Source organism: Rhizobium sophorae (assembly GCF_013087515.1).
GTDB classification, from domain to species: domain Bacteria; phylum Pseudomonadota; class Alphaproteobacteria; order Rhizobiales; family Rhizobiaceae; genus Rhizobium; species Rhizobium sophorae.
Genome location: NZ_JABFCN010000002.1, coordinates 56,648 through 163,695 on the forward strand (window position 1 = coordinate 56,648; position 107,048 = coordinate 163,695).

The 107,048-nt window shown below is 60.6% G+C and carries 109 protein-coding genes and 8 pseudogenes; 66 read left to right on the forward strand and 51 right to left on the reverse strand.

Going from position 1 to position 107,048, the window contains the following annotated elements; translation table 11 throughout:
- The first annotated feature begins 28 nt into the window (after positions 1 to 28).
- Positions 29 to 949 carry a LysR family transcriptional regulator gene (locus tag G9X64_RS01345; RefSeq protein WP_171375813.1) on the forward strand — a complete coding sequence of 307 codons (921 nt, stop codon included), beginning with the start codon at positions 29 to 31 and terminating at the stop codon, positions 947 to 949.
- A 52-nt stretch (positions 950 to 1,001) separates the two neighbouring features.
- Here the strand turns inward: G9X64_RS01345 and G9X64_RS01350 are convergent.
- Positions 1,002 to 1,792: pseudogene (locus tag G9X64_RS01350) on the reverse strand (aldolase).
- Positions 1,793 to 1,807: 15 nt separating this feature from the next.
- Positions 1,808 to 2,509 carry a haloacid dehalogenase type II gene (locus G9X64_RS01355; protein WP_171375814.1) on the reverse strand — a complete coding sequence of 234 codons (702 nt, stop codon included), beginning with the start codon at positions 2,507 to 2,509 and terminating at the stop codon, positions 1,808 to 1,810.
- Positions 2,510 to 2,596: 87 nt separating this feature from the next.
- On the opposite strand from G9X64_RS01355, the gene G9X64_RS01360 reads away from it, so the two are divergent.
- The 4 genes from G9X64_RS01360 to G9X64_RS01375 all read left to right on the forward strand — a co-directional run bounded on the left by G9X64_RS01360 (position 2,597) and on the right by G9X64_RS01375 (position 6,653).
- Entirely contained in the window at positions 2,597 to 3,451 is an 855-nt protein-coding gene (locus G9X64_RS01360) for a LysR substrate-binding domain-containing protein (RefSeq protein ID WP_171375815.1), read from the forward strand.
- A gap of 385 nt (positions 3,452 to 3,836) precedes the next feature.
- Positions 3,837 to 4,475 carry a GntR family transcriptional regulator gene (locus G9X64_RS01365; protein WP_171375816.1) on the forward strand — a complete coding sequence of 213 codons (639 nt, stop codon included), beginning with the start codon at positions 3,837 to 3,839 and terminating at the stop codon, positions 4,473 to 4,475.
- A gap of 2 nt (positions 4,476 to 4,477) precedes the next feature.
- Entirely contained in the window at positions 4,478 to 5,647 is a 1,170-nt protein-coding gene (locus tag G9X64_RS01370; RefSeq protein ID WP_171375817.1) for an amidohydrolase, read from the forward strand.
- 112 nt (positions 5,648 to 5,759) lie between these two features.
- Positions 5,760 to 6,653, forward strand: coding sequence for an alpha/beta fold hydrolase (locus G9X64_RS01375; protein ID WP_171375818.1), 894 nt, complete (start codon positions 5,760 to 5,762; stop codon positions 6,651 to 6,653).
- Positions 6,654 to 6,729: 76 nt separating this feature from the next.
- On the opposite strand, the gene G9X64_RS01380 is transcribed toward G9X64_RS01375, so the two are convergent.
- Positions 6,730 to 7,539, reverse strand: a complete 810-nt coding sequence (locus G9X64_RS01380; protein ID WP_171375819.1) for an SDR family NAD(P)-dependent oxidoreductase — start codon at positions 7,537 to 7,539, stop codon at positions 6,730 to 6,732.
- Positions 7,540 to 7,582: 43 nt separating this feature from the next.
- Here G9X64_RS01380 and G9X64_RS01385 point away from each other — a divergent pair, with 43 nt between their 5' ends.
- Together G9X64_RS01385 and G9X64_RS01390 are read left to right on the forward strand one after the other, a co-directional pair.
- Positions 7,583 to 7,963, forward strand: coding sequence for a winged helix-turn-helix transcriptional regulator (locus G9X64_RS01385; RefSeq protein WP_171375820.1), 381 nt, complete (start codon positions 7,583 to 7,585; stop codon positions 7,961 to 7,963).
- A gap of 417 nt (positions 7,964 to 8,380) precedes the next feature.
- On the forward strand, positions 8,381 to 10,123 hold the full coding sequence (locus G9X64_RS01390) for a putative bifunctional diguanylate cyclase/phosphodiesterase (RefSeq protein WP_168317192.1): 1,743 nt from the start codon (positions 8,381 to 8,383) through the stop codon (positions 10,121 to 10,123).
- 294 nt (positions 10,124 to 10,417) lie between these two features.
- On the opposite strand, the gene G9X64_RS37215 is transcribed toward G9X64_RS01390, so the two are convergent.
- On the reverse strand, positions 10,418 to 10,708 hold the full coding sequence (locus G9X64_RS37215; protein WP_168317193.1) for a TetR/AcrR family transcriptional regulator: 291 nt from the start codon (positions 10,706 to 10,708) through the stop codon (positions 10,418 to 10,420).
- Here G9X64_RS37215 and G9X64_RS01400 point away from each other — a divergent pair.
- Entirely contained in the window at positions 10,645 to 10,899 is a 255-nt protein-coding gene (locus G9X64_RS01400) for a cytochrome P450 (protein WP_376766380.1), read from the forward strand. The genes G9X64_RS37215 and G9X64_RS01400 overlap by 64 nt on opposite strands.
- Before the next feature lie 103 nt (positions 10,900 to 11,002).
- Entirely contained in the window at positions 11,003 to 11,299 is a 297-nt protein-coding gene (locus G9X64_RS01405) for an I78 family peptidase inhibitor (RefSeq protein ID WP_168317194.1), read from the forward strand.
- A 20-nt stretch (positions 11,300 to 11,319) separates the two neighbouring features.
- Here G9X64_RS01405 and G9X64_RS01410 read toward each other — a convergent pair whose 3' ends face one another.
- Positions 11,320 to 12,297, reverse strand: coding sequence for an NmrA family NAD(P)-binding protein (locus G9X64_RS01410; RefSeq protein ID WP_168317195.1), 978 nt, complete (start codon positions 12,295 to 12,297; stop codon positions 11,320 to 11,322).
- Between the two features lie 73 nt (positions 12,298 to 12,370).
- Between G9X64_RS01410 and G9X64_RS01415 the strand changes: the two genes are divergently transcribed.
- The gene (locus G9X64_RS01415; protein ID WP_168317196.1) at positions 12,371 to 13,195 is read left to right on the forward strand and encodes an AraC family transcriptional regulator; all 825 of its coding nucleotides are present in this window, start codon (positions 12,371 to 12,373) and stop codon (positions 13,193 to 13,195) included.
- Between the two features lie 352 nt (positions 13,196 to 13,547).
- On the opposite strand, the gene G9X64_RS01420 is transcribed toward G9X64_RS01415, so the two are convergent.
- Positions 13,548 to 13,838 (reverse strand): hypothetical protein, encoded by a 291-nt coding sequence (locus tag G9X64_RS01420; RefSeq protein WP_168317197.1) that lies wholly within the window; start codon positions 13,836 to 13,838, stop codon positions 13,548 to 13,550.
- A gap of 939 nt (positions 13,839 to 14,777) precedes the next feature.
- On the opposite strand from G9X64_RS01420, the gene G9X64_RS36280 reads away from it, so the two are divergent.
- Complete coding sequence (locus tag G9X64_RS36280; RefSeq protein ID WP_246270862.1) at positions 14,778 to 15,059, forward strand: hypothetical protein; 282 nt, start codon at positions 14,778 to 14,780, stop codon at positions 15,057 to 15,059.
- A gap of 345 nt (positions 15,060 to 15,404) precedes the next feature.
- On the opposite strand, the gene G9X64_RS01430 is transcribed toward G9X64_RS36280, so the two are convergent.
- Complete coding sequence (locus G9X64_RS01430) at positions 15,405 to 17,090, reverse strand: GAF domain-containing hybrid sensor histidine kinase/response regulator (RefSeq protein ID WP_246270868.1); 1,686 nt, start codon at positions 17,088 to 17,090, stop codon at positions 15,405 to 15,407.
- Entirely contained in the window at positions 17,087 to 17,593 is a 507-nt protein-coding gene (locus G9X64_RS36285) for a PAS domain-containing protein (protein ID WP_246270863.1), read from the reverse strand. The genes G9X64_RS01430 and G9X64_RS36285 overlap by 4 nt, the downstream gene beginning before the upstream one ends.
- A 328-nt stretch (positions 17,594 to 17,921) precedes the next feature.
- Between G9X64_RS36285 and G9X64_RS01435 the strand changes: the two are divergent.
- From G9X64_RS01435 to G9X64_RS01445, 3 pseudogenes are all read left to right on the forward strand, one after another.
- Positions 17,922 to 18,610: pseudogene (locus G9X64_RS01435) on the forward strand (DUF4158 domain-containing protein); the annotation flags it as partial.
- Positions 18,611 to 18,629: 19 nt separating this feature from the next.
- Positions 18,630 to 18,884, forward strand: a pseudogene (locus G9X64_RS01440) (IS21 family transposase); the annotation flags it as partial.
- Positions 18,874 to 19,290 (forward strand): annotated as a pseudogene (locus G9X64_RS01445) (ATP-binding protein); the annotation flags it as partial. The pseudogenes G9X64_RS01440 and G9X64_RS01445, both read left to right, overlap by 11 nt.
- Before the next feature lie 44 nt (positions 19,291 to 19,334).
- On the opposite strand, the pseudogene G9X64_RS01450 reads toward G9X64_RS01445, so the two are convergent.
- Positions 19,335 to 19,640, reverse strand: a pseudogene (locus tag G9X64_RS01450) (RHE_PE00001 family protein); the annotation flags it as partial.
- A 233-nt stretch (positions 19,641 to 19,873) separates the two neighbouring features.
- Here G9X64_RS01450 and G9X64_RS01455 point away from each other — a divergent pair.
- From G9X64_RS01455 to G9X64_RS01470, 4 genes are read left to right on the forward strand one after another with little or no spacing between them, the layout of a single operon-like run.
- A complete protein-coding gene (locus G9X64_RS01455; protein WP_171375821.1) occupies positions 19,874 to 20,164 on the forward strand; it encodes a type II toxin-antitoxin system Phd/YefM family antitoxin in 291 nt (96 codons plus the stop codon).
- Positions 20,161 to 20,538: a type II toxin-antitoxin system VapC family toxin gene (locus G9X64_RS01460; protein ID WP_171375822.1), complete on the forward strand. Its 378-nt coding sequence runs from the start codon at positions 20,161 to 20,163 to the stop codon at positions 20,536 to 20,538. Before G9X64_RS01455 ends, G9X64_RS01460 begins: the two co-directional genes overlap by 4 nt.
- A gap of 14 nt (positions 20,539 to 20,552) precedes the next feature.
- Positions 20,553 to 20,882, forward strand: coding sequence for a type II toxin-antitoxin system Phd/YefM family antitoxin (locus G9X64_RS01465; protein ID WP_168317367.1), 330 nt, complete (start codon positions 20,553 to 20,555; stop codon positions 20,880 to 20,882).
- Positions 20,879 to 22,021 carry a site-specific integrase gene (locus G9X64_RS01470; RefSeq protein WP_168317368.1) on the forward strand — a complete coding sequence of 381 codons (1,143 nt, stop codon included), beginning with the start codon at positions 20,879 to 20,881 and terminating at the stop codon, positions 22,019 to 22,021. The genes G9X64_RS01465 and G9X64_RS01470 overlap by 4 nt, the downstream gene beginning before the upstream one ends.
- Before the next feature lie 172 nt (positions 22,022 to 22,193).
- Here the strand turns inward: G9X64_RS01470 and repC are convergent, their stop codons facing one another.
- The 4 genes from repC to G9X64_RS01490 form a co-directional block, all read right to left on the reverse strand.
- On the reverse strand, positions 22,194 to 23,501 hold the full coding sequence (gene repC / locus G9X64_RS01475; protein WP_171375823.1) for a plasmid replication protein RepC: 1,308 nt from the start codon (positions 23,499 to 23,501) through the stop codon (positions 22,194 to 22,196).
- A gap of 199 nt (positions 23,502 to 23,700) precedes the next feature.
- Positions 23,701 to 24,690 (reverse strand): plasmid partitioning protein RepB, encoded by a 990-nt coding sequence (gene repB, locus G9X64_RS01480; RefSeq protein WP_171375824.1) that lies wholly within the window; start codon positions 24,688 to 24,690, stop codon positions 23,701 to 23,703.
- Positions 24,687 to 25,904 (reverse strand): plasmid partitioning protein RepA, encoded by a 1,218-nt coding sequence (repA, locus tag G9X64_RS01485; RefSeq protein WP_168312996.1) that lies wholly within the window; start codon positions 25,902 to 25,904, stop codon positions 24,687 to 24,689. The genes repB and repA overlap by 4 nt, the downstream gene beginning before the upstream one ends.
- A 293-nt stretch (positions 25,905 to 26,197) precedes the next feature.
- Positions 26,198 to 26,374 carry a hypothetical protein gene (locus G9X64_RS01490; protein ID WP_168312995.1) on the reverse strand — a complete coding sequence of 59 codons (177 nt, stop codon included), beginning with the start codon at positions 26,372 to 26,374 and terminating at the stop codon, positions 26,198 to 26,200.
- 387 nt (positions 26,375 to 26,761) lie between these two features.
- Here G9X64_RS01490 and G9X64_RS01495 point away from each other — a divergent pair.
- The 3 genes and pseudogenes from G9X64_RS01495 to G9X64_RS01505 form a co-directional block, all read left to right on the forward strand.
- A pseudogene (locus G9X64_RS01495) lies at positions 26,762 to 26,878 on the forward strand (IS5/IS1182 family transposase); the annotation flags it as partial.
- Between the two features lie 87 nt (positions 26,879 to 26,965).
- A complete protein-coding gene (locus G9X64_RS01500; protein WP_168312994.1) occupies positions 26,966 to 27,280 on the forward strand; it encodes an EthD family reductase in 315 nt (104 codons plus the stop codon).
- A 21-nt stretch (positions 27,281 to 27,301) separates the two neighbouring features.
- Positions 27,302 to 27,469, forward strand: coding sequence for a hypothetical protein (locus tag G9X64_RS01505; protein ID WP_168317370.1), 168 nt, complete (start codon positions 27,302 to 27,304; stop codon positions 27,467 to 27,469).
- 495 nt (positions 27,470 to 27,964) lie between these two features.
- Here the strand turns inward: G9X64_RS01505 and G9X64_RS01510 are convergent, their stop codons facing one another.
- The gene (locus tag G9X64_RS01510; protein ID WP_171375825.1) at positions 27,965 to 29,041 is read right to left on the reverse strand and encodes an ROK family protein; all 1,077 of its coding nucleotides are present in this window, start codon (positions 29,039 to 29,041) and stop codon (positions 27,965 to 27,967) included.
- A gap of 124 nt (positions 29,042 to 29,165) precedes the next feature.
- Here G9X64_RS01510 and otsB point away from each other — a divergent pair, with 124 nt between their 5' ends.
- The 7 genes from otsB to G9X64_RS01545 all read left to right on the forward strand — a co-directional run bounded on the left by otsB (position 29,166) and on the right by G9X64_RS01545 (position 36,047).
- Positions 29,166 to 29,945 (forward strand): trehalose-phosphatase, encoded by a 780-nt coding sequence (otsB, locus tag G9X64_RS01515; protein WP_171375826.1) that lies wholly within the window; start codon positions 29,166 to 29,168, stop codon positions 29,943 to 29,945.
- Positions 29,946 to 30,145: 200 nt separating this feature from the next.
- Positions 30,146 to 31,030 carry a helix-turn-helix domain-containing protein gene (locus G9X64_RS01520; protein ID WP_168312990.1) on the forward strand — a complete coding sequence of 295 codons (885 nt, stop codon included), beginning with the start codon at positions 30,146 to 30,148 and terminating at the stop codon, positions 31,028 to 31,030.
- Positions 31,031 to 31,250: 220 nt separating this feature from the next.
- Positions 31,251 to 32,324 carry an ABC transporter substrate-binding protein gene (locus tag G9X64_RS01525; RefSeq protein WP_171375827.1) on the forward strand — a complete coding sequence of 358 codons (1,074 nt, stop codon included), beginning with the start codon at positions 31,251 to 31,253 and terminating at the stop codon, positions 32,322 to 32,324.
- Positions 32,325 to 32,395: 71 nt separating this feature from the next.
- Positions 32,396 to 33,217 (forward strand): ATP-binding cassette domain-containing protein, encoded by an 822-nt coding sequence (locus tag G9X64_RS01530; protein ID WP_168312989.1) that lies wholly within the window; start codon positions 32,396 to 32,398, stop codon positions 33,215 to 33,217.
- On the forward strand, positions 33,214 to 34,473 hold the full coding sequence (locus G9X64_RS01535; protein ID WP_168312988.1) for a sugar ABC transporter permease: 1,260 nt from the start codon (positions 33,214 to 33,216) through the stop codon (positions 34,471 to 34,473). Before G9X64_RS01530 ends, G9X64_RS01535 begins: the two co-directional genes overlap by 4 nt.
- A 25-nt stretch (positions 34,474 to 34,498) precedes the next feature.
- Positions 34,499 to 35,227, forward strand: a complete 729-nt coding sequence (locus G9X64_RS01540) for an SDR family oxidoreductase (RefSeq protein WP_171375828.1) — start codon at positions 34,499 to 34,501, stop codon at positions 35,225 to 35,227.
- Positions 35,228 to 35,282: 55 nt separating this feature from the next.
- Entirely contained in the window at positions 35,283 to 36,047 is a 765-nt protein-coding gene (locus G9X64_RS01545) for an SDR family NAD(P)-dependent oxidoreductase (RefSeq protein ID WP_168312986.1), read from the forward strand.
- An 86-nt stretch (positions 36,048 to 36,133) separates the two neighbouring features.
- Here G9X64_RS01545 and G9X64_RS01550 read toward each other — a convergent pair whose 3' ends face one another.
- The 3 genes from G9X64_RS01550 to rapA2 all read right to left on the reverse strand — a co-directional run bounded on the left by G9X64_RS01550 (position 36,134) and on the right by rapA2 (position 38,598).
- On the reverse strand, positions 36,134 to 37,420 hold the full coding sequence (locus G9X64_RS01550) for a helix-turn-helix transcriptional regulator (protein ID WP_168313001.1): 1,287 nt from the start codon (positions 37,418 to 37,420) through the stop codon (positions 36,134 to 36,136).
- Between the two features lie 85 nt (positions 37,421 to 37,505).
- On the reverse strand, positions 37,506 to 37,694 hold the full coding sequence (locus G9X64_RS01555) for a hypothetical protein (RefSeq protein WP_168312985.1): 189 nt from the start codon (positions 37,692 to 37,694) through the stop codon (positions 37,506 to 37,508).
- 190 nt (positions 37,695 to 37,884) lie between these two features.
- Positions 37,885 to 38,598 carry a calcium-binding lectin RapA2 gene (gene rapA2, locus G9X64_RS01560; protein WP_168312984.1) on the reverse strand — a complete coding sequence of 238 codons (714 nt, stop codon included), beginning with the start codon at positions 38,596 to 38,598 and terminating at the stop codon, positions 37,885 to 37,887.
- 449 nt (positions 38,599 to 39,047) lie between these two features.
- Between rapA2 and G9X64_RS01565 the strand changes: the two genes are divergently transcribed.
- From G9X64_RS01565 to G9X64_RS01580, 4 genes are all read left to right on the forward strand, one after another.
- The gene (locus G9X64_RS01565; protein WP_168312983.1) at positions 39,048 to 39,200 is read left to right on the forward strand and encodes a hypothetical protein; all 153 of its coding nucleotides are present in this window, start codon (positions 39,048 to 39,050) and stop codon (positions 39,198 to 39,200) included.
- 40 nt (positions 39,201 to 39,240) lie between these two features.
- On the forward strand, positions 39,241 to 39,477 hold the full coding sequence (rpsU, locus tag G9X64_RS01570; RefSeq protein WP_168312982.1) for a 30S ribosomal protein S21: 237 nt from the start codon (positions 39,241 to 39,243) through the stop codon (positions 39,475 to 39,477).
- A gap of 61 nt (positions 39,478 to 39,538) precedes the next feature.
- Positions 39,539 to 39,733, forward strand: coding sequence for a hypothetical protein (locus G9X64_RS01575; protein ID WP_168312981.1), 195 nt, complete (start codon positions 39,539 to 39,541; stop codon positions 39,731 to 39,733).
- 107 nt (positions 39,734 to 39,840) lie between these two features.
- Positions 39,841 to 40,320 carry a pyridoxamine 5'-phosphate oxidase family protein gene (locus tag G9X64_RS01580; RefSeq protein ID WP_171375829.1) on the forward strand — a complete coding sequence of 160 codons (480 nt, stop codon included), beginning with the start codon at positions 39,841 to 39,843 and terminating at the stop codon, positions 40,318 to 40,320.
- Positions 40,321 to 40,398: 78 nt separating this feature from the next.
- Here the strand turns inward: G9X64_RS01580 and G9X64_RS01585 are convergent, their stop codons facing one another.
- Positions 40,399 to 41,307: a LysR family transcriptional regulator gene (locus G9X64_RS01585; protein WP_168312980.1), complete on the reverse strand. Its 909-nt coding sequence runs from the start codon at positions 41,305 to 41,307 to the stop codon at positions 40,399 to 40,401.
- Positions 41,308 to 41,414: 107 nt separating this feature from the next.
- Between G9X64_RS01585 and G9X64_RS01590 the strand changes: the two genes are divergently transcribed.
- Positions 41,415 to 42,290, forward strand: a complete 876-nt coding sequence (locus G9X64_RS01590) for an aldo/keto reductase family oxidoreductase (RefSeq protein WP_171375830.1) — start codon at positions 41,415 to 41,417, stop codon at positions 42,288 to 42,290.
- 124 nt (positions 42,291 to 42,414) lie between these two features.
- Here G9X64_RS01590 and ppk2 read toward each other — a convergent pair whose 3' ends face one another.
- The 7 genes from ppk2 to G9X64_RS01625 form a co-directional block, all read right to left on the reverse strand.
- Positions 42,415 to 43,329: a polyphosphate kinase 2 gene (ppk2, locus tag G9X64_RS01595; protein WP_168312978.1), complete on the reverse strand. Its 915-nt coding sequence runs from the start codon at positions 43,327 to 43,329 to the stop codon at positions 42,415 to 42,417.
- Between the two features lie 109 nt (positions 43,330 to 43,438).
- Entirely contained in the window at positions 43,439 to 45,091 is a 1,653-nt protein-coding gene (locus tag G9X64_RS01600; RefSeq protein WP_171375831.1) for a GMC oxidoreductase, read from the reverse strand.
- Between the two features lie 83 nt (positions 45,092 to 45,174).
- Positions 45,175 to 46,257, reverse strand: a complete 1,083-nt coding sequence (locus G9X64_RS01605; protein ID WP_171375832.1) for an ABC transporter ATP-binding protein — start codon at positions 46,255 to 46,257, stop codon at positions 45,175 to 45,177.
- Between the two features lie 7 nt (positions 46,258 to 46,264).
- Positions 46,265 to 47,149, reverse strand: coding sequence for a carbohydrate ABC transporter permease (locus tag G9X64_RS01610; protein ID WP_025398247.1), 885 nt, complete (start codon positions 47,147 to 47,149; stop codon positions 46,265 to 46,267).
- A complete protein-coding gene (locus G9X64_RS01615; protein ID WP_168317379.1) occupies positions 47,149 to 48,036 on the reverse strand; it encodes a carbohydrate ABC transporter permease in 888 nt (295 codons plus the stop codon). The genes G9X64_RS01610 and G9X64_RS01615 overlap by 1 nt, the downstream gene beginning before the upstream one ends.
- 98 nt (positions 48,037 to 48,134) lie before the next feature.
- Positions 48,135 to 49,367, reverse strand: coding sequence for an ABC transporter substrate-binding protein (locus G9X64_RS01620; protein ID WP_168312974.1), 1,233 nt, complete (start codon positions 49,365 to 49,367; stop codon positions 48,135 to 48,137).
- Positions 49,368 to 49,427: 60 nt separating this feature from the next.
- Positions 49,428 to 50,381, reverse strand: a complete 954-nt coding sequence (locus tag G9X64_RS01625; RefSeq protein ID WP_168312973.1) for a sugar phosphate isomerase/epimerase family protein — start codon at positions 50,379 to 50,381, stop codon at positions 49,428 to 49,430.
- Positions 50,382 to 50,603: 222 nt separating this feature from the next.
- Here G9X64_RS01625 and G9X64_RS01630 point away from each other — a divergent pair, with 222 nt between their 5' ends.
- A complete protein-coding gene (locus tag G9X64_RS01630; protein WP_168312972.1) occupies positions 50,604 to 51,674 on the forward strand; it encodes a LacI family DNA-binding transcriptional regulator in 1,071 nt (356 codons plus the stop codon).
- A 91-nt stretch (positions 51,675 to 51,765) separates the two neighbouring features.
- Here the strand turns inward: G9X64_RS01630 and G9X64_RS01635 are convergent, their stop codons facing one another.
- Both G9X64_RS01635 and G9X64_RS01640 read right to left on the reverse strand, forming a co-directional pair.
- A complete protein-coding gene (locus tag G9X64_RS01635; RefSeq protein ID WP_168312971.1) occupies positions 51,766 to 52,188 on the reverse strand; it encodes a type II toxin-antitoxin system VapC family toxin in 423 nt (140 codons plus the stop codon).
- A complete protein-coding gene (locus G9X64_RS01640) occupies positions 52,185 to 52,439 on the reverse strand; it encodes a type II toxin-antitoxin system Phd/YefM family antitoxin (protein WP_168313000.1) in 255 nt (84 codons plus the stop codon). Before G9X64_RS01640 ends, G9X64_RS01635 begins: the two co-directional genes overlap by 4 nt.
- Before the next feature lie 281 nt (positions 52,440 to 52,720).
- Between G9X64_RS01640 and G9X64_RS01645 the strand changes: the two genes are divergently transcribed.
- From G9X64_RS01645 to G9X64_RS01675, 7 genes are all read left to right on the forward strand, one after another.
- Positions 52,721 to 53,161 carry an acetyl-CoA carboxylase biotin carboxyl carrier protein gene (locus G9X64_RS01645; protein WP_168312970.1) on the forward strand — a complete coding sequence of 147 codons (441 nt, stop codon included), beginning with the start codon at positions 52,721 to 52,723 and terminating at the stop codon, positions 53,159 to 53,161.
- Positions 53,161 to 54,546 carry an acetyl-CoA carboxylase biotin carboxylase subunit gene (accC, locus tag G9X64_RS01650; RefSeq protein WP_168312969.1) on the forward strand — a complete coding sequence of 462 codons (1,386 nt, stop codon included), beginning with the start codon at positions 53,161 to 53,163 and terminating at the stop codon, positions 54,544 to 54,546. The genes G9X64_RS01645 and accC overlap by 1 nt, the downstream gene beginning before the upstream one ends.
- On the forward strand, positions 54,543 to 54,977 hold the full coding sequence (locus G9X64_RS01655) for an acetyl-CoA carboxylase biotin carboxyl carrier protein (RefSeq protein ID WP_171375833.1): 435 nt from the start codon (positions 54,543 to 54,545) through the stop codon (positions 54,975 to 54,977). The genes accC and G9X64_RS01655 overlap by 4 nt, the downstream gene beginning before the upstream one ends.
- Complete coding sequence (gene pxpB / locus G9X64_RS01660; protein WP_168312967.1) at positions 54,974 to 55,681, forward strand: 5-oxoprolinase subunit PxpB; 708 nt, start codon at positions 54,974 to 54,976, stop codon at positions 55,679 to 55,681. The genes G9X64_RS01655 and pxpB overlap by 4 nt, the downstream gene beginning before the upstream one ends.
- Positions 55,678 to 56,673, forward strand: coding sequence for a 5-oxoprolinase subunit C family protein (locus G9X64_RS01665; RefSeq protein WP_171375834.1), 996 nt, complete (start codon positions 55,678 to 55,680; stop codon positions 56,671 to 56,673). Before pxpB ends, G9X64_RS01665 begins: the two co-directional genes overlap by 4 nt.
- Before the next feature lie 37 nt (positions 56,674 to 56,710).
- Positions 56,711 to 57,478, forward strand: a complete 768-nt coding sequence (locus tag G9X64_RS01670) for a 5-oxoprolinase subunit PxpA (RefSeq protein ID WP_168312965.1) — start codon at positions 56,711 to 56,713, stop codon at positions 57,476 to 57,478.
- 61 nt (positions 57,479 to 57,539) lie between these two features.
- A complete protein-coding gene (locus G9X64_RS01675) occupies positions 57,540 to 58,742 on the forward strand; it encodes a pyridoxal phosphate-dependent aminotransferase (protein WP_171375835.1) in 1,203 nt (400 codons plus the stop codon).
- Positions 58,743 to 58,981: 239 nt separating this feature from the next.
- Here G9X64_RS01675 and G9X64_RS36290 read toward each other — a convergent pair whose 3' ends face one another.
- The 6 genes and pseudogenes from G9X64_RS36290 to G9X64_RS01705 form a co-directional block, all read right to left on the reverse strand.
- Positions 58,982 to 59,323 (reverse strand): hypothetical protein, encoded by a 342-nt coding sequence (locus G9X64_RS36290; protein ID WP_168312963.1) that lies wholly within the window; start codon positions 59,321 to 59,323, stop codon positions 58,982 to 58,984.
- A gap of 49 nt (positions 59,324 to 59,372) precedes the next feature.
- Positions 59,373 to 59,936 (reverse strand): hypothetical protein, encoded by a 564-nt coding sequence (locus tag G9X64_RS01685; protein WP_246270864.1) that lies wholly within the window; start codon positions 59,934 to 59,936, stop codon positions 59,373 to 59,375.
- A gap of 41 nt (positions 59,937 to 59,977) precedes the next feature.
- Positions 59,978 to 60,187 carry a GNAT family N-acetyltransferase gene (locus tag G9X64_RS36295; protein WP_168312962.1) on the reverse strand — a complete coding sequence of 70 codons (210 nt, stop codon included), beginning with the start codon at positions 60,185 to 60,187 and terminating at the stop codon, positions 59,978 to 59,980.
- Between the two features lie 167 nt (positions 60,188 to 60,354).
- Positions 60,355 to 61,290: a pirin family protein gene (locus G9X64_RS01695; protein WP_171375836.1), complete on the reverse strand. Its 936-nt coding sequence runs from the start codon at positions 61,288 to 61,290 to the stop codon at positions 60,355 to 60,357.
- Positions 61,291 to 62,024: 734 nt separating this feature from the next.
- Positions 62,025 to 62,117, reverse strand: a pseudogene (locus G9X64_RS37060) (LysR family transcriptional regulator); the annotation flags it as partial.
- 34 nt (positions 62,118 to 62,151) lie between these two features.
- Positions 62,152 to 63,189, reverse strand: a complete 1,038-nt coding sequence (locus G9X64_RS01705) for an LLM class flavin-dependent oxidoreductase (RefSeq protein ID WP_171375863.1) — start codon at positions 63,187 to 63,189, stop codon at positions 62,152 to 62,154.
- 399 nt (positions 63,190 to 63,588) lie between these two features.
- Between G9X64_RS01705 and G9X64_RS01710 the strand changes: the two genes are divergently transcribed.
- The 3 genes from G9X64_RS01710 to G9X64_RS01720 all read left to right on the forward strand — a co-directional run bounded on the left by G9X64_RS01710 (position 63,589) and on the right by G9X64_RS01720 (position 66,282).
- Positions 63,589 to 64,473: a LysR family transcriptional regulator gene (locus G9X64_RS01710; RefSeq protein WP_171375837.1), complete on the forward strand. Its 885-nt coding sequence runs from the start codon at positions 63,589 to 63,591 to the stop codon at positions 64,471 to 64,473.
- Positions 64,474 to 64,928: 455 nt separating this feature from the next.
- Positions 64,929 to 65,231 carry an ArsR/SmtB family transcription factor gene (locus G9X64_RS01715; RefSeq protein ID WP_168313385.1) on the forward strand — a complete coding sequence of 101 codons (303 nt, stop codon included), beginning with the start codon at positions 64,929 to 64,931 and terminating at the stop codon, positions 65,229 to 65,231.
- A gap of 61 nt (positions 65,232 to 65,292) precedes the next feature.
- Positions 65,293 to 66,282 (forward strand): zinc-dependent alcohol dehydrogenase family protein, encoded by a 990-nt coding sequence (locus G9X64_RS01720; RefSeq protein ID WP_171375838.1) that lies wholly within the window; start codon positions 65,293 to 65,295, stop codon positions 66,280 to 66,282.
- 154 nt (positions 66,283 to 66,436) lie between these two features.
- On the opposite strand, the gene G9X64_RS01725 is transcribed toward G9X64_RS01720, so the two are convergent.
- The 3 genes from G9X64_RS01725 to nac all read right to left on the reverse strand — a co-directional run bounded on the left by G9X64_RS01725 (position 66,437) and on the right by nac (position 68,911).
- The gene (locus G9X64_RS01725) at positions 66,437 to 66,913 is read right to left on the reverse strand and encodes an LLM class flavin-dependent oxidoreductase (protein WP_171375839.1); all 477 of its coding nucleotides are present in this window, start codon (positions 66,911 to 66,913) and stop codon (positions 66,437 to 66,439) included.
- Positions 66,914 to 66,979: 66 nt separating this feature from the next.
- Positions 66,980 to 67,642, reverse strand: a complete 663-nt coding sequence (locus tag G9X64_RS01730; protein WP_168313383.1) for a hydrolase — start codon at positions 67,640 to 67,642, stop codon at positions 66,980 to 66,982.
- A gap of 309 nt (positions 67,643 to 67,951) precedes the next feature.
- Positions 67,952 to 68,911, reverse strand: coding sequence for a nitrogen assimilation transcriptional regulator NAC (nac, locus tag G9X64_RS01735; RefSeq protein ID WP_168313382.1), 960 nt, complete (start codon positions 68,909 to 68,911; stop codon positions 67,952 to 67,954).
- Positions 68,912 to 69,112: 201 nt separating this feature from the next.
- Here nac and G9X64_RS01740 point away from each other — a divergent pair, with 201 nt between their 5' ends.
- From G9X64_RS01740 to G9X64_RS01765, 6 genes are all read left to right on the forward strand, one after another.
- Positions 69,113 to 69,892: an SDR family oxidoreductase gene (locus G9X64_RS01740; protein ID WP_171375840.1), complete on the forward strand. Its 780-nt coding sequence runs from the start codon at positions 69,113 to 69,115 to the stop codon at positions 69,890 to 69,892.
- Positions 69,889 to 70,596 carry an amino acid ABC transporter permease gene (locus G9X64_RS01745; protein WP_171375841.1) on the forward strand — a complete coding sequence of 236 codons (708 nt, stop codon included), beginning with the start codon at positions 69,889 to 69,891 and terminating at the stop codon, positions 70,594 to 70,596. The genes G9X64_RS01740 and G9X64_RS01745 overlap by 4 nt, the downstream gene beginning before the upstream one ends.
- Positions 70,593 to 71,351 (forward strand): amino acid ABC transporter permease, encoded by a 759-nt coding sequence (locus G9X64_RS01750; protein ID WP_171375842.1) that lies wholly within the window; start codon positions 70,593 to 70,595, stop codon positions 71,349 to 71,351. Before G9X64_RS01745 ends, G9X64_RS01750 begins: the two co-directional genes overlap by 4 nt.
- Positions 71,348 to 72,112 (forward strand): amino acid ABC transporter ATP-binding protein, encoded by a 765-nt coding sequence (locus G9X64_RS01755; RefSeq protein WP_168317392.1) that lies wholly within the window; start codon positions 71,348 to 71,350, stop codon positions 72,110 to 72,112. The genes G9X64_RS01750 and G9X64_RS01755 overlap by 4 nt, the downstream gene beginning before the upstream one ends.
- Before the next feature lie 31 nt (positions 72,113 to 72,143).
- Positions 72,144 to 72,980 carry an ABC transporter substrate-binding protein gene (locus G9X64_RS01760; RefSeq protein WP_171375843.1) on the forward strand — a complete coding sequence of 279 codons (837 nt, stop codon included), beginning with the start codon at positions 72,144 to 72,146 and terminating at the stop codon, positions 72,978 to 72,980.
- 92 nt (positions 72,981 to 73,072) lie between these two features.
- Positions 73,073 to 73,747, forward strand: a complete 675-nt coding sequence (locus tag G9X64_RS01765) for a 4-carboxy-4-hydroxy-2-oxoadipate aldolase/oxaloacetate decarboxylase (protein ID WP_028755774.1) — start codon at positions 73,073 to 73,075, stop codon at positions 73,745 to 73,747.
- 84 nt (positions 73,748 to 73,831) lie between these two features.
- Here the strand turns inward: G9X64_RS01765 and G9X64_RS01770 are convergent, their stop codons facing one another.
- Positions 73,832 to 74,866, reverse strand: a complete 1,035-nt coding sequence (locus G9X64_RS01770; protein WP_210259598.1) for a LacI family DNA-binding transcriptional regulator — start codon at positions 74,864 to 74,866, stop codon at positions 73,832 to 73,834.
- Between the two features lie 166 nt (positions 74,867 to 75,032).
- Between G9X64_RS01770 and G9X64_RS01775 the strand changes: the two genes are divergently transcribed.
- The 9 genes from G9X64_RS01775 to G9X64_RS01815 all read left to right on the forward strand — a co-directional run bounded on the left by G9X64_RS01775 (position 75,033) and on the right by G9X64_RS01815 (position 86,430).
- The gene (locus G9X64_RS01775) at positions 75,033 to 76,007 is read left to right on the forward strand and encodes a substrate-binding domain-containing protein (protein WP_168317394.1); all 975 of its coding nucleotides are present in this window, start codon (positions 75,033 to 75,035) and stop codon (positions 76,005 to 76,007) included.
- 111 nt (positions 76,008 to 76,118) lie between these two features.
- Positions 76,119 to 77,117 (forward strand): ABC transporter permease, encoded by a 999-nt coding sequence (locus tag G9X64_RS01780; protein ID WP_168313377.1) that lies wholly within the window; start codon positions 76,119 to 76,121, stop codon positions 77,115 to 77,117.
- 10 nt (positions 77,118 to 77,127) lie between these two features.
- Positions 77,128 to 77,940 (forward strand): ATP-binding cassette domain-containing protein, encoded by an 813-nt coding sequence (locus tag G9X64_RS01785; protein WP_028755778.1) that lies wholly within the window; start codon positions 77,128 to 77,130, stop codon positions 77,938 to 77,940.
- A gap of 92 nt (positions 77,941 to 78,032) precedes the next feature.
- Positions 78,033 to 78,938 carry a sugar phosphate isomerase/epimerase family protein gene (locus G9X64_RS01790; protein WP_168317395.1) on the forward strand — a complete coding sequence of 302 codons (906 nt, stop codon included), beginning with the start codon at positions 78,033 to 78,035 and terminating at the stop codon, positions 78,936 to 78,938.
- Positions 78,939 to 79,056: 118 nt separating this feature from the next.
- Entirely contained in the window at positions 79,057 to 80,229 is a 1,173-nt protein-coding gene (locus G9X64_RS01795) for a Gfo/Idh/MocA family protein (RefSeq protein ID WP_168317396.1), read from the forward strand.
- 79 nt (positions 80,230 to 80,308) lie between these two features.
- Positions 80,309 to 81,250 carry a sugar phosphate isomerase/epimerase family protein gene (locus tag G9X64_RS01800; protein WP_171375844.1) on the forward strand — a complete coding sequence of 314 codons (942 nt, stop codon included), beginning with the start codon at positions 80,309 to 80,311 and terminating at the stop codon, positions 81,248 to 81,250.
- A gap of 121 nt (positions 81,251 to 81,371) precedes the next feature.
- On the forward strand, positions 81,372 to 83,285 hold the full coding sequence (locus tag G9X64_RS01805) for a bifunctional 5-dehydro-2-deoxygluconokinase/5-dehydro-2-deoxyphosphogluconate aldolase (RefSeq protein ID WP_171375845.1): 1,914 nt from the start codon (positions 81,372 to 81,374) through the stop codon (positions 83,283 to 83,285).
- Complete coding sequence (iolD, locus tag G9X64_RS01810) at positions 83,282 to 85,117, forward strand: 3D-(3,5/4)-trihydroxycyclohexane-1,2-dione acylhydrolase (decyclizing) (protein WP_171375846.1); 1,836 nt, start codon at positions 83,282 to 83,284, stop codon at positions 85,115 to 85,117. The genes G9X64_RS01805 and iolD overlap by 4 nt, the downstream gene beginning before the upstream one ends.
- A gap of 128 nt (positions 85,118 to 85,245) precedes the next feature.
- Entirely contained in the window at positions 85,246 to 86,430 is a 1,185-nt protein-coding gene (locus tag G9X64_RS01815; RefSeq protein ID WP_171375847.1) for a hypothetical protein, read from the forward strand.
- 15 nt (positions 86,431 to 86,445) lie between these two features.
- Here the strand turns inward: G9X64_RS01815 and G9X64_RS01820 are convergent, their stop codons facing one another.
- The 8 genes from G9X64_RS01820 to G9X64_RS01855 are packed head-to-tail and all read right to left on the reverse strand — an operon-like array spanning position 86,446 to position 94,617.
- Positions 86,446 to 87,459: a succinylglutamate desuccinylase/aspartoacylase family protein gene (locus G9X64_RS01820; RefSeq protein WP_171375848.1), complete on the reverse strand. Its 1,014-nt coding sequence runs from the start codon at positions 87,457 to 87,459 to the stop codon at positions 86,446 to 86,448.
- Between the two features lie 11 nt (positions 87,460 to 87,470).
- Positions 87,471 to 87,815: a RidA family protein gene (locus tag G9X64_RS01825; RefSeq protein ID WP_171375849.1), complete on the reverse strand. Its 345-nt coding sequence runs from the start codon at positions 87,813 to 87,815 to the stop codon at positions 87,471 to 87,473.
- A gap of 38 nt (positions 87,816 to 87,853) precedes the next feature.
- Entirely contained in the window at positions 87,854 to 89,164 is a 1,311-nt protein-coding gene (locus tag G9X64_RS01830; RefSeq protein WP_171375850.1) for an alanine racemase, read from the reverse strand.
- The gene (locus G9X64_RS01835; protein ID WP_171375851.1) at positions 89,157 to 90,113 is read right to left on the reverse strand and encodes an amidohydrolase family protein; all 957 of its coding nucleotides are present in this window, start codon (positions 90,111 to 90,113) and stop codon (positions 89,157 to 89,159) included. The genes G9X64_RS01830 and G9X64_RS01835 overlap by 8 nt, the downstream gene beginning before the upstream one ends.
- On the reverse strand, positions 90,110 to 91,051 hold the full coding sequence (locus G9X64_RS01840) for an ABC transporter permease (RefSeq protein ID WP_171375852.1): 942 nt from the start codon (positions 91,049 to 91,051) through the stop codon (positions 90,110 to 90,112). The genes G9X64_RS01835 and G9X64_RS01840 overlap by 4 nt, the downstream gene beginning before the upstream one ends.
- Positions 91,048 to 92,010 carry an ABC transporter permease gene (locus G9X64_RS01845; protein ID WP_171375853.1) on the reverse strand — a complete coding sequence of 321 codons (963 nt, stop codon included), beginning with the start codon at positions 92,008 to 92,010 and terminating at the stop codon, positions 91,048 to 91,050. Before G9X64_RS01845 ends, G9X64_RS01840 begins: the two co-directional genes overlap by 4 nt.
- Positions 92,007 to 93,521: a sugar ABC transporter ATP-binding protein gene (locus G9X64_RS01850; RefSeq protein ID WP_171375854.1), complete on the reverse strand. Its 1,515-nt coding sequence runs from the start codon at positions 93,519 to 93,521 to the stop codon at positions 92,007 to 92,009. Before G9X64_RS01850 ends, G9X64_RS01845 begins: the two co-directional genes overlap by 4 nt.
- Positions 93,522 to 93,543: 22 nt before the next feature.
- On the reverse strand, positions 93,544 to 94,617 hold the full coding sequence (locus tag G9X64_RS01855; protein ID WP_171375855.1) for an ABC transporter substrate-binding protein: 1,074 nt from the start codon (positions 94,615 to 94,617) through the stop codon (positions 93,544 to 93,546).
- Between the two features lie 218 nt (positions 94,618 to 94,835).
- Between G9X64_RS01855 and G9X64_RS01860 the strand changes: the two genes are divergently transcribed.
- Together G9X64_RS01860 and G9X64_RS36300 are read left to right on the forward strand one after the other, a co-directional pair.
- Positions 94,836 to 95,621 (forward strand): IclR family transcriptional regulator, encoded by a 786-nt coding sequence (locus G9X64_RS01860; protein WP_168309677.1) that lies wholly within the window; start codon positions 94,836 to 94,838, stop codon positions 95,619 to 95,621.
- Positions 95,612 to 95,713: pseudogene (locus G9X64_RS36300) on the forward strand (MarR family winged helix-turn-helix transcriptional regulator); the annotation flags it as partial. The gene G9X64_RS01860 and the pseudogene G9X64_RS36300, both read left to right, overlap by 10 nt.
- Before the next feature lie 81 nt (positions 95,714 to 95,794).
- Here G9X64_RS36300 and G9X64_RS01865 read toward each other — a convergent pair.
- From G9X64_RS01865 to G9X64_RS01885, 5 genes are all read right to left on the reverse strand, one after another.
- Positions 95,795 to 96,703, reverse strand: a complete 909-nt coding sequence (locus G9X64_RS01865; RefSeq protein ID WP_168317537.1) for a homocysteine S-methyltransferase family protein — start codon at positions 96,701 to 96,703, stop codon at positions 95,795 to 95,797.
- Between the two features lie 120 nt (positions 96,704 to 96,823).
- Positions 96,824 to 97,513 carry an ABC transporter permease gene (locus tag G9X64_RS01870; RefSeq protein WP_168309675.1) on the reverse strand — a complete coding sequence of 230 codons (690 nt, stop codon included), beginning with the start codon at positions 97,511 to 97,513 and terminating at the stop codon, positions 96,824 to 96,826.
- A 12-nt stretch (positions 97,514 to 97,525) separates the two neighbouring features.
- The gene (locus G9X64_RS01875) at positions 97,526 to 98,251 is read right to left on the reverse strand and encodes an ABC transporter permease (RefSeq protein ID WP_171375856.1); all 726 of its coding nucleotides are present in this window, start codon (positions 98,249 to 98,251) and stop codon (positions 97,526 to 97,528) included.
- 12 nt (positions 98,252 to 98,263) lie between these two features.
- Positions 98,264 to 99,037: a transporter substrate-binding domain-containing protein gene (locus G9X64_RS01880; RefSeq protein WP_168309673.1), complete on the reverse strand. Its 774-nt coding sequence runs from the start codon at positions 99,035 to 99,037 to the stop codon at positions 98,264 to 98,266.
- A gap of 38 nt (positions 99,038 to 99,075) precedes the next feature.
- The gene (locus G9X64_RS01885; protein WP_171375857.1) at positions 99,076 to 99,855 is read right to left on the reverse strand and encodes an ABC transporter ATP-binding protein; all 780 of its coding nucleotides are present in this window, start codon (positions 99,853 to 99,855) and stop codon (positions 99,076 to 99,078) included.
- Between the two features lie 162 nt (positions 99,856 to 100,017).
- Between G9X64_RS01885 and G9X64_RS01890 the strand changes: the two genes are divergently transcribed.
- From G9X64_RS01890 to mctP, 5 genes are all read left to right on the forward strand, one after another.
- Positions 100,018 to 100,482, forward strand: coding sequence for an Lrp/AsnC family transcriptional regulator (locus G9X64_RS01890; protein WP_168309671.1), 465 nt, complete (start codon positions 100,018 to 100,020; stop codon positions 100,480 to 100,482).
- A 122-nt stretch (positions 100,483 to 100,604) separates the two neighbouring features.
- The gene (mctS, locus tag G9X64_RS01895) at positions 100,605 to 101,990 is read left to right on the forward strand and encodes a two-component system sensor histidine kinase MctS (RefSeq protein ID WP_171375858.1); all 1,386 of its coding nucleotides are present in this window, start codon (positions 100,605 to 100,607) and stop codon (positions 101,988 to 101,990) included.
- Positions 101,987 to 102,658 (forward strand): two-component system response regulator MctR, encoded by a 672-nt coding sequence (mctR, locus tag G9X64_RS01900; protein WP_168309669.1) that lies wholly within the window; start codon positions 101,987 to 101,989, stop codon positions 102,656 to 102,658. Before mctS ends, mctR begins: the two co-directional genes overlap by 4 nt.
- 247 nt (positions 102,659 to 102,905) lie before the next feature.
- Positions 102,906 to 103,103, forward strand: a complete 198-nt coding sequence (locus G9X64_RS01905) for a DUF3311 domain-containing protein (protein WP_168309668.1) — start codon at positions 102,906 to 102,908, stop codon at positions 103,101 to 103,103.
- Positions 103,093 to 104,568 carry a monocarboxylate uptake permease MctP gene (gene mctP / locus G9X64_RS01910; protein WP_171375859.1) on the forward strand — a complete coding sequence of 492 codons (1,476 nt, stop codon included), beginning with the start codon at positions 103,093 to 103,095 and terminating at the stop codon, positions 104,566 to 104,568. The genes G9X64_RS01905 and mctP overlap by 11 nt, the downstream gene beginning before the upstream one ends.
- 148 nt (positions 104,569 to 104,716) lie before the next feature.
- Here the strand turns inward: mctP and G9X64_RS01915 are convergent, their stop codons facing one another.
- A complete protein-coding gene (locus tag G9X64_RS01915; RefSeq protein ID WP_171375860.1) occupies positions 104,717 to 106,678 on the reverse strand; it encodes a methyl-accepting chemotaxis protein in 1,962 nt (653 codons plus the stop codon).
- Positions 106,679 to 107,048: the final 370 nt, after the last annotated feature.

The following is a 107,048-nucleotide window of genomic DNA, read 5'->3' on the forward strand; positions in this document are numbered from 1 at the left end:
GACATGCACCTGTGAATGAGGATCATTAATGCCGCGCATTCTAATGGAACGTTCGGGAGAAATGGAAGTGTTTGCCCGCGTCGTTCAGGACGGAGGATTCTCCGCAGCAGCTCGCAACCTCGACATTACGCCATCGGCGGTCAGCAAGCTGATCGCACGCCTCGAAACAAGGCTCGGGACTCGCCTGCTGGTGCGAACCACCCGCGCCCTGACACTCACGCAAGAAGGCGAGGCCTATCATCATGCGGCGCTTCGGATTTTGCAGGAACTGAACGAGGCGGATCAGGAGGCCGCGGGTGGCGCGGTGCGCGGGCGACTGCGGATCAATACAACGATACCGTTCGGCACGATGTTCGTCGCGCCGGCCATGCCGGGGTTCGTTGCACGCAATCCCGATCTGATCGTGGATCTCTCGTTCACGGATGGGATCGTCGATCTGGTTGCGGAGAACACCGACGTCGCCATCCGGATGGGCAACTTGCCGGACAGCGGGCTGATCGCCCGCAAGCTCGGGCAGAGCCGGCGCGTAGTCTGCGCTTCACCCGACTACCTCAAGCGCAGGGGGTCGCCGCAATTTCCAGCGGATCTCGGAGGACACGACTGCCTGACGTTCAATTTCCGGCGCGCACGGCCGTCATGGCCGTTTCGTGACCATGACCGTGACATCGCGCAACCAGTCAAAGGCAGTATCGTCGTTAACAACGGCGAGACAATGAAGCAGATGGCGCTGGCGGGTGCTGGCATTACCCGCGTGGGTCTGTTCCATGTGGCGGACGAGATTGAGGCGGGGCGGTTGATGCCTCTGCTCGAAGACTACAACCCCGGCGACCTCGAACTTGTTCACGCCGTCTATGTCGGCGGCGGTCCCCTGCCCCATCGTGTCCGCGCCTTCATCGAGCATATGGTTGTCACATTGGCTGATCAGCCGTTGCTGAATGGGATGACCTGACCTGAGGATTATGGGCAAAGGTGTTTCGAAACGCCTCACCTTTCCTATCCGATCAGTCTCGATAGTCCGGCGCTTGCCGGTCGAGTACCCGGCGGATACTTTCCAGATGCATCCTGGCACTTTCCGGGTCCCCCTCCCGCATCTGCTGCGCCGCACCAGCCGCGACAGCAGGCAAGACCGGTAGGAGTTTGCGGCCCGAGCCCATCGCCTTCAACTGAACTTCGGCGGCCCGCTCGAGGTAGTAGAGATCGTCCCAGGCTTCGGCGATGTTGGGTGCACAGACCATGACGCCATGGTTTTTCATGAACAGGATATCCTTCTCGCCAAGGACGGAGGCGATCCTGTCGCCTTCGCTTTCGTCAAGGGCGAGGCCGTTATAGGCCTCATCCACCGCGACACGGCCGTAGAACTTGAGTGCCGTCTGTCCTGCCCAGACCAGCGGCTCGCCTTCTACCATGCTGAGCGCCGTCGCATTCGGCATATGGTATGAAAGGCAGCTCCTACTCGAGGCGCCATCTTGTGCAGACGCGCGTGGATGAAGAAGGCGGTCGCTTCCGGCACACCGTCGCCGGCAACCACATTGCCCTCGAAATCGCATATCAGTAATGATGAGGCAGTCGCCTCCTGGAAGGCCCAGCCAAGCCGGTTGACGATAAAGAGGTCGGGATGGCCAGGTACGATGGCGGAGAAATGATTGCAAATCCCCTCTTCAAGGCCAAGACGGGCCGCCATGCGAAGGCAGGCGGCCAGATCGACTCGCGCCTGCCAGATCTCTTCGCTATCCAATGGGAGATTGTGATGGGGATTATTGTTCGTCTGCGAAATCTTCAATTCATGCGCCATGTCTGTCTCCTTGGATTACATCCAGCCAGCCGCAGCCAGGATGGCCGGCACCTCGTCGAGCGTCGGAACGACGGCGTTTGGCTGGTAATTAGAGAGTGGTTCGCGGCCCGTACCACGGTCAACCCAGATGGTGCGAAATCCAAGCTCACGCGCTGCGACAAGATCGAGATGCGGACTGGCGCAGATGTGCAGCAAATCTTCCGTTCCAATGCCAAGGGTTCTCCAGGCGTGATGGAACGTCTGGCTGGAAGGCTTGTAGGAACCGGCCTGCTCAGCAGTGATAACGCGGTCGATTGAACCACCCAACTGAGCCACATTTCCGGCGATGATGGCATCGTCTGTGTTCGAGATGATCGCCAGGCGAAAACCGGCATCCTTCAACATCTTTAGCGTTGCAACAACCTCCGGAAACGGCGGCATCTTGCCGATGGAGGAGGTCAGGATTTCGGCATCCGCCGCCTCGAACGGAAGGCCGAATTCAACCATGGCCTGTTCCAGAGCAAAAGCGCTAACCTCGGCAAATGTTCGGTGAGGACGCTCCACTTCCAGTGCATGTTCGTGTCCGTCGTAAACCCGAATGAAGCTCTTCTGATCAATGTTTCCGCCTTTTGCGGACAGGATCCGATCCATCGCAGCCAGCAGCCCTTCGTCCCATTGGATAAGGGTGCCGTAGCAATCAAAGGTCAGCCATGTTGATTTGGGGCCTGGCAATGTCATGTCTCGTCTCCTGCATTTTCTGCAGATTGACAAACACAACGCTCATTGCAAAATTAAATCTCAAAATGCCATCAATCGAGAAATCAAATGAGCTTCGCTTTCGATCTGGATCTTCTGAAAACCTTTGCTGCCGTCGTCGATTGCGGCGGCTTCACTAAGGCTGCCGAAAGGGTGCATCTGACGCAATCGACGGTGAGCCAGCAGGTTAAGAAGCTTGAGCAAAACATCGACTCCGTGCTGTTGCTGCGGGACAAATCGTCCGGAACCGTAGAGACGACTGAGGCCGGGGAAAGACTGTTGAGCTACGCCCGCAGAATCCTTGCGACCGCAGAGGAAGCCAGCGAAGCAATGCGGAGACCCTCGGCACCCCGAACCGTGCGCCTCGGGGTGCCGGAGGATTTTGCCGGCCGGCGCCTGATCGACCTCCTCTCGGGATTTTCTGCCGCATCGCCCCACATCAGGCTCGACACTGTCAGCGGCTGGAGCACAGAGCTCCGACGTCAACTGGACGCTGGCGAAATCGATCTCGCTCTGATCAAACGTGAGCCCGGCACTGGAGCAAGTCTCGCCAGCTGGAAGGAAAAGCTGGTTTGGGTGAAAGGCGCCGCCGGTTCCCTAGAGGCCGACCCCGTGCCGCTTGCGGTGTTTCCGGTCGGATGCATCTACCGGGATCGTGCGATCCGCGCGATCGAGCAAAGCGGTCGCCGATGGCGGATCGCCTATACGAGCCAGGGTCTGATGGGTGTGCAGGCGGCAGTCGCCTCCGGCCTCGGAATCAGCCTGTTGCCATCCGACGCGGTGCTTCCCGAACATCGGCAACTTGGGCCCAACGATGGATTCGAGGAACAACCGCTGTCGGAATTGGCACTGGTGAAAGGTCGGGCAAGCCTGTCCAACGAAGCGAAGTTCCTGGGGCGTTTCCTCGCGAATAGCTTGGGGTAGCACCTGCCACGATACTGGTCCAGATCTGACCGACAACCACAGTTTCGAAAATCCCGCCTTGAACCAATTCGAACTTTCGACGCGTGATTAAGCGGACCGCATGCTCAGTCCTGCCGACCAGCTTAGCTGGGAAGAAATATAGCTAACTGCGGACTCCCGTGAGGCTATCCGCAGCCTCCGACACTCCACGACCCGCTCGCCGAGCTTCACCGCAAGCTCACGAAGGCGCTGGGGAAACAGCTAATATTGGCATGCGGTTGGTTCACTGGGCCCATACCACGCTCCAGCGACGTAAAGTCGGAGTGAGGGGCAACCGGACCATTACTTCATTCTCCCGCACGCACCGCTGCTTGACAGCCTAGCATTTCTATTATTGGATACAATTATGATTTTGGATACTGAAAAGACCCGGTCGGAAGCGGCAACCGACAAGATTAGGACGCTTATCCTGAGTGGGACATATCGTCCCGGTCAGCCCCTGAGGCAGGAAGCCTTGTCGGGACACCTGAGTATCAGTCGCACTCCTCTCCGGCACGCGCTTCAGTCACTCGCCGAGGAAGGGTTAGTCGAGGCAGTCGGCTTCAAGGGAGCACGTGTTGCACAACCTGATCCGCAAATGGTGCGCGATCTGTTTGATATGCGCCTTCTGCTGGAACCGCTTGCACTCAAGTCTGCGCTTGAGCACCACACAAAGCTTGATTTCGCCAAGGCAGAGATGGCGCTCGATGCAGCTGACGCAGAACACGACCTCTACAAGCTCTCCCAGTTGAATTGGGAATTCCATCATGCGCTCTACCGTCCCTCAGGCCGGCGAACGCTCATGAGGACCATCGAGCATCTCAACAGGGCATCTGCTTTTGCGGAAACGATTGCGAAGTCCATCGTTGTCAGATCGGAGAAATCGGCTGCCGAGCATCGCGAACTGCTGCAGGCCTGCCGCAACGCGGATGCGGACGGCGCAATTGACCGCCTGACGGAGCATCTCCAGCTAGCCTATCGCGACATTCAGAACACGGAGTACTGATTGTGTCGGTCATCAACAGGATCGCAGAATTCCATGACGAGATGAGCAAGTGGCGGCGTCATCTTCATGCCAATCCAGAACTTTCCTATCAAGAGCATCAAACAGCAAAGTTCGTCGCTGACAAACTTCGGTCCTTCGGGATCGAGGTCAGCGAAGGCATTGGCGGAACCGGCGTCGTTGGCGTCCTGTACGGGGGTCGAAGAGGCGAACGCTCCATCGGTCTTCGCGCCGACATGGACGCGCTCGCTATCGGGGAGCGCAACGATTTTGGACACCGTTCGAGGAACGTCGGGGTCATGCACGCTTGCGGGCACGATGGGCATACAGCCATGCTGCTGGGTGCCGCGCGCTATCTTGCCGAAACCCGCAATTTTTCGGGCCGCGTTGTTTTCATCTTTCAGCCGGCAGAGGAAATGGGAGGCGCGGATGGCGGCGCGGCTCGCATGATCCGCGAAGGGTTGTTCGACAATTTTCACTGCGACGAGATCTACGGCTTGCATAACTGGCCGGGAATGGACGTCGGAGCCTTCGCGGTCAAGTCCGGCCCGATGATGGCGTCAGGCGATAGCTTTGAGATAGAGGTTTCGTCCAAGGGCATGCACGCAGCGCAACCACACAAGGGCGCTGATGTTGTTCTGACGGCCGGCCATATCCTCGTCGCGCTTCAGCAAATTGCCGCGCGAAACACTGATCCACTCGACGCCCTTGTCCTTAGCGCGACGCAGATCCATGGTGGGGACGCTTACAACGTCTTGCCGAACTCAGTCACCATTCGAGGCACGGTGAGAGCTTTCTCTCCCCGAGCACGCGCGGCAGCGGAACCGGCGCTTCGCCGCGTCGTCGAAGGTATAGCGTTGTCGACAGGTGCCCACTGCAAGGTGTCGTACGCTCAGCAATATCCGACCCTCGTTAACTCCGAGCCGGCGGCGCAAGCGGCCGAAGCTGCAGGCTTGTCGGTATTCACTAAAGTCGAGACAAACCCGCCGCAGACGATGATTGTCGAGGACTTCGCATTCATGCTTGAAGACCGCCCCGGGTGCTATGGATGGATTGGTAATGGGCCCGATGACAATGGCCGCATCCTTCACAGCGCGTGGTTTGACTTCAATGACGAGGCCCTGCCATTTGGGGCGTCCTATTTCGCCGCAGTCGTTGAACAGCAACTGCAATGATAACCCGCGTTCGCGCCCTCTCCTAAGCGTCCTGAAGCTACCCCAAGCCGCCGCCATGGCAGGCGCTCGGAGAGAAGTGCGTCGCTGAACAGTTCCGGATGTGAGGATCTTCATGCGAACAGTCAAAACCAAAACACTCGAAATTGCTTATTTTGAACACGGCTCGCCCGACGGTTGGCCTGTGGTGCTGAGCCATGGATTCCCGTACGACATCCACGCCTATGATGAGGTGGCCCCTCGCCTAGCGGAAGCGGGAGCGCGGGTGATCGTCCCGTACCTGCGCGGCTTTGGTCCAACGCGCTTCCGGTCCAGCTCCACGATGCGCAGCGGTCAGCAGGCCGCTCTCGGCAAGGATGTCATCGACTTGCTCGACGCTCTTGATATCGAGAAGGCCGTTCTCGCCGGCTATGATTGGGGCGGCCTTGCTTCATGCGTTGCATCGGCACTGTGGCCCGATCGAGTGGCCGGCCTGGTCTCCTATGCGGGCTACGACGTGATCGACGTGAACCGGCTCGGCCACGCCTACCAGCCCAGCCTGGAACAGGCTGTCTGGTACCAACATTTGTTTCAGCACGAGCGCGGCCGCGAGTGCTTGGCTCTCCACCGCCGGGATTTGTGCAGGATCCTCTGGAAGCAGTGGTCGCCGACCTGGGCGTTTGACGACGCGACGTTTGACCGGACAGCGGCCTCTTTCGACAATCCGGACTTCGTCGATGTCGTCATCCACTCCTATCGCTTCGACTTCGGGAACGCAGTGGGAGATCCCGCTCTGGCTGATCTGGAAACGCGGTTGGCCGAAAAGCCACCCATAACCGTCCCCGCGATCACTATCGACGGGACGCAAGATCCGTTAAAGCCCGGCGGAACGGCTGATCATGCCCCGATGTTCAAAGCACGACACGAGCATCGAGTGGTCGGGTGCGGACATAATCTGCCCTGGGAGGCGCCACATGATTTCGCCGACGCTACAACAACAGTTCAAGGTTGGTGCGGTTTCGCGTCCTAGAGGCCGCAATCGGTTCGTTGGACTTGGAGCCGCACCGATTGCCGATCCGTGGGCGTGGCGCTCCTTTCGTATCCGTCTAGAGGCCGGGCCACATTCCTCCATCAGGCCGCAGATTAGCCCCGGTGATATAGCTCGCACGCGGGCTCGCGAGGAAGGCGACAGCATCGGCAATTTCTTCCACTGTGCCAACCCGCCCAATTGGCACTTGCGCGAACATTGGCAGTGCGACCCTTTCGACTTCGGGCCATGGTGCATCTGGCGCAAGCCCTTGCGTAAGGGCCGCCTTGCGGAACGCTTCATCAAGACTGGCGCTGTGAATCGTTCCGGGCGAGACTGTATTCGCCGTAATGCCTTCATGCGCTACCGCCTTTGCCAACGAGGCGGTCATTGCAATCATCGCCGCCTTTGCTGCGGCGTAGTCCGGCTTTTTGGACGGAGGCATCATACCCGCGAGGCTCGAGATGTTTATAATCCTTCCCCACTTCGCAGCCCGCATGTTGGGCAGCAAGTGAGATGTCATCCTCACGGCAGCTAGCACATTCCGGTCATATCCGCTGACCCACGTCTCGGTTCGCGTCGTCGACCAGTCCTCCGATTGACCGGAGCCGCCGGCATTGTTGATGAGGATTTCTACAGGTCCGACGAGAGTCTGCGCTTCATTGACAAGGTGCTCGACCTCGTCGTCTTTCGTCAAATCACCGACAACAGCAACTGCGCGCCCGCCTTCGCTACAGATCTTGTGAGCAACCTCTTCGGCTTTATCTCTGTTTCGACCATGAACGATCACGATTGCCCCTTCGCGAGCGAGCGCTTCAGCAATTCCTTCGCCGATGCCCTTGCTGCTGCCGGTCACCAAGGCCACCTTACCGTCGAGTTTTAGATCCATCACGACCTCCCTTCTAACGAGGACGCAACTAAAGGACAGCACCGTGAATGAGGCAATTACGTACTTAAAAGTGCCTATGGAATTGGAAGACGATCGAAACGTCTGCCTCGGCCCGGACGGTTCGGTCGCTCACGTAACGAGAACGCTCAATATGGTCGAGGGCCGATGGAAACTTCCAATCTTGTTCCGTCTTTTTGAAAGTGCGTCGATGCGAACGTCGCGGCTATTGCGGGATATTCCAGGTGTTTCGCAGAAAATGCTAACGCAACATCTTCGAGAGCTCGAAGACGATGGCCTCGTGAGGAGACACGATTACGAAGAGCAGCCTCCACGTGTTGAATATGAACTTGCAGCCTCCGGCCGTGATCTGATGCCGGTTCTCACAGCAATGAGGGACTTTTCGCGCCGACATCCTAGAGGCTAGGGAAGAGGCCAAGCCAGTGGAAGCCGAATGCGTCGTTGCCAAGTTCATTCAGGGAAGTTGCGCCGCCCCGGCAAGGGCAATGTTTGGCGAAGACCATACAGGACGAGTCCTCGTGACCACTGAGAACGACCTGGAGTATCGCTGGTGTACTGATTGAGCGCCTGCATCCCGGTACCGACAAAGACGGAAAGCCGGCAGACATCATGCCCATCAACGAAACATGTTGATAAGCGAGGTCTTGATTTTGGGTCTGGTCATGGGGAACTCGATTATGAGAGGCGATGTGCCACGCTAGCGGCCGCCTGGCGGGTTCCCATCGCAAAGCTTCGTTTCAGAAATTAAATCAAACTTCACTCATATAGAGCAGCATCAGCAGCGTCACTGCAAGGTAGTCCCAATCCCAACACCGTGGGCCCCATGTCAAATACCCTGCCTCCTAAAACCAACAGGCAGCTCGCCTTAACCGTGGCGAAATTCGCGGAGGCGACGAACCTTTCTCTGGTTTCAATCGATAGCAGAGGCGACATCGAGTTCGTCAACCCGTCTGCATGCAAGCTATTTGGTTACACGCGGTCTGAAATGATCGGGCAGCCGATCATGATCATCATCCCTGAGCGAATGCGGGGCGCCCATATGGCGGGGCTGCAGCGGGTGGCAGGGGGGCAGGCGCCCCACCTTGGTGGGCGGCCGGTCGAGGTTTGCGCCCTGAAGAAAGACGGCACGGAGTTTCCCATCGAAATCACCCTCTCAGTCTGGAACGGAAAGCGGGGATTTTGCGCGGGCGCTGTCATTACCGACATCAGCGATCGCCGGGAACGTGAGAGCAAGCTGCTTCGGCTGGCCCGTCAGGATACATTGACGGGCCTCTCCAATCGCCATCGCTTTTCGACCCTTCTTGCAGAATCCCTCGCGGCCGGTAACGCGGCTTCCATCATTCTCCTCGACCTGGATGGGTTCAAGGAGGTCAACGATACCCATGGACACCTGGTCGGCGATTCACTGCTACAGGCGATTGGCGTTCGCCTTCCCTACATGCTCGGCCGAAATGCCGAGATCGCCCGTATCGGAGGTGATGAGTTTGCTGTGCTCCTGCCCGGGATCAACAACCCACTAGCGGCACACGCGCAGGCGCAAGCCATTCTCGAAGCATTCCGCAAGCCGTTCGACGTAGGGGGACAGGTGCTCGAGCTTGGGACTAGCATCGGCATAGCGCTTGCACCCGCTCATGGACAGGATAATGAGGAGCTCATCGCAAGCGCCGATTTTGCATTGTACCGAGCTAAGGCCGAGGGCGGGAACGTCATACGCCTTTATGATGCTTCGATGCGTAGTGAAACCGCTGCACGCCGGGAAATGCGCGACGAGCTCCTCCGGGCACTACGCGGCGGCGAGCTGGAGTTGTTTTATCAGCCCCAGGTCGACCTTCTGGATAAGCGGATCGTCGGGCTGGAAGCTTTGCTCCGCTGGCACCATCCGCAGCGAGGCCTGCTTACCCCGGGCGCGTTTCTGCCGGCTTTGGACCAGAGTGCTCTGGCGTTGGAAATTGGCTGGTGGACGCTCGATCAAGCTGCCGCACGTGCGGGAGCTTTGCAAGCGAATGGGTATGACATCAAGGTGGGCGTCAACCTCTTTCCAGGCCAGCTGCGCGCTCCTAACCTCATTCATAAGGTTGCTAATGCCCTTCAACGCCACTCGCTGAAGCCGGACCGGCTCGAACTGGAAGTGACGGAAACCATTACGCTCGCAAATGACGACCAGTCGTTCGAGGCGATGACGGCGCTTCGTGATCTGGGAGTGGGGATTGCCTTTGACGACTTCGGCACGGGCTACGCTTCGCTAGGCTCGTTGCAGCGCTATCCGCTGACGACCCTTAAGATTGACCGAGGCTTCGTGCAGCATATCAATGATAACCCATCGGATATCGCGATCACGCGCGCACTTGTCGGCCTAAGTCGCGAGATGGGGCTCAAGACGATCGCGGAAGGCATTGAGACCGAGGAGCAGGAACGGACACTCATCGGACTGGGATGTCCCTTCGGGCAGGGATACCGCTACGGCAAGCCGGTTCCCTTCCTGAGTGTTGTCGAACTCCTATTGCACCCGGGCCCGATGCAGGCGAGCTGTCCAATCGCTAACAAGCCCCACAGGAACGGCGCCTGAGCCGAAATTGGGCCATCAGGTTGAACGATCGCTGCAGCTTCTGCGGCCCTGAGACGATATAATTGAGGTGTTGGTTCAGGCAGCCTGTGGTCATAGTCCAACCGTCACGAAGCTTTTGAGATGCTGCGATAAGGCCGGCTGGCATAAATCCGCGTCCACCACCTTCAACGCAGTCCCGCTGCTCGTGGATCTGATATAATAGCGGCAAGCTGGTGGTAGAAGCTCCATGCCGAGAAATGCATCCTAAGCAAAGGCTAATGCGTCGGCGCCTCTCCCGGATCCGGCGGCTGCATTTCAGGCTGAGCGAAGGGGGCGCCTAAGCATGGTCTCCAGCTCTACCTTTGCTCCGTCCGACAGGTACGGCTTGAACAAGCTCGTGACCTGCTTGAGGCCCCAACCGAGATGCTCTGCTTCTAGATTGTCGATGCCTTCCTGAAGGCTGAGATAGACCGCCCAGTACGTCGAGACGATCCAGACATTGGCAAAGCCAACTTGGCGAATACCGTATCCCGGTCGGAACCATGCTGATCGTCCCGATCTACGCGGTGCATCATCACGCCTCCCTCTGGTCCAATCCGGAAACATTCGACCCGGATCGCTTCAGCCCGGAGGCGGCCAAGGCACGGCATCGCTATGCCTACATACCCTTCGGTGCCGGTCCGCGTGTCTGCATCGGCAATGCCTTTGCAGTCATGGAAGCCGCTACATCCTTGCGGTGCTCCCGCAGAAGGTCAGGCTCGCCGCCGCCGAGCCCCATCCACCAAAACCCATCATGAAAGTGACGCTGCGGCCCGACCGGGCACCCCGCATGAAGCTTGTGTTGCGCTAGCTTGCCGGTGATCGGTAAATGTGAGAGCCGATTCAAAGGAGACGTTGCGAATGCTCACGCCGAAAACGCTTTATCCCGTCCTCATTGCAGGGCTGGTGTCCATTCTCGCCGCGTGCGTTGATCCGACCGCGACCGTTTCCGGAGAAGGACCTTGTGACGATCGCGCCGCCGCAAGCCTTGTCGGCGGTCCAAAGCCGACCGACGCGGAGGCGATGAAGCGGACGAACGCCAAGTCCGTCCGTCAGATCGAACCTGGCCAGATGGTGACCCATGACTACCGGGAGGATCGCGTGACGATCGAGACCGATCCTGTTTCAGGACGCGTGGTGGGTGCCATGTGCGGTTGAGGCTCGGGCATTACCCTTCTCTACCCATCAATCCGGAGAGCCTTTGTGGCTATAGGCCTCGATGACGTTTGTGAGCTCCACGTCAGGAAGGTCTCTTTTTTGACGCCATCCGTCCGCGCCTTCTCAATAAGCGGCCTGAGGGTGTCGTTGACGAATTCTTCCATTGTCGTGCGCAGCGCAGGACGATCATCGCGAAATTTTACACGCCCATCGTTAAGAGCAGCCAAGGTGTCCTTATCATAGACCCACCGTTCGAGAGTTCCGAACCTCTCCCGGAATACCGTTTCGACCTCGCGATCGCTCGGATCGACAAAGCGATAACCCACCACTCTACCGAGTGCGCGGCTGATCATCGCGGCGATCTCGGTCATCGTGTAATCGATGCCCAGTTGCTTGACCGATCGGTGCCGGTCAGTCGGCGTGTCGAACTCCTTCGCCGCGAAATCCGCGATGTCTTGAATGGCAACCCAAGGAGCTTTGACGTTGGGGTCAAGCGACCAGCCGATCCTATCGTACTGCGCGATCGGGTCGACCCACCTGGACAGGTCCTCCATGAACCAGCCACCCTGCAGGTGCACCAAATTGATGTCGTGTAGTCGGTTGAGGATCTGATCCAGAATGTGGAAGCCCTGGAAATGGCCAGTATTTCCGCTGACCTCGGATCCCATTCCGGTCAGGCTCACGGCAAATTTCACCGGGGAATCCCGAAGTGCGTCGAAAAGCCGAAGCGCTACCGTAGGGTAGTGACCATGAAGATCCTCCGCCTCCCAAATGGTTTTGACCATTAGGAATGCAGCGTCAGCGTCTTCGAAGAACGCGCTAAGCTCACCATCACCAGTGTCGAAGCTGCCAAGGAACGGTTCTGCTCCTTTCGCGACGAGTGCATCGAGCGCGGGCCCTCCTCTCGAAAGGGCTTTGACTGAATGGCCTTTGGCCAAGAGGTTCTCGGTAAGTTTGGCACAGATCCTGCCGGTCGCGCCAACGACAGCAATACGCATGGCTAATCTCCTATAGTTGTTTGACCAAGATCCTAAAGGTTTGCGTCACGAGCAAAAGTGGAGATAATGCCATATGATCTCGAAATCGGGCCAACCTTCGAATAAGCTACCCTGCAGTACCGCTTGCGATCTGAGCCTTTCGTATGGGCCGGCGATGGCAATCAGGATGGACTTCGCCGACTACGAAGCCGAGGGGGTGCTGCACCAACACCCGCAGGGTCAAATGATCCTGGCGCTCCATGGCGCGGTGACATGCAGAGCAGAAAGTGGGGTCTGGATCGTCCCGCCCGACTGCGGAGTCTGGATACCCGGTGGCGTTCCTCACAGCAATCAGGTCACGTCCAATGCTCGTCTGACATACCTGTTTGTCGAGCCCGGCGCGGCCATGCTTCCGGATGAATGCTGCACGCTTTCGGTATCGCCGATGCTTCGGGAGATGATACACCGGGTAGCGGAACTATCAGAAAGGGATGCGCGCGACGCTCATGTCGATCGCCTCGTGCGGGTCATGCTCGATGAGCTCGCGCTGATGCCGAGTGGGGGGCTGGAGCTACCCGTATCTGACCATCCAAAGATCGCCCTGATCGCTGCGGCTCTTTTGGCAGACCCGAGCGACCGCCGCACTGTCGGCCAATGGGCTGAGCATGTCGCCGTCAGCGAGCGATCGTTGAAGAGGCTTATGGTGCAGGAGACAGGATTGAGCTTCGGCCGTTGGCGGCGCCAGCTACATCTAGTCATCGCGCTGCGGGAACTTGCCGGCGGTGCAACAGTCCAACAGGTGGCAGGCGACCTGGGGTACGAATCCACGACGGCCTTCATCGTCATGTTCAGGAAGGCGCTTGGGGCCACGCCATCGCGTTACTTTGCCGATCGGCTTTTGAGCGCGGAGCGCGCGTGAGACGTTGCCCATCCGAAGTTCGGCGGCGACAATCCTAAGTCAACTTCCGGCTTGAAGCCGGAGGACGCCATCCAATAGCCACCTGGCAGTGATCTTCGCGAACTTGGCCTGGTGTGCCACGCCGAGAAGCGAGGCTCGTTTACAAGCGCTCCCAGATCGCGGCGATGTCGAGTCGCCGCAACTTCCGGTCACATAGTTTGCGTTTGGGCCACCCACAAGTCGGTCTACCTTTTCCGTTCCACCGGCGGCCAACTTTTACCGCGCCGGCCGGCTACGCTGAGGCCACATGCGAGAAAAAGGCCTCTTTTCCGGCATCCTATATACGAACCGGCCCCGTGTGGGTTGCATCCGCTCAATGGACTGACCGACTGAGAACGCGATGGGGATAGGCGGCTTTGAATTGTGATATCATTGCACACGCCTGCTGCAACACTCGCTCGGCCGTCTCGGGTGGATCCCGCGCGAGTTCGTCGGCATTGACGCGGATCGCCTCCGCCATGTTCGCGGACAGCGCCGCAAAGCGCCTCTCACCATAGACCAACGCCTCTTGTGAGGCTGTCTCAAGCCATCGGGCGAAATCCACGATGATCTCTTCCCTTTCCGGGATGCTGGCGCTGCTGATGATGTTGATGTTCTCTTCCATGTGGTCTCACTCCATACAGACGTGGGAAAGTGATCGAGCTCATCAAGCCTCGGTCGTCGATGAGCTAGGAAGTGAACAAATCAAATTCAAGCTTCAATGCAGCTCGAATTCTCCGACGGCGCGTCGGCATTTGTTGGGCTGATGTCTGCCTTCGAGGTGGGAGCTCCCTCCCAGGTTTGCGATCACAGGCGGACATCTTTTTAAGGTCTCGGATTAAAGTCCTGGCAATGGCGGTTTCGGAATCATCGAAATGGCGATGGTCATCGTTTCGAATGGGTTCTTAAACGGGCACCGTACATGACTGAGGTTCCCGTGAACACTATCGGAAGAGAGGCTCCGAATTCAGCCGCTACCGACGTGGCTATCACGGGAAGGACACTGACCGCGCCCCAGCCGGTAATCTGTGTCAGTGCAAGGACGCACTTCAGCTGTATTAGTATGGTGTTTCCGCGCTCGGTCTGCCGCATAGAGACTCCAACTTTAAACGGTTGGATAACAGGATCGATATATCGGGATTGTGACAGTTTTGACCAACCAGAAGGGTCTCGCGATATTCGATATTCCGCCATTACTAGCCATACAGGCCAATATCTAAGGCCTCCCTGTGCACTTAATTCGAGGTTCCCATTACGCATATTGTTGCAGCTACAACTCGAATGCCTCGCGCTTGTTTAATTGAGCGATAGGGGGCAAAGTCATACCGAGGCGGCAGAGCGGGGATCCGCCTTAGGTCACGCCACGTCCGAAAGTGATCGGACTCCTCGGGATCGAACTAGTCCGCTGCACGTTGCCTCCATCGGCAAGTCAGCTGGATATGGATACGCCGGGGAAAATTGGAGCGATCGCTATGGGTAAGAAGCTCAACAAGGTCTACGACGCACTCTTGAATGGGGCGGCTGACGGGCTCGTAGGCGAAGAGCTCTACGCTCGCGTCACCAAATGTCCAAAGACATCGAGCAAACGCGTCGTGAAAGCCTCGTTGTTCTTTCGGACCCGGACGTGAAGGATAGGGCCGGTCTCGAAGCCATCTACGCCCTTGCAATCACGTATCGTTTGTCCGCTCTCGGCGTCGAGGAGGATGCCCATGAAGTCGATGACGACGACGGCTCAGCGCCGTCCATCTCCCAGGAGCTGAAAAACAGACTTGAATCTACCGTTTCAGCGATCCCATCGAAAAATGAGGACGCGGCAATGGCTGAGATCGCCAAGAGCGTCCACTAAGAGGATCGTTGGCGGCGGATGTGTCGTCAGTTTTTGTCGCGCGTGTCCATGGCGATGTCATGGAGCTCCTGCGTATCCTCTGGATTGTATTCGGCTGACAAAATGACGCTCAGAAACGCCGCTCGTGCGATCTCCTTTTTCGTCGCGTCGGGATGCCGCGCCTTCGCGGCGTCAATTAGCGCTTTCGGTTCATGCCAGTCGCTCGCCGCCAGCTAGTGCTCCACGCATTCCTTTGGGGGGTAAAGTGGATTGCTTGCCCCGGCGGTTAGGTTGTACCTTCATTCCGCGTCTTAAGACCTCGGCCCGATGGGTGAGTTCCGTGTCAGCCCGGGGCATTCGGTTTTGTCACTTCGCAGGCCGGTCCAGGACGTCTCGTACCTTTGCTGCGAGTTCTTCAAACGAAAACGGCTTCGTCAGCAATTGGACGCCTTTGTCAAGACGACCGTGGTGGACGATAGCGTTCCGCGAATAGCCGGTCGTGAAGAGCGCCTTGATGCCGGGTTGCACTTCTCTCGACTGCTTGACGATGTCGGCACCCGTCATGCCTCCAGGCAACACTACGTCGGTGAAGATAAGATCGATCCGCCGGTGCTCCTTGAGAATCTCCATTGCTGCCAGACCGTTGAACGCCTCGAGAACCTGGTAGCCCAATTCGCGCAGAGACTCGACGGAATATGCCCTTACGTCTGGATCATCTTCCACCACGAGGATTGTCTCGCCCGTCGCAGCCTCAGGAATAGGCATGTCGTCGAGTAGATCGTCCTCCACCGCGTCCGAGATGAGTCGCGGCAGGTAGATTTTTACTGTCGTGCCTTCACCCGGTTCAGAGTAGAGCTTGACGTGGCCTTTTGACTGTTTGACGAAACCATAGACCTGGCTGAGACCGAGGCCGGTTCCCTTGCCCTGCGCTTTTGTCGTAAAGAACGGTTCAAAGACTCGCGACAGCGTTTCTGCGTTCATGCCGCTCCCAGTATCTGATACGCTTATCACGGCATATTGCCCGGGAATAACCTCTGCATGAAGTGCGGCATAGGCATCGTCTAAATGAGCATTAAAGGTTTCAATCGTGAGTTTTCCGCCCTCCGGCATGGCATCACGTGCATTGATTGCGAGGTTGAGAAGTGCGCTTTCGAGCTCGTTCGGATCGGCTTCCGTTTTCCAGAGACCACCGGCCAGGACGATCTCTACGTCGATGATCTCGCCCAGCGTTCGATGCAGCAGTTCCGACATGCCGCGAACAAGCGCGTTCGAGTCCACTGGTTTGGGGTCAAGCGGTTGCCTGCGCGCGAACGCCAGCAGGCGCTGCGTAAGCGCGGCTGCCCGGCGTGCTCCAGTCATCGCCTGCGCGGTCGCGCGCCGAAGTCTGCCCATTTCGGGCGGCAAATTACGCGATAGGGTATCGAGGTTACCGACGATAACCTGAAGCAGATTATTGAAGTCGTGGGCGACGCCGCCCGTCAGCTGGCCGACCGCTTCCATCTTCTGCGCTTGCCTTAAGGCTTCAGCGCTCTGCTGCAACTCATCGGTCTTATGTTGAACCAGAACTTCGAGATTGGCATTCAATTCCTTGAGTGCATCCTCGGCGCGTTGGCGCTCTCTGAGTTCGCGTTCCGCTGCCTCGAAGAGCCGTGCATTGTCTATGGCGATCGCCGCTTCGCCGGCAAGCCCCTCCAATGCCTGCTCGGATCGGTCTGTGAATACCCTTGTGCGTTCATGCCCGAAAAATAACCCGCCAATGACGTCGCCATTACGGGAGATGACGGGCACCGCGAGATAGCTGCGTACGGGAAGGTGACCGTCCGGCATACCATGTCGGGGGGAATTGTTCCCGTAACGGGCATCCTGGGTGATATCATCCGAGCGAACGATCCCCTGCCCGCCGAACGTTGGGGCAAATACAGCGGTGTTCCTAGGCATGGGAAACTTTGAAAAATGTTCCCTTGCCACCCCCGACAGGCTGTAGAGCATATAACTTTCGCCGGCGGCATTCGTGACGTTGTAGAAAAATGCGCCGAACTGGGCCCCGGTCAGCTGACGCCAGCGTCCGTGACCACCTGGACGAGTTTCTCCAGGTCGTTTTCGCGGGCGAGAGCGGCGGCCGCGCGGTTCAGGATCGTAAGCGCCCGCGTTTGCTCCATGAGCCTGAGTTCCACTGTGCGTTGCTCGGTTCGATCCCGCAAGATCTTCACAAATCCAGTCAGGTTGCCTGGCCCGTCGTAAAGTGGAGTCGTCTCACCCACCGCCCAGATGCGGGTGCCGTCCTTTCGCAGACGCCACCCCTCGCCGCCGCCGCGACCGTGCGAGCGCGCATTGGCAATCTCTGCCTCGAAGAGGGTCGAACCACCCTCTTCCGACGGAAACACACTGGCCAAGGTCTGACCAACCATTTCTTCCTCGGCCCATCCCAGGAGATTGCGGGCGCCGGCGCTCCACCCCGTAACGCTTCCCTCCGTGTCCATGGTTATTATGCCGGTATCGACGGCGCTGTCGAGGATCTGCCGGAGAGGGTCGGACGGTTCGAAACGGTTGATCATCGTCGAGCATTCTGTGGGGAGGATCGGGCAAGGAGACGGGATCAGCAACGGCTGATCGACCTACGTTTTGTGCGGATATAGTTCAGGTAAAAGCATCGCCGTCGTAAAACCTAAGTTCCGCCGCGAGATCTAACATGCGGAGCGGACAATGCAAAGATCGAAGCAGCCGTTGTCCGTATGGCGTTCAACGGCCATCCGGGACCGGCCTCATTTCTATCTCATGCATTTTGGGTTCAGAACAAGATCAGTCCGAAATCGTACGCTAAGGCCGAACGAAGCGGGAACTATGCCGTAGATCGGATGCACAACATCCGATCTCTGTGTTCTTGCCATCCAGCTATGTCTGATGCGATACCCAGGTCGAGTGCTGGGAGCAGAAGAAACTCTGCCTCGCGCCATGCTGAAGTATGTTGCTGATCGGATCGGCGCCGCTCCAGACGAATTTGCCCTCTATGCACGCCGTGAAGAAACCCGTCGGGATCATATGGCGCGGCTAATGGTGTATCTGGATACGAGAAGCGCGACGCTGCAAGATCGCCGCGCCGCGCTATTGGCGGCAATTCAAGCGGCGACCATGTCCGACGACGGTGAAGTTCGATTGTCGCACGTGTTTCGCGAACGCGGTGCTCTTTTGCCGGCGATCGATACGATCGAACGCATTGGCCTTGCCGGCCGTGCCATAGCCCGGCGCCGGGCAGAAAGAACCCTGATTGAAGACATCCCACTCGATAGGCTTCAATCACTGGATAGGCTGTTAGAGCTTGACCCGTCGATCGGCCAGACGCGCTTTCATTGGCTGCGCTCGGCGCCAGAAGCGCCGGCTGCGTCGAACCTCGTCCGGCTGACCGAGCGGATAGCCTTTCTGCGCAGGCTGGAGATCGATCGGAACTGCAGGCGCGCGTATCATCCGGACGGTGGGACCAGATGATCCGGGAGGGCAACGCAACGCCGGCCTGGCTTGCCAACGACTTCAACGCCAGCCGTCGCCACGTTCTGATCGTGGCTCAAGTCATCAGGACCAGATGCTTCGCCGCCCGGCGGTGATCGGGAGATGGTCGATATTCTTGCTCTCGTTCTTCATCACGACAAGCGAGTCGTCGTCCAGGCTGTGGAACTTGCCCTGGATGCGGGCGTGGCGACCAAGACGCATGTGCTGAATCTTCTGCACCGCCTGATCGACGGCAAGACCACCGACGGTCCCGACATCGACACGCCACATGAACCCAAGGCAAACGAAGAGCGCTATGATGGCCTGCGCGTCCGGATAGCAGGAGGCCGCAATGCGTCATGATCTTGCCAGCGCCGCCGTCGTCATCATGCTGCGTAGCCTGAAGATGTATGGCATGGCCCAAGCGGTCACGGACCTGATCGAGCAAGGTGCTCCAACCTTTGATGCGGTCGTACCCATCCTATCCCAACGGCTGAAAGCCGAGATGGCCGAGCGCGAGGTTCGCTCGATCGCCTACCACATGAAGGCGGCTCGCTTCCCGGCCTACAAGGACATCTCCGGCTACGACTTCCCCGCCAGCGAAATCAACGAAGCGACGGTGCGCCAATTACACCGGTGCGAGTTCATGGACGGAGCGCAGAATATCGTGCTCGTCGGTGGGCCGGGAACAGGAAAGACACATGTCGCGACAGCCCTCGGCATCCAGGCCATCGAGCATCACCGCCGAAAAGTCCGCTGCCGCAACACCTCGCGCCATTCATCGAGCCGCTCGTCCAACACTGCAGACACGCCCGCGGCGAAGCTGTGGCCGCGGAGCGAGCGGAGTCCGTCAGGAGAGAGCGCCCAGCCTAGCGGCTGGGCGGCGATGCGCCGGCGGGTTTTCAGCACGTCGCGGGCAATGGTGAGTTCGTGGGTGGGGGTGCGAATATCCTTGGTGGCGTCGTGGAGGACGAGGTCTTCGAGATGGACGAGTTCGCCATCGATCCACAGCGAAGCGCAGGCGTCGGCAAAATGCGATCGTTCGGTCCATCCGCTTCCGACCGGCGAACGGGCCATACGCTCGTCAAGACCCGCCAGCACGATGGCAGCCTCCGAAATGGCCGCGAGAGCGCAAGATGCATAGTTTGGCGGATCTTAACGCCTTGAAATCATGGTAAACACGCCATTAACCAGAAGCGATATGCATGCTAACTTCCGTCATCGCTCGGGATTTTCTGCGACGTTCTAACCATCGATAAGTAGCGCTTATCGGAAGTGAGGTGTACAGATGGATTGTACGCGCGGCTTTGCGGTGCTATCGTGCAGCTCGAGAGGCAAAATCGGAACGCACGATGCCCCAGACCACCTACAAGATCAGCGAAGCGCGGAAAAATTTCGCCGAGGTGCTCGAGCGCGCCAACCAGGGCGAAGAAATCATCATCATGCGGGGCAGTGAGATCTATGCCCGCATCGGCCCGGCCGATGGCGGCAAGCGCCCCTTCGGCTTGCTGCGCCAGCGCGGCCTGCCCGACGGCCTGTTCGACGAGGTCGATGCTGAGCAGGCAGCAATCGACGCCGGCGACTGGAACGATGATGTCGGCGTCTGGCAGGGTGGTCCAGCCGACCGCGAGCCCAAGGCATGAAGATTCTGCTCGACAGCCACGCTGTCTACTGGTGGACAACCGGTAGCGACCGGCTTTCGGCGACGGCCCGGTCGCTGATCGAGGACAAGGCCAACAGCGTCCTCGTCAGCGCCGTCTCCTTCTTCGAACTCGACAACAAGATGCGCCTGAAGAAGCTCGACTTGAAGCCGCAGGAACTGCGCGCTGCCGTTTCTGACAGTGGCCTACAGACACTTGCCATCACCGATCTGCACTCCGAACTGGCGGCAAGCTTCGATTGGGATCACCGCGATCCATGGGACCGCATTCTCGCCGCCCAGACGCGGCTGGAACATTGCGCCTTCGTGTCGCTCGACATCGCCTTCGATGCTGTGCTGCACGAACGGGTCTGGTAGGGAGATCGCCAGTGATGATGATATTCGCCGATGTCCAGGAAGCCGCGGAACGCTTGGAGGAGCTCATCGAATTGGCCCGTCAGGACGAGGTCTATGTGTGCCGGGACGGACGACCTGTTGCAACGCTCACCGCGTTTTCTTCGAGCGCTTTTCTCGGATCCGACCAGCCTACGGAGAGCCTTGGCGACGGGGTACCTGCCGCTTCAGCCAGCAGGATCGCCGAGGCCGGAAAGGCTTCTTCGCTCGATGATGTCTGGGCTATTGCTGCGACAGGCAAGCCAAAAGGCGTGGATCTGACGTCCGCGCACGATGATTTCTACGACGCAGACGGCGCGCCGCGATGAGTGTCACGCTCTCGGCATCCGTCACCAGCCGCGCTGAGGCCCTGGACACCATCGCAGCCGTGCTGCCGATCGACCGCCGCGACAAGCTCGCCGAGCTGTTGACCGACCAGGACGTCGAGACGCTGCGGCATCTCGTCAATGCCGGTATGGGCGACAACACGCTGCGGGCACTGACCTCCGACCTCGCCTATCTCGAAGCCTGGTCGCTTGCGGTGACGGGTAGCGCCCTGCCCTGGCCAGCGCCGGAGGCTCTGTTGCTTAAATTTGTCGCCCACCATCTGTGGGATCCGCAGCAGCGCGAAAACGACCCCGAGCATGGCATGCCGGCCGATGTCGAAGACGTCATGCGCAATGGCGGCTTCCTGAGGTCTCTGGGGCCGCACGCACCCGACACGGTGCGTCGGCGCCTCGCCAACTGGTCGACGCTAACCAAATGGCGCGGCCTAGACGGCGCCTTCGCCTCCCCCGCCCTAAAGTCTGCGATCCGGCTGGCGGTTCGCGCCGTGCCGCGGCCACGCCGCCGCAAAAGCGCCAAGGCGGTCACCGGCGACGTGCTGGCCCGGCTGCTCGCGACCTGCAGGAGTGACAGTTTGCGCGACATTCGGGATCGGGCGATCCTGATGGTCGCCTTCGCCTCCGGCGGTCGTCGTCGCAGCGAAGTCGCGGGTCTGCGCCGGGAGCAAGTGACGGTCGAAGCGCCGGTCACCGGTGAGGACGACATCCCCCTCCCCTCGCTCGCCATCCATCTTGGCCGCACCAAGAACTCTGGTGCCGGCCAGGACGAGGTCGTCTATCTGACCGGCCGGCCGGTGGACGCGCTGAACGCCTGGCTGACGGCTGCAAAAGTCGACGGCGGCAGCGTGTTTCGAGCGATCGATCGCTGGGGCAATGTATCCCGTCGGGCGCTCGACCCAAAAGCGGTCAACGATATCGTCAAGCGGCGGGTGGCAGCAGCTGGGTTGGAGCCTGGGGAGTTTTCGGCGCACGGACTGCGCTCCGGTTATCTGACCGAGGCTGCTAACCGGAGAATCCCTCTTCTTGAGGCGATGGAGCAATCCCGCCACCGCTCAGTTCAACAGGCCTCCAGCTATTATAACAATGCCGACCGGCGAAATGGGCCCGCTGCACGCCTGTTGTGAAGCCTGCACCTCTTTGCAGCGATAGCTACCTGCGAAAGCGAAACCTCGCAACCATACGATCCGCAAAACCAAAGACCTCCTTTCGAAGGTTTTCGCGCCAGAGCTTCTGGTAGCAGCCTACAGACTTTTGCCCGAGCTTGGCTACCGGCGCCGCCCGCACGGAGCCGAAGGCCTATCCAACTTTCCGCCCGGCCGGCGCATTTGCCCGCAGAAGCGCCATCAGCATCGGGCCGATCGCGAATTCGCCCTTTTCGCTTCGCCGCGTCAGGCCACGAAGATAGCCACCAGCCGAATTAATGTGGCCGCCGCGCTCCAGGATGCATGCCATCACGGTCGCGGCGTTTTCCGGACCCATCACATTGGCCGCCTCTTCGTAGGCCGATGGACTGACGCCCAGCATCGATCGAACAATGACGGCTGCGGCCATCAGATCGCGCCAGTTGCGGATTTCGCCATCTGGCCCATAGGCAAGGATCTCCGGGCAGGCCTGTAGAACTAGGCCGAGTGGGAAGGATTTCAGTCCGCCACCATCATTGCGGACCCCCGGCCGTCGACTTTGCTCTTCCTCCTTCTGATGGAAGGGATGGGCTGCCTCACCCCTTCCCTTCTCTGCCGTCACGGCCCCTCGGTCGTTGTCTGGCTCGACTTTCGCGCCCTGCTTCGTTTCGAAGCTTGGTTCAAGTTCAGAATTAGAGTCGGGATTTGAATTCTGTATGTGACGCTCGATATAAACGGCATTGCCGCGCTGTTTTGTTAATTTAACCTGAATTTCCAGCTGGTTAAGAATATTTGTGCGCAGGCCCGTCAATTCATCCAGCAACAGTTCAAGCTGTGCTGTCGTCGGCGATCGCGGCAGGCCTTCGATCCGGTCCCTAAATTCACTGTAGAGGCCTTGCCAATTCCCAGGGATGTCTTCTTCAACGGCCGCTTCGATCAGTTTTGCAATGTCACGGCGGCAAAGAGTGATGCGTTCACGCAGACGCTGGACATGCAGCCGCTCAGCCATCACCGCGGCCGCGAGCTGTTCGATCTCCTCGGCACGGGCAAGCAGCGGCGCCAGCGAGAAGCCGAACGCCTCGTCGACCTCCCCTGCCCTGTCCCTGCGGACGTACCGCTTGCCGTTGGGGCTGTCCTTGCGCAGCAGAAGACCTGCATCGACGAGCGCGGCGAGATGACGCCGCACGGTTTGTTCGGCCATGCCATGCGTTCTGAGCGAAAGCTGGATATTCGACGGGAAGACGATCAGACCGTTTCCCTGCGCCAGCTCATTCTTCGGATAAAAGCTCAAAAGAGCGTTGAGCACGGCAAGCGCCCGATCGCCGATGCCGAGCAGCGGCTTTGCTTCGCACAGCGCGCGAAACAGTCTCCACTTATCGACCGACTGATCCGGTTTGATCTCTCCGGCCATGACCTGGCTTGCGAGCATGCCAAGCGTCATCGACCGCCGCCCAAAGGGCGTCGTCACACTTCCGGTTTCCATACCTTCCACCTCAGCGAGGCAAAAAAAATCCGCTCACCAAAACGGCGCCAAAAACTCTTGACAGCGATTCTCGGAAGTGCGATTCTCGGAGGTGTTCAGGACTACGAGGAAAGCTTCCGTGACGGTGACGTTCGGGGGCTTTTTTCTTTTGCGCGTTAACTCCTATCCGAATTGTCAGCTGACAACCGGTCTAATTGCCTCATTTTCCTTCATTTTCCTCTTCAAACTCGGCGGCGAGGCCTATCAACCGCTGAGCCAGGAATTCCGAAAACGCCGCCGATTTGACGGTGATGCGAAAGGTTTTGCCGGAGCGGGCCACCAAAGCAAGCGGCGCGCCGCCCTGGGTCCGGAGCGTCTGCTCGGCCCGCTGTGGTACGCTCTTCTCCTCCACCGCCTTCCAGATGACATCGAAGCGGCTGTTGGTCTCCAACGTCACAAAGCCAGCAGCTCTGATGGCAGCCTGCGCCTTTTTCTGTCCGGCCGTCTCCCTGACCTTTTCGGCAAACGCCAACCAGCGCGGGCGTCCGACCTTGGGGGCCGGCCCGATGGCGAGAATGATCTCGGGATCGATCGTCTGAGCCACCTGCAGGAGCCTTGACGTTTCCGGCTTGTCCGTCGCCAGCGCCTTGGCAATCATGTCGCGGCTGAAGCCATGTTCATCCATACGGCGTGCAAACAGGGCCCGCTCGATAAAACTCAAGTCGACACGGGGGCCATTTTCCTGACCCTGTGCGAGGATCAGCTCTTCATCCGTGAGCTTTCGCACGACGGCCTTAACAGGAACCCCGATCTCTGCGGCCGCCCGCAGGCGCCTGTGGCCATAGGCGGCCTGGTAGTGCCCGGCCCTTGCCGGGTCCGGCCGCACCAGAATTGGAACCTGCTGTCCGCTTTCCTGAATGGACTGCTTCAATCGCTCGAACTCGGCATCCTTGTCGACCGGGATACGGTCGCGGATGAAGGACATTTCGACGGCCGCCGGATCGATCTCCAGCACCTTGTCGCCGGAGGCCAGCGATTCGCGCAGCGCCTTGGCAGCGGCTGCTTCCTCTCCCAGTCGTCCAAGCGATAGGTTCATCGCCTTGACAGCTCCCGATGGCCGATGCGGCTGTTGCACGCTTGGCACTTCCGGCCGTGTCGGCTCGACGGCGCCGACCATGCTCTTCAGGATATCGCGTCCTTTTGGGCTCATGTCCTGCTCCATGCGCTGCGAATGAGTTGCTCGACCTCGGCATTGACGCTGTCGACGGATTCAACCCCGCGGTCATAGGTCTGGCGATGCATCGTCTCGCGTCCAGCCTCGTAGATTGTCTGCTTCGAGAGCCCCGCATCCGAGACCGCTGTCGACTTGACCATCATCGATGTCAGCACGCGCTCGCCGAACAGACTGCGCAGGAAGGCGACGATCTGCGCCTGCGGTCCATCATTGGACTCATAACGGGTGATCAGATAGCGCATCCAATCATAATCGAGATTGCCGCCTGCCTGCTTGACGACGGCCAGAAGGTCGGAGGTCATCGTCAGGAACTGGTTCATCGACGCCACGTCGAGCATCTGCGGATGAACGGTGATGAGAACCGAGGTGGCAGCGCACAGAGCCGACAGCGTCAGAAAGCCGAGGGTCGGCGGGCAATCGATGATGACGACGTCGTAGCTCTGCTCCAGCGAATGCAGCGCATTGCCGACCCGCATGAAGAACATGTCCTTGTCGTCGCGGTTGGTGTCGGCAAGCGCCTTTGGAGTATCGTGTTCGAACTCGTGCAGTTCGAGATTGCCGGGAATGAGATCGAGCCCAGAAAAATAGGTCTGGCGGACGATGTCGGCTACGTCGCGTCGCGTTTCGTCATATTTAATGGCACCGTAAAGCGTCTCGTTTTCGCCGACGTCGAATTCGGGCTGATATCCGAGCATCGCCGACATCGAGGCCTGCGGGTCGAGATCGACGGCGAGCACGCGGTAGCCGCGAAGCGCCAGGAACTGCGCCAGGTGGATTGATGTCGTCGTCTTGCCGGAGCCGCCTTTGAAATTGGTGACGGCAATCACCTGGAGATGGTCGCCCGGCCGGCGCATCGGCAGATAGGAGGGTTTGGTGCGCCCGAGATGGTGGCGCATTGCATGGATTTCCTCAAGCGAGAACACCCGTCGACCGGCAGCAGTCTTTTCCGGATTGATGCTTTCCACCTGGGCGGCGAGGTGGCGAACATAGCTGTCGGTGACGCCGAGCAGCTTGGCAGTCTCGGTGCTGCTGAACCGCCTTAGCGATTTGCGGGCGTCGGGCGAAAACAACCGCTCGAACAGCACCTGCAATTGGCTGCTGAGCATCGCCGAATCCTGCGCGATCGTCTCGTCGATCGAGACTCGACTCGCTCTCTTGGCTTTCTCAACAATCGCGGCCTTGGTCGGCATTCACGCAAATCCTGATAAATCGTGTCATTTTGCGCAAATGATCGTGAGTCTGCCGATTCCGTCAAGCGAATTCTTGGTTAGCAAATGGATAACAAACCGGATTCGACAAAAAAATCATGTGGAATTCCGGAATCTTAGCTCAATTGTCAGCTGACAATGCCCGCCGTATCCGCATCCATCGAAGCCAGCCTTAAAATATCGCGGCACGTTCTCGATGCGACTCAGCGTCGTTACCGGCTCATCGAAGAGCACCTTCCGCTGCTTGGCACCGACCGATCAGGCAATCCCGTTTCTCATTTGTAGGCGGACGAACGGTATAGATTTTCGGTTTCCAGCCCACGAACGGGTTCATTGCCGGAAGGCTTGTCATTTGCGTCCCGGGTTTCAGGATCGCGGCGTGACGGAGCAAGGCCGAGCAGTTGTTCGAGACGACCAGCATTGAGCGGAGCGCTTATTCCCTTGAAGTTCATGATCCATCTTTCGTCTGCGCATGGCTTGCGTGAAGCCGTAGAGATAAGCGCAATTTGAAGCCGCAGAGAACGGCCCGGCGGCGTTATCACCATCTTTTCCAACGCGAGGCGGGGTAGGGTAGGGGAGGGCCTCCGTCTTCCAAGCGCTGCCTCGAGATGCGGCAGCGACGCTAGACGTCCGGATCGCCTCTGCGCGCAGAGACCAAGGAGGGCCTCGCAGGCAAGGGCCCTACACGCGGAAGGCTGCATCTCTGCCGGCTGCGGGTCTTACAACTGGAGAGCGCCGCTGCTGCGCGCTATCGGGGAGGGGACGTCTAGGTCACGCACTCATAAACTGCTGGCGGTAGCTGCAAGGTTCTGATTCAAGCTTCTTGAAAGGAGCTGCTGATGGGCCAGCCTCGCTACGAGTTGACGGATTTCGAGTAGTCGGTGATCGAGTCGCTGCTACCGAGCAAGCCGCGCGGGGTGCCTCGGGTTGACGACCGGCTCTCGTCAAACTCGCTTCAGCCAAAATCTGGATGCGCTTTATGAGTCGGTGAGCTAGAAAGGCCCCTCGGACGCTCGGAGAGGCGTTCAGGCAGGAGCCCCACCATGATCAAGACGAGCGTCTACTATCCGGCCAATGGCGGCTCGAAGTTCGATCACGACGACTACCGCACCCACCACATGCCACTGATCCAGGACCGGCTCGGCGATGCCTGCCTGCGCTACGAGATCGATACGGGCCTTGCGGGTCGCGAACCTGGAAGCGCGCCGGAGTTCGTTGCGGCGTGCCACATCTATTCGCCGACTCTGGAGACATTCCAGGAGGCGTTCGGTCCCCACCGCGCGGAGCTCGTCGCGGACGTCGCCAACTATACGGACATCGCGCCCATCGTGCAGATCAGCGAAATCGTTGGAAGGTAGGGGGGCTTCGACGCGTCAGGCGTGACCGTTGAACTTTCCGAGATCGGCGTAGTGCTGGCGCACCTGATCCATGGTGACTTAGCCGGTGCCGAACCGGTCGACGATCGGGAACATGTGGTTGCCGTTGAAGCGAAAATTACCTTGTTCTCGTCAAACTCGCTTCAGCCAAAATCTGTATGCGCCTTATGAGTCGGTGACCTAGCCTGAATTTTCGCGCCGATCTAAGTCGGCTGAATGATGGAGGCAGCGGGCGTTAAAGGGGTTGGGAGTTCGTTTGTCCGGAGATCCGATAACGGCCAGGCCCGGTCGATGACAGCAGTCCAATCACATGCCGGCAGTTGAGCGCGAATAGGTTGCCGACATCCCGCGGCGTCATCAACCGCGAAGATCACAAAAGCGCATGCTAGGCGAATCAGGTCTCGGCGGCTATGATCGACGTGCTGGTAGGATCGTGCGTTGGTATCGCAGACGTTTTGCCGCTAGCCCAATCGGCCAGATCTCACTCCATGTTCCGCAACGCGGCAAACCCTCCTAGCGGAACTTATTGGCGAGTTCGCTTCCGTCTACGGAAATTCCTTCTTGTTTACCTGCTATTTACCATACTGCTCCACGGCGCCGGCCGAGCCCGCATCGCGGTCGATCTCACGTTCCTTGTCAGCGGGCGCCGCGTGGGACAGGATTTCACTATCGCGGCTTCGTTCCCTCGCGATTGGTAAAATGCGCGTTGCCTAACCCCGTACCAATGGTCAGCACCGCCCATCTCGACACGTCGTTCATAAAAGGGATCTGCGACAATCCCTGCACGACGGCATCGTTGTGCATCATCACGAATGTGCTGTCGTCGCCGATCTCAGGAATGGCTTTCATCAGTGCGGCGGGAAGGTTGAAGCTGTCGCTCTCCCAGTTTCCGCCCGGCAGGTTCTGTCCGCCGCGTTCGATGGAGCCATCGGCTTTGATGATGCCGGGGCATGCGATCCCGATGATCGGCGCCGGCTTGAGATTGGCCTTCTCAGCCTTGCCGATCAGATCCCGCAACATTGCTGCCAACTTCTCGATGGTTGCGGTGCGGCTTGGCTCATCGTCGGCATGACGCCAGATGGCGGACTCCCAGACGCTTGCATCCGGCACGTCGTCCTTTCCGAATTGAACGACGCCGGCGCGAACATTCGTGCCGCCGATATCGACGGCCAGGATCGCCTCGTGACCTTTGAACATCCAGCGCGGCATCAGGTGGACCGCGCCGATCAGTCCGGCCTCATCGGGGTGGTGAACGATCGGCACGACTTCGACATCAACGCCGGCCGCTTTGAGAATGACCATGGTCCTGGCGATTGTTAATTCGCCAAAGTGGCTCCGACGGAAGCCGCCGCCAACGACGATACGGTCTGTCTTTCCCCAGCGTTTGTCCTTCAGAAACTTGCCTATCACATCGGCAAAGTCTTGCGCAAAATCCTCCACTGCCCCCATGACCAACGCAGCCGCCGCCAAATCATCGCCCTTCAAAATAGCGTCGATTTTTTTCTTGGAGAGTTTCTCCGTCGCGGTCTTGCCGATTGGGTCGTCTCCGACCTTGCGGATGCGTTTTCTCCAATCGTCGAGCTTCTGTTGGAACGTCTTTTTGTTTGCGTTGTCGCCAACGAAACCATCCTTATCACGCAGTTCGTTGTTGTAGTCGTCGATCGTCACCAAGGGCAGGTTTAAAGCGCCATGTGCCAGCGGGGCATTGACCTCATCACGGGGATCGGAACTGCTTTTGGCCATCAAGGTACCTTCTACGGCGCGAGTGCTCAAACGGGCGGCGAGATACAACGCGGACCGGCCTCTGGATGTTCCGGAGTCTGAAAAGCGACCTTGTCCTTGTCGGCTGGCGACCTAGCTTCAATGGTTGCAGAGTTTGGAGAATGCCGTGCAGGACGACGACGCTACTCAGGAAATGCTTTCGCTGGTCTTGGAAGAGCCGGATCATTGGGCGATGTTTCTCGATATCGACGGGACGCTGCTCAATCTTGCGCCCACGCCGGATGCGATCGAGGTCCCAGAGGCGCTTCCCGGACAACTTCATCGCCTGTCGAACAAGCTCGGCGGCGCCCTGGCGCTGGTCACGGGCCGATCGCTTGCTTATGCAGACGAGCTGTTCAAGCCCTTTGAATTTCCGACGGCAGGCCTTCACGGCGCCGAAATCAGGAACGCTGCGGGAATGCAGACGGTGGAGGCGACAGCTGAGTTTCAGGCCCTGAAGCATGCACTGACCGCGGAGGCTGAGCACTATCCTGGAGTCTTGATCGAGGATAAGGGTGCGGCCGTTGCCGCCCATTACCGGCTCGCGCCCGAATATGAAAAGGTGCTCGAAGACCGCATGCACCACTATGCGGAGCTCGCCGGGCCGAACTGGGCATTGCAGCTCGGCAAGATGGTATTCGAACTGCGTCCGGCACGGTCGAGCAAGGGCGATGCGCTGGAGCGGTTTTTCCAGTCCGACCCCTTCAAGAACCGTTGCCCAATTACCATCGGCGATGATCTGACCGACGAGTCGATGTTTGCGATCGCCAATGCGCGTGGCGGGGTTTCGGTGCGTGTCGGCGCGATCGGCACCCCGAGCTGCGCCACGAGCCGGCTGTCCTCCTCTGCACTGGTTAGAAATGTCATCGCTGCCTTGGCGGCCTGACGAATGCTCTTGAACGACGTGCAATGCGGATTGCTGTCGTCTTTACGCCGGCTGTGAGGCGTCAATTGTCAAAAAAGTATCGGTTTTAGCCGGGAATCGTGGTGGCGGGCGTGACACGAGCCCATTACACTCCCCTTCAACAACAAAGCCAAAAGGGAATTTGGCTGGCGGGCCTGGAACCGTCCTCGGAGGAGGAGACAATGGAACCTGACTTGGAAGTCATTCAGATCCGGCCCGGCGAATCTTTCGCAACGAAGGCGCATGGCTATCCCTACCATACGGTTCGTTGGCATTTTCACCCGGAATACGAACTTCATCTCGTCGTGGCGACAACGGGACGCTATTTCGTCGGCGACTTCATCGGCGAGTTCGAGCCGGGCAACCTTGTGCTTGCCGGGCCTAATCTTCCCCATAACTGGATCAGCGATGTCCCGAAAGGATCGAGCATTCCGCTTCGCTGCCAACTCATCCAGTTCAGCGAGAATTTCATCAGCGATACGATGAAGGTGCTGGCCGAACTCGGCCCATTCGAACCTGTTCTCGAAGCCTCCCGCCGCGGTGTGCTCTTCGGCGCCGATACCAGCCGGCAGGTTGCTCCGCTGATGAATGAGGTGCAGCAGGCCCACGGTGTGCGCCGCATCGAGCTCTTCATGATGATCATCGGCCTGCTCAGCCGGGCGCAGGATGCCCAGCTTCTCGCCAGCCCGAGCTATCTGCCCGATCCCTCGGGCTATATGTCGGCCGGCATCAACAAGGCGCTTGCCTATATCAGAGAGAACCTGACGAAATCCTTCGACGAAGCCGATCTCGCGGCGATCGCCGACCAGTCAACCGGCGCCTTTTCGCGCGCATTCCGCCGCCATACCGGCATGTCGCTGGTTCAGTATGTGAAACGCCTGCGCATCAATCTCGCCTGCCAGATCCTGATGAGCGATGATCACGCGTCGATCACCGATATCTGTTTCGAAGTCGGCTTCAACAATCTGTCCAACTTCAACCGGCAGTTTCTAGCGGAAAAAGGCATGACGCCTTCCCGTTTCCGACGGTTGTTGGGTGACAATATCAACGTGGCAAAGGCGGCCTAGAGGAGCCGAACGAGCACAGTCCAAGAGACGAGGGAGGACAAGGAGGAGGAACGAAAACTGACACTGACTTGAACGCGGGCATGCGATGAGCGGCTCGCGATCGGAGATGCTTGTCCTCAAAAACGTCAAACGCCGGGACAGGCGCGACCGTTCCTTCAGCCGAACGGCCACAGCAGACAGTGCAATCACGAACGTACACAATTTTTACCAATGGGAGGAGATGGAAATGATGAAATTCTCGACAAAGGCGGCAGGCGCCGCGGTATTTGTCCTGTCCTTGCTGGGCGGTACTTCCGCCTTTGCGCAAACCGCCGTTGCAGATGCGACAGTGGCATTCCTCATGCCCGACCAAGGCTCGACCCGCTACGAGGAGCACGATCACCCGGGCTTCGTCGCGGAAATGAAGAAACTCTGCGCGTCATGCAAGGTTCTCTACCAGAACGCCGACGCCGATATCGCAAAACAGCAACAGCAGTTCAATTCGGCCATCACGCAAGGCGCCAAGGTCATCGTACTGGACCCGGTGGATTCGGCCGCCGCCGCATCGCTCGTCCAACTCGCGCAGAGCCAGGGTGTCAAGGTCATTGCCTATGACCGTCCTATTCCGAAAGGCAAGGCCGATTTCTACGTCTCCTTCGACAACAAGGCGATCGGCAAGGCAATTGCGGAATCGCTCGTCCAGCATCTGAAGGCGCAGAACGTGCCGACCGATGGAGGCGGCATCCTGCAGATCAACGGCTCGCCGACCGATGCGGCTGCCGGGCTGATCAAGGACGGCATTCACGAGGGTCTGGCGAGCGGTGGATACAAGACGCTAGCCGAATTCGACACGCCCAACTGGCAGCCCTCGAACGCCCAGCAATGGGCTGGCGGCCAGATCACCCGTTTCGGCAAACAGATCGTCGGCGTGGTCGCCGCCAATGATGGCACCGGTGGTGGCGCCATCGCAGCCTTCAAGGCAGCGGGTGTCGATCCCGTGCCGCCGGTGACCGGCAATGATGCGACGATCGCTGCGCTGCAGTTGATCATCGCGGGGGACCAGTACAATACGATCTCCAAGCCGAGCGAAATCGTCGCCGCTGCCGCTGCCAACGTCGCCGTGAAACTTCTGGCCGGAGAAACGCCGAAGGCCGAAATGACGCTCTACGACACGCCAGCGCAGCTTTTCGTCCCTGCCGTCGTTACCGCCGAAAACCTCAAGGCCGAGATCATCGACAAGAAGATCAACACCGCTGAGGAGCTGTGCACCGGCCGCTATGCCGACGGCTGCAAGAAGCTCGGCATCACCAAGTAATCGAGCCAAGGGAAGGCGCGGCTGGGCCACCGGCCGCGCTTCCGATTTTCGCTTTTTCGAAAGGCCAGGCGATGTCTGAAACCTCTCATATTCCTGACCCATCCCGTCAGCCTGTCCTTAGCCTGCGCGGAATATCGAAGAACTTCGGGGCGGTGTCGGCGCTCACCGATATCGAACTCGACGTGTATGCCGGCGAGGTCGTGGCGCTGGTGGGCGACAATGGCGCCGGCAAATCGACGCTGGTCAAGATCCTGGCCGGCGTGCACCAGCCAAGCTCGGGCACGATCATCTTCGAGAACAAACCGGTCAACCTGTCGAGCCCGAGTGCTGCGCTCGACCTTGGCATCGCAACCGTCTTCCAGGATTTGGCACTTTGCGAAAATCTCGACGTCGTCGCCAATATCTTTCTCGGCAAGGAGCTCAACCCCTATCAGCTCGATGAAGTCGCGATGGAGATCGCCGCCTGGAAGCTCTTGAACGAGCTTTCGGCCCGCATTCCGAGCGTGCGCGAGCCTGTCGCCTCACTCTCCGGCGGACAGCGCCAGACGGTAGCCATCGCCCGATCGCTGCTGCTCCAGCCGAAACTGATCATGCTCGACGAACCCACAGCTGCACTGGGCGTCGCCCAGACCGCCGAGGTGCTAGACCTTATCGAGCGCGTGCGGGAGCGCGGCCTCGCGGTCATCATGATCAGCCACAATATGGAGGACGTTCGGGCCGTCGCGGACCGTATTGTCGTCCTTCGGCTCGGCCGCAACAACGGCACCATGCTGCCCGACGCATCCAACGAACAGCTCGTCAGCGCCATCACCGGCGCATCCAACAATTCCGTCTCCCGCCGCGCGTCGCGCCGCCAGGCGCAAAGCCAGCAGACAGAGGAGGGCAGGCCATGATGAAGACCATCCAGAATGAACCGGCAGCACCTGCGCTCCTCGACCGACGTGACGAACGAGTGCATCACGACGACAGCCTTGCCGGCTCGATCCGCGCCTTTGGGGATCGCATCCGCTCCGGCGATCTCGGTTCGCTGCCGGTCATTGTCGGCCTGGCGATCATCTGGACGGTATTCCAGGCGCTCAATCCGGTGTTTCTCTCGAGCAGCAACCTCGTCAACATGCTGTTCGACTGCTCGACGGTCGGCGTCATCTCGCTGGGCATCGTCTGCATCCTGATGGTAGGTGAGATCGACCTTTCCGTCGGCTCCGTCAGCGGCTTCGCCTCGGCGCTGGTCGGCGTCTTCTGGGTCAACCAGGGCTGGCCGGTGGTTCTCGCGATCCTCGCCGCTATGATCGTCGGCGCCCTGATCGGCTCGCTCTACGCGTTTCTCTTCAACCGCTTCGGCATGCCGAGCTTCGTGTCGACGCTGTCGGGGCTGCTCGCGGTTCTCGGCCTGCAGCTCTATATCCTCGGAGCGACCGGTTCGATCAATCTTCCCTATGGTTCCTGGCTCGTGAGTTTCGGCCAGATCATGGTCATGCCGGACCCGATCGCCTATCTGCTGGTGGCACTTGCCGGCATTGCTTTCTTCTTCTCCAGCTACCGCACCTCGGCGCGTCGGCGGGCGGCCGGTCTGTCGGCGAAATCGGCCGGCGGACTGCTTATCCGCGCTGTCATCATCACACTCGCCCTGGAAGCTGTCGCGTTCTATCTCAACCAGTCGCGCGGCATTCCATGGATGTTCGGCCTTTTCGTTGGGCTCGTCGTCGCCATGAACTATGCGCTGACGCGCACCAAATGGGGACGCTCCATGCATGCCGTCGGCGGCAACAGGGAGGCAGCGCGCCGCTCGGGCATCAACGTCTCGCGCATCTATACGAGCGCCTTCGTCATGTGCGCCCTGCTTGCGGCAACCGGCGGCGTTCTTTCTGCCGCGCGGCTCGCGACGGCAAGTCAGCAGGCCGGCACGGGCGACGTCAATCTCAACGCCATCGCCGCGGCAGTCATCGGCGGCACGAGCCTGTTCGGCGGGCGCGGCAGTGCCTATTCAGCCCTTCTCGGCATCATCGTCATCCAGTCGATCGCCAGCGGGCTGACGCTTCTCGATCTCTCGTCATCGCTTCGATACATGATCACCGGCGCTGTCCTTGCCGTTGCCGTCATCGTCGACTCGCTGGCACGCCGATCGCGAATTTCGCACGGCCGAGCCTAAAGCAACCAGAAAGCAGAGGAAGAAAATGGGACAGGATCTGTCTGGAAAAGTCGCGGCCGTCACCGGGGCGGCGTCGGGCATCGGCCTTGAGTGCGCCAAGACCATGCTTGCCGCGGGCGCCCGGGTCGTGCTGGTCGACCGAAATGAAGACGCCTTGAAGGAAATCTGCTCGAAACTCGACGCCAACGCCATTCCGTTGGTCATCGATCTCACCGATCCGAAAAGCGTCGAACGGATGATGCCGCAAATTCTCGAAAAAGCGGGCCAGCTGGATATCTTCCACGCCAATGCCGGCTCTTACATCGGCGGGGAGGTATTGGGTGGCGACCCTGATGCCTGGGACCGGATGCTCAATCTGAACATCAACGCCGCCTTCCGTTCGGTGCATGCCGTTCTGCCGCATATGGTCGAGCGTAAGACCGGGGATATCATCCTGACGAGTTCCGTCGCCGGCATGATCCCCGTCGTCTGGGAGCCGATCTACACCGCCTCGAAACATGCCGTCCAGGCATTCGTCCATACGCTGAGGCGGCAGGTGGCCAAGCATGGCTTGCGCGTCGGCGCCGTCGCTCCGGGCCCTGTCGTCACGGCCCTTCTCAGCGATTGGCCGCAGGAGAAGCTGCAAGAGGCGCTCGCCGCAGGTGGCCTGATGGAGGCCAACGAAGTGGCCGAAGCCGTGCTCTTCATGCTGACGCGTCCACGCAACATCACCATCCGTGATCTCGTCATCCTGCCGCAGAGCGCCGACATCTGACGAAAGTGCACTCGCCTTCAACACTCGGGAAAACCCCACTTAGGAGGAAACGGCCATGATCTTCGACAGATTTCGCCTGAACGGACAGGTGGCCTTGGTGACCGGCGGTACGCGCGGCATCGGGATTGCCATCGCCGAGGCGCTCGGCGAGGCGGGCGCCAAAGTCATCATCACGGGCCGAACCCGCAATGCAGCGGCGGAAGACCGGCTCTCCAAGGCCGGCGTCGATTGCGATTTCATCGCCGCCGACCTGATGAAGAAAAGCGCTGCCGACGAACTCGTCACTGAGACCCTCTCACGGGCTGGGCGGCTCGACATCCTCGTCAACAATGCCGGCATCGCCATTCATGGCGACAGCGGCGAATTTTCCGATGCCACCTGGCGCGAGATCATGACCATCAACGTCGACGCCGTCTTTCGCGCCTGCCGCGCCGCACTCGCACCGATGCGGCGCCAGGGCAGCGGCGCCATCCTCAATATCGGCTCGATATCGGGCATCGTGTCCAACATTCCGCAGAACCAAGTCGCCTATAATACCTCCAAAGCGGCGGTCCACATGATGACCAAAAGCCTCGCCAGCGAAGTTGCCGCCGAGAATATCCGCGTCAACGCCATCGCCCCCGGCTATATCGAGACCGATCTGTCGCGCGGCGGCATCGAAAATCCCGAGTGGTTCCCGACCTGGCGCAGCATGACCCCGATGGGACGCGTCGGGCAGCCAGAGGAGGTGGCGGGTGCCGCGTTGTTCCTCTGCTCGGCGGCAGCAAGTTATGTCACCGGCGAAGTGCTGGTGATCGACGGGGGTTATACGACACGGTGAGACGTGAACACGAGATGGGGGAGGGTGGCTCGCAGCCGCTTGGCGTCCTTTGCAGCTCTCGAAAGGACGCGCGACGCTGTGGAAATTTACGGCTGCGGACGGCTCTTTCCATTCGTGCGGGACGGCGTCGCCGGCCTGTTTCCGGCGATCGGGATCGAGGCAATCAGCCTGGCGAGAGCCGCCTGGGATCGCACTCCCGTTTTGCCAAAGCATCGGCCGGTGTGGGTTTTTACCGTGTTGGACGAAATTCCAAGAACCCGGGCAATCTCGGGCAGATTCATTCCGCTGCCGATCAGTGCAGCGACCCGGGTTTCGGCTTCGGTCAGGCCAAAGATGTGTTGCAGTTGTTGCGCTTGCCGACGCGTCTTCGCTTCCGGATCGACGATATGAATGAGCACGCGCGCTCCGCTATCCACCGCATCCCATATCGAAACCGCTGTCGGTGCAAGCGGCGTGATCATCACGAGATAGGGCGGCAAACCCGATGGCCGAGAGATCGACAATGCCCCGTCGAAGGGCGTGTCTTCGCCATCGGCTATCAGCAAAGCCTGACGAATGGCGTTCACTAGGCGGGTGGATGTCTTCGAAATATGGGCGGCAAGCGAGGGCCTCTCGGATCGGCTGAGAAAAATGCCGTCGGCTTGCTTGAGCAGTGTTTCGGCTGCCGCATTCAAGAGAAGGACGGCACCCCGACTATCGATCAGCACGGCCGCATCAGCGATTGCATCGATCAGCCGTTGCGGCAATTCGCGTGCGCGGGCGATCCGGTTTACCTGAAAGGAAAGATCGATCGCCCGCGCCATATGCGGGCTCAGCTGCTCTAAGCGTGCTGCCGCTTTGCCGGCCTGCTCGTCTTGCTGACGAGACAGGAACAGAGCGACACCGCCGATACCTCCTCGCTCGTGCAGGCTGGCATGAGGCAGGAAGAGCTGATTGAAGATGTTTTGAGGCTCGCAGATATCGGCGTAAAACGCGGAATGCCTTACGGCCTTTGCATCTATCAACCTGTTGCCGACTGCGATCTCGCCCGGCTTTACCTTCTCGAATGCGCGGGCATAGGGGTTGCCCGTGTAATGCTGAAGATAGAGCGCATTCAAATCCTCACGCATGCGGCCGGGGATCAGAAAGCTGCCGTGGCCATCGGGCGCCTGATAGACAATATTTCCGGCGACCGCGCCGACATAATCAACGATCGCGCACAGCGTATCCGGCCATAATTCTGAACGGACCGCCGCCTGATAGACAGCATCAACGATATCGACATGATCCATATCAGCGCCGCTCGTTTTCACGATGATGGTTCCGCCAAATGCAACGATCGCACCATTTCGATTACTGCCTAAATGTGTGAGAGGCAAGATAGCGAGCGTCACCCGATCAGGCGATATCTTGCGCCGTTCGTTCACCGAATGACTTACCGGGATTTGTCAGAACATCGTTGAAGAAATGGAGGCGGCCTCATCTGAACCTTGGCGCGCGCTTGGCATTGTGAAGCAATTCGGAAGCGGTCGCGAACGGCCCGAAGAGTTTGAGCAGCAGCGCTTGTTCCTCGGCATCTATGCGGTGACGAGCGCAGAACTCCGTCACGGACCAGACTTTCGTCAGATCGTCTGTTTCGACTTGCCTGGCTTCGATGTGTTCGGTCACGGCGTGTCCTCCGAACATCAAGACTACGCCACGCCGGCATTTATAAGAACTAGCTAAAAAGTATTATACTGCTTTGCAGACCATCGGAATATCATCGGCTCCCGGCGGACTTGCGTCAATCAGGCGGATATACGAAGACGCCCGCCGATTGCGCGGCGGGCGTAGTGTCTCATTGATCTATAACTGCTGATCAAACAAGAGCGTCGGTGCTGCCGGTGATGTTGAGCGTCAGAACGCCAACATCGGTGTGGCCTTCGCCGTCGGAGATCTTGTAGTACTGGACGGTTTCCGTGACGGTCTGGCCAGCAGCCAGGTCATCCGTCAGCTCATAGGTGAATTCGCCATTCGGCTTGACGTGGAAGACGCCATAGTCGCCGACGATGTCGGTAACAGCGTCGGGGCCGCTCTTGGCGCTGACATTCGTGCCGTCGAACTGGCGAAGGAAGAGGTGACCATTGTCGCCGGCAATGTCGTTGTCCAGAACGTTGCCGCCGATAGCGTCGCCTTCGGTGAAGCTGTAGTGGTCGTCAACAGCGATCGGCTTTACCTGGGTTACGCCCTGGATGTTCAGGGTGAACAGGCCGACGTCGGTGTGACCGCTGCCGTCGGAGATCTTGTAGGAAACCTTCTCCTGGAACGATTCACCGTTGGCGAAACCGATCTTGGCGGCGTCGCTCAGGACATAGGTGTAGCTGCCGTCCGGCTTGACGAAGAAGGTGCCGTAATCGCCCTGGATTTCGGTAACCTGGCTGTTGCCCTGCTTGGCACCAACGCTCTGCTGGTCAAATGCGCGCAGGAACAGGTGGCCGTTGTCGGAGGAATCGTTGGAAAGCAGATTTCCGGAAATAACGTCGGTTTCTTTAAATGTTGCACTATCATCAGTTGCATGTATCAGCGAAGCCATTGGCTCTCTCCTAAATGTTTATTGGCGGGTCAATTTCGACCTCAGCGAGCGGCTCCTTTAACAACCTATTAATACTACAAGTCAATGGTCTATTTAACAGAAGGTTAATTTCGGTGGCGGTCTTCGCGTTGCTTCCATTCCGGCGGAATAATGTGACACTCGCGCAAAATTGAAGAAAATTTTGGAAAAACTATACCCGGATAACTTGAATAAAATGGCGCGGAGTATATCTGAAGGCGATTGGCGATGCCCGAGCCACGTCCGGGCTATCCGTTGCAATTGTGCTCGCCGAGCCTTATGTTGCTGATGTACCCGATCCAAGCGGAAATCTAAGCCGTTGCCGGCTGCTGATTGACACGCTTATGCATCGGCGCGCGCCTTAAGGCTGCGTGATGGGCAATCCCACAAACAATCGATAACGCCGGCCAAGGTCGGCAAAGGATTTCTTTTTGAACAACACACATACAGCCACCGCGGTTGCGGCGGCGAATCCGCGTGAGGATGGCGAGGCTGTCCGCAATGCTCCCAGGAACTGGAAGCCGTTTCCATGCCTTCTCACCCGCCGCGAATTGCAGGCTCTGATCGCGGAGCAGCTCGGCTGAGCGGCGATCGGGCCACCGTCCCAAACAAGGAGAACTCTAAATGCAGGTACTCGTCAGAGACAACAATGTCGACCAAGCGCTCAGAGTCTTGAAAAAGAAAATGCAGCGCGAAGGGCTGTTCCGCGAAATGAAGGTACGGCGCGCCTACGAGAAGCCGTCCGAACGGCGCGTCAGGGAAAAGGCGCAGGCGATCAGCCGACATCGCAAGGCTGCACGCAAGCAGATGCAGCGTGAAGGCCTGCTGCCCGGTCCGAAGCGGGCGGTGGCCGCCCGTTAGCAGCTTTATCCTCACCAGCCTTCGCGGGCTTTGGCGGTACATTCCCCTGAAAGGACAGACAATGGACGAACTCAATAGCCTCACCGTTTCGGAAGAACGCCTCGAGGATTGCCGCGATATCGTGGAGCCGGATCTGCAGGATCTGATTCAACGCGCTCTGACATCGGGCTTTTCCCGGGAGGAGGTTCTCATCGCCGTCAGCGAACTGGTCGCCGAAGACTTCGCAATGGTCATGAAAACCCCAAGCGTCCATTGATCGACGCCTGCCTCGATCATCTTAGGAATCGGCTCATTAGACCCGCCGACTGGGAACATCGGCTTCGGTAGACGGTTACTTCGTCTCTTGCACAGATGGAGATGACGATGGCCAATCAAGACGACGCGACACGGGTATGGGAGTTGATCGACAAGATCGGGTTTTGCATGCTGACGACCCGCAGCGGCGACGATCTGCGAGCCCGCCCGATGTCCGCCTATACCGCGCAGCTCGAGAATGCGATCTACTTTCTGACGGATGTAAGCAGTCACAAAGACGTTGAAATCACTCGCTGGCCAAACGTGTGCCTCGCCTTTGCCGACACCAAGGGACAGAAATATGTTTCCGTATCAGGGACGGCCGAGGTGCAAAACGACCGGGAGAGAATCAGGGAATTATGGGCGACGCCGGCAAAGGCGTGGTGGGACAATCCCGACGATCCTTCCATCCGCATCCTCAAGATGACGCCGGCTTCGGCCGAATATTGGGACAGCCCAGGCACGATCATCAGCTATATCAAGATGGCGGCGGCAGCAGTCTCGAACACCAAACCTGATATGGGCGACAATGCCGAGGTCAAGCTCTAGCGCATCGTGGGCTACTAAGCCCGCTCACAGCGCCACGCACCTTTTAGACACGCAATAAATCGAGTCCGGCTTAAGGAATTATGCAGTAGCCGATGCCTTGACAAAGTCGATGAATGCCCGGAGCGGCGCCGGCACCAGCCGACGCCCGGGATAGTAGAGGAACGGCCCGGAGAAGCGTTGCCACCACGGTTCGAGGATGGGCTCGAGCGCGCCACTGTCGATATGCGGGCGCAGCCAGTCCTCGAAGAGGCAGACGATCCCTGTTCCTGATATCGCTGCATCGACGGCCAAATCGGTCGCTCCGCCGACCCGCACGATCAGCGGCCCCGTCGGATCGACCCGTACGATCTCGCCATCACGCTCGAACTCCCACGGCGCCGTCATCGCACCGCTGGCAAAGCGACCCAATAGACAGGCATGGCCGAGCAGCTCGCTCGGATGTTGCGGCCGGCCACGGCGATCGAGGTAGTCGGGGGAGGCTGCGATGGCAAAGCGCTGGACGCGTGGCCCGATCGGTATTGCGATCATATCCTGCTCCAGTCGCTCGTCGTAGCGTATGCCAGCGTCGCAGCCGGCCGCGATCACGTCGACAAAGCTCTCGTCGGTGACCACCTCCAGCCGAATATCGGGATACGCTGCGAGGAAGGGTGGAACGATGGCGGGCAGCACCAGCCGCGCCGCGCTGACCGGCACGTTGAGGCGCAAGGCACCGGCCGGCCTGTCGCGAAAACCGTTGACGACATCGAGGGCAGATTCCACCTCGCTCAAAGCAGGGCCGAGCCGCTCCAGCAAGCCCTTGCCCGCTTCGGTCGGGACGACGCTGCGTGTCGTCCGGTTGAGCAGCCTGACACCGAGCTGGCCCTCCAGGCGGCGCACCGCTTCGCTGAGGAAGGAGGCGCTGCTGCCGCTGACGCGCGCCCCCTCGCGGAAACCCCCGGCACGTGCCACGGCAACAAAGGCATTGAGATCACTCAGATCTGCTTTCATTGTTCGCCACTCCGCACAGGCCGTTCGGATTATAGCCAATTTTCACGCGCGCCCACAATCCTTATCTTGGGCTCATCTTGGCGACATCTCTTGAAAGGAATTAGGTCATGTCCACTCTCGATCGGTCCAGCACGTTCAACCTCGGCGGCCGCAGCGTAAAGCGGCTCGGCTATGGCGCCATGCAGCTTGCCGGGCCTGGCGTATTTGGTCCGCCCAAAGATCATGGCGCGGCCTTGGCAGTGCTGCGAGAGGCGGTCGCGAGCGGCGTAAACCACATAGACACCAGCGACTTCTACGGCCCGCACATCACCAACCAGATCATCCGCGAAGCGCTGCATCCCTATCGCGACGATCTCGTCATCGTCACCAAGATCGGCGCGCGGCGCGGCACAGACGGATCCTGGATTCCGGCCTTCTCGCGCGAAGAGCTGACGGAGGCAGTGCACGACAACCTCCGCAATCTCGGCCTCGATGTGCTTGATGTCGTCAATCTCAGGATCATGTTCGACGTGCACGGCCCGGCCGAAGGGGCGATCGAAGCGCCCCTTACGGTGCTCGCCGATCTTCAGCGGCAAGGCCTGGTCCGGCAGGTCGGGCTGAGCAACGTCACATCCAAACAAATCGCAGAGGGGCGTGGGATCACCGAGATCGTCTGCGTGCAGAATCAATACAATCTGGCGCATCGGGCCGACGATGCCCTGATCGACGATCTTGCGCGCCACGGCATTGCTTATGTGCCGTTCTTTCCGCTCGGCGGGTTCAGCCCGCTGCAGTCTTCCACCCTGTCCGATGTCGCAGCACGCCTCAATGCGACGCCTATGCAGGTGGCGCTCGCCTGGCTGTTGCGTCGCGCGGAAAATATCCTGCTGATCCCCGGCACTTCGTCCGTCGGCCATCTCAGGGAGAACCTCGCCGCCGCCAGGCTCGTGCTGCCGGATGACGCTGTCGAAGAACTGAACCGGATGGCTGATTTTGCCGCCTGACGGTATCGGAAGGTTCGCAGGCGATCCGGTCGCTACGCCACGCTCTCGCATGGCGTAGCGACCGGATCAGGCGCATGCGGCTCCCGCTATTTCGCCAACCCCCGGCGTCCGTTGTGGTTATGCTTCAATAGCGCTCCGGCACGAGCATTTCAGGTGGAACCGGCGCCCTGTTGTAATCTGCGTGACGGATGCGGTCCGGCAACTGGATCTCAGGTTTCGGAACATCCTCGTAAGGGATCTGCTCGAGAAGATGGGCGATGCAGTTCAAACGCGCCCGTTTCTTATCCACGGCCTGCACCACCCACCAGGGTGCGTCCTCCGTGTGCGTACGCTCCAGCATTTCTTCCTTGGCTTTGGTGTATTCCTCCCAATGGACACGGCTTTCCATATCCATCGGTGACAGCTTCCATTGCTTCAGCGGATCGTGGATACGCATCTTGAAGCGGAACTCCTGCTCCTCGTCGGTGATCGAAAACCAGTATTTGATCAGCACGATACCGGAACGGACCAGCATCCGCTCGAATTCAGGCACCGAGCGGAAGAACTCCTCGAGTTCTTCCTCGGTGCAGAACCCCATGACGCGCTCGACACCGGCGCGATTGTACCAGCTTCGGTCAAAGAGCACCATTTCGCCACCGGTCGGAAGATGCGGGACATAACGCTGGAAATACCATTGATGACGTTCCCGCTCGGTAGGGGCGGGCAGCGCGACTGTCCGGCAAACGCGCGGATTGAGCCGCTGGGTCACCCGCTTGATCGCGCCTCCCTTGCCGGCCGAATCCCGACCTTCGAACAGCACCACCACCTTCAGCTTCTTATGCTGAACCCAATCCTGCAGCCGCACGAGTTCGTGCTGCAGCCGGAAGAGCTCGCGGAAGTAGGTCTTTCGCTCGAGCGTCTGCTCCGCCGGCTCCGACATTCCTTCGGCGACCAGATCGTCCAGCCGGTCTTCTTCCATCTGCATTTCCAGCTCTTCATCGAAGCTGTCGGCGATCTCAGCCTTTATGCGGCTGAGTTGGTCCTGATGTGTTTGAGACATGGATTTCCCTTCCTGCTGTTGTTGACAGGAGCATGTCAGTGCGAAGTTTATATGACGACACTGATCGAAGGCTGAAACGGTTTACCCGCGTCCGTCGTTCCAAGCGCTGCTACAGCCGTCCCGTCCGGTACTGGTCGACAAGATTCCGGCAGGCGCGGATCGTCAGGGCCATGACGGTGAGCGTCGTGCCGGCGATGCCGCTTCCGGGGAAGGCGCTGGCGTCGGTGACGATGAGGTTCGGGGCATCCCAGACCTGGTTGTAGGGGTTGAGCACCGAAGCTTGCCGGTTTTCGCCCATGCGCGCGCCGCCCGTCTCATGAATTGCCGCCCCCATGCACATGGTCTTGCGGAACCATTTGCGGAACATGAAGCGGCTGAAGGCATCGGCTTCGGGAAAGGCGCCCTTGCCCATTTCCTTGAGGCCGGTGGGCGAGCCGATGAATTCGAGGTCGCCGCCAATCTCCTTGATCATGGCGATCAGCGTCTCCTCCTGCCTTTTGAGCAGCGCCTGCTCCTCCTGTTGCATGACGCAGCGGATATGCGGCACGGGAATGTTCCAGGCATCCTTGCGCCTAACGTCGAGCGTGATGCGGTTGTCGGCATAGGGCAGCATACGGCCGAAACCGAAGAAGGCGAGACGTGCATCTCGGTCTCCGGAGACTGGCGCACGGCCGACGCTTCCCTGGTAGTCGAAATCGCCGCGGGCGGCGTCGCCCTCGCCGAAGCGGGGAATGAAGATCCCGCCCGACGGATTGTAAAACGGGTCGGTCGGCGCGGATTCGTCGGGCGCCCAGCCCTTCGCCTTGGAAAAGGAGCCGAAGGCGAGGCACGGCAGCTGGTCCATGAAATAGCGACCGAGAGCGCCTGAGCTATTGCCGAGCCCATCCGGATGTTTCGCCGAAGCCGAATTCAAGAGCAGCCGCACGCTCTCTATCGGCGAGGCCGAAAGCACCACCGTCGCGGCACGGGCGGTCGATACCTCGCCCGTGTTGCGATCGATGAACTCCGCGCCGGTGGCGCGGCCGGTTTTCTCATCCGTGGTGATACGGCGAACGACGGCGTCGTAGCGGACGGTCAACCGGCTGGTGGCCTTTGCTTCTCGCAGCGGTCGCGGCATGCGGTCGGCATCCGGCGCAATGTAGCGCCAGGAGACGACGCGCCTCTCCGGCCAGCGGTTTTCGACCGCCTGCTTGAAGATTTCTTCGGCGGGCGTCAGGCTTGCCGGCTTCGCATAGACGCCGTCCGGCAGCGTGGCGACGTTGTCCTTGTTGCCGTAGAGGCCGAGATAGGTCTCGACCTCGTCGTAGAAAGGCACCAGCTCGTCATAGGAGACCGGCCAGTCCACACCCTTTCCGGCGCGTGAGCGGATCTTGAAATCGTCGTCGGTCCAGCGCAGCAGCACCCGGCCGAAACTGTGGAGTCGCCCGCCGCCCTGGCGTCCGCGGATCCAGAGGAAGGGCTCGCCCTTCGGCGTCGTATAGGGGTTTTTGCGGTCGTTGACGAAGAAGTGGCTGAAGCGCTCGGTAAAAAACGCCGCGCGCGCCTGGATCGGTTGACCCTTGAGGGTGGCACGCGCGCGCTCCCAGATATTGATGCTGCTTGCCGGCGCCTTCTTGCGCGCGGGATCGAAATCCTTCGGCCCGACGGCGGGGCCGGCCTCGAGCAGCAGCACCGACAGCCCCTCTTCCGTCAGTTCCTTCACCGCAAAGGAACCCGCCGCGCCGGAGCCTATCACCAGCGCATCATAGACGATTTCAGACATGTCTTTTCAAATCCTGTCCTGGAGCAATCCTCAAAACGGCGCGAAACGCACCCGGAGTTGCGGGAAAACAAAGGGATGGTGCGTCACAGCCGCGATCCGTCAGCGCCGAAGAGGGACGCCTTGGCGATATCGAGCCCGGGAGCCAGAGCATCGCCGGGCTCAAGGGTCACGTCGCCCATCAGCCGGAGCGAGAGGCTCTGGTCCGCCCAGTCGAACCAGATAACGGCGTCCGACCCCATCGGCTCGACGACGGAAACGCGGCCAGGAATGGTAGGTAGGCCGGCTGTAGCCCCATCGAGCACGAGGTGTTCCGGGCGAAAGCCGAGCGTCGCCGGTCCTTCCGCCGCAGCCGCCCGGAAGGAATAGCCGGAGAGGTCGATGCTCAGCCCGTTGCCCCGGAAAACCGGCGCCGCGTCGCCGGGCTCGATCCGGCCCTCGATGAAATTCATCGCCGGAGCGCCGATGAAGCCGGCAACGAAGAGATTGGCCGGACGACGATAGATCTCGGCCGGCGAGGCAAGCTGCTGGATGACGCCGTCGCGCATGATGGCGATGCGGTCGGCCAGGGTCAGGGCCTCGACCTGGTCATGGGTGACGTAGATCATCGTGTTGCCGAGGCGCTGATGCAGCTTCTTGATTTCGACGCGCAATTCGTTGCGCAGTTTGGCATCGAGGTTCGACAGCGGCTCGTCGAAGAGGAAGACATCCACTTCGCGCACCAGCGCCCGGCCGATGGCGACGCGCTGGCGCTGGCCGCCCGATAGCTCGGCCGGCCGCCGGTCGAGCAGCTTGTCGAGCTGGAGAAGGGCGGCGGTGCGGGCGACACGCGCCTCGATCTCGGCCTTCGGCAGACCGGCGACACGAAGTCCGAAGGAGAGGTTCTTGCGGACCGACATGCGGGGGTAGAGCGCGTAGGACTGGAAGACCATGCCGATGCCACGGTTCTTCGGCTCCTCCCAACTCACGTTCTTGCCCGAGATCCAGACCTCACCTGATGTGATATCCTGGAGACCGGCAATGGCGTTCAGAAGCGTGGACTTGCCGCAGCCGGAAGGGCCGAGCAGCACCAGGAACTCGCGCGGCGCAATATCGATCGACATCTTCTCGATCACCGTATGGTCACCATAGGCGATCTTCAGGTCCTTGACGGAGACGGCAGATTGCATGGAAGCGTTACCCCTTGACTGCGCCGGCCGCGATGCCGCGCACGAACCAGCGGCCGGACAGGAAATAGATGGCAAGCGGAACGATGGCGGTCAGGATCGTCGCCGCCATGTTCACGTTGTAGGTCCGCTCGCCCATCGTGGTGTTGACGATATTGTTGAGCTGCACGGTCATTGGCAGGTTGTCGCGCCCGGCAAAGACGAGACCGAGCAGGAAGTCGTTCCAGATGCCTGTGAATTGCAGCATGGAGACCACGACAACCATCGGCACGGCAATCGGCAGCATGATCTCGAAAAAGATGCGCCAGAAGCCCGCGCCGTCGACGCGCGCCGCTTTGCACAGCTCCTCCGGCACGCTGACGAAATAGTTGCGGAAGAGCAGCGTCACCAGCGGCAAGCCGAAGATGACATGCACGAGAATGATGCCGGCCAGCGAATTGTAGAGATCGATATTCGCCATCGCCCGGACCATCGGATAGAGGAAGATCTGGTAGGGGATGAGGCCGCCGGCCATCAGCAGGCCAAAAAGCAGGTTTGCCCCGCGCGGCCGCCAGAGCGACAGCGCATAACCGTTGACGGCGCCAATGAAGACCGACAGTGCGACCGAGGGAAGGGTGATCGCCACCGAATTCCAGAATCCGCTGCGAATGCCGACGCAGACGGTTCCCATGCAGGCGCCCGACCAGGCGGTGGCCCAGGCAGAGAAATCGAGCGTCGCCGGCAGGGCAAAGATCTGCCCGAGCCGGATTTCGTCCATGGACTTCAGCGAGGTGACGACCATGGTGTAGAGCGGCAAAAGGAAGAAAAGCGCTGCGACGACGAGGAAGGCATAGAGGCCGATGCGCCCGGCTGTGATCTGTGCCGGCTTCGGGCCATTCGGATGAGGACGGGCCATCACGCAGCCCCCTTTGCTTTGTCGCGCATGTGCATCGCGTAGCGGAACGGGGCGACTGCGATGATGACGCCGAGGACAAGCACCGTCGCGCCTGCTGTGGCGAGGCCGAGGTTCTGGCGCCCGAACAGATTGTCCATGATGAATTTCGCCGGCACCTCCGTCGCATTGCCGGGGCCGCCATTGGTCATGGCAACGACGATGTCGTAGGTCTTGATCACGCCCATGGCGAGCAGCATGCCGGCCGCGGCCAGCGCCGGCCCGAGCTGGGGCAGGATGATCGAGGCATAGATCCGCCAGACCGGAATGCCGTCGATCCGCGCCGCCTTCCATTGCTCGGCTTCAATGCCGCGCATACCGGCGAGCGCAATGACCATGACGAGCCCCGCGCCCTGCCATACGCCGGCAAGCACCAGCGCATAGATCGCCATGTCGCGATTGACCACCCAGTCGAGGACGAAGCTTTCCCAGCCGAGCGAACGCACGCTCGCCTGGATGCCGAGCGTCGGATTGAGCATCCATTGCCAGATCAGCCCGGTCACCACGAAGGACATGGCGTAGGGATAGAGGAATATGGTCCTGAAGGCGCTTTCGAAGCGGATCTTACGATCCAGCGCCGCCGCCAGCAGAAAGCCCAGCAGCAAACAACCTGCGACGTAGAGGACGCCAAAGATCAACACGTTTTGCAGCGAGGCCAGCCACTTGGCGGAAGAGAAGAGTTTCGAATATTGCGCGAAGCCGACATAGGTCGAGGACGGAAAAAGCGTCGAATTGGTGAAGGACAGGCGGATCGACCAAGCCATGGTGCCGATGAAGACCACGACCGCGACGAACCATGTCGGCAGCAGCGCGATGGTGGCAGAGAGATTGGGCTTGCGTTTGATGGACATCGGCCAGCTCGTTGACGGAGTGGAAAGCGGGGCCCGCGCCGCCGGGTGAGGCGCCGGTAGCCGTGGGGTCGGATGAGGCCGACGCCACGGGTACTATCCTACTCGAAGATGGCGAAGAAGTTCTCGGCCGCAGCACCTGCGTCGTTCGAGCCGCCGCTCCAGTATTCGTCGACGAAGTCATCAAGCGCGCCAACCTGTTGGGGTGTCAGCACGATCGCCTGGTCCGGCACGATCGCACCCGCTGCCATCAGCTCGACACCCTTCTGCGCGCAGGCGTCCAGCTTCGACTTGTCGACGTCGGAGCGCATCGGAACCGAGCCCTTCTTGAGAGAAAATTCGACCTGGATGGTCGGATCCATGACGACTTCGGCGAGCAGTTTCTGGGCCTTGTCGGTCTCGACCTTGCCGGTCTTGGGGAACCAGAGGGCGTCGGCGATATAGACCATGCCCTTCGACTCCGGAACGATCATGCAGCCGTAATCCTTGCCCGGCTCTTTGCCGGCGACGGTGAATTCCCCCTTGGCCCAGTCGCCCATGAACTGCACGCCGGCCTTAGCAGTGATCAGCATGGCGGTCGCATCGTTCCAGTTGCGGCCGGCGGCTCCGGCGTCGACATAGCCGCGCAGCTTGCCGAGGATTTCAAGGGTCTTCTTCACCCCCTCGACGGATGCCTGGCTCTTGTCCTTATCGACATAGATATTCAGGAAGCCGTCGATCCCCACCTGCGAGAGCAGGATCATGTTGAAGACCTTGGTTTGCTGCCAGGGCTGGCCACCCCAGGCGACAGGCACCATTCCGGCAGCCTTCAGCTTGTCGAGATCGGCAAAGAGTTCGTCCCAGGTCTTGGGCTCTTGCGCGATGCCGGCCTTCTCGAAAGCTTCCTTGGAATAGAAGAGCCAGCTTTCACCATGGGCGCCGGTCGGTGCAAGATAGACCTTGCCGTCATAGGAGATGAGATCGTGGATCGATTTCGGCAGGGCGTCGGCCCATTTGCCCGCAGCGGCCACATCGTCGATCGGATTGAACAGGCCTTGGTTGATAAAATCGGCGGCAGCAAGGCCGATGACGCCCTGCTTGGCGCCGGGCGCGTCACCGGCGACGATCCGGTTCTGAAAGGCGGCATCGGCCGCTCCGAAGCCGGCGATCGAGGAATCCTTCCAGACGCCGCCGCGCTTTTCAAACTCGGTCTTGATGACGTTGAGGGCTGCCGCTTCGCCGCCCGACGTCCAGGACGACATGATCTCGATCGTCGGCTTGTCCTCGGCATGTGCCGAGGCGAAGAGACCGGCGAATGCCACGCCGGCAAGAAAAAGCTTCATCATGTTCTTCATTGTTCCACCTCTTGAAAATGCCCTCTTTGCGGGGCGTTTTTTGTCTTAGGGATATGACTGTCAGCGATAGATCGGCAGGAGCGCCTGCCGGACGAGCGTGAGCCCGTTGGCGATGTCACGGACGGGATCCGGCGCGGCATCGAGTTCGAGGATCGCCCAACCTTCATAGGCCCGGTCGCGCAGCAGCCGGATCCAGGCCGGCCAGTCGACCCGTCCGAGGCCGAAGCTGCAGAAATAGGGCTGGTGGCGTTCATGGATGTGCTTGTCGATCGGCGTGTCGGCGGGCATCCGGCCGATCGCATCCTTCCAGTGGGCGATGATCATGCGCTCGTGATGGCGATCGACGAGCTGGACGGGATCGGAGCCGGCAACGATGATGTGGGCGGTGTCCGGGCACATGTGCACATAGGCCGGGTCGGTCAAAAGCATCATCAGATCGACGTCGCGCGCGGCGGCAAAGATCGAGTGCGCCTCGGTGTGCAGCGCAAGCCGCACGCCCCTGGAATAGAGGGTCGCGCCGAGCCGGTTCAGAAAATCGGCGATCACCTTGGCGCGGTCGAAATCATGGAACTGCACCGGCTGGGCGCCGAGCGTCTGGCGTAAGGGCGCGCCGATCACCATGATGTCGCTGCCGCAGGCTTTCAGGAAGTCGGCATAGCGTTCCGCCTTGTCGATCAGCGCGCGCTGGGCCTCGGGCTCGGCGAAGTCGCCGGCCGCCTCAAGTTCCGCGAAGAAGCCGCTGCACAGCGTCAGACCGCGTCTTGTCAGCTCGGCTGCGAAGGCATCGACGGAACCATAGGTCTTGATCGCGTCCTGCCAGTTGAAGGGAGAAAAGGTCAGCTCGACGCCGGTAACGCCGGAGGCCTGGACGCTGTCGAGTATCTTGTCCCAGAAGGCCCGCGGCTCGGTGCGTGCATGGTCGACGATCGCATCATGGCTGTCGACGCCCCAGAAGCCGGGGTGGAAGAATGTCACAAGATCGACGCCGAAGCGCAGCCTGTCGCCAGTAGCCATAACCTATCCATTTCTCGAGGCATGACTTACCCGCGTGCAGAAAGGTAATTCCGCATCCAATAAGTCATGGATTTTCAACGCATTAAGAAATGGCAATCGTTTGCCATGGCTAGATAATAGCCAAGCCGGTTTTTTAAGCAAGCGGTTTTTGGCAAACGTTTGCTATAAATCGCCGCCTGCCTTAAAGTTGCAAATCGAAGCATCCGGGAGAGTGAAATAAACATGAACAAAAACAAGGATGTGGCTGGAGAGGAATCATCGGGCGCGTTGATGGCCGATGTGGCGCGGCTCGCCGGTGTGGCGATATCGACAGTCAGCCGGGCACTCGCCAATCCCGGGCGGGTCAACGAGAAGACGCGCGCCAAGATCAATGCCGCAGCCCGGCAACTGGGCTACACCCCGAACGCGATGGCGCGCGGTCTCAGGGTCGGCAAATCCAACATCATCATGATCATTCTGCCGGGATCGCTCTACTATGGCGCTTCCCAGGTCATTCCCCAGGTGCTGCAGAGTATCAATAAATCGCTGATCCAGGGCGGCTACAACCTGATGATCGCCAACCTCGATCGCGACGAGGTTTCCGAGCGGCATATTCTCGACCTGGCATTCGGCGGCAGCGTGCGCGGCGCCATCATCCTGTCATCGAAGCTTCCGGAGGTTGACGGACGCTCGCTGGCCAATTCCGGTCTGCCGATCGTGTCAATGCTGCTCGACATGAGCGATGCCGGCCTGCAGAGCGTCGTTACGAACGACCGCGAAGCCGTGCGCGACGTCACGGCCGAACTGATCCGATTGGGTCATCGACGGTTCTTCTATCTGGCAGGGCCTGAAGGCAATTATCACGATGTCGAGCGTTACGGCGGCGTGCTCGAGGCGCTCGAGGCAGCAGGATTGTCCGAGGACTCGGTGCATCGCTCGGGTGGTCATCTCGATTATCAGCATGGCTTCGACATTGGTGTCCAGGCGGCGGATGATTTCGCCGAGTTGACTGAGAAACCGACAGCCGTCATCGCGACCAGCGATGACATGGCCATTTCATTTGTCAGCCGTATCCAGCGGACGGGCCTAAGCATTCCCGGTGATTTGTCCGTCGTCTCCTTCGACGGCTCCCCCGTCTGCGAATTCTGCTCTCCGCCGCTCTCGACGATCAAGCAGCCGGTGGAAGAGATGGGGCGCGCGGCGGTGGATCTCCTGCTCGACGCCATTGGTCAGACGCAGAATACGGCGACGGTTCGTACCGTCATCCGCAGCAGCCTGATCTTGCGGGAGAGCATCGCCGCTCCGAAGAACTGACGACGACAGAGCGGCGCGGATCCCATACAGAAGGGCCAGCGCTGTCAATTTCGACGATGTAACTTGCATCCATTCAAGGCGCCCACGTTGCTTAACCCTGCCAAGGATCGATAATGACGACACCGGTGCCGTCGAAATCTCTCACGTTTCGCGTGACCACGGTAAGATTGTGAACGAGTGCGGTAGCGGCAATCAACGCATCTGCCTCGTTGCGCCGGTCGGGAATATGCAGATGCGCGCAACGCGTTGCGATGGCATCATCGATCGGCAGTATCCGGCCGGCGAACTGCGGACGCACGTGATCGTCCAGCCATGTACGCAGGCGTGAACCTTGCCGGGCATCTCGTCGTTGGACAGCAAGTACGCCCCTTTCCAATTCGAGAATCGTAATTGCGGAGAGATAGAAGTCAGAAGCGTTTGCCGTTTGGATCCATGCCACGACTTCCACGTCAGCCTTACCGTCACCAATCTTGCGCAGTTCGGAAATGACATTCGTATCCAGCAGATAGCTCAAGAGAGGTCAACTCCGCGGGTTTTGATCTCGACCCGCGGTGGCATGAAATCGATTTCCGACAGGCCCGGCATGGAAAGCCCATCGACCAGGCTTTCGCGCCTGCCGGAAAGACGCTGAAATTCCTCATATGTCAGAAGGACATGGGAAGGCTTGCCGCGGTCAGTGATGATGACTGGCCCTTTTCTGGCAGCTTTCTTCGCATTGCTGACGTCGTGATTGAGTTCACGGCTGGAAAGTGTCGTAATGGTCATGGCTGCCTCATGTAGGTATTTACCTACATATAGCACTGCTGGTCGTGAGAACAAGCATGGTTCCTTCATTGAATCCATTGCCGAGGATTCTGGCCGCTTCCGGCTGCCGTCGAAGGAAATTCGCAAGCGCTTGGCGAGATGTCCCATTGGGCGCCGATTGCACTCCATCAAAACTTCGTCTGACCCCATCAGTCTGCACGTCGTGCTACGAAAAATCACAACACCGAGCGACTTGAGATGTCAGATCTGCGCGGTGGAATTCTGAAATTCAGAGCACGCACATGGACCTCTCGAAGATCAAGACGCTGATCGACTTTGTCGGACGATCGAACATTACCGAGCTGATCGTGACGGAAAAGGACGTGACGGTTCGGATTTTCCGCACGCCGCAGGGTCAGGAGGCTGCCGAGCCCGAGCAAAAGGCAGGATCGACGACGAGCCTTGCCCAGGATGCCGGCTCAGATGCGCCTTCAAGCGTCGAGAAAACTTCCTATGCGGTGAAGGCGCCTGTCTTCGGCGTTCTGCATCGGACCCCGGCGCCTGGGGAACCGCCGTTCGTCGCGGTCGGTGACAAAGTGGAGGAGGGGCAGACGCTTTTCATCATCGAGGCAATGAAGGTCTTCAACACGATCGCTGCGCCGCGGTCAGGGCGCATCATGCATCTCACCGCAATCGACGACGGCGAGGTCGAGACCGGCGATCTGCTGGCGGAGATTGCGTGATGCCGGAAACACCTGAACAATCTGCGACCGGCCGCTTCGATACCGTCCTGATCGCCAATCGCGGCGAGATCGCACTTCGAATCCAGCGCGCCTGCCGCGAGCTCGGCCTCAAGACGGTCGCCATCTGCTCCGAAGCCGACAGGCAAGCGCCTTACGGCAAAACCGCAGACAGATTTCTGTGCATCGGCCCGTCGACTGCCGCCAAGAGCTATCTCAATCAGGATGCCATCCTTCTGGCGGCGCGTCTTGCCGGTGCAGGCGCCATCCATCCAGGTTACGGTTTTCTGTCTGAAAACGCCGCCTTCGCCGACGCCGTCGAAAAGGCGGGGCTGATATTCATTGGTCCGACCACGTCCTCGATTGCGACCATGGGCGACAAGATCTCGGCAAAGCGCGCGATGATGGCGGCCGGCGTCCCCTGCGTTCCCGGTCCGGACACCGCGCTGCCCGATGACCCTGCCACGATCGAGCGCACAGCGCTGGAAATCGGATATCCCGTCATCATCAAGGCAGCCGGCGGCGGCGGCGGACGCGGCATGCGCGTCGTACCAAAAGCCGACCTGCTGCATGAAGCAACCGCGCTGACGCGGGAAGAGGCCCGCAAGGCCTTCGGTTCCCCCTCGCTCTACATGGAGAAATTCTTAGAGCATCCGCGTCACATCGAGATCCAGGTTATTTGCGACGATCACGGCAATGCCGTGTGGCTCGGACACCGGGATTGCTCGATGCAGCGCCGCCATCAGAAAGTGGTGGAGGAGGCGCCGGCGCCGGGAATTGCGCCCAACATCATCCAGCCAGTCGGCCTGGCTTGCGTAGAAGCTTGTCTTCAAATCGGTTACCGGGGGGTCGGAACTTTCGAATTCCTCTACGAGGACGGCGCCTTCTATTTCATCGAGATGAACACCCGACTTCAGGTCGAACATCCGGTCACCGAGATGACGAGCGGTGTCGATATCGTCCAGGCGCAGATAAAGGCCGCTCAGGGTCACGTTCTGGATCTCACCCAAAGCGATGTGACATGCAAAGGCCATTCCTTCGAATGCCGCATCAACGCCGAGGACCCGGAAAGTTTCCTGCCGTCGGCGGGTGTCGTCACCCATCTAGCGTTGCCGGCGGGACCGGGCATCCGTGTCGATACGCATATTCACGCCGGCTACAAGGTCTCGCCCTACTACGATTCGCTGATCGCCAAGCTGATCGTCCATGCGCCGACGCGGGCCGAAGCGATGACAAGAATGCGCGAGGCGCTCGCCGGCACCGAGGTCGAGGGGATTTCCACCAATATCCCCTTCCTGCGTGCCCTGTTCGAGGATGGCGCATTCGCGCACGGCGAGACGGACATTCACTATCTCGAACAATGGCTGAAGCTGCGGAGGGCGGCATGAGCGCGATCGATTTCAGCGATCCGGCGACCATCGCATTGCTCACCGAGGCGTTGACGGCCGCCGGTGTGGACGGTCTTGAAATCTCCCGGCCGGGCGGACAGCTTCGCATCGTCGTCGCCGGAAAAGACGGCGCCCAGATCAGCTCGACCGAAGCGACGCCTCCTGCTCCCGGTTTGGCTCCCGGCTCCGCGTCGGCCGTCGTGAAGGCACCGATGGCCGGCCGCTTCTGTGTCGGGCATCCCGCCTCCGCCGCGCCGCAGAATCTGCCGCGCTCCGTATCCGAAGCCGATATCGTCGGCTTCGTCGGAGTAGGGCATATCCTGCTTCCCCTTCGTGCCGGCCGCTCCGGTATTTTGACCAGGCTGCTCGCCGAACCCGGCGCACTGGTCGGCTTCGGCGACCCTCTGTTCGAAATCGGGCTCCCATCATGATCGTCACGACGAACAGACATGCATCTCAACGCGAGATCGTTCCGGCCACCAAAAGCCTGGCGCGAGTTTCCTCGATCGGCGCCAGATCCTTCCTGCTCGAGGCGCCAGGCGACTTCGATCTCATCGCGCAGCGGCGGATCTGGGCTCTGTCCCAGACCGTGAAAGGTTGGGCGGACCTTGCGGAAAACATTCCGGGCATGACCAATCTGCTGGTGATCTTCAAGGAGACGCCCGAGAATCCTGATGCGGTGGTCGCCCGGCTGCTGGAGGCATGGGAGAATGCCCGCAGCATCGATCTAGAGGGCAAGACCATCGAGATCCCCGTCCATTATGGCGGCGAATATGCGACGGATCTTCCGGCCCTTTGCGATCTCTCCGGCTTGAGCGACCGCGAGGTCGTCCGCATCCATCATGAAGCGACCTACCGTGTCTTCGCCTTGGGCAGCGCTCCCGGCTTCGGTTATCTGCATGGTCTCGATCCGCGCATCTACATGCCGCGAAAGACCGTGCCCTCGCTGAAAATGCCGAAGGGCTGCGTGACCATCGGCGGCATGCAGACCGGCGTCGCCATGCTCACAGGTCCGAATGGCTGGAATTCCATCGGCTTCGCAACGCTTGAGATGTTCGACCCCACTTCGCCGAGCCCCGCCATGATGGCGCCGGGAGATAGGGTGCGGTTCCTGCCGGCAAGGATCGAGCTATGATCGAGATCATCGAAAGCGGCCCGTTCAACACAGTGCAGGATCTTGGTCGCCCCGGCTATCGCGACATCGGCGTATCGGCGAGCGGCGCCATGGATCCGCTGGCGGTCCGGATCGGCAACATTCTCGTCGGCAATGACGAAAATGCCGCCGCAATAGAGGTACAGACCTTCCCCTTCAGCCTGCGTTTCGCGCAGCGCGTCGTCTTTGCCGTGACCGGTGCCGACGGCAATCATCATCTCAACGGATCGGAGCTGCTTCCCTGGTGCGCCTATACGGCAGAGCCCGGAGAGGTTCTCGAACTGAAGCAGCCGCCGCGGCTCGCGCGCTCCTATATAGCGCTCGGAGGCGGGCTGGATATTCCCGTTGTCATGGGTTCGCGAAGTACGTCGCTCCGCGGCGGTTTCGGTGGCAATGCCGGCCGGCCTCTGGCGAAGGGCGATCGGATCGCGGTCGGCGAGGACGCCGAGATCGCCATGCTGCCGGCCTCTGGTCTCGCCGTCGTCGAACCGTCCGTGGCATTGCGCGATGTCTTCGGAACTCCGGTCGACGGCACGCTGCCGATCCGCGCCCTGCCGGCCGGCGAGCATGATCTTTTCGCCGGAGATGGCGAAGCCTTCTGGAGCCAGACCTGGAGGATTTCCTCCCGCAGCGACCGGACGGGCTACCGCTTATCAGGCGAGCCCATCACGCCGACTGCGTCCATCGAGATGCGCTCCCACGGTGTCGTGCCCGGCGTGATCCAGGTTCCGCCCGGCGGCGAACCGATCGTGCAGATGAGCGATGCCAACACCGCCGGCGGATATCCGAAGATCGCCGGCGTGATCGAATGCGACCTCTGGCGGCTCGGGCAAGCCCGCATCGGCGCCCGCCTGAACTTCGTTCGCTCGACGCATGCCGAGGCGCGCAAGGTGGAACAGGCTGTCGCCCGCTATGTCGAAGACGTCAGGCAGACATCCCGAATGGTCAAGCGCGCCTTGAAAGCGATGGCCTAATGCATGTCGCCCAAAAGGCCGACAAAAGGAGGAACCGATGAAGATCGATCTGAATTCCGACATGGGCGAGGGATTTGGTCCCTACCGGCTGTGCGACGACGAAGCGATGATGAAACTCGTCTCGTCGGCCAACATCGCCTGCGGTTTCCATGGCGGCGACCCGGATACGATGGGACGCATGGTCCGGCTTGCGAAGCTGAACGGCGTCGGCATTGGCGCGCATCCCGGTTTGCCTGATCGGCCGGGTTTCGGCCGGCGCGAAATACAGTTTCCGGCAGATGAGCTTCGCCAGCAGATGCTCTATCAACTCGGCGCATTGATGGCGATCGCCAAAGCCGAGCGTGTCACCGTTTCCCATATCAGCTTCCACGCGGCCATGGGCAATATGGTCAACCGTGATCCTGTGCTGGCCGACCTGATGATGGATGCGATCGCTACCGTCGATGCCAGTCTCGTCGTTTTTGTGACCCATGGCAGCGAGATTCAGCAGGCGGCCAGACGCGCGCGTTTGAAGACGCTGGCGCTTTTCCTTGCGGACCGGGCCTATGACGCCGGCGGCAAACTCGTCGCGCGCGGGCTGCCTGGTGCCGTCATCAAGGGCGAAGCCGCGGTGCGTGCGCGTGTGCGACAATTCCTCCTCGAAGGAACCGTCGAGACGATCGACGGCGCTACCATCGTAATGCCGGCCCGCTCGATTCTCGTCCACAGCGACACGCCCGGCGCCCTGGAGCTTGCCGGCATCGTGCGCGGCGAGATCGAAGCCACGGGTGCTGCGCTCGCGCCTGCCGCCGAACTCGCCGACTGACACAATCCCGACCGCCCGCGGGCGGTTTCCCGTTCCCATCTCTCATCGAAGGACCATGTCGATGTCCGTCATCGCAGACCGCCTGAAAAACGTCTCCATCTCCGCATCCGCCGCCATGACCCAGCGCGCCCGGGAACTCGCCGCCAAAGGCATCAAAGTCGTCAGCCTCTCGTCCGGCGAGCCGGATTTCCCCTCTCCGGCGCACGCGATCGAGGCGGCCCATGCGGCGGCCCTTGCAGGCGATACGAAATATCCTCCGATGGATGGGACACCGGCGCTGAAGTCCGCCATCATCAGGAAGTTCAAACGGGACAATAATCTCGACTACGATGCCAGCCAGATCGTCGTCTCGGGCGGCGGCAAGCAGGTGATCTTCAATGCGATGCTCGCAACCTGCAATCCCGGCGACGAGGTCGTCATTCCGACACCCTCCTGGGTCAGCTACGCCGATATCGTCAAATTCGCCGGCGGCGTCCCGGTCGCCGTCCCCTGCCACGAGCAGGCCGGCTTCAAGCTGCGTCCGGAAGATCTGGAGGCGGCGATCACGCCGCGCACCAAGTGGCTCTTCCTGAATTTCCCGAACAATCCGACCGGCGCCGCCTGCTCCCGGGCGGAAATGGCTGCCATCGCCGAGGTCATGCTGCGACATCCCGATGTCTGGATCATGACCGACGATATCTACGAACACCTGGTCTATGACGACTTCCAGTTCTGCACGATGGCCGAAGTCGAGCCCAGACTCTATGATCGCGTCCTGACGATGAACGGTGTCTCCAAGGCTTACGCAATGACAGGCTGGCGCCTCGGCTTTTGTGCGGGTCCAAAAGACTTGATCTCCGCCATCAGCAACGTCAACGGCCAGAATGGCGGCGGAATCGCGACGCTCACACAGGCTGCAGCGACCGCTGCCCTGGACGGTCCTCAGGATCTCTTGAAGGAGCGGGCCACGATCTACAAGGAGAGACGCGACTTCGTCCTCGCCAAACTTTCGGAGGTGGAAGGGCTGCGCTGCCATAGGCCCGAAGGCGCCTTCTACATCTACCCGAATATTTCAGGGTTGATCGGCAAGACCAGCAAGGGCGGGCGCAAGATCGAGACCGACGTCGACTTCGTTATGGCACTCGTCGAAGAGCATCATGTCGCGACCGTGCAGGGGGCGGCTTACGGAATGAGCCCCTTCTTTCGCATTTCCTACGCGACCAGCATGGAGAAACTCGGCGAAGGCTGCGCGCGCATAGCCCAGTTCTGTAAGGATATGCGCTGATCAGCAGCGAGCTTTTAGAAGGATCTGAACCGGCGACGCCTTAGTCAGGTGAGCCAAGTGCTTGATAAATCGGACCTCGAGGCATAACGCCTATTTATGAAACTTGAGCCCAAAGCGTCAGCGCTATTCCGTCGGCAGTTCGGTGCTCAACTTGTGCCCCAGCTCATCATTGTCCGCCTTGCTCATCCAGAACTAGCGCCCCTTGAACAGCCTGCGCCGGGATACCACGAGACAGCCACTTACCTGGGTGGGTAGGGCTCGATATCCGCAGACCAGTAGTTCTTGGCGATGTTCTGACTGTTGCGGATGACATGGTAGGCGATATCCGGATTGCCTCCTTCAAAAGTGTCCGGGTCTGCACCGCACATCAGGCAGTACATTCGCTGATGAACGACGCTTGCAAAATATTGTAGAACCGGCGTGGCGTCGTGCTGACCGATTGCTCGCATGTCCTCGGCAACCTGTTTGGCCGCCTCTTCCAAAGCCAGAGAGACCGCAGAAGCCAACGTCCTGTCTGCACGCTTAATGACGTCGGCGATCTGTCTTTCAGCCGGTGTAAGAACAGGGCAATTATCTGTCACTACTAACTCCGTAAATCTTTGAAGGTGTCCGGTTGTGCAGCCACTGCGTCTACTCTGGCGGGGTGGTGAGAAGCGACAGATAGTTTTTTGCTGTCTGCGTGAACTCGCGGTCGGTGTCGGACACGTTCCCAAGCCCCGCGTGGCGAGCGTCGATCGCCGCGTGTAGGCGGTCGTTGATCTGTGGATCTGAGGCGCGCGCGTGGTCGACTAATGCGCGAATAACAGTTCTCAACGCAAAATTCTGTGCGGAGAGTGCCAGTTGTTGGCGTTCACTCGCATCCTTCTCGGTATCCTCCCGGCGTTCCTTCTTCTTCCGAAGCGCCGGTTGACCGCCGCGCTCCCTCGCCCAATGACGCGCGGCATTGCGCCCCGCATAGAGAATTTTCCATGCTGTTTCGGGATCTCCTCCTGTGTTGGTTTCCGGATTGGCGCCGCACAGACGCAGGAACAGGTGACGGAGTGCGGCGTCCGCAAAGTAATCATATGGTGATCTGCCGACACCGAGCGACTGAAGTTCATGCCCTGCAGTCTCAACGGCGCGCTCAATTGCTTCATCGACAGCGGCCAACAGGGCGTCATCTGCCTCTTGAATTCGGTAGGTTTCCTTCTGCATGCTATCCTCAAATGCTGGTGCAGTCGTTGCTCGGCAGGTTGTCACTTGCGAAGAACATCCTGCCACTCTGGATGACGCTCGATCTGGGCTTTGGCAAATGGGCAGAGGGGAATGATCGCGACCCCTTCGCGCCGGGCATCCTCGACCGCTTGGCGCGCAAGGCGTTCACCGACCTTCCGGCCACGCAAAGCGGCAGGAACGTCGGTATGGTCGATGATGATCAGTTCTTTGCCAGCGCGACTGTAGGTCATCTCCGCTTCGACGCCATCGACGACGATGCGGTATCGCCCCTTCGATGGCCAATCCTCCCGTCCAACCGTCTCGCTGGCCGATGGGGCAGCCTTCTTCGGACGCTCAGCGTCCGGCAATCGAACCTTGCCGCGCAGTCCATGCGTGCACTCTAGCAATTCCCGCGCGGTCACTCCGGAAGGGGAATGTGCTCATCCCGGTCGTTGATCGGGAGGTCAAAGCGTCCCTTGCCCCAGTTCTGCGCACGCCATTCGTCTTTGGCTTCTTCGATGCGCTCCTTCGAAGAGGCTACGAAGTTCCACCAGATGTATCGTGGCCCTGCAAGCGTTGCACCGCCGAGGATCATGAGACGCGCGCCTCGGCTACCCGCTGCGACTGTGATCTTGTCGCCGGGGCGGAACACCATCATCTGCGGTGCCTCGTAGTCCCGGCCGGCGATCGAGATCGAACCTTCGACGATGTAGATGCCTCTGTCCTCGTGATTGTCCGGCAACGGCAGGCGGCTTCTTTGTTCCAAGGTCACGTCGGCGTAAAATGTCTCGGAGAACAAGGTGGCGGGCGCGATCTCGCCGTAGGCGTTTCCGAGGATAAGGCGGACAGAGACGCCCTGATCCTCGATGAACGGCAATACCTCTTTGCCGTGGTGCTCAAAGGTGGGGTCCATGTCTTCGTGGCTTTCGGGCAGAGCGAGCCAGGTCTGTATCCCGAACAAGCTGTTAGGCCCGGTTCGGGCCGCTGCCGTCGTGCGCTCCGAATGTGACACGCCGCGGCCAGCTACCATCCAGTTCAGCTCGCCGGGACGGATGATCTGGTCAGCTCCGGTGCTATCGCGGTGGTGAAAGTCACCGCGATAAAGGTAGGTGACCGTGCCGAGGCCGATATGCGGGTGCGGCCGAACGTCGATGCCCTGCCCGATCAACAGCTCGGCCGGCCCGGCCTGGTCGAAGAAGATGAACGGCCCGACCATCTGCCGCTTTGGTGCGGGCAAAGCGCGCCGAACCTCGAAACCGCCAATGTCGCGCGACCTCGGCACTATAAGGGTTTCGATCGCGTCGAAGCCAACTTTATCGGGACAACCTGGTTCAATTGCGGGGTTCCAGCTCATGCGTGTTTACCTTTCCTGTCTGCTTGCGATCCGGGACCCGCGGAGTGCGCAGGAGCCACTGCAATTGTCCCGACGGTTCTCGAGCGAGACCACTAAAGGGCGGCCGCTGTCACGACTAGCTGCGCGGCGCGGTGAGCTGTGTCGCAATAAACGGAACACAGCGGCGCCCAGATCCCACCGTGCGACCTCGCATCGTCCGACCAAGCATCAACCTCATTGATGGAGCTGCGGTCCGCCGACGGCCCCGACAGGCAAAGTCGGCGGCTATAATAGCTGACGCGAAGCTGGCATATAGTTGCATCAACGGACGATTGCTCCTTATCGACGGCACTCGCGCCGATCAGGATCCCGATGGCAACGCTCCCTGCGCGCGCGATCGGCCATAATCTGAGCGTCTCTCGCAATCTCGGTCGTCAGCCGGGTCCGCTCGAGCGACTCCAGTTCCTCATTGTCGCGCCGACGCTGCTGTTCGAGCATGCAATTGGTATAGGCGGGTGAGCCATAGGGCGCCCCAAAGCTGTGGCAGGTATTTGCGTCCGCGTACCGCCGCTCTTCAGCCGACACGCATCCTGATAAAGCGATGCCAAGGAGGGCTATGGAGAAGACGGTTAGCGCGGTGCGATGGTGTTCGACGGAAGGGCGTTGCAGCATTCTGTTGATCTCTTGAGGAATGGCGTTGCCAGTTTCTTTGGCGACAGGACGAGCAAGGCAGTGCGGTGCTCCGCAAGCCCGCCCATTGACTTAGTGATCCCCGGTCGACGTGCTGCTGGGGAAACGCCCGCGGCATCGGCAACTTCGACAAAAGTCCGCAGATCTTCGCTGTCCACTCGGTGTTCCCCGTTTGGCGGCACAGCTTGAGATCTATGCCCGTCGTGTTGCCCTGACGATTGGCGCAACCTCCGTGCCCAGAAGTTCGATCGATGTCTTCATCGCTGAAGTGTCGAGAGAGGCCGTGCTCATTTGGAAGGTGATGCGTGAGACGCCGCCAAGTGTCTCACTGGCCTGCAACATCTTGGCTGCAACGGTCTTCGGGTCACCGATCAGGAATGCGCCCTCTGGACCTGCCATGGCTTCGAACTGCTGCCGCGTCGGTGGCGACCAGCCACGCTCACGACCTATATTCGTTGTCAGATGCGCCCAACCAGGGAAGAAGGCGTCCTTCGCTGCAGCATTGGTCTCTCCGACAAAGCCCATCGCGTGAACGCCAACCTTCAGCGTCTCGGCGCTGTGTCCCGCGCGCTTGCCAGCTTCACGGTAAAGATCGACAAGCGGTCGGAAGCGCTCGAAGCTCCCGCCGATGATCGCGACCATCAATGGAAGGCCAAGCGTACCGGCGCGGGCGAAGGATTGCGGCGTGCCACCTGCGCCGATCCATATCGGGAGCTGTGGCTGATGCGGACGCGGAAAGACACCTTGCCCCTGAAGCGGCGGGCGAAAGCGACCTTCCCAAGTCACGTCGGTCGTCTCGCCAAGCCTGAGCAACAGGTCGAGCTTCTCCGCAAAGAGGTCGTCATAGTCCCGTGTGTCGAGGCCGAATAGCGGATAAGCCTCGACGAAAGAACCTCGCCCGACAACGACTTCGGCACGACCTTTGGAAATCAGATCGAGAGTCGCAAACTCCTGAAAAACCCGCACCGGGTCGGCGGCGCTTAGAACGGTCACCGCGCTCGTCAACCTGATCCGGCTGGTCCGAGCCGCTGCCGCCGCCAGAATAACGGTCGGCGCGGAGTCGAGAAACTCCCCGCGATGATGCTCGCCTATGCCGAACACGTCCAGCCCGACACGGTCTGCGACTTCCACTTCCTCGATGAGCTCGGCCATACGAACTGTGGGCGACGGAAGCTTGCCTGTCGCAGGATCAGGGAGGATGGCCGCAAAACTGTCGATACCGATTTGCATTATGAGATCCCTAGAAGTTTGTGGGGCGATTGCCTGCGACCGACGCTGCAAGTTCGCTATGGCACCCGAGCAATGTTCGGAGCAAGGAAGCCGCGAAGAAACCAGCCATGCCACCAACGCCTGAAGCGCAGTGAGAATCAGGCAGAGTGCTACAGGGTGAATTTGCACCCGAACCAGAACCAGGCCGCCGCCGATTGCCAAAACAGATAAAAGACGAGCTCTATACCGATCTCCCGCCAGTCGGGGTTGGGGGCATAGCTTTTGCGTTCAAGATTCCTACTCCTGGGATCTACAGGCGCGCGACAGCACCGCTACAGACCCCGCCCAGACTGTCATTTCAGTTCATGGTGCGGTAGTCCTCGTTCCCGCTTAACTGTGTCGCGAAATGAGGAACGCAAATTGGACATTGATGACCTGCGGACTTTCGTCGAAGTTGCTGATGCCGGAGGCGTTTCAGCCGCGGCGCAGCGGCTTGGTGTGTCGAAGTCGATGGTGAGCCGACGGCTTGTTCGGCTGGAGGAGGAGCTTGGTGTCCAGCTGCTGGTAAGGACCACCCGGGGAGCCTCTCTTACGGAGGCAGGGACTACGTTTCGGGATTATGCAGCCAGAGTCTCTGCCGAGATTGACGTGGCCAGGGAAACGCTCCTGCCCGAAGGCGAGCTGCGCGGGCGCTTGCGGATTGCCGCGCCGCTGTCATTCGGCCCAACCCACCTGGCCCCCGTGATAGCGGAAATGGCGAGGCGCCACCCGCTTGTGCACATCCAGACCTGTTATAGCGATCGGGTCGTCGACCTCGTCGCGGAAGGCTATGATTGCGCCATACGATTGGGTTACCTTCAAGACTCCAATCTGATCGCAAAACGCGTCGGGCCGCTTTATGGAAAGCTGGTTGCGAGCCCCGACTATGTAGAACGGTTTGGCGCTCCTGAGAAGCCGGACGATCTCGTTGCTCATCAAGCGCTCATGCAGGGCACTGAGGCGTGGCAGTTTTTGGATGGTGAGAAAATCGTCAATGTTAATCCGCGAGGGCGCTTCAAGGCTGACAATGCCGTGGCTCTCGTGGCGGCGGCGGTAGCGGGTCTCGGAATAGCATGGCTCCCTGATGGGATCACCGATCAATATATTGCGTCAGGCGCGCTTTTGAACCTTATGCCACGCCACCCGCCACCCCCGGCAGGCATTTACGTTGTGCGCCCGCCCGCTCAGTATCCCGCCAGAAAGGTACGCGTGCTGACTGAAATGTTGATCGAGTGTTTCGACCATGGCGCGACCTCGGAAGGCTAGGTCGGATCGACATTCAGGATTGAACTAAGCCGCTGTCGCGGCGATTGGGGCTAACTTTGACTGAGTCGCCTGACTGATTGGATGGTGGTGTTGCCCTTCTCTCTGAATACGAGCCCGATCCGATCCCCGCGCATTGGGTCTTCCAATCGCGACGATTCGAAGGTGGCGCCTTACGCGCATTCATAGACTTCGCCGTGCCTCTCCTGCGAAAAATCGGTTAGCGGCACAATGACGCCGTCTTCGTGAAGCGGTTGAGGCATTAGAACGCGACCGCTGCGGAGGTTGATGAGCCCTTCATTGCCTTCCGGCCGATGGCAGCCGGACGCCAGGTCATAGAGGACTACAGATACGCCGGCCCTTCGCTGCGCTGCCATCCGGTAACACGTCACTGAAGCCGCAGATATGGCCGTGTTTTATTGTATTGACATATCGGTAAATCTCGATATTATTAGGGTATGGAATTGCTCGAAATATTCAAAGCCCTCTCAAATCGGACACGTCTTGAAATCGTGCAGGGTTTGAAGGATCCCGTGAAGAACTTCCCTCCGCAGGATGAAGGTGACGTTCATACGGTGGGGGTCTGCGTTAGTAGTATACAGGAGGGTGTCGGACTGTCGCAGTCGACAGTGTCCGATTATCTTGCAACGCTGCAACGGGCTGGCCTGGTGGAAGTCAGACGCATCGGTCAATGGACTTACTACAAGCGGAACGAGGCGACTATCAGTGCTCTTGCCGAGATCATAGGGAAAGACCTGTGATCCTTTATCGCGATATATCGGGAATTCCCTATATTCCTTTTTACCGAAGCGAGGATCCGCAATGAAAGCGATGACACTTAACTCTTTTGGTGGCCCGGAATCGTTCGAGCTTTGCGACGTGCCAAAGCCTGTTCCGCATGCGGGACAAGTCCTGGTGCGCGTATTTGCAACGTCGATCAATCCGTTGGATTACCAGGTTCGGCGCGGCGACTATCGCGACTTGGTACCACTTCCGGCCATTACTGGTCATGACGTATCCGGGGTCGTCGAAGCAGTCGGACCAGGCGTGACGACATTCTCTCCAGGAGACGAAGTCTGGTACACCCCGCAAATATTCGACGGTTCGGGAAGTTATGCCGAATACCACGTTGCGAACGAAAACATCATCGGAAGGAAACCCTCCTCGCTAAGCCATCTCGAAGCAGCAAGCCTGAGCCTGGTTGGCGGGACGGCGTGGGAGGCCCTGGTCGCGCGTGCGGCTTTAAGAGTTGGGGAAAGCATTCTGATCCACGGCGGCGCGGGAGGGGTCGGTCATGTTGCGATCCAGCTCGCGAAAGCCATAGGAGCGAAGGTGTTCACGACCGTACGGGAGGATAACTTCGAATTTGCACGAAGTGTTGGCGCGGACGTAGTCATCGACTACAGGAAAGAAGACTATGTCAGCGTTATAATGCGGGAAACGGGTGGCCGCGGCGTCGACGTTGTGTTTGACACCCTTGGTGGCGACACACTGTCCCGCAGCCCGGACGCGCTCGCACAACTTGGCCGAGTTGTCACGATCGTGGATATCGCACAGCCACAGAACCTCATCGAAGCGTGGGGCAAGAACGCAAGTTTTCACTTCGTTTTCACAAGACAAAACCGCGGCAAACTTGATGAGCTGAGCTCGTTGGTAGAGCGTGGTCAGCTACGACCGCACGTTGGCGCTGTCTATTCGCTCGCTGACATCCCTCTCGCCCATGCGCGGCTTGAGAGCCCGAACAACGGTGTCCGGGGTAAAATCGTGATTGCAGTCGACCCGTCGGCTAACTCTGCGCGTGCGAGCTCATAACCGCTACAATTCACTTTAAAGGTGCAACCATGATTTATGAGCTCGCTCAGCTACCCGTTCACGAGGAACACCACGCAAAGCTGCTGCCCCGATCGTACACATGAAAGGAAGCTTCAACCATGGCTTGTCGCCCTAACTTCGCATAGGCGGAACATCAGCGACTTTCTGCGGAGCGGGCCCATGGATTCGAATGGAACGCCCGCATCGCGGGTGCGACCTCCGCGCCCAGAAGCTCGATCGACCGGATCATTGCGGCCGTTTCGAAGGCTGCGGACGTCATCTGGAAAGCGATGCGCGATATGCCGCCGAGCACCTCGCTGGCGTGGTGGATCTTCGCAGCGACTGTTGCGGGATCGCCGATGAGGAACGCGCCTTGTGGGCTGACCATTTCGTCGAACTGCGCGCGGGTCGGCTGCGACCAGCCGCGCTCACGCGCGTATTTACCGATCATCTGCGCCCAGCCGGGGAAGAAGATATCGCGTGCGTCGTCATCGCTGTCCGCCACGAAGCCCACGGCATGAACGGCCACCTTCAACGTGGCGGGATCGTGGCCGGCGCGCGCTCCCGCTCCCCGATAGAGGTCAACGAGCGGACGGAACCGCTCGAAGGCGCCGTCGATGATTGCGATCATCAGCGGCAGTCGGTAGGGTGACGAAGATCCGTAAATCGCTGCTTGCGGCGCGTCACCCCGTCCCAATTAGAAGCCGGAGTTTTCCAACTTTTCCACGGGAGTGTTGAGAAGCTGCTGTTCCCACAGGAACGCGATCCCACTGCCGGGTTCATGGTCCTTGAGCACCTCCACGAACTCGGCGACATGCTCGGTTCGAGCGTGGTCGCGCTGCCATTCGGACGCAAGAGCCAGCCAGGTCATCACATTGGCGCCGGCGGCGATCATGCGCTGAATGGCTACCTCATGAGCCTCGACGGAAACTCCGCCGCATGCATCGGTGATCACCGTAACGTCCCAGCCTTCGCCAAGGGCGTGGATCACCGGCATTGCGACGCATATCTCGGTGTAGAGGCCCGCGATGATCAGTTGCTTGCGGCCCGTCGCCTTCACCGCATCGACGACCTTCTTGTCCTCCCAGGTGTTGAGGGTGGTACGATCGATCACTTCCTGGTCGGGGAATACATTGGTGATCTGTGGGAAGATCAGACCGCCGCGATCGGCCACAACGCTAGTAAGAATGGTCGGGACACGAAAGGCTTTTGCGGCTTTCGTCAGTCCAGCCGCATTGTTGACCACAACCTGACCGGTGTGGCTGTGGAGGTTCGCAAGCTGGAAAGGCTGATGGTCGATCAGGACGAGTACCGAATCTTCGGGACGAAGAAGCGAGTTTAGGCCGTTGCGAAAGCTCATTTTAAACCTTTGACGTTGTTGAATGGGGCTGACTTCTGGTGGCGGGCACAGTGGCGCTGCCTGCAGCAACACTCTCATCCCGATCTCAGACACGCTAGTGTCGTTAAGAGCCACACTGTGTTACTGTTTGGGGAACGCGGACTGAGACGCTGATTGCATCTCGTCCGCGGCAACAGGGTTAACGGGCCGCCTGGCTTAAGCATTTGCGCGGCCGTCTAGCGTAAGGTGGTGCCGGTGATCATATTGGCGTCGGGGCTTGCCAGAAATGCAACAACGTCCGTAATTTCGCGGGGTCCGCAAAGCGCCCGATTAGTTTTTCAAGCGCGCCGTCAGCTCGAGAAGGATGTCCCGGACGGCAAGGGCCGGCTCTGATAGAGGATTCTGGTCGGAAACGCACAGTGACAGGGTTTCTTCGATCCGCGGCGAGACGAGCCGGCAGATCAGCGGCTCGCTCGATTCCGATACGATGCGATCGGCGATGGCTTTCGGCATGATCGTCGCGCCGAGGCCGCTGCCCACCGCGCGGGCCAGCGTGCGGACGATTTCGACTTCCGCAACGACTTTCAAATTGGTGCGGGTGCGCGTGAAGGCGGTGTCGACTGCGCGGCGGACGAAATTGTAGGCCGGCGGCAACAGCAGCGGTATTCCGTCGAGCGCATTGATCGGAACGGGTTTCGCGTCCGCTTCGATGGCAAAGTCGCGATGCGCCACAAGGAAAAACTCCTCGCTGAGGATCGGTTCGAACCGGACGCCCTTGATCGGTCCGGTTCCGTGGAGAAGTGCCATCTCCAGCCGGCCGTTCATGATCATCTGGCTATAGGTCTGGCCCACGCTTTCGGTCAGGTGCAGCAGAATACCGGGATGGCGTTTACGGGTTTCCGCCAGGAGGTCAACCGATAGCGTGGCGGCACTGCTGAACGGCACGAGCCCGACGGACACGCGGCCGGCAAGCGAATTGCCAGCTGCCGATGCATCCGCTTGCGCCTGCTCCATCTGCCGAAGGATGATCTGCGCATGGCGATATACCGCATGCCCCGCATCGGTCATGCTGACGCCCTGCTGGCTGCGGATCAGCAGCTTGTGGCCGAAATGCTCCTCCAATGCCGCAAGCTGCTGGCTGAGAGCCGGCTGGGCGATGTGCAAAAGGTCCGCCGCTCGCGTGATGCTGCCGCTGTCGACGATCACGATGAAAGATTTGAGGCGTCTGATGTCCATGAGGATCGGGGTACCGTTCTGATCTGCGCGGCTTACATGTTTGCAGACGCGCATTGCTTTTGCAACGCGACGCGGTCGCCCGGACCGGGGACTGCCTGGGGCACAGACTCCGCAACGCGATGCCGACAGCAGCTCATTCTCTTCTTCAGCAGCCGTCTCGGCTCCATAACCGTTGCTTATTGCTCCAGAGATAATCGGTCTTAGGCAAGGGGTTAAAGCTTCGCTACTGTCTCAATTAACAACAAGGGAACGACAATGCCATTCTCCGACTACAACACCGCACTGGTAACCGGCGCATCCTCCGGTATCGGCGCAGCCGTGGTTGAGCGGCTCCGCCGGGAGAACATTGAGGTCCATGCCGTTGCCCGCAGTGCCGAAGCGCTGCAGCAGCTGGCCGGGCGTACGGGCTGCATCGCCCACGCTATCGATGTGACCGACCGTCAGGCCGTGGCAGAGCTCACACGTCGGGTGGAGTTCGATATTCTCGTCAACAATGCGGGCGTCGACCGGCCGAAGAAATTCCTGGAAGCCGAGGACGGCGATATCGATCTCATCGTCGACGTCAATCTCCGGGCGGTCCTGCACATCTGCCGGCTGGTCGTGCCCGGCATGGTGGCGCGCGACCGCGGGCATGTCATCAACATCTCGTCGATCGCCGGCGCCTATAATTTCGGCGGCAACTCATCCTATCACGCCACCAAGGCAGGCGTGAGCATGCTGTCCAACCAGCTGCGCATCGACGCTTTCGGCAAGCGGGTGCGGGTCACGGAAATCTGCCCCGGCCGGGTCGCTACTGACATTTTCAATCACGTCCACGGCGATGACCCCAGCATCCGCGAACGGTTCATCGACGGCTTCGAACTGCCGCAGGCGGCCGATATTGCCGACGCGATTGCCTTCGCCATCGCAGCCCCCATCGCCGTCAACATCGGGCACATGGAGATTACGCCGACGCTGCAGGTCATGGGCGGCCTGCAGACGGCAAAGCCCCAACCTTCGGCGAAGCCGGATCAATCCGGGGAGCCAAACCCGTGAGCGGTTTCGACCTTTCGGCAATTCTCGGCAATCCGGAATATACCGCCATGCTGCTGCATGGCATCGAGATGACCTTCATCATCTATGCAGGCTCCTGGTCGATGGCGATGGCGCTGGCGCTTCTGCTGCTGGCGTTGCGTTTGTCGCCCTTTCGCTTCGGCGATCCGTTAGTTGCCGCTTACGTCTCTTACCACCGGAACGTCCCCACCCTGGTTCAGCTGATGCTGTGGTATTTCGGGATTTTCACCCTGATGCCGAGCGGGGTAGCCGAATGGCTGGCCGTCCATAATGCCGAGGCCATCTTCGCGGTGATCGGGCTCGGGCTCTGCCAGGCGGCCTATTTCAGCGAAGATCTTCGTTCCGGCGTACGCTCGGTCAGCCCCGGCCAGATGCAGGCAGCCCGCGCGCTCGGCCACGGTTATCTCTCAGCGATGCGTTTCGTCATCATGCCGCAGGGCGTGCGCAACGCGCTGCCGCCGCTCATCAATCACAGCGTTTCCCTGTTCAAGAACAGCAGTCTCGCCGTCGTCATCGGAGCTTCGGAACTGACGCATGCCGTCAAGGAGATCGAAAACCTCAGCTTCCGGACCTTCGAGATCTATTTGATCGGCACGGTTCTCTACCTTTTCTTCTCGCTCGTGATCATGAGCATCGGCGCCTATCTGTCGATGCGCGCGGATCCTGCCAGGAGTGCGCGCGCATGATCCACGACATGATCGTCATCGTCCAAGACTACTGGCTGCTGCTGCTGATCGGCCAATATCCGAACGGGTCGCTCGGCGGGCTCGCCAATACGCTGATCCTTTCGGCGCTCAGCATCGCTCTCGCCTTTCCAATCAGCATCCTGTTCGCGCTGGCGCGGCTCTCCAGGTCGCCGCTGCTGCGCTGGCCGGTCACCGCGCTCGTCTATTTCACCAGGGGCGTGCCGCTCTTGATGCTCATCCTGTGGAGCTATTTCCTCGTTCCGCTGCTGACCGGCGCCGATGTGCCGAGCTTCGTCACGATGCTGACGACGCTCGTGGTCTATCAGAGCGCGTTCCTGAGCGAAGTCGTCCGCGCCGGCATCGTCGCGCTCGGACCGGGCCAGATGGACGCGGGGCGTGCGCTTGGCCACGGCTATCTCGGTGCGATGCGCTTCATCATCCTGCCGCAGGCGCTCTACAACATGATCCCGAGCATCATCTCCACCTTCGTCTCGACGATCAAGGACACGACGCTCGGCTACGTGATCAACGTGCCGGACCTGACCTTTGCCGCAAGCCAGGTCAACAACCAGCTCCTCACGCAGCCTTTCCAGGTTTTCCTCATTCTGGCGATCGTCTACTTCGCCATCTGCTGGACGCTCACCTACTTCGCAAATCGCCTCGAGCGGAATATCACGCGGCGGCGTGCGGGACTTTCCAACCTTCCTGCCGCCGCCTTGGTCGCGCCATCGAAAATCATATCGGAGCAGCCATGACCATGTCAGTTTCAGCACAGGAATTGCAGACGATCCGGCTTTCGCAAGTCTGCAAGAGCTACGGCGACTATCCGGTCCTGAAGGACATTGATGCGCAGGTGACACGCGGCGAAGTCGTGGTCATCTGCGGGCCGTCCGGTTCGGGAAAATCGACGCTGATCCGCACGATCAATCGCCTCGAAGAGATCAACAGCGGATCGATCACGCTCGACGGGCAAAATATTCACGCCGCCATGCGGGCGAAGGAGCTCAATGCACTGCGCAGCCGGATCGGCTTCGTGTTTCAGAACTTCAACCTGTTTCCCCACCTTTCGGTGGTCGAAAACGTCTCGATGTCGCCGATCCGGGTGAAGGGCGTGGCGCCTGATGTTGCAAAGGACAAGGCCCTCAAGCTTCTCGATCGGGTCGGCCTTGCCGACAAGGCCCGGGCCTATCCCGGTCAACTCTCAGGCGGCCAGCAGCAGCGGGTAGCAATCGCCCGCGCCCTTGCCATGGAACCGCCGGTCATGCTGTTCGACGAGCCGACCAGCGCGCTCGATCCTGAAATGGTCGGCGAAGTGCTGGCCGTCATGAAGAGCCTGGCGTCCGAAGGCATGACCATGCTCTGCGTCACCCACGAAATGGGTTTCGCGCGCGACGTCGCGGATCGAGTCTGGTTCATCGATGCCGGCCAGATCCTCGAGATGGCGACCCCCGAGGAATTCTTCAGCAATCCGCGCCATCCCCGGGCTCAGCGTTTCCTCGCTGATCTCAGGCATTGATACCAATCACCAAAAACAAAGGAGAACAGCAATGAACTGGAAATGCCTAACGCTCACCGTCGCATTTGCCGGCATGGCGGCCGCCGCCCCCGTAAAAGCCGATCAGCTCGACACCATCATGTCGGCGAAAACCCTGCGCTGCGCGACGTTCGCCGACGTGCCCCCCTTCGCTTCACCCGATCCGAAGACCCGCGAAATGGCCGGCTTCGACGTCGATCTCTGCGGTGCCATCGCCAAGGAATTGGGCGTCAAGGCCGAGATCAAGCCGGTTTCGGTCGAGGCCCGCGTGCCTGAGGTCAAGCTCGGCCGCGTCGACATCACCGTTGCCAACCTTGCCTATACTCTGAGCCGCGCCGAACAGATCCAGTTCAGCGATCCCTATTATCTCGCCAAGGAAATGCTGATCGTGCCGGCGGACGATGCCGGCAAGAAGAAGGCCGACTACGCAGGCCAGCGCATCGCTTCGACCAAGGGTTCGACCTCCGAGATGTCGATCAAGCTCAACAAATCCGACCCGCTGACCTTCCAGGATACCGCCTCGGCCTATCTCGCCGTCCAGCAGGGCAAGGCGCGCGGCATGGTCGCCAACACCATGACGACGACCAAGTTCGTCAATGAATCGAAGAGCAAGGGCAAGGCAATGCGGATGATCGAGGAGCCGATGCTGTACCAGCCGATCGGCATCGGCATGGCCAAGGATCAGCCGGCGCTGACCGCCAAGATCAACGAGATCCTTCGCAAGCTCGACACATCGGGCGAGATCAACAAGATCTGGGACAAGTGGCTCGGCCCGGATACCGAATATAAAATGACGCGCACCGACAAGGTCGTATCGCTCTCCGAGCTGAAGTTCGACCCGATCCCGTAAGCCGACCGGCTTCGGCGTCATCCACTGACAACGTCCAAACAAATTGAGACGGCGGGACATGCCCGCCGTCGGCCAACGGATGGGAGGCATCCATGATCCATATTAAAGATATTGCCGAACGGCCAAGCAAAGCCGATATCGACGCCGTTTCCAAATTTTCGCCCGCGACGATCCACGAGGCCCAAGGGCGCCGCGGAGCCCTGTCCTCCCGCCTCAAGCCCGTCGACTACCGCATGAAACTCTGCGGCCCGGCCTTTACGGTGAAATGCGCGCCGCGTGACAACATCATGCTGCAGCTCGCCATCAACTACGCAAAGCCGGGCGATATCATCGTCGTATCGGCGGGCGAATACGAAGAGGCCGGATCCTTCGGCGATGTCCTCGCCAACGCCTGCCTGGCAAAGGGCATCGGCGGTCTCGTGACCGACACCGGCGTACGCGACACGCTTCAGCTTAGAGAACTTGGCTTTCCCGTCTTCTCGCTCAGCGTCTGCATCAAGGGGACGGTGAAAGAAACCATTGCGGCGGTGAACGACACGATCATCGTCGGCGGTGAAATCATCCATCCCGGCGACATCATCGCCGGCGATGCCGACGGCCTAGTGATCGTGCGCCGCCAGGAAGCGCAGGAAGTCGCCAGGCTGTCACAGGCCCGCGAAGATGCCGAGGCCGGCTATATCGCGGCATATAAGCAGGGCAAATCGGTCATCGAGGTCAGCAATCTCGAACCGGTGCTGAAAGCCAAGGGCCTTGTCGTCGACATCTGACACGACACCGCAATAGCTATCAGCCCTGCCACTTTATAAGGCGGCTGGCCCTTTCGGCCAGCCGCCTTATGCAAACCGGGCGGCTCAAACGCTTTCGGGCGTAATCGTTTCGAAAGGCACCACGCGCTGAAGGATGGTCGTGCTGTCGCGGTGTTCCAGCGCGGCGATCATCGTCGCGATCAATTCGTCCGATATCTGATCCAGCGGATGGCACAATGCCGCCATGATCAGGCCTTCCGTCAAGCCCTTGCGCGTTTCCGGGCCGATGTCGCGGCAGACGACCCTGACCTTATCCCGCTTTTCGACGGGTGCTTCGCGAAGAGCGCGCAGCACACCGGAAATTCCCCCTCCAACGATGAAGATACCTCTGAGGTCATCGAGTTCGGAAAGCAGCTGGCTGACGATCCGGTAGGCTTCATTCGGCTCCTCATGTGTCGGTCTGCTGTCATCCACCTGAAGATGGGGCGCGTGCTCTCGCATATAGGATCGAAAGCTCGCATCGGAGACATCCTGGCATTGATAACGATGATTGCCGATGAAGACGGCGATCCGGCCGGGCATCGGCGTGGTCTGAGCGAGAAACCATGCGGCGGTCCGCCCGAGTTTCCAATTGTCGGTGCCGACGAAGCCGGCGCGATCCCGGGCGGACTGATCGGTTATGTAGGCGACAACCGGCTTTCCCCTCTCCTTGAGGGATTGGATTGTCTGTCCGATCAACGGGTGGTCACCCGCAATGACAGCAACTGCATCACAGCGTTTGCCAAGCGCTTCGAGACGATCTGCAATATTTTGTGGCTCGAGGACATCGACGAAATCGACCACAGCCACGACTTTCTCGTGCTGGCGTCTCGCGGCCGCCTCCGTGATCTTCGAGCCGAACAGCCGGTAGAGCTCACGGCTCGATTGCTGGAGAAGAAAGCCGAAACGGTAATTCGGCAGGAGCCGCTGCCTGCGGTCCTCGATCACGCCTCGGCCATAAAATCCAATCTCTTCCGCGGCATTTTGCACCCTCTCGATCGTTTCCGCACGCACTGCGCCGGTACCTCCGAGGATGCGGTTGACGGTGGCGATGCTGACACCGGAGGCCTGGGCAAGATCGGCAATGGTCGGTCTCTTCATGATATATTTCATTCCATTTATGGATGAAATGAAATGATACATTAATTTCATTAAAACGCAATATGCATTCCATTTTCGGCGATCCGTTGATACAAATATTCCAGCGAGTTGGGAGCCTTGCTCTGAGGAATTGTTACTCTCGACCGCCTTTTTGGGAGGAAATCACATGAGTTTTTCAATGCGCGCCGTACGCGGGCTGCTGGCTGGCGCTGTTTTCGTTCTTGGCGCTTCTTCTGTCATGGCCGCGAATATTGCTGTCGTCGGCGGCAAGACCGACGACGAATTCTGGAGCCGTATCAAGAAGGGCGTCGATGACGCCCGGCTCGTCGTCGAGAAGAATGGCGGCTCCGTCAGCTATCTGCAGTTGCAGACCTACGACAATCTCGGGCCTGACGCCGCCCAGCTCGTCCGCACGGCCATCAGCCAGGGCGTGACCGGCATCGTGGTGCCCGACTGGGTGCCCGAGGCCGAGGACGAGGCCATCAAGGCTGCCGTCGCTGCGGGCATCAAAGTCATCCTCATGAATGCCGGCAGCATCGATAAGGCTCGCGAGCTTGGCGCGATCAACTATGTCGGCTCGGATGAATACACGGCCGGCAAGGCAGGCGGCGAATATTTCGCGTCCAAGGGTGCGAAAAATGTCATTTGCGTCAATACGCTCCCGGGTGCGGCAAACCAGGAGGCCCGTTGCAAGGGTGTCATCGACGGCATCACCGGAAAGGGCGGCGCTGGCAAGCAGCTGCCATTGCCGGCGACCAGCTTCGGCGATCAGACGGCAATCGCCGAGGCCGTCAAGGCGACACTGCTCCAGGACGACACCATCGACGGCGTCCTCAATGTTGGGGCTTCTGACGCTGATGCAGCTGCAAGCGGGATCGCTCAGGCGAATAAAGTCGGCAAGGTCGCGCATGGCACCTTCGACCTGAATGCCTCGGGGCTTGCCCGCATCAAGGACGGTTCGCAGACCTTTGCGATCGACCAGCAGCCTTACCTGCAGTCGCTGCTAGGGGTTTCGCTTCTCGCCGCGCATATCGACTACGGCACCAACCTGCCGACCGCACCCGTGCTGACCGGCCCGGGCATCGTCGATGCCGCGAACATCGACGCCACCCTGGCCGGCGTCAAGGAAGGCGCTCGCTAATCGTTCAAAACGGGCTCCGGCCCGCGGGATATCCGCGGGTCGAAGTTTATCGAGCGTGCGGACCACCGCGTCCGCACGCCTGGAGATTCACGCCCAAACTGGGATAGGCATATGAACAATCTTTCATTCGGCAACCTGTTGCGCCGTCCCGAGGCGGGCGCATTCCTCGGACTTGTCGGCGTCCTCGTGTTCTTCGTCGTATTCGGCAGCACCAAGTTCCTGGAGCCCGCCGGCGCCGCAAGCTGGCTCAACGTCGCCGCCAATCTCGGCATTATCGCTCTTCCCATCGGACTTTTGATGATCGCAGGCGATCTCGACATTTCGATTGGCGCGATGATCCCCGCCGGCTCCATGACGGTCGCGGTCCTCTCGGGCTACTACGATCTTCCCATATGGGTCGGAATGCTCGGTGCGCTTGCCTTCGGCCTCATCGTCGGGCTGGTCAACGGCTACCTCGTCGTGCACACGGCCGTGCCTTCGCTGATCGTAACGCTCGGCACCCTCTTTGCTGTCCAGGGCCTGATGCTTGGCACTTCGGTTCTCGTAACCGGCACCACGAGCGTGGCGCTGACTGCCGCCCCCTGGGCAAAGTTCCTTTTCGGGCAATTCCTGGCCGGATCGTTTCAGGTGATCATTCTGTGGTGGGTGGCCATCACCGCGATCTTCATCTTCTTCATCCACTTCTCGCCTTACGGGAACTGGATTTTCGCGATGGGCGGAGACAAGGTCAGTGCCCGCAACGCCGGCATTCCGACGACCCGTCTGACGATGGTCCTCTTCGTCCTCTCGGCGATGAGCGCGTCCTTCGTCGGCATGTGTCAGGCCATCCTGTTCAATTCCGCGCAGGTTTCGGGCGGAATGACATTCATCTTCAACTCGATCATCTCGGTCGTCGTCGGAGGTGTGCTGCTGACCGGAGGGTTCGGGTCGGTGATCGGGATCTTCTTCGGCACGATCACCTTCGCCGTCGTCAACCAAGGCATCTATTTCACGACCTTCGACCGCAATTGGTCGAGCCTGATCATCGGCGTGATGCTGCTCGTGGCCGTCCTGATGAACAATACGTTCCGCCAGATGGCGCTGACCTATTCACCCAAGAAGAAGAAGTGAGAGCTGAGACATGGCTGGCCCAATTCTTGAACTTGAAAACGTCAACAAGTCCTTCGGCCCGATCGATGTGCTCTACGACATCACATTGAGCGTTCATCCCGGTGAAGTACTTTGCCTGCTGGGTGACAACGGCGCGGGAAAGTCCACCCTGATCAAGACCTTTGCCGGTGTCTACAAGCCGACGAGCGGCACTGTGAAGTTCGAAGGTCGGCCGATCGTCTTCCAGAATCCGCGCGAAGCCGCAGACCTCGGCATCGCAACGGTTCATCAGTTCGGCGGCACCTTTCCGCTGATGAGCATCGGCCGTTCGTTCTTCGTGGGGCGGGAGCTGACCAAGGGCTTCGGCCCGTTCAAAATCTACGACCGCAAAGCTGCAAATGAAATCGCGGTGAAGGCCGTGCGCGAGTTCGGCATCACCCGCATCGACGACGGCGATCGCCTGATCGGTGGCCTGTCGGGCGGGGAGCGGCAATCCCTGGCAATCGCCCGAGCCGTCCACTTCGGCGCCCGGGTGCTGATCCTCGACGAGCCGACCGCCGCTCTCGGCGTCAAGGAGGCGGCGCATGTGTTGCGTATCGTCCTGGAAGCGCGCCGTCGCGGACTCGCCGTCATTTTCATCACTCACAACGTCATTCACGCCATGACGGTGGGAGATCACTTCGCGGTGCTCATCAAGGGTGCGAAGGCGGCCGATTTCCGCAAGGGCGAAAAGACGCGCGAAGAGATTACCGACCTGATGGCAGGAGGCGAGGCCATGGCCGAACTCGAAGCCGAGATCGAGGCGTACTCGACGGCGCATAGCGGACATCCCCCGCCGGTCTGATCGACCGCCGCCGCGGATGAACTCCAGAAACTCTAAAGAGCTCGCCTACCCTGGCGGGATGGCCCAGCACAATCATCGGACGGGTAACAGCCATGAAGATTGCAATCGATCCCTTTATGCATCGCCACCTCTCACTCGAAGAATTGCCCTCGAAAGTGGCTGAACTCGGATACGAGTGGATAGAGCTCAGCCCGCGGGCCGATTTTCTCGAGTGGTTCAAGGCGCCGCGCGTGTTTCCGGCCCGCGCCAAGGCATTCAAGAAAGCGCTTTCCGATGCCAATGTCGGCATTGCCTCGATCCTGCCGATGTATCGGTGGGCCTCGAACGATGAAAATGAGCGGCAAGCTGCCGTCAAGCACTGGAAGCGCGCCATCGAGATCAGTGTCGAACTCGGCGTCGACACGATGAACTCGGAATTCGGCCGTGGACCTCATCCGGACAAGGGTTCGTGCTACTGCTGCCATACCGGCTCCATGATCGAGGCCTGCGAAGACGCCTGGTGGCGCTCGATGGAAGAGTTGGTGCCGATCTTTGAAAAGGAAGGCATAAACCTGCACGTCGAACCGCATCCCGAGGATTGGTGCGAAACCCTGCAGCCGGCGCTCGATATCATCAGGACGGTCAACTCGAAGAACGTCAAGTTCCTCTATTGCGCGCCGCACACCTTCTACTTCGGCGATGACACCAAGGCGATGCTCCAGGAAGCAAAGGACGTGCTCGCCCACGTGCATGTCGGCGACACCTTCAATCACAAGGCCTCCTCGGGGCTCCGCTACATCCTCAATCCTCCCGGCACGCAAGCCAGGGTGCATCAGCACCTGAACATCGGCCAAGGCGAGGTTCCCTGGGAAGATTTCTTCAGCACGCTGGCGGAGATCGGGTTCGACGGCATCATGACCGCATGCGTTTTCGCCTGGGAGGACAAGGCCGACCACTCCGGCAAGTTCATGCGCGCCGAAATGCAGCGCTTCGTCGACAAGTACTGGACCGCGAAATAACGCGCGATGCCCCTCTAGCGGTTCGCGATGCAGCCAGGCGATTGGCGCGAGCGACCGCGACCGGGGGTCTGCCCGGAACGCTTAAACATCACAGACATCATTCCTGGAAGGACAGAAGATGATCAACGGAGAAAGATCCATCGAGCGCCCCCTGCGCTGGGGCATGGTCGGCGGCGGCCGCACCGGGCAGGTGGGCTACAAGCATAGAACCGGCGCCCAGCGGGACGGCACCTACCGGCTCATCTGCGGAGCCTTCGATCTCGACGCCGAGCGCGGACGCGACTTCGGCACGAAGATCGGCGTCGCTGCGGACAGATGCTATGGCGACTATAAGGAGCTGATCGCCAAGGAGGCAGGGCGTAAGGACGGTGTCGAGGTCGTCTCGATCGCCACGCCGAACTTCACCCACTACGAGATCACCAAGGCGTGCCTGGAAGCCGGTCTTCACGTCATCTGCGAAAAGCCGCTGTTCTTCACCGTCGCCGAATGCGACGAGGTCGCCAAGCTGGCCGAAGAGAAGGGCCTGATCGTCGGCGTCACCTACGGCTTCACCGGCCATCCGCTGGTTCATCAGATGGCGGCCATGGTCAAGAAGGGCATGCTCGGCGATATCCGCATCGTCGACATGCAATATTCCCACGGCTTCAACGCGGGCGACGATGTCGGTGCCGGCGAAGCGGTGAAATGGCGCACCAATCCCAAGACGGCTGGCCCGACCTTCGTTCTGGGCGATATCGGCACGCACCTCTACTATCTCTCAGAAGTGGTGCTGCCGCATATGAAGATCGAAAAGCTGCTGTGCGACCGCAAGGCCTTCATTCCGACCCGTGCGCCACTCGAAGACCACGCGACCGTTCTCATGCATTACGACAACGGCGCCCGCGGCCGTCTCTGGGTGTCCTCGGTGAATGCCGGCAATATGGGTTCGCAGCGCTACCGTTTCGTCGGCTCCAAGGCCTCCGTCGAATGGTCCGATTCCCATCCCGACCAGTTGATTTACGAAGTGCAGGGTGAACCGAACCGCACCTTGCATCACGGCATGCCCTACCTCGAAGAGGAGAGCCTCGCCTGCGATCGCATGGGCGCGCTGCACACCGAAGGCCTGGGCGACAGCTGGGCGAACATCTACCTCTGGATTGCCCAGGCGATCGACGCAAAACGCCGCGGCGACGAGGCCTTCCTCAAGGGCCATCATTATCCCGGCATCGAAGCCGGCACCGAAGGCGTGCGCTGGCTGGAAAACTGCGTCCGTTCGGCGGACGCAGGTTCGGCCTGGGTCGAGTTCAAGTGATCCACCAGGGGGCGCGCCGGATCTCCTCCATCCTCCTCCCAAGGCGCGTCCCCAATCCTCTCTTTAGAAAGACTACGAGATGAAACTTTCAATCTGCACCGATGTCATGGGCAACCTTTCTTTCACCGACATGCTCGACAAATGCGTCAAACTCGGCGTCGAGGGCATCGAGATGACCGGTGGCGGCTGGTCGCGCGCGCCGCATTTCCGGGCCGACGAATTGCTTGCCGATAAGGGGCTCCTGAAAACCAGGCTCAAGGAAATCGAAGCCCGCGGCCTGGAGATTGCCGCCCTCAATTGCTCGGCAAATCCGCTCGATCCGGGCGAGATGGGCAAGCGTCACCGCAAGGAGATGGAGCAGACGATCCGTCTTGCCGGCGAAATCGGCGTCAAGACGATCGTGACGATGTCCGGCCTGCCGGAAGCCGCCCCCGGCGACACGGTGCCGAACTGGCTCGTCTATACCAAGAGCTGGCCCGACGAAATGCCGGAGCGTGACCGCTACCAGTGGGAAGACCGCGCCTTCCCCCTCTGGCACGACCTGGTGAAGCTCGCGAAGGAGGTCGGTGTCGAGAGATATGCGCTCGAAAACTTCTCGGCAATGCTGGTCTGGAACCCGGAAACCCTGTTCCGCCTGCGCAACGAGGTCGGCCCGTCCGTCGGCATGAACCTCGACCCCAGCCATCTGTTCTGGAAGGGCGCCGACCCGATCGCCTCCGCCCGTGCTCTGGGCGATGCCATCCATCATTGCCATGGCAAAGATACTCGCATCGAGCGCGGCCTCGCCGACGTCAACGGCTTGCTCGAGCTCAAGGACGTAACCGACGTCGCCAACCGCACCTGGAACTATGTCGCCGTCGGCGCCGGCCATGACCTGCAATGGTGGAAGGAGTTCTTCTCGGTGGTGCGCATGGTCGGCTACAACGATTGGGTCAGCCTCGAGATGGAAGACTTCACCATGTCGACCGAGGCGGGCATCCAATCCTCCATCGACGCGTTGCAGGCAACGATCAGCCGCTGATGGGCAGGCGCGGGCGGTCATCCGCCCGCGCGCCCTTGCATTCGCAGTTTTTTCTGAAGAGGCCGACGATGCCCAACCCGATCACCATGACCGAATTCAATACTATTGCGAGGAAACCGACATGACCAAGACATTGGACGTGATCACCATCGGGCGAGCCGGCGTCGACCTCTATGGGGCACAGGTCGGAGGACGGCTGGAGGATATGGGATCCTTCGAAAAATATATCGGCGGCAGTCCGACCAACATCGCCTGCGGCACGGCCCGACTGGGCCTCAAATCGGCGCTGATCTCCCGGGTGGGCGATGAGCATATGGGCCGATTCATTCGCGAGGAGCTTGCCCGGCATGGCGTCGATGGCAGGGGCGTCGTGACGGATCCCGAGCGGCTGACGGCACTCGTCATTCTCGGAATCCGGGACGAAGAACGTTTCCCGTTGATATTCTACCGGGAAAATTGCGCCGACATGGCGCTTTGCGAGAAGGATATCGACGAGGCTTTCGTTTCCAGCGCTCGTTCGGTGCTGGTGACGGGAACGCATCTGTCGCATCCGCGCACGGAAGCCGCCGTGCTGAAGGCGCTCGGCTTTGCCCGCAAGCATGGCGCCAGGACGGCTCTCGACATCGACTATCGTCCAAATCTTTGGGGGGTGGCCGGCCATGGCGAGGGGGAAAGCCGCTATGTGGCAAGCGGGCAGGTGACCAAAAAGCTCCAGACGACGCTTCATCTGTTCGATTTGATTGTCGGGACAGAGGAAGAATTCCACATCGCCGGCGGGACGACCGATACCGTGGCGGCACTGCGGGCCGTGCGCGCCGTGACTGCGGCGACGCTCGTCTGTAAACGCGGCGCCAAGGGGGCGGTCGCATTCGAAGATGCGATACCGGATAATCTGGACGAGGGCATTTCGGGCGAAGGTTTCCCGGTCGAAGTCTTCAACGTTCTCGGTGCCGGAGACGGCTTTTTTGCCGGGCTGCTGAAGGGCTGGCTTGATGGCGAGGATTGGCCGACCGCACTCAGATACGCCAATGCCTGTGGCGCTTTTGCAGTCTCTCGTCACGGCTGCACGCCGGCCTATCCGTCACTTCAGGAGCTGAATTTCTTCCTCGAGCGCGGCATGACGCGCCCCGATCTGCGCAATGATCCCGAGCTGGAGCAGATACATTGGTCGACCAACCGGCATGGCGACTGGTCTGAGATGCGAGTCTTCGCCTTCGATCACCGGATGCAGCTCGAAAGCATGGCGGGCTACACGCCGTCGAAGGGCGGCGCCTTCAAGGAGCTTTGCCTTGAAGCGGCACTCAAGGTGCAGAACGGGCGTTCCGGCTACGGAATCCTCTGCGACGACCGGATCGGCCGACGCGCACTCCACGCTGCCTCCGGGAGCGGCCTTTGGATCGGCAGACCCTGCGAATGGCCGGGGTCTCGGCCGCTTAGCCTGGAGCCGTCACTCGGTCCCGATTGCGGGGGGCTTTCGGATTGGGCGCGCGAGAACGTCGTCAAGGTGCTCTGCTTCTGCCACCCCGATGACGACGATGCGACCTGGGCCCGGCAACTGGCGGAAGTGCAGCGGCTTTACGTGGCCTCGCGGCGCAACAGGCTGGAATTCCTGCTCGAGGTCATCCCTTCCAAGGTCGCAAGCATCACCACGGACACGACCGCGACGCTGATCCGCCGCTTCTACGCCGAAGGCATTTATCCTGACTGGTGGAAGCTGGAACCGATGGACGAGCCCGAAGCCTGGACGCAGGTCTGTGCCGCCATCGAGGAAAACGATCGTCATACAAGAGGGATCGTGGTCCTCGGCCTGGATGCGCCGGAGGACGTGTTGAAGGCGAGCTTCGAAGTTGCCGCGAGCTTCCCGCTCGTCAAGGGATTTGCCGTCGGCCGGACAATCTTCGGCTCCGTCGCCCGCGGCTGGTTCGAGGGCTCGATCAGTGATGAAGAGGCCGTCGAAGAGATGGCGAAACGATATTCCCGGCTTTGCACGATCTGGGACGGCGCGCGGGCGCGCGTGCAGGAGGCAGCAGAATGACAACGATACGACTGACCGCCGCGCAGGCCATGATGAAATGGCTCTCGGTCCAGATGACCGAGGATGGCGAACGCTTCATCGAAGGCGTCTGGGCGATCTTCGGTCATGGCAACGTCGCCGGCATCGGAGAGGCGCTGCATGGAATTGGCGATGCCCTTCCCACATGGCGCGGCCAGAACGAACAAACCATGGCGCATGCGGCGATCGCTTATGCGAAGACACTGAAGCGCCGGCGCGCCCAGGCCGTGACATCCTCGATCGGCCCCGGCGCCACCAATATGGTCACGGCTTGCGCGCTTGCTCATGTCAACAGATTGCCCGTGCTGTTCATACCCGGCGATGTGTTCGCCAATCGCCGCCCCGAGCCGGTGTTGCAGCAGATCGAGGATATGAACGACGGAACCGTCAGCACCAATGACTGCTTCCGGCCGGTCTCGGCCTATTTCGACCGGATCGCCCGCCCCGAGCATCTCCTGACCTGCCTGCCGCGAGCCCTGGCCGTCATGACCGATCCCGGCAGTTGCGGCCCGGTCACGCTGGCATTCTGCCAGGATGTGCAAGCAGAGCTCTATGACTACCCGGAAGCCTTTTTCGAACCGAAGGTATGGCGCATCCGCCGTCCCGAACCGGATCCGCGGGAGGTCGAAGATCTCGCCGAGGCCATCCGGGCTGCGCGCAGGCCGGTCATCATATCAGGCGGCGGCGTCATCTATTCTGAGGCCGAGGCCGAACTCGCTGCATTCGCGGAGAAGCATCATATCCCATTTGTCGAAACACAAGCCGGGAAGGGCGCCAACAGCTGGGAGCACCCGCTGAATTTCGGGTCGCCTGGTGTGACCGGATCGGCGTCGGCCAATGCGCTTTGCGCCGACGCGGACCTCGTGATCGGCATCGGCACCCGCTTCCAGGATTTCACCACAGGCAGTTGGGCGCTTTTCCGCAATCCCTCGCGCCGGCTCGCTTCGATCAACCTTGCCGGATACGACGCGACCAAGCATTCGGCACTGCCCTGCGTCGGCGATGCCAGGGTCACGCTGGCGCGCCTGTCCGCGACGCTCGAGGCGTATCGCGGGCCAGGCGTCGATGCCGGGAGCAGGACCGATTGGCACAAAACGGTCGAGCGCGTGACAGCGGCGCCGGAAGCGGACGGGCCTGGAAACCTGCCCACCGATGCGCAGGTCATCGGCGCCGTGCAGCGGGTGGCGACGGAAAAGTCCGTGGTCATGTGCGCGGCCGGCACCATGCCGGGCGCATTGCAGGTGCTATGGCAATCTGCCAAGGGCGGATACCACATGGAATATGGTTTCTCCTGCATGGGTTACGAAGTGGCGGGCGCCATGGGCATCAAGCTCGCGCGCCCCGACAAGGACGTCATCTGCTTCGTCGGCGACGGCTCCTACATGATGGCCAACTCGGAACTCGCAACCGCCGTCATGCGGCGGGTGCCCTTCACCATCGTGTTGACCGACAACCGCGGTTACGGCTGCATCAACCGTCTTCAGATCGAATGCGGGGGCGCTGAGTTCAACAACATGTACAAGGACTGCAATGTCGACGTGCAGCCCGAGATCGATTTTGTCGCACATGCCGCCTCGATGGGCGCCCATGCCGAAAAGATAGGGTCCATCGCCGAGCTCGAGGCACGCATCGTGGCGGCGCGGCAACGGAACATTCCGAGCGTTCTGGTGATCGACACCGATGCGGTTCCCGGAACCGACGCAGGCGGCCACTGGTGGGACGTTGCCGTTCCGCAGGTCGGCGGGCCGAAGCGGCTCGATCAGGCGCGCGCGCGTTACAACCAGAATGCCGCCAATCAACGCGCGTTTGATTGAAAGACAGGAACTTGGCTCTCAGCCTGGATGCTCCCGCGACACGGCGGACGCCTGCGCTCAAAAGATCAGTCTGGACACTATTATGGACACATGTTCTATAAAATGGACAAATTCGACGGGAGCACGCCATGCATCTTTCCATGTGGACTTACCCCTGGGACATCCAGGACCAGGGGCTTGCAGCACTCGCCGTCGACCTTCGCGACCGTGCGGGCCTGACGACGGTCAGCTTGGCGACCTCCTATCACGCCGGCCGGTTCCTGCAGCCGCGCAGCCCGCGGCAGAAGGCCTATTTCCCCGAGGACGGGACCGTCTACTTCCGGCCGGATGAAAGCCTGTGGCGGGATAAGCTGATCCGGCCGCTGATGGCCACGAATGTTGCCGAGCGTGGCGACATGCTGGAAGCCCTCGTCCAGGGACGCGAGGCGACGGGCCTCAAGGTCTCCTGCTGGACGGTCTGCCTGCACAATACCCGCCTCGGCATGCTGCATCCCGATCACGTGACGCGGAACGCCTTCGGCAATCCCAACTATTACAATCTTTGCCCCTCCAGCCCGGCGGCGCGGGACTATGCCGTCACCCTCGTGCGCGACATCACGACGAACTACCGGCCCGACATGGTGGAACTCGAAAGCCCGAACTTCATGGGATTCGCGCATGAATATCATCACGAAAAAGACGGCGTCGGCCTGAATGCCGAAGATGATTTCCTGCTGTCGCTCTGCTTCTGCGACCATTGCACGATGCGCGCCGAAAAGGCCGGGGTTCCGGTCGACGGCGCGCGCCGGTCGGTCGCGCGCTTCATCGCCGAACTCTGCGAACGGGCAGTCCCGGAACGGCAATTCCCCGACTTTCCGGCAGCCGGTATCTATGCCTTTCGCGACCATCCCGATCTGCATGCCTATCTCACCTGGCGCAGCGAACCGGTGACCAGCCTGATCGGCGAGATCAAGGCGGCCGCCGACCCGGCGACTCGCATCGTGCTCATCGACCTGAAGGACGGCTGGCTCGGCGGCGCCGATCTCGCAGCGGTCGGCAAGGTCTGCGACGGGGCAATCCTCTGCTGCTACGATATGGAACCGGTTGCCGTCGGCGATGTCATCCGCACCGGCCGGGCGGCGATCGGGCCGGGAAAATTCCTCGGGGTGGGCCTGCGCGTCTTCTATCCGGAGGTTGGCGGGCCTGAGATCCTGGCCGCACGCACCAAGGCCGCCGTCGATGCCGGCGCCGACGGCGTGAACTTCTACAATTATGGCCTGATACCCGCAAAGCGCCTCGACTGGGTCAAGACAGCGGTCGACGCAATCACTTGAACGGATCAGCGCTGCTCAGGATGCGATGGGTTCGGCGACCTGGATCAGGCAGTCGCCGGCCTGGCTGTCGCAATGCAGCCGGTGGGAAATGACGATACCGCTTTCGGCAAAGCGCAGCTCTTCCTCCGGCTGCTCCAGCCGTTCGAGGTCATGATACCATCCGGCAAGGTCGCCGGCGGAAACGGTGGCGCCGAGGGCAACGGCCGGCTCGAACCAGCCTCTGCGGTACGCATAGATGCCCTGGCTGTGCCGGGAGAGCGACAGCAGCTGCAATGGCCCGGGCTCGGCGAGCGGTACGCGCGACAGGACCGGGCGCCCAACGATGCCGAGTGTGACGAGCAGCCGGTCGAGCGCCGCCGCCGTGAAACCCATTGTCTCAGGCGTCACGGTGCCGCCGCCGCCGAATTCGCCGGAAAGACCGACGGTTCCGGCCCTTGCCGCAGCCCCCATCGATGTCGGTGCTGTCGGCCCGTTATCGGCGATGAAGGCATGCGCCGCACCCATGGCGCGCATCAGCAAAACGGATCGTTCGAAGCGGACGGCATCGGCCTGCCGCTCGATCAGCGTGCAGGGCAGGTGCGCCATGGAGGTACCGCCTGAATGCAGGTCGAGCATGACGTCATGGCGCGGAAAGAGTTCATGTTCTAGGAAATGAGCCAGGCGCGCCGTCGGCGAGCCGTTGGGATCGCCGGGAAAGGCCCGATTGAGGTTCCCGCCGTCGAAGGGCGAGCAGCGCCTGGCCGCCATCGCCGCCGGCAGGTTCGCCATCGGCAGGATGGTGACGGCGCCGCGGATTTCAGCGACATCAAGCAGCCGCATCAGCCGGCCGAGTTGGAGTTCGCCCTCATATTCGTCACCATGGTTGCCGGCCATCAGCAGCAAAGACGGCCCCTCGCCATTTTTCAGGCGAAGGATCGGAATGCGGATCTGATAATAGGGCGACCGATCGATCGAATAGGGAATGGCGAGGTGGCCGGCCTGCCGGCCCTCGCGCGAAAAGTCGATCGGATTGACGAGACCGCTATGCATGATGTTTCCAGTCACAGAGCGGCGATCGCGGTCATTTCGACGCGCAGATCGGGATCGGCCAGACGAGCTTCGGTGCAGGCACGGGCCGGCGGGTTGTCGATGTCGATCCAGTCATCATAGACGCTGTTCATCGCCTCGAAATCGACGATCGCCGGCAGGAAGACATTGACGGCGATGAGGCGCGAGCGGTCGATGCCGGCCTCCTTCAACAGGGCGTCGATCTTGCCGAGCACGTCGCGGGTCTGGTCCTCGATGCCCGCCTTGCGATTTTCCGCGACCTGGCCGGCAATATAGACGAGACCGCCATAGCTGACGGCTTGGCTCATACGCGAACCTTTCTGATAACGCTGGATCATAAGCGGGTTTTCCTTTTCTTGCTTTTTGGAGGGAGAGGTCAGCCGAAGCTGGTCAGATAGGCTGCCGTCACCGAATGGTCCGGGTCGAGGCCGTAGAGGATGGCATGCCGGTCAAGGCAGGTGCAGGGATGCGAGATGCCGTACTCGATGACGTCGCCGACAGAAACGTCGCTGCCATCGGCAAGGGCGACGAAGGCGTGTTGATCGTTGAGGCGAAACACTTCGGCGGCCACGAGATCGGCGAGATACGCCCCATTGCGATAGAGCGCCAGCGGCCGCGGCAGGCCTTGGTCCATCGCCACGTCGCGCATGCCCATGCCGCAGATCGCCAGCCGCGGCTCCGGCCGCGAGAGGATCTCAGCCCAGACCCGCAGCGCCGGACGGAAAGCTGCGGCCGCCGAAACCGTCTCGCCGCCGATGCGGAAACCGCCGCGTGCATCGAGGCCGGCAAGGCCGCGTTCGTAGATGCCGTGATCGTGGAAGAAGATCGCGCCGCTGCGCAGCACCAGCCGGCAGGCGGGATCGGCCGCAACGGCGGCTGAAAGCCTGGCAACCACAAGGTCGAAAAAGATCGAGCCGCCGGCGGTGACGAGGAGCGGCCGCTCGTCGCCGATGCAGGCGCGCAGCTTCGGCAGGAAATCTGATGTCACCGCCATCAGCGAGTCGATGCGACGCATCGTCTCTGCCGCATCGGCGGACGCCGCGGCACCCTCATAGGCGGCGATGCCGGTCAACCGGAAGGTCGGCGTCTCCGCGGCAAGGATCGCCTCGAGAATTGCCTCGGCGGCGTCGGCGCTGCGGGCACCGGCGCGGCCGGCGCCGAACTCCACCAGCAGGCCAAGCGGCGGCAGATCGGCACGTTCCTGCCAGGCGGAACGCAGAGCCTCGACCAGTGCTGTGGAATCCACGAAGACATGGAGTTCCGCATCGGGATAGTGGCCAAGCAGGGCCGCAAGCCGGCGGGCGGCGGCGGCTCCGCCGATCTCGTTGGCAAAGATCAGCCGGCGCTGCCCCGCCCTGAGCAGGACGGCGGCTTGACGGATGTCGGCAACCGTCGTGCCCCAGGCGCCTGCCGCTAGAAGTGCCTCCGACAGCGCCGTCGACATCGGTGTCTTGGCATGTGGGGCGATGTAGGCGCCGTGGCTCTTCACATAGGCCATCATCAGTTCGACATTATGGGAGAAGGCCTGTCGGTCGAGCGAGATCAGCGGCAGGGCCATCCTGCCGTCATAGGGCTTCCATCCCTGCTTGCCGATGGCATCCAGCGGGAGCGGCGGATTGCCCGGCGGAAAGCCGCGCACCCGTTCGTCGATCAGCACGTTTTCCGTCGCGGTATGAAGGTCAGACATGGTAGCCACTCCTGATCTCGGCCGGATCGGCAATGCCGAGGCGATAGGTGTCGTTGGCGGTGGCAAAGAACAGGGCACGCTGCTCGTTGAGAGACAGCTGCGAGGCGACCGTTCGGAAAACCTGGTAGACCTCGTCGAAAGAGGCGTGCAGGCCCGCAACCGGAAAGTCGCTCGCGAACATGGCGCGCGCCGGGCCGAAACAATCGACACAATGCTCGATCACCGGCCGCAGGCTTTCGAGCGTCCATTGGTTGTCGTAGGCGACGAGGTCGGAGATCTTCAGGCGCAGATTCGGCTCGCTGCCGAGCGCCCGCAAGCCGCGGCGCCAGAGCGCCATGCCGTCCTGCGTCCGGTCGGCCGGGCTGCCGCCATGGTTGAGCACGAAAAGCGTTTGCGGAAAAGCGCGCACCAGTTCGAGCGCCTCACTCATCTGCCAGGGATAGAGCATCAGCTCGAAGACCAGCCCTAGCCGCGTGGCATGGGCAAGCCCCGCCCGCCAGGCGGGATCGCTCATGCGTTCTGCGCGCGAAGCAAAACTCTTCGCCGCTTCAGGGTGCCAGCTCAGAATATCGCGAATGCCAACGACATTCGGATTTGCCGCTTCCGCCTCGAGCAGGCGCGTGGCGTCTGGCCCGTCGAGGAGAACGCGCGCGACATACCGGTGCGCCACGCCGGAGCTGCGGTCAAGGCCGTCCAGCCAGCGGCTCTCTTCCAGCGGGTAGGCAGCGGACCAGCCGGCCTCCACATGCACGGTTGCAACCACATTCTGGCGGGCAGCATCGGCGCGATAATCGTCGATGCCATAGTCGCGCAGGATCGGTGCGAGGCTTCCAAAAACCATCTCCTCGCCTGATGCCCGCGCCTTCTGAAGCCAGGGATGACGTTCCAGCTTAAGGTCCCAGAGGTGATGGTGCGGGTCGATCACCGGCCCGTCATAGAGTTCCGTCATCGGCGCGCCTCGCGGCCGGAAACGAGCAGAAGGGCAAGGATCAAAGTGCCGAACATGATCGAGCGCCAGCCGGGGGAGGCATTGACGACGGTGATCAGCGCCGTCGTCGTGACGAGCAGGATCGCCCCCGGAATGGTCCCGGCATAGGTGCCGCGGCCGCCGAGGATGGAGGTGCCACCGAGCACGACAGCGGCGATCGAGGTCAGCAGGTAGGGGTCGCCGATACCGACATAACCTTGCCGGTTCATGCCAAGCACAAGAATACCGGCGAGGCCTGCGAAAAAGCCCGACAGAGTGTGGACGATCAGCGTGTTGCGCGTGACGCTGACGCCGGAAAGCCGGGCCGCCAGCGGGTTCGCCCCAAGCGCCAGGAAACGGGCACCGATCGGCATGCGGTGGACGAGCAGCAGGACGACGATCGAGACGACGAGCCACAGAATGATGCCCGAGGGAATGCCGAACGGCCGCGCCTGCCCGAGCAGAATGACCGCCGGGTTGCTGACGGTGACCGCGCTGCCGCCGGCGACGATGACGAGCAAGCCCTGCAGGAAGGTCGCCATGGCAAGCGTCATGATGATCGGCGGCACGCGAAGATAGGCAGCCCCGGCGCCGTTCATCAGGCCGATGCCGGTGGCGATGGAAAGGGCCGCCGCGATGCCTGCGAGGCCGGTCGGGTCCCAGGCGGGCGAAATCAGCGGCAACAGGATCGCCGTGACGGTGATGACCGCGCCGACGGAGAGATCGATGCCACCCATCAGGATAACGAGCGTCTGGCCGGCAGCGGCAATGCCGATCACAGCAGCGAGTTCGAGCAGGTAGCGCAGGTGGCCATAGGCGCCAAAACCGCGCAACGTAAAACTTGCGACGATCCAGACGAACGCGACCAGAAGGAAGGTCAGCAGCGGCGGATTGCGGAACGCGGACCTGATGATGTTCATCGCCTTGCCCTCCATTGCCCGAGAAGTTCCGGCACGGCGACCGCGCCGACGATGATCAATCCTTGCGCGACATATTGCGCGACCGGCGGGAAACCCAGGAAGAACATGACGTTGATCATGACCGAGAGCAGCAGGCTGCCGCAGATCGCGCCGCGCATCGTGCCCTTGCCGCCGAGGAAACCCACGCCACCGAGCACAGCGGCGGCGATCGAGTTCAGCGTGAAGGGCGTGCCGATGACAGGATCACCCGATCCGGTCTGCGCAGCGACGAACAAACCGGTCAGCGTTGCGAGCAGACCGGAAAGCGCGAAGGCTGCGACCTTCACCCGTTCGACCGGGACGCCGGAACGGAACGCGCCGACCGGATTGTCGCCGGCCGCATAGATGCCGAGGCCGAGCGGCGTTGCGAGAAAAACCTTCCAGAGCACCAGGATCACGACGAGCAGCAGGAAGGCGACGGGCGTGTGGCCGGCCAGTACCGTCGACAGCCAATCGGGAATGAACCCGCCCGGCCGCGGCAGCAGGATGAGTGCCACCCCGCCGATGATGAAGGAGCCGGCGAGCGTGACGATGATTGCAGGCAGCCTCAGATAGGTGACGATGGCGCCGATGACGGCACCGATCGAAAGACCGGCAAGCGAGACCGCAAGAATGCCTCCCGGCACGCCGAGCGCTCCTTCCATCGTCGTCGCGGCAATCACGGCTCCGAGGCTGACGAGCGGGCCGATCGCCAGGGTGATGCCGCCGTTCAGCATGAGCAGCGCCTGCGCCATGGTGACGAGCGCGAGCGGGAACCAGTTCTGCGTGAACTTCGAAAAGCCGCCGATCGAAAGGATGCCGGGAAAGAGCAGCGCATAGAGAATGAGAAAGGCAGCGACAACCAGATAGAGGCCAGCAAGGCCGCGGTTGCGGCGGAGCTGGATCGAGCCGTAGAGCCGGGATGACGAACTTGTGCTCATGCCGCCTCTCCCTGTGTCGTGGTGGTGATGCCCATGGCTGCGCCGACAATCGCTCCTTCGCTGATTTCATCCTGCGAGAGCACCGCCGCGACGCGCCCCTCGCGCAGAACCACGACACGGTCGCAGAGATGCACGAGCTCCGGCGTATCGGAACTGGCCAGAATGACGAGCCGCCCCTCGGCGGCGAAGGCGCGGAGCATGAGGTAGATTTCCCGCTTGGTCTCGATGTCGACGCCGCGCGTGGGATCGTTGAGGAGCAGAACGGAGGGATCGAGTGGCAGCCATTTGGCAAGCGCCACCTTCTGCTGGTTGCCGCCGGAAAGCGCCTGCACCGGGCGGGCCGTGTCGCCCTTGATCGTCAGCCGGCGCGCGAGATCGGCGACCAGACCGTTTTCCGCCGGTCGGTCACGTAAGCCCTTGCGCGCGAGCCGTCCGAGTGAGGGCAGAATGAGATTGGACGCGATGGAGTGGGGCAGCACCAGCCCCTCGTGCTTGCGGTCGGCCGGGACATAGACGATGCCGGCGGCATTCGCCTCGCCGACATGGGCGGGCAGGGCGGGTTTGCCGGATACCTCCGCTCTGGAAGCCGCTGCCGGAATCGCGCCGTAGAGGCCGAGCAGCAGGTCTTCCTGCCCCTGTCCCACAAGCCCGCCGATGCCGACGATCTCGCCAGCGCGGGCGGAGAAGCCGATGTCACGCACCATGCCGGCGGAAAAACCTTCGACGCTGATGCGCATCGCACCGGGTGCGGTGACGGAGCGGGGCGGGAACAGGTCGCCGGTCTCGCGGCCGACCATCAGGCGTACCAGCCCTTCGCCGTCGATGCCGGACAGCGACTGGTCGGCAGTGACCAAGCCGTCCTTCAGCACCGTGACATGCGAGCAGAGCGCCTGCACCTCATTGAGGCGATGGGAAATATAGAGGAGTGCCGTGCCGCGGTCTCTCAGCGTCTCGATCAGCCGGGCAAGGATGCCGGCTTCGTGCGCCGAAAGCGATGAGGTCGGCTCGTCCAGGATCAGCACACGCGGCCTGCGGAACAGCGCCTTGGCGATCTCCACCATCTGACGGCGGCCGAGTGCCAGATCGGCGACCGGCATGTCGAGCGGCTCGGTGAGGCCGACCATGGCGCAGACGTCTCGTACGCCGCGATGAAGCGCTCTGTAATCGATGAGACCGAACCGGCGCGGAAAGGCGCCGAGCCCGATGTTTTCGGCAATCGAGAGACTGGCCGTAAGGCTCAGCTCCTGCTGAACGACGGCAATACCCGCCCCGCGCGCAGCCGCCGGGCTGAAGCGTTCGACCGGCTTGCCGTCGACGAGGATGGAACCGCCGTCCGGCTGGAGAGCGCCGGACAGGAGGTTGATCAGCGTGGACTTGCCGGCGCCGTTTTCGCCGAGCAGGGCGTGAACCCTGCCCGGCAGGAGGGCGATATCGACGCCCTTCAAAACGGGATTGCCGAAAAATCCCCTGAACACCTGCCGGGCTTCCAGCAGGGGTCTTTCTTCCGTCATGACGGCTTTCCTCAACCCGGGATTACTTGGTGGCAAGCAGCTTGTCGAAGAGCGCCTTGTCGTAGTCCGAGTAGATATAGCCGTCAGCCGGGAACTTGTCGGCCCGTGCGAGGTAGCTGCCGATCGTGCTGTCGTCGATGACAGGCAGCGGCACCTTGACGAAAGCCGGAACGTCCTTGCCTTCCAGCGCCTGCACGGCGGTGTAAACGGAAAGCGCGCCGAGCCAGTTGGGCTGCATGGTGGCCCAGCCCTTCAGTCCCTTCTCCTTCCAGAGTTCCAGGAACTGCCTGGCGTTTTCGCCGGTTGTCGGCACCTGCTCGCGGCCCTGGCGCTCGAAGGCGAGGACGGAGCCGGCCGATAGCGCGCCGCCGAGCGACAGCACGCCGTCGATTTCAGGATTGGCGAAGAGCAGGCTGGTCATCGCTTCCTGTGCCGGCGCGACGTTATATTCCGTGTTCGTCTCGGTGATCACTTGGAGACCGGGATTGGCGTCGAGGACCGGCTGGGCGCCCTTGCGGCGGTCGTCGCTCACCGAAATGCCGGCCGGGCCGTTCATGATGATGATCTTGCCCTTGCCGCCGAGCTGGCTGACCATCCATTTGGCAGCGGTGGCACCCCATTCGTTGGAATCGGTGTTGATCTTCGCCGTCACCTTATCGGTGTCGACGAGGCTGTCGAAGTTGACGACGGCGATGCCCTTGTCGCAAGCGTCTGATATGACGCGGTCGAGCGCCGTGGAGGAACCGGCGATCACGACGATGGCGTCGACATTGGCGTCGATCATCGACTGGATATGCTGGATCTGCGTCTGGGCGTTGCCCTGCGCGTCCGTGATCATTAGGTCCTTGACCAGGCCCGCCTTCTTCAGCTCCTCCACTTCAGCCGTGATGGTGCCTTCGGTCTGCTTCATCCAGGTCGGCACCGAATAGATGTTCGCCCAGCCGATCGTATAGGGCGCCTTCCTGTCACCCTTGATGCAATTGGCGGCGGCCGAAGCCGTACCGGCCGAAAAGACGAGGAGTGCCGCAGCGGCGGCAGCGCCCGTGAGAAGGCGGCGGCGTAGCGAAGCGGAAATGCCGTTTTCAAGATTCTTCATGTCGATCCCCTTTTTTGTGTGCGGCAGCGTTGACCGCTTGCCATCTGTGTCCAATATACCGTACATGTGATCTATATATTGGACGGAGTGATCTTATGCCGATTTTCCCACCTCGCAAGAGGGGTGGGAAAATTTCATTCGCTAGGAAACGGGATCGATTGACAGATGCGGCAGACGGTTTGAAAAGCTTGGCCGCACATAAAAAGGGGTCGATAGCAATGGATGCAGTTCAGGACGAAGCAGCCGGCAAGCGCGCCCGAGGGCTCGACCGCGCCTTCGAGATCCTCGATTTCCTGCGCCAGAAGCGGCAGGCTTTGAAGCCGAATGAAATCGCCGCGCAGATCGGCGCGCCGCGCTCTTCGGTTTACGAGCTCGTCAACCTGCTGCTGCAGAATGGCATCCTCGAATTCACCGGCGGCGAGGGGCGTGTCTATCTCGGCCGCAAACTCTATTTCCTCGGCGCAGCCTATGAGAACCACTTCGACTTCACCCGCGAATGCGAGGCGGCGCTGGAACAGCTTGCCAACGAGACGCGGGAGACGGCGCAGTTCTGCATGCTGGATGGAAACAGATACACCGTCGTCCGCATGCGCGAAGGCGCGCGCCCCTTCCGCATTTCGACGGATGTCGGGCAGTCGGTGCCCATCCCGTGGACGGCGTCGGGCCGCCTGCTCGTCGCGCATCTTTCGGATCAGGAGATCCTGAACTTCATCCCAGCGCAGGATTTTCGTCTGCCGAACGGCGACTGGCTCGATCCGCAAAATTTCATCGTCGAGGTCCGCCAAGCCGAGCGCGAAGGCCTCTTCACCTTCAACAGCATCGTCGACAGCTTTACGCATTGTTTTGCCGTGCCGGTGCGGGGCGAGGAGGGTTATGCGGCGGCAACGCTCTGCCTGGTCACGCCACGCGATGATGGCATCGCGAACCGCGACCACTACCTTCACTGCCTGAAGAAAGCCGCCGCCGGCCTGGAGCATGCCCCGGCCCGGTCGAAACGAGGCTGAGCGTCCTACATCTCTCAGAAATCAGACTAATGGCGCCGAAGCTGATCGAGTTTGTTCTTGAGCTCCAGAAGACGGCACCGAAGGGCGGATGAAAGCGCTGGCGTGTCACTTCATCAAGGGGATCAATAAGCCCGAGAACTGCGATCCTCGGCAGCAGCCTTTCTCTCGGCTATTCAGCGCAACAGCGTCTTCCTCAGGCGATGGATATGGGCCGCGCCGATGCCGCAGCAGCCGCCGATGATGGTCGCGCCGGCCTCGGCCCAGGAGCAGGCGTAGCGCGAATAAGCATCGTCATTCAGATCGTTGCGGGTCTGGTGCAGGCCTTCATTGGCGGCTGCGTCGCCTGTTTCCCCTTCGAAGGCATTGGCATAGACGCCGATTTCGATGTGAGCATCCATCTTCCGGAAGACCCGTGCTGCCGTCTCCACCGCCGCCTGCATGACTTCGGGCTTGCTGCAATTGAACAGGAGGGCTTCGGCACCCGATGAAACCACCCAGGACGCCGCAGCCTCGACCCTTTCCTCGGAACGAAGCTTCGGTTCACCGCCGCCTATGGCTGCCTCGTCATCCGCTAATGTGAAGGAAATCCAGAACGGCTTGCCTGACCTCGCCACCGCCTTGCGGACAGCCTCTGCCTCAGCGATCAGACTCAACGTCTCCCCGAGCCATATATCGACGAAGGGGCCGAGGTTTTCGACAAGCACCTCGAGATAATCCTGCACCCGCGAAGGCTGAAAATTCTGCGGCTCGTATGAGCCGAAGATCGGCGGCAGCGAGCCGGCAACCAGCACCTTCCGATCCGTGGCGGCATCCGCCGCCTCGCGCGCCAAGCGACCGGCGAGACGAATCAGCTCCGCTCCTTCCTTCTGGAACCGGTCCTCGCCGATGTGAAAGGGCACCAGCGCATAGCTGTTTGTCGTAATGACCTCTGAGCCGGCAGCGATGAATTCCTGGTGTACTCTACGGACGATATCCGGCGCGTTGATCAGCGCCAATGCCGACCATTCCGGCTGTTTCAGTTCGGCCCCCAGCCGCAGCAGCTCGCGGCTCATGCCGCCATCGAGAATTCGTGTCGTGCTCATGAAGAGGTCTCCATTCAGGCTGTCGCGCCGTCACCGGCGGCGGGCTTTTCATAACAAAGTGGGCGAGATGTGCGTGGTTTGTGCGTGAGATAGTTCATGGGCCAATCCTTTTCCGTCGGCCTAGCGGCGAACCGGCACCTGCGCTTCGAAACCTCGAAAGACGCGGGCGATGACTGCGGTCAAGGCGAGATAAAAGAGCGTAACGACCAGCAGCGGTTCATAGACGAGCAGCGTGTCCTGCCGAACCTTGTTTGCCACGGCGTAGAGATCCATCACCGTCACCGTAAAGGCGAGCGGCGTCGCCTTGAGCTGCATGACGATCTCTCCTGCAATCGTCGGCAGGGCGATGCGAATGGCGCGCGGCAGCCAGATGCGGCGGGTCAGCATCCAGGGTGAAAGGCCGAAGGCGCGGCCGGCTTCGAGCTCGCCCTTGGGAACGGCGAGCAGCGCGCCGCGCAACACCTCCGCCTCATAGGCTGCGTAGTTCAGGGTAAAACTGACGGCGGCGAAAAAGAAGCCCTCGCGCAGGATCGGCCAGAACAGGCTCTGGCGGATGCCGGGGACCATCGGCAGCAGCGAGCCCACCCCGTAGTAGAGAAGCCATAGCTGTATCAGCAGCGGCGTGCCGCGGAAGAAGGTGCAGTAGCCGCGGGAGAGCAGCCGCGTCAGTCTGCCGCCGCTGACCTGCGCGAAGGCGAGGCCTATGGCGATGACGAAGCCGAACACCACTGATATCACCAGCAGGCAAATCGTCTGCCAGGCGCCGGTCAGAAGCAGCGGCCAATAGGAAGAGATCCAGGCGAAACTCATGGGGCGCTTTCTTCAGGCAAGGCGCGGCTGTCCCCGCCGTACCCGTCCCTCGATCAGTTTGAAGACGGCGTTGGAAGCGAGCGTGATGGCGAGATAGAGAAGGGCCGAAGCAAGGAAAAAGACGAAGTAATGCTTGGTGCTTGCCCCGGCAAGACGGGTGGCGAGCGCCAGTTCCTGGTAGCCGACGACCGCCACCAGCGCGCTGTCCTTGGTAACCGACATCCACAGATTGGCAAGGCCCGGCAGGGCGTTCGGCAAGAGCGCCGGCAACAGGACCCGGCGGAACCGCAGCACCGGCCCCATGCCGAAGGCCTTGGCGGCTTCGATCTGGCCGACGGGAATGGCGAGGATCGCGCCGCGCAGCACCTCCGTCATGTAGGCACCCTGCACGAAGCCCAACACCGCGACGGCCGCGACAAAGCCGTTCACATTGACCGGTGGCAGGTCGAAGACGGCGAGCAGCCGGTTGAGGCCATCGGTGCCGGCATAATAGAGCCCGACGATCAAGATCAGCTCGGGAACGGCGCGGATCAGCGTCGTATAGAGATCGAGCAGCAGGCGCAGCAGGCGGTTGCCCGACAGCTTTCCAAGTGCGCCGCCCGTGCCGAGCAGCAGGCCGATCGCAAAGGCGCAAGCCGAAATGGCGACCGTGGAGACCGCACCTGTCAAGAGAACGCCGCCCCATCCCGGAGGATAGGGAGACAGCAGGTCCAGAATACCTTGTTGCGTGGTCGCCATCGTTCCGGCTGCTTACTTTGCGCCGTAGATGTCGAAATCGAAGTATTTCTTGGTGATGGCGTCATACTGGCCGTTGGCGCGAACCGCAGCGATCGCCCCATTCAGCTTGGCCTTCAGCTCAGTGTCTTCCTTGCGCAGGCCGCCCGAAACGCCGGCGCCGAGAATTTCCTTGTCATCGGCAACGTCGCCCATCTTGGCGCAGCAATCCTTGCCGCCATCGCTTTTCAGGAAAGCGTCAAGCGCCAGTGAATCGCCAAAAACATAGTCGATACGGCCGGAGGCGAGGTCCTGAAAAGCCTCGTCCAGCGTCTGGTAGGTCTTTTCCTCAGCAGTGGCGGCGAAATATTTCTTGTAATATTCCGACTGGATCGTCGACACTTGGATGCCGATGGTCTTGCCCTTCACATCCTCGGCGGTAGCGCCCGGCTTCTGGTCCTTGGGACCGATCAGGGTGCTCGGCGTGTTGTAATATTTGTCGGTGAAGTCGATCACCTTCGAGCGTTCCGCAGTGTTCGACATCGACGACCAGATCACGTCGAACTTCTTGCTCTGCAGAGCCGGAATGAGACCATCCCAGGAAATGTCGACGATCGAGCATTTCTCCTTCATCTCAGCGCAGACGGCATTCATGAGATCGATCTCCCATCCCTGCCACTGACCGGAAGCGTCCTTGGCGAAGAAGGGCGGATAGGATTCGTTCATGACGCCGAAGCGGACTTCGGCCTGTGCGGTAACGGCCGAAAGCGCAAGTGCCGCGCCGGCAAAAAGCATGGGGAGCAGTTTCATTCGCAGGATTCTCCTGGTTTGGTTTAGCGATGTGGGCATCAGTGGGTGCTGAGACCGGTGAATTCCCGGCAGCGGGCGCTGACGGGCGCCCCGAATATCTGCTCCGGCGGGCCTTCTTCCTCGACCCGTCCCTGATGCAGGAAGAGAACGCGGCTCGAGACATCGCGGGCGAAGCGCATTTCATGCGTGACGATCAGCATGGTCCGGCCTTCTTCCGCCAGATCGCGGATGACTTTCAGGACCTCGCCGACCAACTCCGGGTCAAGCGCCGATGTCGGTTCGTCGAACAGCATGACATCGGGATCGACGCAGAGGGCTCTGGCAATCGCCGCGCGCTGCTGCTGGCCGCCGGAGAGGAAGGCGGGATAGGCATGGCGTTTGTCGAAGAGCCCGACCTTGTGGAGCAGGGCCTCGGCCTTCTCGACGGCCTCGCGCCGCGGAATGCCCATGACATGCACCGGCGCCTCGATGACGTTTTCCAGCACCGTCCGATGAGCCCAGAGATTGAAACTCTGGAAGACCATCCCGAGCCCCGTCCGCAGCCGTTCGATCTGCCGCCAGCTGCGCGGCTGCAGCCGGCCGTCCCGGCCCATCTTCAGCGCGATCTCCTCGCCGTTCACGGCGATGCGACCACGATCAGGCGCTTCCAGGAAATTGATGCATCTGAGAAAGGTGCTCTTGCCGGAACCCGACGAGCCGATGATCGAAATCACATCAGACTTGTGGGCCTCAGCCGAAATACCCTTGAGAACCTCTTGCGAGCCGAAGCTTTTATGAAGATCTTCGACGCGAAGAGCAGGAAAGGGTTGATCCGACATGCATGGTTCCGGCTGAACTGAATTTGCGAAGGATAATGACAAAATAACGCGGTTTTTTCGCGCAATTTTCGTCTCTTCTGCATAATTTGTGCAAAACAATCTTCCTCACGCGGTGAATGCGGCAGAAACCGTGAAGTGCCGCAGCGAGAATTGGACTGAACAATGGAACAACTGGATCGCTTTGACCGCGACATTCTCGATATCGTTCAGCGCGACTGCCAGCTGAAGGCCGAAACGATCGCCGAACGGATCGGGCTGTCGGTCTCGGCCGTGCAGCGGCGGTTGAAACGGCTGCGCGAGGAAGGGATCATCAAGGCGGAGGTAGCCGTCGTCGACCGGAAGGCCACGGGAACAGCGATGGTGTTCATCGTCGGGATGGAGATCGAGCGGGACAATTACGACGCGCTGGCGAAATTCCGCCTCTGGGCGGAGAAGCAGGATCACATACAGCAGGTCTATTACGTCACAGGCGCGGTCGATCTGATCGCGATCGTCACCGCCCGCGACGTCGAGCATTATGACGATATCGCTGCGCTGATCATGGCAGAAAACCCGCAGATCCGCCGCATGCACACGAATGTCGTGCTGCGGGATGTCAAGCTCGGCCTGTTCGTGCCCCTGGACTAGCGCGCACGCGATGCCCCGCCGGCAGTGGTTCCGGCTGCCATAGATCGGGCTCCGACAAGCCGCTGGACTCGCATTCGGCAAAGGGCATAATTCCCGGCGCATATTCTCGGGAGGAATGATCGTTGACGCTACGACACCAGATCATCGCATTGGCGATCGTTCCGCTCGTCATTTCGATCCTTGCGATCACCACCTTCATCACCTGGCAATCGGCAAACCTCGCCAAGAACAGCATCGACACGTTCGAGCAGAACATGCTGAAGACCAAGGAAGCCGAGATCCTCAATCTGACCAACCTTGCCCTGTCCGCCATCCAGACGATCTATGACAAAGCCGGCGCCGACGACGAAGCCGCCAAGCAGCAGGTGGCAGCGATCCTGACGTCGCTCGATTACGGCAAGGACGGATATTTCTTTGTCTACGATTACGACGGTAACAACATCGTCCATCCGCGCCAGACTTTCCGCCATGGGCATAACTGGCTCGACCTTACCGACCCGGATGGCGACAAGGTCATTGCCGAACTGATCGCCACGGCAAAGGCGGGCGGGGGCCTGCATCAGTACAAATGGCAGAAACCATCGACCGGACAGATCGCCGACAAGCTCTCTTTCGTCGTCAGCCTCGACAAATGGCACTGGGTCGTCGGCACCGGCGTTTACCTGGACGACGTCTTTGCCCAAAGTGCCGCCGCCAACGCCGGAATGCGGGCCAACATCAGACGGACCTTCATCATCGTCGCGCTGATCGCCGTACCTTCGGTGCTCGTCGTTTTCACGACCTGCATGCTGCTGACGTTTCACGAGCGCCGCATGGCCGACAGCCGGCTCAAGGCGCTGACACAGCGGGTCATCGATACCCAGGAAGAAGAGCGCGCGCGGCTTGCACGCGAATTGCATGACGGCATTTCCCAAAATCTCGTCGGCGTGCGCTATGCGATGGATCTTGCCGGCCGCAAGGTCAGGACCAATGTCGACGATGCGGCTGTCACCATCGACCGCGGTGTCGAGGCGCTGAACGGCGCCATCAAGGAAATCAGGCGCCTGTCCCACGATCTGCGCCCGCGCGTGCTCGATGACCTCGGCCTGACGGCTGCCCTCGAGGCGCTGTGTTATCATTTTGCCGAGCGGACGGGGATCGAGACAAAGATCGATGCATCAGGCTTCACCGACACGCTGAAACCCGAAGCCAATACCGCGCTTTATCGCGTTGCCCAGGAAGCTTTCAATAATGTCGAGCGGCACTCCGGCGCCTCCGAGCTTGCGGTCAAACTTTGGAGCGACGGCGGCCGGGCCCGCATGACGGTCGCCGACAACGGCACCGGCTTCGACGGCAGCAAGGACGGCGTCTCCGGCAGATCCGGTCTCGGCCTGCGCAACATGCAGGAGCGCATGGCCCACTTCCGCGGCTTGTTGCTGATCAACAGCAGCGAGACCGGCACGACGCTCAAGGCAATGCTGCCGAAATCGGCCAATCGTCCCGCCGATCGGCAGGCAGAAGCTGCATGACGGAACGCCCGAAAATCAGGGTGCTCTTGATCGACAACCACCCGCTGGTGCTGGACGGGTTGAAGGCCGTGCTCGAAACATTCGACCATATCGAAGTTGCCGGCACGGCCGGGCTCGCGCAAGCGGGGCTCGAGATCGGCCGGCAGGTCCTGCCGCAGGTCGTGCTGATGGACATCAACATGCCGAAGCTGAGCGGCATCGATGCGATCGAAATGTTCAGGAACGAACTTCCCCAGGCGCGGGTCGTGATGCTCTCCATGCATGACAGCCGCGAGTATATTTCCTCCTCGGTCATGCATGGCGCTGCCGGCTACATTCTGAAGGACGTTTCGACCGACGAGATCGTCTCGGCCATCGAGACCGTTGCAGGTGGGGGGACATATTTCTCGTCCGGTGTGTTCGACGCGCTGATGGGCGAACGCGCGGAGGAGGGATCCGATCCCCTGACGCCGCGCGAACGCGACATTCTCGGGCTGATCGTTGCCGGCAGGAGCAACAAGGAGATCGCCGAGGTGCTCGGGATAAGCTCCGCAACGGCTGAAACCCATCGCAAGAACCTCAAGAGAAAGCTCGGCATCACCACCACGGCGGGCCTCATCCGCTATGCGCTCGATCATGGCATCGTCTCGAAAGGCGACGCGAATTCGCGCCTACCCACTTCTGGGTAGGCCCCGGCATTTCACCGCCGCCTCGATCTTGCGAGCTTAAAATCGGCGCCATAGGACTCCATCCACGGCTGGCCGAGTGCGAGCCGTTGGGAGGAATTAACATGCGTTACATCAGCTTCCGATCGGTCGGAAAACCTAGAGCGACCCGAGCCGGGCCTGCCGCGTCCGCCGGCTGAAAGACCTGCCTTCCACGCCGACAACTGGAACATGGCGACCGCCGCCCGCGGCGCCTGAAAGGTATCCCGACATGGAAAAACCACGTAGCAAGGCAGCGCTCTGGCTGCTTGTCATTCCCTATCTAGGTCTGCTCTGGCCGCCATTCTACAATATCCGCGAGCCATCTCTTTTCGGCTTTCCCTTCTTCTATTGGTATCAGCTTCTCTGGGTGCCGATCACCGCAGCGCTGACCTGGATCGCCTATCGGAGCACTCGCCATGACGACTGACATCAACGGCACGGCGCTTGCCGTCTTCATCTTCTTTTTCGTTTTGGTCACGGTCATGGGCTTCGTCGCCAGCCGCTGGCGCAAGCCCGAGACACTGGCCCATATCGATGAATGGGGCCTCGGCGGACGCAACTTCGGCACCTGGATCACCTGGTTCCTCGTCGGCGGCGATTTCTATACCGCCTACACCGTGATCGCCGTCCCGGCGCTGGTCTATACCGTGGGAGCCTACGGCTTCTTTGCGCTGCCCTACACCATCGTCGTCTATCCCTTTGTCTTCATGGTTATGCCTGTGCTGTGGAAACGCGCCAAGGATTTCGGCTATGTGACGGCTGGCGACGTCGTCCATGGTCAATATGGATCGCGCGGTCTCGAACTCGCCGTGGCGGCAACGGGCGTCATCGCAACCATGCCCTATATCGCCCTCCAGCTCGTCGGCATGACGGCGGTGCTGAAGGCGCTCGGGCTGCATGGCGAACTGCCGCTGGCGATCGCCTTTATCGTGCTGGCGCTCTACACCTATTCCGCGGGCCTGCGCGCCCCGGCTCTGATCGCCTTCGTCAAGGACATCATGATCTATATCGTCGTGATCGCGGCCGTCGCGCTGATCCCGTCGAAACTCGGAGGTTACGCCAACGTCTTTGCCTCGGCCGATGCGGCCTTCCAGGCCAAGGGTTCCGGTAACCTGCTGCTCGGCGGCAACCAGTATGTCGCCTATGCCACGCTCGCCTTGGGTTCGGCGCTCGCGGCCTTCATGTATCCGCATACGCTGACCGGCATCTTTGCCTCCAACAGCGGCAAGACGATCCGCAAGAATGCGATCATGTTGCCCGCCTATACGCTGCTGCTCGGCCTTCTGGCGCTGCTCGGCTATATGGGGCATGCCGCCAACCTGAAGCTCGACAGCGCCAATGATGTCGTTCCGACGCTGTTCAAGACGCTGTTTTCGGGCTGGTTCTCCGGTTTCGCCTTTGCGGCGATCGCCATCGGCGCGCTGGTGCCGGCAGCGGTGATGAGCATCGGCGCAGCCAACCTCTTCACCCGCAACTTCTGGAAAGCCTATGTCGATCCTGATGTCAGCGATGCGGGCGAGGCCAAGGTCGCAAAGGTCACCTCGCTGGTGGTGAAGGTCGGCGCGCTTCTCGTCATCATCTTCCTGCCGACGCAATTCGCACTCGACCTGCAGCTGCTCGGTGGCATCTGGATCCTGCAGACGCTTCCGGCCCTGGTCTTCGGCCTGTACACCAACTGGTTCCGTGCACCCGGGCTTCTTGCCGGCTGGTTCGTCGGCTTCGGCGGCGGCACTTTCCTCGTCTGGGATGCCGGTTGGAAGCCCCTGCATTTGATCAGCCTCGGCGGCGAACCCTTCACCGTCTACACGGGACTGCTGGCGCTTGCGGCCAACATCGCCGTTGCGGTCGTGGTCAACGCCCTGCTTCCGGCCAAGGCTCCGGCCCGGGCCTAGAGCACGATGCCGAAATGTGTGAGCGGTTTTCGGACGACATCACGCTCACCCTCTTTGATCCGAAAATGCGAAGGGCAGCAAACGCTGCCCTTCGCGAAATTATGCCGCTTTGGCGTTCCAGCATAAGCTGCAGAGAGATCAGAGCGACTTAAAACTCTTCCCAATCGCCGGCCACTGCTGCATTCCCGTTCGTCTGGAACGATTTGCCCACTTTGGCAATCATTTGGCGCGCAGGCGAGGCCGCCGGTTGAGCATGCGGCGCCGCGGCGGCGGGCTGCGATGCGCGCTTCGGTGCCACCACTCCGCCAATGTTGAACTGGCCCAGAAGCTGGAACAGCGCGTCGGCTTCCTTGGCGAGGTTGTGGGCGGCCGCTGTGGCTTCTTCCACCATGGCGGCGTTCTGCTGCGTCCCCTGATCCATCCTGTTGACGGCGGTATTGATCTCTTTCAGTCCCGTCGCCTGCTCTTGCGAAGCGCCGACGATGGCCCCCACATTGCCGTCGACCTGCTGCACCTGCTCGGCAATCTCCTTCAGCGCCTTTCCGGTCTCGCCAACCAGGGCCACACCGCTTTTGACGTGGCCGTTCGAGGCGTTGATGAGTTCCTTGATTTCCTTGGCCGCCTTGGCGGAACGTTGCGCCAATTCACGCACTTCCTGAGCCACGACCGCAAAGCCCTTGCCAGCCTCACCGGCACGTGCGGCTTCGACGCCGGCATTGAGCGCCAGCAGGTTGGTCTGGAAGGCGATTTCATCGATGACACCGATGATGCTGCCGATTTCGGTGGCGGAGGATTCGATCTTGCCCATGGCGTCGACCGCGTCCCGAACGACGCTGCCCGAGCGCTCGGCACTGTCCTTCGTCTTGCGAACGAGCTGGCCGGCTTCCTGAGCCTTGTTGCTCGAGTCGGCAACGGTGGTCGTAATCTCTTCCAGGGCAGCGGCGGTTTCCTCGACCGAGGCTGCTTGCTGTTCGGTCCGCTTGGCGAGATCGTCCGAGGCGGAGCGGATCTCCTGTGCACCGGCCGCGATGGCGCTGGCGTTCTGCGCAACCTTCTGCATGGCGGCACGGAGCTTTTCGACCGCAGAATTGAAGTCGGCTCTGAGCTTTTCCAGAGACGGAATGAACGGAGTACCGATCTGCTGTGTCAGGTCGCCGTCTGCCAGCGCCTGCAGCGCATCGCCAAGCTGGCCGACAGCCTTGTCCGTCTGCTGGGCAAGGGTGCGGCGTTCATCGGCATCCTGCTCGAGCCGATGCCGCTCCGACACGGCTCGCTTCGCCTCGGCGTCGGCTTCCCGTTCCGCCTTTGCCGAAATTGCATCGCGCAGCCCTGCCACAGCCCGTGCGAGCTTGCCGATCTCATCGGCGCGCGCTTCGAGGCGGCGGTCGCCGTCAAGATTGCCGTCGGCCATCGCTTTCAGCGATAGCTGAAGTTTTGCCAGCGGACCGACGATCGTGCGTGCGGTCACGGCGGCGGCAACGAGCGAAAGAACGGCCGCAATGCCAAGCGCGGTCAGGGCCAACGGCTTGAAGCCGCTTGCCATGCTGCGAACCTCGCCGCCAATCGATTTGTTCAGCGCTTCCTGGTAGTCGATGAATTTGTTGATGGCGCCAAGCCAGGCAACGAAGGCCGGTCGAGCCTGTTCGAGCAGGATCTTGCGGGCGGCCTCGCCGTCGCCCTTTTCCTGCAGCGCAATGATCTGGGCAACCAGCGGATTGGTTTTCGCCTGGATGTCGGCGATCTCGCTGAGAATGGTCTTTTCCTGTTCCGTCGCACCGGCCGGAGATGCAACCATATCCGCCATGCGCTTTTCATTCTCGGCGTAGGAGGCCGCGAGCTTTTCGATCAATGCCTCGGCCGTCTTCCGTTCATCGGGAGACGTCACCAGAGTGACGTCGCGGATGGCAATCGCCCGATCATGCACGCTGCCGCGATAGTTGATGGCAAACCGCTGCTTCACGCTGTTGACGTCGTTGATGGCTCCAAGTTTATCGTTGATCTGCGCAACTTCTTCCGTCGAATAGATGGTCAAGCCGACCATCAGCAAGAGGAGAACGCCGAAGCCAAGCGCCAGGCGCGCAACAACCCCGAAACTCATGATATTCTTCATATGCACTCTCCCCCGCGGTGAGCTTTGTTGGAAGGATGTCTCGGCAGCCAGGATTGCTTGTCATATCTCATTCGAAGGCAGAGCCTCGTTGTCTTCGAGTGCATCCGACGGGCACCCTGTGCCCGGAATCGCGCTTGAGAAACGGGACATCCGTCAAAGCAATAGAAGCCGATTTCATGCGAAATTCGGGTGCCCGGCCCGCCATCATGGCGGAGGTGACAGTCCTGGAGAACGTCGCCCCGATACCTAAAAAATTAGAGTAATATATTTTAGAGAGTGTAAACGGAGCCGACGGAGCATGGCTATAGCGCTTGACCTGCCTCTGAATCTTCATCCAACGGCGATTAGAGCCTCGGCGGTTTTCGATACG

What these genes read in the sequence shown, in the direction of transcription:
- G9X64_RS01345 (WP_171375813.1), top strand. Translation starts at nt 29, where the DNA reads ATGCCGCGCATTCTAATGGAACGTTCGGGAGAAATGGAAGTGTTTGCC.
- G9X64_RS01355 (WP_171375814.1), bottom strand. Translation starts at nt 2,509, where the DNA reads ATGACATTGCCAGGCCCCAAATCAACATGGCTGACCTTTGATTGCTAC.
- G9X64_RS01360 (WP_171375815.1), top strand. Translation starts at nt 2,597, where the DNA reads ATGAGCTTCGCTTTCGATCTGGATCTTCTGAAAACCTTTGCTGCCGTC.
- G9X64_RS01365 (WP_171375816.1), top strand. Translation starts at nt 3,837, where the DNA reads ATGATTTTGGATACTGAAAAGACCCGGTCGGAAGCGGCAACCGACAAG.
- G9X64_RS01375 (WP_171375818.1), top strand. Translation starts at nt 5,760, where the DNA reads ATGCGAACAGTCAAAACCAAAACACTCGAAATTGCTTATTTTGAACAC.
- G9X64_RS01380 (WP_171375819.1), bottom strand. Translation starts at nt 7,539, where the DNA reads ATGGATCTAAAACTCGACGGTAAGGTGGCCTTGGTGACCGGCAGCAGC.
- G9X64_RS01390 (WP_168317192.1), top strand. Translation starts at nt 8,381, where the DNA reads ATGTCAAATACCCTGCCTCCTAAAACCAACAGGCAGCTCGCCTTAACC.
- G9X64_RS01400 (WP_376766380.1), top strand. Translation starts at nt 10,645, where the DNA reads ATGCTGATCGTCCCGATCTACGCGGTGCATCATCACGCCTCCCTCTGG.
- G9X64_RS37215 (WP_168317193.1), bottom strand. Translation starts at nt 10,708, where the DNA reads ATGTTTCCGGATTGGACCAGAGGGAGGCGTGATGATGCACCGCGTAGA.
- G9X64_RS01405 (WP_168317194.1), top strand. Translation starts at nt 11,003, where the DNA reads ATGCTCACGCCGAAAACGCTTTATCCCGTCCTCATTGCAGGGCTGGTG.
- G9X64_RS01410 (WP_168317195.1), bottom strand. Translation starts at nt 12,297, where the DNA reads ATGCGTATTGCTGTCGTTGGCGCGACCGGCAGGATCTGTGCCAAACTT.
- G9X64_RS01415 (WP_168317196.1), top strand. Translation starts at nt 12,371, where the DNA reads ATGATCTCGAAATCGGGCCAACCTTCGAATAAGCTACCCTGCAGTACC.
- G9X64_RS01420 (WP_168317197.1), bottom strand. Translation starts at nt 13,838, where the DNA reads ATGGAAGAGAACATCAACATCATCAGCAGCGCCAGCATCCCGGAAAGG.
- G9X64_RS36280 (WP_246270862.1), top strand. Translation starts at nt 14,778, where the DNA reads ATGTCCAAAGACATCGAGCAAACGCGTCGTGAAAGCCTCGTTGTTCTT.
- G9X64_RS36285 (WP_246270863.1), bottom strand. Translation starts at nt 17,593, where the DNA reads ATGATCAACCGTTTCGAACCGTCCGACCCTCTCCGGCAGATCCTCGAC.
- G9X64_RS01455 (WP_171375821.1), top strand. Translation starts at nt 19,874, where the DNA reads ATGCCCCAGACCACCTACAAGATCAGCGAAGCGCGGAAAAATTTCGCC.
- G9X64_RS01460 (WP_171375822.1), top strand. Translation starts at nt 20,161, where the DNA reads ATGAAGATTCTGCTCGACAGCCACGCTGTCTACTGGTGGACAACCGGT.
- G9X64_RS01465 (WP_168317367.1), top strand. Translation starts at nt 20,553, where the DNA reads ATGATGATATTCGCCGATGTCCAGGAAGCCGCGGAACGCTTGGAGGAG.
- G9X64_RS01470 (WP_168317368.1), top strand. Translation starts at nt 20,879, where the DNA reads ATGAGTGTCACGCTCTCGGCATCCGTCACCAGCCGCGCTGAGGCCCTG.
- repC (WP_171375823.1), bottom strand. Translation starts at nt 23,501, where the DNA reads ATGGAAACCGGAAGTGTGACGACGCCCTTTGGGCGGCGGTCGATGACG.
- repB (WP_171375824.1), bottom strand. Translation starts at nt 24,690, where the DNA reads ATGAGCCCAAAAGGACGCGATATCCTGAAGAGCATGGTCGGCGCCGTC.
- repA (WP_168312996.1), bottom strand. Translation starts at nt 25,904, where the DNA reads ATGCCGACCAAGGCCGCGATTGTTGAGAAAGCCAAGAGAGCGAGTCGA.
- G9X64_RS01490 (WP_168312995.1), bottom strand. Translation starts at nt 26,374, where the DNA reads ATGAACTTCAAGGGAATAAGCGCTCCGCTCAATGCTGGTCGTCTCGAA.
- G9X64_RS01500 (WP_168312994.1), top strand. Translation starts at nt 26,966, where the DNA reads ATGATCAAGACGAGCGTCTACTATCCGGCCAATGGCGGCTCGAAGTTC.
- G9X64_RS01510 (WP_171375825.1), bottom strand. Translation starts at nt 29,041, where the DNA reads ATGGCCAAAAGCAGTTCCGATCCCCGTGATGAGGTCAATGCCCCGCTG.
- G9X64_RS01520 (WP_168312990.1), top strand. Translation starts at nt 30,146, where the DNA reads ATGGAACCTGACTTGGAAGTCATTCAGATCCGGCCCGGCGAATCTTTC.
- G9X64_RS01525 (WP_171375827.1), top strand. Translation starts at nt 31,251, where the DNA reads ATGGAAATGATGAAATTCTCGACAAAGGCGGCAGGCGCCGCGGTATTT.
- G9X64_RS01530 (WP_168312989.1), top strand. Translation starts at nt 32,396, where the DNA reads ATGTCTGAAACCTCTCATATTCCTGACCCATCCCGTCAGCCTGTCCTT.
- G9X64_RS01535 (WP_168312988.1), top strand. Translation starts at nt 33,214, where the DNA reads ATGATGAAGACCATCCAGAATGAACCGGCAGCACCTGCGCTCCTCGAC.
- G9X64_RS01540 (WP_171375828.1), top strand. Translation starts at nt 34,499, where the DNA reads ATGGGACAGGATCTGTCTGGAAAAGTCGCGGCCGTCACCGGGGCGGCG.
- G9X64_RS01545 (WP_168312986.1), top strand. Translation starts at nt 35,283, where the DNA reads ATGATCTTCGACAGATTTCGCCTGAACGGACAGGTGGCCTTGGTGACC.
- rapA2 (WP_168312984.1), bottom strand. Translation starts at nt 38,598, where the DNA reads ATGGCTTCGCTGATACATGCAACTGATGATAGTGCAACATTTAAAGAA.
- rpsU (WP_168312982.1), top strand. Translation starts at nt 39,241, where the DNA reads ATGCAGGTACTCGTCAGAGACAACAATGTCGACCAAGCGCTCAGAGTC.
- G9X64_RS01575 (WP_168312981.1), top strand. Translation starts at nt 39,539, where the DNA reads ATGGACGAACTCAATAGCCTCACCGTTTCGGAAGAACGCCTCGAGGAT.
- G9X64_RS01580 (WP_171375829.1), top strand. Translation starts at nt 39,841, where the DNA reads ATGGCCAATCAAGACGACGCGACACGGGTATGGGAGTTGATCGACAAG.
- G9X64_RS01585 (WP_168312980.1), bottom strand. Translation starts at nt 41,307, where the DNA reads ATGAAAGCAGATCTGAGTGATCTCAATGCCTTTGTTGCCGTGGCACGT.
- G9X64_RS01590 (WP_171375830.1), top strand. Translation starts at nt 41,415, where the DNA reads ATGTCCACTCTCGATCGGTCCAGCACGTTCAACCTCGGCGGCCGCAGC.
- ppk2 (WP_168312978.1), bottom strand. Translation starts at nt 43,329, where the DNA reads ATGTCTCAAACACATCAGGACCAACTCAGCCGCATAAAGGCTGAGATC.
- G9X64_RS01600 (WP_171375831.1), bottom strand. Translation starts at nt 45,091, where the DNA reads ATGTCTGAAATCGTCTATGATGCGCTGGTGATAGGCTCCGGCGCGGCG.
- G9X64_RS01605 (WP_171375832.1), bottom strand. Translation starts at nt 46,257, where the DNA reads ATGCAATCTGCCGTCTCCGTCAAGGACCTGAAGATCGCCTATGGTGAC.
- G9X64_RS01610 (WP_025398247.1), bottom strand. Translation starts at nt 47,149, where the DNA reads ATGGCCCGTCCTCATCCGAATGGCCCGAAGCCGGCACAGATCACAGCC.
- G9X64_RS01615 (WP_168317379.1), bottom strand. Translation starts at nt 48,036, where the DNA reads ATGTCCATCAAACGCAAGCCCAATCTCTCTGCCACCATCGCGCTGCTG.
- G9X64_RS01620 (WP_168312974.1), bottom strand. Translation starts at nt 49,367, where the DNA reads ATGAAGAACATGATGAAGCTTTTTCTTGCCGGCGTGGCATTCGCCGGT.
- G9X64_RS01625 (WP_168312973.1), bottom strand. Translation starts at nt 50,381, where the DNA reads ATGGCTACTGGCGACAGGCTGCGCTTCGGCGTCGATCTTGTGACATTC.
- G9X64_RS01630 (WP_168312972.1), top strand. Translation starts at nt 50,604, where the DNA reads ATGAACAAAAACAAGGATGTGGCTGGAGAGGAATCATCGGGCGCGTTG.
- G9X64_RS01640 (WP_168313000.1), bottom strand. Translation starts at nt 52,439, where the DNA reads ATGACCATTACGACACTTTCCAGCCGTGAACTCAATCACGACGTCAGC.
- G9X64_RS01645 (WP_168312970.1), top strand. Translation starts at nt 52,721, where the DNA reads ATGGACCTCTCGAAGATCAAGACGCTGATCGACTTTGTCGGACGATCG.
- accC (WP_168312969.1), top strand. Translation starts at nt 53,161, where the DNA reads ATGCCGGAAACACCTGAACAATCTGCGACCGGCCGCTTCGATACCGTC.
- G9X64_RS01655 (WP_171375833.1), top strand. Translation starts at nt 54,543, where the DNA reads ATGAGCGCGATCGATTTCAGCGATCCGGCGACCATCGCATTGCTCACC.
- pxpB (WP_168312967.1), top strand. Translation starts at nt 54,974, where the DNA reads ATGATCGTCACGACGAACAGACATGCATCTCAACGCGAGATCGTTCCG.
- G9X64_RS01665 (WP_171375834.1), top strand. Translation starts at nt 55,678, where the DNA reads ATGATCGAGATCATCGAAAGCGGCCCGTTCAACACAGTGCAGGATCTT.
- G9X64_RS01670 (WP_168312965.1), top strand. Translation starts at nt 56,711, where the DNA reads ATGAAGATCGATCTGAATTCCGACATGGGCGAGGGATTTGGTCCCTAC.
- G9X64_RS01675 (WP_171375835.1), top strand. Translation starts at nt 57,540, where the DNA reads ATGTCCGTCATCGCAGACCGCCTGAAAAACGTCTCCATCTCCGCATCC.
- G9X64_RS01685 (WP_246270864.1), bottom strand. Translation starts at nt 59,936, where the DNA reads ATGCAGAAGGAAACCTACCGAATTCAAGAGGCAGATGACGCCCTGTTG.
- G9X64_RS36295 (WP_168312962.1), bottom strand. Translation starts at nt 60,187, where the DNA reads ATGACCTACAGTCGCGCTGGCAAAGAACTGATCATCATCGACCATACC.
- G9X64_RS01695 (WP_171375836.1), bottom strand. Translation starts at nt 61,290, where the DNA reads ATGAGCTGGAACCCCGCAATTGAACCAGGTTGTCCCGATAAAGTTGGC.
- G9X64_RS01705 (WP_171375863.1), bottom strand. Translation starts at nt 63,189, where the DNA reads ATGCAAATCGGTATCGACAGTTTTGCGGCCATCCTCCCTGATCCTGCG.
- G9X64_RS01715 (WP_168313385.1), top strand. Translation starts at nt 64,929, where the DNA reads ATGGAATTGCTCGAAATATTCAAAGCCCTCTCAAATCGGACACGTCTT.
- G9X64_RS01720 (WP_171375838.1), top strand. Translation starts at nt 65,293, where the DNA reads ATGAAAGCGATGACACTTAACTCTTTTGGTGGCCCGGAATCGTTCGAG.
- G9X64_RS01725 (WP_171375839.1), bottom strand. Translation starts at nt 66,913, where the DNA reads ATGATCGCAATCATCGACGGCGCCTTCGAGCGGTTCCGTCCGCTCGTT.
- G9X64_RS01730 (WP_168313383.1), bottom strand. Translation starts at nt 67,642, where the DNA reads ATGAGCTTTCGCAACGGCCTAAACTCGCTTCTTCGTCCCGAAGATTCG.
- nac (WP_168313382.1), bottom strand. Translation starts at nt 68,911, where the DNA reads ATGCGCGTCTGCAAACATGTAAGCCGCGCAGATCAGAACGGTACCCCG.
- G9X64_RS01740 (WP_171375840.1), top strand. Translation starts at nt 69,113, where the DNA reads ATGCCATTCTCCGACTACAACACCGCACTGGTAACCGGCGCATCCTCC.
- G9X64_RS01750 (WP_171375842.1), top strand. Translation starts at nt 70,593, where the DNA reads ATGATCCACGACATGATCGTCATCGTCCAAGACTACTGGCTGCTGCTG.
- G9X64_RS01755 (WP_168317392.1), top strand. Translation starts at nt 71,348, where the DNA reads ATGACCATGTCAGTTTCAGCACAGGAATTGCAGACGATCCGGCTTTCG.
- G9X64_RS01760 (WP_171375843.1), top strand. Translation starts at nt 72,144, where the DNA reads ATGAACTGGAAATGCCTAACGCTCACCGTCGCATTTGCCGGCATGGCG.
- G9X64_RS01765 (WP_028755774.1), top strand. Translation starts at nt 73,073, where the DNA reads ATGATCCATATTAAAGATATTGCCGAACGGCCAAGCAAAGCCGATATC.
- G9X64_RS01770 (WP_210259598.1), bottom strand. Translation starts at nt 74,866, where the DNA reads ATGAAGAGACCGACCATTGCCGATCTTGCCCAGGCCTCCGGTGTCAGC.
- G9X64_RS01775 (WP_168317394.1), top strand. Translation starts at nt 75,033, where the DNA reads ATGAGTTTTTCAATGCGCGCCGTACGCGGGCTGCTGGCTGGCGCTGTT.
- G9X64_RS01780 (WP_168313377.1), top strand. Translation starts at nt 76,119, where the DNA reads ATGAACAATCTTTCATTCGGCAACCTGTTGCGCCGTCCCGAGGCGGGC.
- G9X64_RS01785 (WP_028755778.1), top strand. Translation starts at nt 77,128, where the DNA reads ATGGCTGGCCCAATTCTTGAACTTGAAAACGTCAACAAGTCCTTCGGC.
- G9X64_RS01790 (WP_168317395.1), top strand. Translation starts at nt 78,033, where the DNA reads ATGAAGATTGCAATCGATCCCTTTATGCATCGCCACCTCTCACTCGAA.
- G9X64_RS01795 (WP_168317396.1), top strand. Translation starts at nt 79,057, where the DNA reads ATGATCAACGGAGAAAGATCCATCGAGCGCCCCCTGCGCTGGGGCATG.
- G9X64_RS01800 (WP_171375844.1), top strand. Translation starts at nt 80,309, where the DNA reads ATGAAACTTTCAATCTGCACCGATGTCATGGGCAACCTTTCTTTCACC.
- G9X64_RS01805 (WP_171375845.1), top strand. Translation starts at nt 81,372, where the DNA reads ATGACCAAGACATTGGACGTGATCACCATCGGGCGAGCCGGCGTCGAC.
- iolD (WP_171375846.1), top strand. Translation starts at nt 83,282, where the DNA reads ATGACAACGATACGACTGACCGCCGCGCAGGCCATGATGAAATGGCTC.
- G9X64_RS01815 (WP_171375847.1), top strand. Translation starts at nt 85,246, where the DNA reads ATGCATCTTTCCATGTGGACTTACCCCTGGGACATCCAGGACCAGGGG.
- G9X64_RS01820 (WP_171375848.1), bottom strand. Translation starts at nt 87,459, where the DNA reads ATGCATAGCGGTCTCGTCAATCCGATCGACTTTTCGCGCGAGGGCCGG.
- G9X64_RS01825 (WP_171375849.1), bottom strand. Translation starts at nt 87,815, where the DNA reads ATGATCCAGCGTTATCAGAAAGGTTCGCGTATGAGCCAAGCCGTCAGC.
- G9X64_RS01830 (WP_171375850.1), bottom strand. Translation starts at nt 89,164, where the DNA reads ATGTCTGACCTTCATACCGCGACGGAAAACGTGCTGATCGACGAACGG.
- G9X64_RS01835 (WP_171375851.1), bottom strand. Translation starts at nt 90,113, where the DNA reads ATGACGGAACTCTATGACGGGCCGGTGATCGACCCGCACCATCACCTC.
- G9X64_RS01840 (WP_171375852.1), bottom strand. Translation starts at nt 91,051, where the DNA reads ATGAACATCATCAGGTCCGCGTTCCGCAATCCGCCGCTGCTGACCTTC.
- G9X64_RS01845 (WP_171375853.1), bottom strand. Translation starts at nt 92,010, where the DNA reads ATGAGCACAAGTTCGTCATCCCGGCTCTACGGCTCGATCCAGCTCCGC.
- G9X64_RS01850 (WP_171375854.1), bottom strand. Translation starts at nt 93,521, where the DNA reads ATGACGGAAGAAAGACCCCTGCTGGAAGCCCGGCAGGTGTTCAGGGGA.
- G9X64_RS01855 (WP_171375855.1), bottom strand. Translation starts at nt 94,617, where the DNA reads ATGAAGAATCTTGAAAACGGCATTTCCGCTTCGCTACGCCGCCGCCTT.
- G9X64_RS01860 (WP_168309677.1), top strand. Translation starts at nt 94,836, where the DNA reads ATGGATGCAGTTCAGGACGAAGCAGCCGGCAAGCGCGCCCGAGGGCTC.
- G9X64_RS01865 (WP_168317537.1), bottom strand. Translation starts at nt 96,703, where the DNA reads ATGAGCACGACACGAATTCTCGATGGCGGCATGAGCCGCGAGCTGCTG.
- G9X64_RS01870 (WP_168309675.1), bottom strand. Translation starts at nt 97,513, where the DNA reads ATGAGTTTCGCCTGGATCTCTTCCTATTGGCCGCTGCTTCTGACCGGC.
- G9X64_RS01875 (WP_171375856.1), bottom strand. Translation starts at nt 98,251, where the DNA reads ATGGCGACCACGCAACAAGGTATTCTGGACCTGCTGTCTCCCTATCCT.
- G9X64_RS01880 (WP_168309673.1), bottom strand. Translation starts at nt 99,037, where the DNA reads ATGAAACTGCTCCCCATGCTTTTTGCCGGCGCGGCACTTGCGCTTTCG.
- G9X64_RS01885 (WP_171375857.1), bottom strand. Translation starts at nt 99,855, where the DNA reads ATGTCGGATCAACCCTTTCCTGCTCTTCGCGTCGAAGATCTTCATAAA.
- G9X64_RS01890 (WP_168309671.1), top strand. Translation starts at nt 100,018, where the DNA reads ATGGAACAACTGGATCGCTTTGACCGCGACATTCTCGATATCGTTCAG.
- mctR (WP_168309669.1), top strand. Translation starts at nt 101,987, where the DNA reads ATGACGGAACGCCCGAAAATCAGGGTGCTCTTGATCGACAACCACCCG.
- G9X64_RS01905 (WP_168309668.1), top strand. Translation starts at nt 102,906, where the DNA reads ATGGAAAAACCACGTAGCAAGGCAGCGCTCTGGCTGCTTGTCATTCCC.
- mctP (WP_171375859.1), top strand. Translation starts at nt 103,093, where the DNA reads ATGACGACTGACATCAACGGCACGGCGCTTGCCGTCTTCATCTTCTTT.
- G9X64_RS01915 (WP_171375860.1), bottom strand. Translation starts at nt 106,678, where the DNA reads ATGAAGAATATCATGAGTTTCGGGGTTGTTGCGCGCCTGGCGCTTGGC.